The 114458-nt window shown below is 71.9% G+C and carries 105 protein-coding genes, 3 tRNA genes, 1 other RNA gene and 1 pseudogene (2 of these 110 running past the window's edge); 50 read left to right on the forward strand and 60 right to left on the reverse strand.

Going from position 1 to position 114458, the window contains the following annotated elements:
* From ACTEI_RS35175 to sp36, 4 genes are all read right to left on the reverse strand, one after another.
* Window positions 1-584 carry the 5' end (the start) of an adenylate/guanylate cyclase domain-containing protein gene (locus tag ACTEI_RS35175; protein WP_122981577.1) on the reverse strand. It extends 3046 nt beyond the left edge of the window, so 584 of the gene's 3630 nt are visible here — the first part of the coding sequence; it begins with the start codon at window positions 582-584; its stop codon lies beyond the left edge, outside the window.
* On the reverse strand, window positions 581-1399 hold the full coding sequence (locus tag ACTEI_RS35180) for an MBL fold metallo-hydrolase (RefSeq protein ID WP_122981578.1): 819 nt from the start codon (window positions 1397-1399) through the stop codon (window positions 581-583). Before ACTEI_RS35180 ends, ACTEI_RS35175 begins: the two co-directional genes overlap by 4 nt.
* A 95-nt stretch (window positions 1400-1494) precedes the next feature.
* Window positions 1495-1980 (reverse strand): RidA family protein, encoded by a 486-nt coding sequence (locus ACTEI_RS35185; RefSeq protein WP_187645868.1) that lies wholly within the window; start codon window positions 1978-1980, stop codon window positions 1495-1497.
* On the reverse strand, window positions 1977-2132 hold the full coding sequence (sp36, locus tag ACTEI_RS37600) for a Sp36 family protein (RefSeq protein WP_164466236.1): 156 nt from the start codon (window positions 2130-2132) through the stop codon (window positions 1977-1979). The genes ACTEI_RS35185 and sp36 overlap by 4 nt, the downstream gene beginning before the upstream one ends.
* 116 nt (window positions 2133-2248) lie before the next feature.
* Here sp36 and ACTEI_RS37605 point away from each other — a divergent pair, with 116 nt between their 5' ends.
* From ACTEI_RS37605 to bagB, 3 genes are all read left to right on the forward strand, one after another.
* Window positions 2249-3358, forward strand: a complete 1110-nt coding sequence (locus tag ACTEI_RS37605) for an Rv0361 family membrane protein (protein WP_145830769.1) — start codon at window positions 2249-2251, stop codon at window positions 3356-3358.
* A 23-nt stretch (window positions 3359-3381) separates the two neighbouring features.
* On the forward strand, window positions 3382-4335 hold the full coding sequence (gene bagA / locus ACTEI_RS35200; RefSeq protein WP_122981581.1) for an ATPase BagA: 954 nt from the start codon (window positions 3382-3384) through the stop codon (window positions 4333-4335).
* A 77-nt stretch (window positions 4336-4412) separates the two neighbouring features.
* Window positions 4413-5552: an ArsA family ATPase gene (gene bagB / locus ACTEI_RS35205; protein ID WP_372443207.1), complete on the forward strand. Its 1140-nt coding sequence runs from the start codon at window positions 4413-4415 to the stop codon at window positions 5550-5552.
* Here the strand turns inward: bagB and ACTEI_RS35210 are convergent, their stop codons facing one another.
* Window positions 5553-5855 (reverse strand): WhiB family transcriptional regulator, encoded by a 303-nt coding sequence (locus ACTEI_RS35210; RefSeq protein WP_014695048.1) that lies wholly within the window; start codon window positions 5853-5855, stop codon window positions 5553-5555.
* Window positions 5856-6189: 334 nt separating this feature from the next.
* Between ACTEI_RS35210 and ACTEI_RS35215 the strand changes: the two genes are divergently transcribed.
* Window positions 6190-8595, forward strand: coding sequence for a transglycosylase domain-containing protein (locus ACTEI_RS35215; RefSeq protein WP_122982616.1), 2406 nt, complete (start codon window positions 6190-6192; stop codon window positions 8593-8595).
* Window positions 8596-8663: 68 nt separating this feature from the next.
* On the opposite strand, the gene ACTEI_RS35220 is transcribed toward ACTEI_RS35215, so the two are convergent.
* The gene (locus ACTEI_RS35220; protein ID WP_122981583.1) at window positions 8664-9116 is read right to left on the reverse strand and encodes a GatB/YqeY domain-containing protein; all 453 of its coding nucleotides are present in this window, start codon (window positions 9114-9116) and stop codon (window positions 8664-8666) included.
* Between the two features lie 25 nt (window positions 9117-9141).
* Here ACTEI_RS35220 and ACTEI_RS35225 point away from each other — a divergent pair, with 25 nt between their 5' ends.
* Both ACTEI_RS35225 and ACTEI_RS35230 read left to right on the forward strand, forming a co-directional pair.
* The gene (locus ACTEI_RS35225) at window positions 9142-10035 is read left to right on the forward strand and encodes a metallophosphoesterase (protein WP_122981584.1); all 894 of its coding nucleotides are present in this window, start codon (window positions 9142-9144) and stop codon (window positions 10033-10035) included.
* Window positions 10036-10120: 85 nt separating this feature from the next.
* Window positions 10121-10197, forward strand: a tRNA-Pro gene (locus tag ACTEI_RS35230).
* Window positions 10198-11170: 973 nt separating this feature from the next.
* Here the strand turns inward: ACTEI_RS35230 and ACTEI_RS35235 are convergent.
* From ACTEI_RS35235 to ACTEI_RS35245, 3 genes are all read right to left on the reverse strand, one after another.
* Entirely contained in the window at window positions 11171-12151 is a 981-nt protein-coding gene (locus tag ACTEI_RS35235; protein WP_122981585.1) for a hypothetical protein, read from the reverse strand.
* A gap of 75 nt (window positions 12152-12226) precedes the next feature.
* Window positions 12227-12646 carry a hypothetical protein gene (locus ACTEI_RS35240; protein WP_145830770.1) on the reverse strand — a complete coding sequence of 140 codons (420 nt, stop codon included), beginning with the start codon at window positions 12644-12646 and terminating at the stop codon, window positions 12227-12229.
* 795 nt (window positions 12647-13441) lie between these two features.
* The gene (locus ACTEI_RS35245) at window positions 13442-13735 is read right to left on the reverse strand and encodes a hypothetical protein (protein WP_122981587.1); all 294 of its coding nucleotides are present in this window, start codon (window positions 13733-13735) and stop codon (window positions 13442-13444) included.
* A gap of 151 nt (window positions 13736-13886) precedes the next feature.
* On the opposite strand from ACTEI_RS35245, the gene pyrE reads away from it, so the two are divergent.
* Window positions 13887-14417, forward strand: coding sequence for an orotate phosphoribosyltransferase (pyrE, locus tag ACTEI_RS35250; RefSeq protein ID WP_122981588.1), 531 nt, complete (start codon window positions 13887-13889; stop codon window positions 14415-14417).
* 139 nt (window positions 14418-14556) lie between these two features.
* Here the strand turns inward: pyrE and ACTEI_RS35255 are convergent, their stop codons facing one another.
* Genes ACTEI_RS35255 through ACTEI_RS35265 form a run of 3 tightly spaced genes read right to left on the reverse strand, consistent with a single transcriptional unit; the run spans window position 14557 to window position 17437 of the window.
* A complete protein-coding gene (locus ACTEI_RS35255; RefSeq protein WP_122981589.1) occupies window positions 14557-15111 on the reverse strand; it encodes a hypothetical protein in 555 nt (184 codons plus the stop codon).
* The gene (locus tag ACTEI_RS35260; protein WP_122981590.1) at window positions 15108-16163 is read right to left on the reverse strand and encodes an aspartate-semialdehyde dehydrogenase; all 1056 of its coding nucleotides are present in this window, start codon (window positions 16161-16163) and stop codon (window positions 15108-15110) included. The genes ACTEI_RS35255 and ACTEI_RS35260 overlap by 4 nt, the downstream gene beginning before the upstream one ends.
* Window positions 16164-16171: 8 nt before the next feature.
* Window positions 16172-17437 carry an aspartate kinase gene (locus tag ACTEI_RS35265; protein ID WP_122981591.1) on the reverse strand — a complete coding sequence of 422 codons (1266 nt, stop codon included), beginning with the start codon at window positions 17435-17437 and terminating at the stop codon, window positions 16172-16174.
* Window positions 17438-17620: 183 nt separating this feature from the next.
* Between ACTEI_RS35265 and ACTEI_RS35270 the strand changes: the two genes are divergently transcribed.
* From ACTEI_RS35270 to ACTEI_RS35300, 7 genes and pseudogenes are all read left to right on the forward strand, one after another.
* Window positions 17621-18406, forward strand: coding sequence for a hypothetical protein (locus ACTEI_RS35270; protein WP_122982617.1), 786 nt, complete (start codon window positions 17621-17623; stop codon window positions 18404-18406).
* A gap of 185 nt (window positions 18407-18591) precedes the next feature.
* Entirely contained in the window at window positions 18592-20322 is a 1731-nt protein-coding gene (gene leuA / locus ACTEI_RS35275; protein ID WP_122981592.1) for a 2-isopropylmalate synthase, read from the forward strand.
* 60 nt (window positions 20323-20382) lie between these two features.
* Window positions 20383-21024, forward strand: a complete 642-nt coding sequence (locus tag ACTEI_RS35280) for an HNH endonuclease family protein (RefSeq protein ID WP_122981593.1) — start codon at window positions 20383-20385, stop codon at window positions 21022-21024.
* 8 nt (window positions 21025-21032) lie between these two features.
* Window positions 21033-21275: pseudogene (locus tag ACTEI_RS35285) on the forward strand (hypothetical protein); the annotation flags it as partial.
* 95 nt (window positions 21276-21370) lie between these two features.
* Window positions 21371-22465: a calcium-binding protein gene (locus tag ACTEI_RS35290; RefSeq protein ID WP_122981595.1), complete on the forward strand. Its 1095-nt coding sequence runs from the start codon at window positions 21371-21373 to the stop codon at window positions 22463-22465.
* Window positions 22466-22644: 179 nt separating this feature from the next.
* Window positions 22645-23709, forward strand: a complete 1065-nt coding sequence (locus ACTEI_RS35295) for a calcium-binding protein (RefSeq protein WP_122981596.1) — start codon at window positions 22645-22647, stop codon at window positions 23707-23709.
* 23 nt (window positions 23710-23732) lie between these two features.
* A complete protein-coding gene (locus tag ACTEI_RS35300; protein ID WP_164466238.1) occupies window positions 23733-25304 on the forward strand; it encodes a beta-N-acetylhexosaminidase in 1572 nt (523 codons plus the stop codon).
* Between the two features lie 172 nt (window positions 25305-25476).
* Here ACTEI_RS35300 and ACTEI_RS35305 read toward each other — a convergent pair whose 3' ends face one another.
* The 9 genes from ACTEI_RS35305 to ffs form a co-directional block, all read right to left on the reverse strand.
* Window positions 25477-26514 (reverse strand): ABC transporter ATP-binding protein, encoded by a 1038-nt coding sequence (locus tag ACTEI_RS35305; protein WP_122981597.1) that lies wholly within the window; start codon window positions 26512-26514, stop codon window positions 25477-25479.
* Between the two features lie 19 nt (window positions 26515-26533).
* Complete coding sequence (locus tag ACTEI_RS35310) at window positions 26534-27568, reverse strand: ABC transporter ATP-binding protein (RefSeq protein WP_122981598.1); 1035 nt, start codon at window positions 27566-27568, stop codon at window positions 26534-26536.
* Window positions 27569-27578: 10 nt separating this feature from the next.
* The gene (locus ACTEI_RS35315) at window positions 27579-28580 is read right to left on the reverse strand and encodes an ABC transporter permease (protein ID WP_122981599.1); all 1002 of its coding nucleotides are present in this window, start codon (window positions 28578-28580) and stop codon (window positions 27579-27581) included.
* A gap of 115 nt (window positions 28581-28695) precedes the next feature.
* Window positions 28696-30480 carry an ABC transporter substrate-binding protein gene (locus ACTEI_RS35320; RefSeq protein ID WP_122981600.1) on the reverse strand — a complete coding sequence of 595 codons (1785 nt, stop codon included), beginning with the start codon at window positions 30478-30480 and terminating at the stop codon, window positions 28696-28698.
* Window positions 30481-30551: 71 nt separating this feature from the next.
* Entirely contained in the window at window positions 30552-31559 is a 1008-nt protein-coding gene (locus ACTEI_RS35325; RefSeq protein ID WP_122981601.1) for an ABC transporter permease, read from the reverse strand.
* Between the two features lie 408 nt (window positions 31560-31967).
* A complete protein-coding gene (gene recR, locus ACTEI_RS35330; protein ID WP_122981602.1) occupies window positions 31968-32561 on the reverse strand; it encodes a recombination mediator RecR in 594 nt (197 codons plus the stop codon).
* 3 nt (window positions 32562-32564) lie between these two features.
* Complete coding sequence (locus tag ACTEI_RS35335) at window positions 32565-32864, reverse strand: YbaB/EbfC family nucleoid-associated protein (RefSeq protein WP_222942269.1); 300 nt, start codon at window positions 32862-32864, stop codon at window positions 32565-32567.
* Between the two features lie 456 nt (window positions 32865-33320).
* Window positions 33321-37064, reverse strand: a complete 3744-nt coding sequence (locus tag ACTEI_RS39535) for a DNA polymerase III subunit gamma and tau (protein WP_122981604.1) — start codon at window positions 37062-37064, stop codon at window positions 33321-33323.
* 90 nt (window positions 37065-37154) lie between these two features.
* Window positions 37155-37250, reverse strand: an RNA gene (gene ffs, locus ACTEI_RS35345) — signal recognition particle sRNA small type.
* Between the two features lie 83 nt (window positions 37251-37333).
* Here ffs and ACTEI_RS35350 point away from each other — a divergent pair.
* Window positions 37334-37421, forward strand: a tRNA-Ser gene (locus tag ACTEI_RS35350).
* Window positions 37422-37678: 257 nt separating this feature from the next.
* On the opposite strand, the gene ACTEI_RS35355 is transcribed toward ACTEI_RS35350, so the two are convergent.
* The 4 genes from ACTEI_RS35355 to ACTEI_RS35370 form a co-directional block, all read right to left on the reverse strand.
* Window positions 37679-41650 carry a hypothetical protein gene (locus ACTEI_RS35355; protein ID WP_145830771.1) on the reverse strand — a complete coding sequence of 1324 codons (3972 nt, stop codon included), beginning with the start codon at window positions 41648-41650 and terminating at the stop codon, window positions 37679-37681.
* 165 nt (window positions 41651-41815) lie between these two features.
* Window positions 41816-42157, reverse strand: coding sequence for an STAS domain-containing protein (locus ACTEI_RS35360; RefSeq protein WP_122981606.1), 342 nt, complete (start codon window positions 42155-42157; stop codon window positions 41816-41818).
* 206 nt (window positions 42158-42363) lie between these two features.
* Window positions 42364-42573, reverse strand: a complete 210-nt coding sequence (locus tag ACTEI_RS35365; RefSeq protein WP_122981607.1) for a hypothetical protein — start codon at window positions 42571-42573, stop codon at window positions 42364-42366.
* A 341-nt stretch (window positions 42574-42914) separates the two neighbouring features.
* Window positions 42915-43004: transfer RNA gene (locus ACTEI_RS35370), tRNA-Ser, on the reverse strand.
* A 115-nt stretch (window positions 43005-43119) separates the two neighbouring features.
* On the opposite strand from ACTEI_RS35370, the gene deoD reads away from it, so the two are divergent.
* Window positions 43120-43833: a purine-nucleoside phosphorylase gene (gene deoD / locus ACTEI_RS35375; RefSeq protein WP_122981608.1), complete on the forward strand. Its 714-nt coding sequence runs from the start codon at window positions 43120-43122 to the stop codon at window positions 43831-43833.
* Between the two features lie 63 nt (window positions 43834-43896).
* Here the strand turns inward: deoD and ACTEI_RS35380 are convergent, their stop codons facing one another.
* From ACTEI_RS35380 to ACTEI_RS35390, 3 genes are all read right to left on the reverse strand, one after another.
* Complete coding sequence (locus ACTEI_RS35380) at window positions 43897-44325, reverse strand: nucleoside deaminase (protein ID WP_239082192.1); 429 nt, start codon at window positions 44323-44325, stop codon at window positions 43897-43899.
* A 26-nt stretch (window positions 44326-44351) separates the two neighbouring features.
* Entirely contained in the window at window positions 44352-44867 is a 516-nt protein-coding gene (locus ACTEI_RS35385) for a tRNA adenosine deaminase-associated protein (protein WP_122981610.1), read from the reverse strand.
* A 382-nt stretch (window positions 44868-45249) separates the two neighbouring features.
* Window positions 45250-45627 carry a hypothetical protein gene (locus ACTEI_RS35390; protein WP_239082187.1) on the reverse strand — a complete coding sequence of 126 codons (378 nt, stop codon included), beginning with the start codon at window positions 45625-45627 and terminating at the stop codon, window positions 45250-45252.
* A gap of 139 nt (window positions 45628-45766) precedes the next feature.
* Here ACTEI_RS35390 and ACTEI_RS35395 point away from each other — a divergent pair, with 139 nt between their 5' ends.
* Genes ACTEI_RS35395 through ACTEI_RS35405 form a run of 3 tightly spaced genes read left to right on the forward strand, consistent with a single transcriptional unit; the run spans window position 45767 to window position 48064 of the window.
* Window positions 45767-46420: a M23 family metallopeptidase gene (locus ACTEI_RS35395; RefSeq protein WP_239082188.1), complete on the forward strand. Its 654-nt coding sequence runs from the start codon at window positions 45767-45769 to the stop codon at window positions 46418-46420.
* A gap of 42 nt (window positions 46421-46462) precedes the next feature.
* Window positions 46463-47449 carry a prephenate dehydrogenase gene (locus tag ACTEI_RS35400; RefSeq protein WP_122981612.1) on the forward strand — a complete coding sequence of 329 codons (987 nt, stop codon included), beginning with the start codon at window positions 46463-46465 and terminating at the stop codon, window positions 47447-47449.
* A gap of 42 nt (window positions 47450-47491) precedes the next feature.
* Window positions 47492-48064, forward strand: a complete 573-nt coding sequence (locus ACTEI_RS35405) for a DinB family protein (RefSeq protein ID WP_122981613.1) — start codon at window positions 47492-47494, stop codon at window positions 48062-48064.
* Here ACTEI_RS35405 and mtnA read toward each other — a convergent pair.
* Together mtnA and ACTEI_RS35415 are read right to left on the reverse strand one after the other, a co-directional pair.
* A complete protein-coding gene (mtnA, locus tag ACTEI_RS35410) occupies window positions 48039-49037 on the reverse strand; it encodes an S-methyl-5-thioribose-1-phosphate isomerase (protein WP_122981614.1) in 999 nt (332 codons plus the stop codon). The two genes, ACTEI_RS35405 and mtnA, sit on opposite strands and share 26 nt — an antisense overlap.
* A 10-nt stretch (window positions 49038-49047) precedes the next feature.
* Window positions 49048-50901, reverse strand: a complete 1854-nt coding sequence (locus tag ACTEI_RS35415; RefSeq protein ID WP_122981615.1) for a M48 family metallopeptidase — start codon at window positions 50899-50901, stop codon at window positions 49048-49050.
* A gap of 320 nt (window positions 50902-51221) precedes the next feature.
* On the opposite strand from ACTEI_RS35415, the gene ACTEI_RS35420 reads away from it, so the two are divergent.
* The 12 genes from ACTEI_RS35420 (at window position 51222) to ACTEI_RS35470 (ending at window position 63709) form a co-directional block, all read left to right on the forward strand.
* Window positions 51222-52280: a PHP domain-containing protein gene (locus ACTEI_RS35420; RefSeq protein ID WP_122981616.1), complete on the forward strand. Its 1059-nt coding sequence runs from the start codon at window positions 51222-51224 to the stop codon at window positions 52278-52280.
* Window positions 52281-52323: 43 nt separating this feature from the next.
* Window positions 52324-53994: a DUF885 domain-containing protein gene (locus tag ACTEI_RS35425; protein WP_122981617.1), complete on the forward strand. Its 1671-nt coding sequence runs from the start codon at window positions 52324-52326 to the stop codon at window positions 53992-53994.
* 489 nt (window positions 53995-54483) lie between these two features.
* On the forward strand, window positions 54484-55599 hold the full coding sequence (locus tag ACTEI_RS35430) for a hypothetical protein (RefSeq protein WP_239082189.1): 1116 nt from the start codon (window positions 54484-54486) through the stop codon (window positions 55597-55599).
* A complete protein-coding gene (locus tag ACTEI_RS35435) occupies window positions 55586-58846 on the forward strand; it encodes an ATP-binding protein (protein WP_122981619.1) in 3261 nt (1086 codons plus the stop codon). The genes ACTEI_RS35430 and ACTEI_RS35435 overlap by 14 nt, the downstream gene beginning before the upstream one ends.
* Complete coding sequence (locus ACTEI_RS35440; RefSeq protein WP_122981620.1) at window positions 58843-59289, forward strand: roadblock/LC7 domain-containing protein; 447 nt, start codon at window positions 58843-58845, stop codon at window positions 59287-59289. Before ACTEI_RS35435 ends, ACTEI_RS35440 begins: the two co-directional genes overlap by 4 nt.
* The gene (locus ACTEI_RS35445; RefSeq protein ID WP_122981621.1) at window positions 59286-59750 is read left to right on the forward strand and encodes a DUF742 domain-containing protein; all 465 of its coding nucleotides are present in this window, start codon (window positions 59286-59288) and stop codon (window positions 59748-59750) included. Before ACTEI_RS35440 ends, ACTEI_RS35445 begins: the two co-directional genes overlap by 4 nt.
* Window positions 59728-60351 carry a GTP-binding protein gene (locus tag ACTEI_RS35450; protein WP_122981622.1) on the forward strand — a complete coding sequence of 208 codons (624 nt, stop codon included), beginning with the start codon at window positions 59728-59730 and terminating at the stop codon, window positions 60349-60351. Before ACTEI_RS35445 ends, ACTEI_RS35450 begins: the two co-directional genes overlap by 23 nt.
* Before the next feature lie 99 nt (window positions 60352-60450).
* Window positions 60451-61122: a hypothetical protein gene (locus ACTEI_RS35455; protein ID WP_122981623.1), complete on the forward strand. Its 672-nt coding sequence runs from the start codon at window positions 60451-60453 to the stop codon at window positions 61120-61122.
* Window positions 61123-61497: 375 nt separating this feature from the next.
* Entirely contained in the window at window positions 61498-61917 is a 420-nt protein-coding gene (locus tag ACTEI_RS35460; protein ID WP_122981624.1) for a hypothetical protein, read from the forward strand.
* Window positions 61918-61956: 39 nt separating this feature from the next.
* The gene (gene wecB / locus ACTEI_RS35465) at window positions 61957-63138 is read left to right on the forward strand and encodes a non-hydrolyzing UDP-N-acetylglucosamine 2-epimerase (RefSeq protein WP_122981625.1); all 1182 of its coding nucleotides are present in this window, start codon (window positions 61957-61959) and stop codon (window positions 63136-63138) included.
* Window positions 63138-63290 carry a hypothetical protein gene (locus ACTEI_RS37610; protein WP_164466240.1) on the forward strand — a complete coding sequence of 51 codons (153 nt, stop codon included), beginning with the start codon at window positions 63138-63140 and terminating at the stop codon, window positions 63288-63290. The genes wecB and ACTEI_RS37610 overlap by 1 nt, the downstream gene beginning before the upstream one ends.
* Before the next feature lie 68 nt (window positions 63291-63358).
* Window positions 63359-63709 carry a hypothetical protein gene (locus ACTEI_RS35470; RefSeq protein ID WP_122981626.1) on the forward strand — a complete coding sequence of 117 codons (351 nt, stop codon included), beginning with the start codon at window positions 63359-63361 and terminating at the stop codon, window positions 63707-63709.
* Here the strand turns inward: ACTEI_RS35470 and ACTEI_RS35475 are convergent.
* Window positions 63697-64458, reverse strand: coding sequence for a dienelactone hydrolase family protein (locus ACTEI_RS35475; RefSeq protein WP_122981627.1), 762 nt, complete (start codon window positions 64456-64458; stop codon window positions 63697-63699). The two genes, ACTEI_RS35470 and ACTEI_RS35475, sit on opposite strands and share 13 nt — an antisense overlap.
* An 89-nt stretch (window positions 64459-64547) precedes the next feature.
* Between ACTEI_RS35475 and ACTEI_RS35480 the strand changes: the two genes are divergently transcribed.
* Together ACTEI_RS35480 and ACTEI_RS35485 are read left to right on the forward strand one after the other, a co-directional pair.
* A complete protein-coding gene (locus tag ACTEI_RS35480) occupies window positions 64548-65105 on the forward strand; it encodes a TetR/AcrR family transcriptional regulator (protein ID WP_122981628.1) in 558 nt (185 codons plus the stop codon).
* A gap of 230 nt (window positions 65106-65335) precedes the next feature.
* A complete protein-coding gene (locus ACTEI_RS35485; RefSeq protein WP_122981629.1) occupies window positions 65336-66760 on the forward strand; it encodes a cellulose binding domain-containing protein in 1425 nt (474 codons plus the stop codon).
* A 101-nt stretch (window positions 66761-66861) separates the two neighbouring features.
* On the opposite strand, the gene ACTEI_RS35490 is transcribed toward ACTEI_RS35485, so the two are convergent.
* A complete protein-coding gene (locus ACTEI_RS35490; RefSeq protein ID WP_122981630.1) occupies window positions 66862-67470 on the reverse strand; it encodes a TetR/AcrR family transcriptional regulator in 609 nt (202 codons plus the stop codon).
* Between the two features lie 106 nt (window positions 67471-67576).
* On the opposite strand from ACTEI_RS35490, the gene ACTEI_RS35495 reads away from it, so the two are divergent.
* The 4 genes from ACTEI_RS35495 to ACTEI_RS35510 all read left to right on the forward strand — a co-directional run bounded on the left by ACTEI_RS35495 (window position 67577) and on the right by ACTEI_RS35510 (window position 72386).
* Window positions 67577-68059: a MarR family winged helix-turn-helix transcriptional regulator gene (locus ACTEI_RS35495; protein WP_239082190.1), complete on the forward strand. Its 483-nt coding sequence runs from the start codon at window positions 67577-67579 to the stop codon at window positions 68057-68059.
* Window positions 68056-69624, forward strand: coding sequence for an MDR family MFS transporter (locus ACTEI_RS35500; protein ID WP_122981631.1), 1569 nt, complete (start codon window positions 68056-68058; stop codon window positions 69622-69624). Before ACTEI_RS35495 ends, ACTEI_RS35500 begins: the two co-directional genes overlap by 4 nt.
* Before the next feature lie 227 nt (window positions 69625-69851).
* Window positions 69852-71441, forward strand: a complete 1590-nt coding sequence (locus ACTEI_RS35505) for a GGDEF domain-containing protein (RefSeq protein ID WP_122981632.1) — start codon at window positions 69852-69854, stop codon at window positions 71439-71441.
* 81 nt (window positions 71442-71522) lie between these two features.
* Window positions 71523-72386: an SAM-dependent methyltransferase gene (locus ACTEI_RS35510; RefSeq protein WP_122981633.1), complete on the forward strand. Its 864-nt coding sequence runs from the start codon at window positions 71523-71525 to the stop codon at window positions 72384-72386.
* Between the two features lie 457 nt (window positions 72387-72843).
* Here the strand turns inward: ACTEI_RS35510 and ACTEI_RS35515 are convergent, their stop codons facing one another.
* Together ACTEI_RS35515 and ACTEI_RS35520 are read right to left on the reverse strand one after the other, a co-directional pair.
* On the reverse strand, window positions 72844-73152 hold the full coding sequence (locus ACTEI_RS35515) for a hypothetical protein (protein WP_122981634.1): 309 nt from the start codon (window positions 73150-73152) through the stop codon (window positions 72844-72846).
* A gap of 58 nt (window positions 73153-73210) precedes the next feature.
* Window positions 73211-73462, reverse strand: coding sequence for a hypothetical protein (locus tag ACTEI_RS35520; protein ID WP_122981635.1), 252 nt, complete (start codon window positions 73460-73462; stop codon window positions 73211-73213).
* Between the two features lie 256 nt (window positions 73463-73718).
* Here ACTEI_RS35520 and ACTEI_RS35525 point away from each other — a divergent pair, with 256 nt between their 5' ends.
* Complete coding sequence (locus tag ACTEI_RS35525) at window positions 73719-73955, forward strand: DUF397 domain-containing protein (RefSeq protein ID WP_122981636.1); 237 nt, start codon at window positions 73719-73721, stop codon at window positions 73953-73955.
* A 174-nt stretch (window positions 73956-74129) separates the two neighbouring features.
* Here the strand turns inward: ACTEI_RS35525 and ACTEI_RS35530 are convergent, their stop codons facing one another.
* A complete protein-coding gene (locus ACTEI_RS35530) occupies window positions 74130-75020 on the reverse strand; it encodes a helix-turn-helix domain-containing protein (RefSeq protein WP_122981637.1) in 891 nt (296 codons plus the stop codon).
* Window positions 75021-75425: 405 nt separating this feature from the next.
* Here ACTEI_RS35530 and ACTEI_RS35535 point away from each other — a divergent pair, with 405 nt between their 5' ends.
* From ACTEI_RS35535 to ACTEI_RS35555, 5 genes are all read left to right on the forward strand, one after another.
* Window positions 75426-75716, forward strand: a complete 291-nt coding sequence (locus ACTEI_RS35535) for a hypothetical protein (protein WP_239082191.1) — start codon at window positions 75426-75428, stop codon at window positions 75714-75716.
* Window positions 75713-75895, forward strand: coding sequence for a hypothetical protein (locus tag ACTEI_RS35540; RefSeq protein ID WP_122981639.1), 183 nt, complete (start codon window positions 75713-75715; stop codon window positions 75893-75895). Before ACTEI_RS35535 ends, ACTEI_RS35540 begins: the two co-directional genes overlap by 4 nt.
* A gap of 476 nt (window positions 75896-76371) precedes the next feature.
* Window positions 76372-76734: a winged helix-turn-helix transcriptional regulator gene (locus ACTEI_RS35545; RefSeq protein WP_122981640.1), complete on the forward strand. Its 363-nt coding sequence runs from the start codon at window positions 76372-76374 to the stop codon at window positions 76732-76734.
* Between the two features lie 73 nt (window positions 76735-76807).
* Window positions 76808-77422, forward strand: coding sequence for a malonic semialdehyde reductase (locus tag ACTEI_RS35550; protein ID WP_122981641.1), 615 nt, complete (start codon window positions 76808-76810; stop codon window positions 77420-77422).
* A 190-nt stretch (window positions 77423-77612) separates the two neighbouring features.
* Window positions 77613-77915: a DUF3040 domain-containing protein gene (locus ACTEI_RS35555; RefSeq protein ID WP_145830772.1), complete on the forward strand. Its 303-nt coding sequence runs from the start codon at window positions 77613-77615 to the stop codon at window positions 77913-77915.
* A 4-nt stretch (window positions 77916-77919) separates the two neighbouring features.
* On the opposite strand, the gene ACTEI_RS35560 is transcribed toward ACTEI_RS35555, so the two are convergent.
* Window positions 77920-78756, reverse strand: coding sequence for a phosphoribosylaminoimidazolesuccinocarboxamide synthase (locus ACTEI_RS35560; protein WP_122981643.1), 837 nt, complete (start codon window positions 78754-78756; stop codon window positions 77920-77922).
* 118 nt (window positions 78757-78874) lie between these two features.
* Here ACTEI_RS35560 and ACTEI_RS35565 point away from each other — a divergent pair, with 118 nt between their 5' ends.
* A complete protein-coding gene (locus ACTEI_RS35565) occupies window positions 78875-81967 on the forward strand; it encodes a DUF3427 domain-containing protein (RefSeq protein WP_203723555.1) in 3093 nt (1030 codons plus the stop codon).
* Here the strand turns inward: ACTEI_RS35565 and ACTEI_RS35570 are convergent.
* The 5 genes from ACTEI_RS35570 to ACTEI_RS35590 form a co-directional block, all read right to left on the reverse strand.
* Window positions 81935-83104: an outer membrane protein assembly factor BamB family protein gene (locus ACTEI_RS35570; RefSeq protein ID WP_164466243.1), complete on the reverse strand. Its 1170-nt coding sequence runs from the start codon at window positions 83102-83104 to the stop codon at window positions 81935-81937. The two genes, ACTEI_RS35565 and ACTEI_RS35570, sit on opposite strands and share 33 nt — an antisense overlap.
* A 92-nt stretch (window positions 83105-83196) precedes the next feature.
* Window positions 83197-83802, reverse strand: coding sequence for a DUF305 domain-containing protein (locus ACTEI_RS35575; RefSeq protein ID WP_122981646.1), 606 nt, complete (start codon window positions 83800-83802; stop codon window positions 83197-83199).
* Entirely contained in the window at window positions 83799-84632 is an 834-nt protein-coding gene (locus ACTEI_RS35580) for a lytic polysaccharide monooxygenase (protein WP_122981647.1), read from the reverse strand. The genes ACTEI_RS35575 and ACTEI_RS35580 overlap by 4 nt, the downstream gene beginning before the upstream one ends.
* Window positions 84633-84747: 115 nt before the next feature.
* The gene (locus ACTEI_RS35585; RefSeq protein WP_122981648.1) at window positions 84748-86067 is read right to left on the reverse strand and encodes a HAMP domain-containing protein; all 1320 of its coding nucleotides are present in this window, start codon (window positions 86065-86067) and stop codon (window positions 84748-84750) included.
* Window positions 86064-86750 (reverse strand): response regulator transcription factor, encoded by a 687-nt coding sequence (locus ACTEI_RS35590; protein WP_122982621.1) that lies wholly within the window; start codon window positions 86748-86750, stop codon window positions 86064-86066. Before ACTEI_RS35590 ends, ACTEI_RS35585 begins: the two co-directional genes overlap by 4 nt.
* A 28-nt stretch (window positions 86751-86778) precedes the next feature.
* Here ACTEI_RS35590 and ACTEI_RS35595 point away from each other — a divergent pair, with 28 nt between their 5' ends.
* Both ACTEI_RS35595 and ACTEI_RS35600 read left to right on the forward strand, forming a co-directional pair.
* Window positions 86779-87417: a DNA mismatch repair protein MutL gene (locus ACTEI_RS35595; RefSeq protein WP_122981649.1), complete on the forward strand. Its 639-nt coding sequence runs from the start codon at window positions 86779-86781 to the stop codon at window positions 87415-87417.
* A gap of 166 nt (window positions 87418-87583) precedes the next feature.
* Window positions 87584-89527: a M4 family metallopeptidase gene (locus ACTEI_RS35600; RefSeq protein WP_122981650.1), complete on the forward strand. Its 1944-nt coding sequence runs from the start codon at window positions 87584-87586 to the stop codon at window positions 89525-89527.
* Window positions 89528-89587: 60 nt separating this feature from the next.
* Here ACTEI_RS35600 and ACTEI_RS35605 read toward each other — a convergent pair whose 3' ends face one another.
* Entirely contained in the window at window positions 89588-89920 is a 333-nt protein-coding gene (locus ACTEI_RS35605; RefSeq protein WP_122981651.1) for an ArsR/SmtB family transcription factor, read from the reverse strand.
* Window positions 89921-90190: 270 nt separating this feature from the next.
* On the opposite strand from ACTEI_RS35605, the gene ACTEI_RS35610 reads away from it, so the two are divergent.
* Window positions 90191-90562 (forward strand): hypothetical protein, encoded by a 372-nt coding sequence (locus ACTEI_RS35610; RefSeq protein ID WP_122982622.1) that lies wholly within the window; start codon window positions 90191-90193, stop codon window positions 90560-90562.
* Here the strand turns inward: ACTEI_RS35610 and ACTEI_RS35615 are convergent.
* The 15 genes from ACTEI_RS35615 to ACTEI_RS35685 form a co-directional block, all read right to left on the reverse strand.
* Window positions 90531-91124, reverse strand: a complete 594-nt coding sequence (locus ACTEI_RS35615) for a GNAT family N-acetyltransferase (protein ID WP_122981652.1) — start codon at window positions 91122-91124, stop codon at window positions 90531-90533. The genes ACTEI_RS35610 and ACTEI_RS35615 overlap by 32 nt on opposite strands.
* Window positions 91125-91208: 84 nt before the next feature.
* The gene (locus tag ACTEI_RS35620; RefSeq protein WP_122981653.1) at window positions 91209-92312 is read right to left on the reverse strand and encodes a baeRF2 domain-containing protein; all 1104 of its coding nucleotides are present in this window, start codon (window positions 92310-92312) and stop codon (window positions 91209-91211) included.
* Between the two features lie 63 nt (window positions 92313-92375).
* A complete protein-coding gene (locus ACTEI_RS35625) occupies window positions 92376-92978 on the reverse strand; it encodes a biotin transporter BioY (RefSeq protein ID WP_122981654.1) in 603 nt (200 codons plus the stop codon).
* A gap of 122 nt (window positions 92979-93100) precedes the next feature.
* Complete coding sequence (locus ACTEI_RS35630; RefSeq protein ID WP_122981655.1) at window positions 93101-93979, reverse strand: NAD(P)-dependent oxidoreductase; 879 nt, start codon at window positions 93977-93979, stop codon at window positions 93101-93103.
* 198 nt (window positions 93980-94177) lie between these two features.
* Window positions 94178-95167, reverse strand: coding sequence for an L-glyceraldehyde 3-phosphate reductase (gene mgrA / locus ACTEI_RS35635; protein WP_239082193.1), 990 nt, complete (start codon window positions 95165-95167; stop codon window positions 94178-94180).
* 68 nt (window positions 95168-95235) lie between these two features.
* On the reverse strand, window positions 95236-95838 hold the full coding sequence (locus ACTEI_RS35640; RefSeq protein ID WP_122982623.1) for a hypothetical protein: 603 nt from the start codon (window positions 95836-95838) through the stop codon (window positions 95236-95238).
* Window positions 95835-97142: a hypothetical protein gene (locus ACTEI_RS35645; RefSeq protein WP_122981657.1), complete on the reverse strand. Its 1308-nt coding sequence runs from the start codon at window positions 97140-97142 to the stop codon at window positions 95835-95837. The genes ACTEI_RS35640 and ACTEI_RS35645 overlap by 4 nt, the downstream gene beginning before the upstream one ends.
* Window positions 97139-97939 (reverse strand): ABC transporter ATP-binding protein, encoded by an 801-nt coding sequence (locus tag ACTEI_RS35650; RefSeq protein ID WP_122981658.1) that lies wholly within the window; start codon window positions 97937-97939, stop codon window positions 97139-97141. The genes ACTEI_RS35645 and ACTEI_RS35650 overlap by 4 nt, the downstream gene beginning before the upstream one ends.
* 76 nt (window positions 97940-98015) lie before the next feature.
* Entirely contained in the window at window positions 98016-98819 is an 804-nt protein-coding gene (locus ACTEI_RS35655; RefSeq protein WP_122981659.1) for a cupin domain-containing protein, read from the reverse strand.
* A complete protein-coding gene (locus ACTEI_RS35660) occupies window positions 98816-99364 on the reverse strand; it encodes an RNA polymerase sigma factor (protein ID WP_122981660.1) in 549 nt (182 codons plus the stop codon). Before ACTEI_RS35660 ends, ACTEI_RS35655 begins: the two co-directional genes overlap by 4 nt.
* 110 nt (window positions 99365-99474) lie before the next feature.
* Window positions 99475-100269 (reverse strand): sugar phosphate isomerase/epimerase family protein, encoded by a 795-nt coding sequence (locus ACTEI_RS35665; RefSeq protein ID WP_122981661.1) that lies wholly within the window; start codon window positions 100267-100269, stop codon window positions 99475-99477.
* Complete coding sequence (locus ACTEI_RS35670) at window positions 100266-101405, reverse strand: dihydrodipicolinate synthase family protein (RefSeq protein WP_122981662.1); 1140 nt, start codon at window positions 101403-101405, stop codon at window positions 100266-100268. Before ACTEI_RS35670 ends, ACTEI_RS35665 begins: the two co-directional genes overlap by 4 nt.
* A 1-nt stretch (window position 101406) precedes the next feature.
* On the reverse strand, window positions 101407-102558 hold the full coding sequence (locus ACTEI_RS35675; RefSeq protein WP_122981663.1) for a Gfo/Idh/MocA family protein: 1152 nt from the start codon (window positions 102556-102558) through the stop codon (window positions 101407-101409).
* Between the two features lie 236 nt (window positions 102559-102794).
* A complete protein-coding gene (locus ACTEI_RS35680) occupies window positions 102795-106754 on the reverse strand; it encodes a bifunctional nitrate reductase/sulfite reductase flavoprotein subunit alpha (protein WP_122981664.1) in 3960 nt (1319 codons plus the stop codon).
* Between the two features lie 102 nt (window positions 106755-106856).
* Window positions 106857-107087: a hypothetical protein gene (locus tag ACTEI_RS35685; RefSeq protein WP_122981665.1), complete on the reverse strand. Its 231-nt coding sequence runs from the start codon at window positions 107085-107087 to the stop codon at window positions 106857-106859.
* 525 nt (window positions 107088-107612) lie between these two features.
* On the opposite strand from ACTEI_RS35685, the gene ACTEI_RS35690 reads away from it, so the two are divergent.
* Window positions 107613-108695 (forward strand): serine hydrolase domain-containing protein, encoded by a 1083-nt coding sequence (locus ACTEI_RS35690; protein ID WP_122981666.1) that lies wholly within the window; start codon window positions 107613-107615, stop codon window positions 108693-108695.
* Window positions 108696-108738: 43 nt separating this feature from the next.
* Here the strand turns inward: ACTEI_RS35690 and ACTEI_RS35695 are convergent, their stop codons facing one another.
* Window positions 108739-110004, reverse strand: coding sequence for a calcium-binding protein (locus tag ACTEI_RS35695; protein ID WP_145830773.1), 1266 nt, complete (start codon window positions 110002-110004; stop codon window positions 108739-108741).
* A 184-nt stretch (window positions 110005-110188) separates the two neighbouring features.
* Between ACTEI_RS35695 and ACTEI_RS35700 the strand changes: the two genes are divergently transcribed.
* Entirely contained in the window at window positions 110189-110740 is a 552-nt protein-coding gene (locus tag ACTEI_RS35700) for a thymidine kinase (RefSeq protein WP_122981668.1), read from the forward strand.
* A 66-nt stretch (window positions 110741-110806) separates the two neighbouring features.
* Here the strand turns inward: ACTEI_RS35700 and ACTEI_RS35705 are convergent, their stop codons facing one another.
* Window positions 110807-112255, reverse strand: a complete 1449-nt coding sequence (locus ACTEI_RS35705) for a glycosyl hydrolase family 18 protein (protein ID WP_122981669.1) — start codon at window positions 112253-112255, stop codon at window positions 110807-110809.
* Between the two features lie 309 nt (window positions 112256-112564).
* Here ACTEI_RS35705 and ACTEI_RS35710 point away from each other — a divergent pair, with 309 nt between their 5' ends.
* A complete protein-coding gene (locus ACTEI_RS35710; protein ID WP_122981670.1) occupies window positions 112565-113740 on the forward strand; it encodes a UDP-N-acetylglucosamine--N-acetylmuramyl-(pentapeptide) pyrophosphoryl-undecaprenol N-acetylglucosamine transferase in 1176 nt (391 codons plus the stop codon).
* 3 nt (window positions 113741-113743) lie between these two features.
* Here the strand turns inward: ACTEI_RS35710 and ACTEI_RS35715 are convergent, their stop codons facing one another.
* Window positions 113744-114458, reverse strand: partial view of a hypothetical protein gene (locus ACTEI_RS35715; RefSeq protein WP_145830774.1) — the 3' portion only. It continues 2 nt past the right edge of the window; 715 of the gene's 717 nt are visible here — the last part of the coding sequence; only part of the start codon is in view: it crosses the right edge, with 1 base visible at window position 114458; its stop codon occupies window positions 113744-113746.

Genomic DNA, 114458 nt, shown 5'->3' on the forward strand with positions numbered 1-114458 from the left:
CGCAGCTGCCGCCACGAGGCGACGTGCCGGGTGCCGCCGCTGGTGCGCTCACCGGCGTAGACCGCGCCGACCGCGGCGGCGTCGGCCAGCCGGGCCGCGGTGTTCACCGTGTCGCCGATGACCGTGTACTCGATGCCGGCCTGCATCCCGGCGACCACCTCGCCGGTGTTCAGCCCGACGCGCAGGCCGAGCGGGGCGCCGCCGCCGCGCTCGTCGTCCAGCACCCGGCGGACCGCGCGCTGCATGCTCAGCGCGGCCCGGACCGCCCGTTCGGCGTCGTCCTCGTGCGCCACCGGGGCGCCGAAGACCGCCATGATCCCGTCGCCGGTGAGCTTGTCCACGTGCCCGCCGAACGTCTTCACCGCGCCGGCCAGCGCGGCCAGCACCCGGTCGGTGACCGCGCCGACCCGCTCCGGGTCGAGATCCTCCGACCAGGAGGTGAAGTCGGAGAGGTCGCCGAAGAGCACGGTGACGATCCGGCGCTCGGCGGCCGGAAGCGCGGCGGCGGCGGGCAGCGCGGACCCGCAGTGGTGGCAGAAGCGGGCACCGGGAACGGCGACGGTGCCGCACACGGGGCAGGTCACAGCCGGTCCAAACCGTCGGCCCTCGACGCTGATTCCCGCCGCAGGTGAACAATCTGCGCCGCGGCCGACCACTCGGCCGCGAACCGTACCCGTGGGTCGATGTCCGGGTACACGATGTCGACCACCGCCTGCGGCGTCTCGGCTCCGGCCGCCATCGCGGCCGCCACCTGCGCCAGGCGTTCCCTGCGGTGGTCGAGATACTGCGCGGCCAGGGCCGCGGTGTCGGCCCGGGCCGGTCCGTGACCGGGCAGCATCAGGACCTTCTCGTACGCCGTGAGCAGCTCCAGACTCGCCAGATAGGCGGTCAGGTCGCCGTCGGGGTGGGCCACCACCGTGGTCCCGCGCCCCAGCATCGTGTCGCCGGTGAACATCACCCGCTCGTTCCCGCACTCGACGAGGAAGCACACCGAATCACCGGTGTGCCCTGGAGTGTCCAGGACCTGTATTTCCAGTCCGTTCCGGCCGAGATGCTCCCGTGGGTCCAACGGCTCACCACGCACGCAGTGCGCCGGGTCGGCGGCCAGCACCGCGGTGCCGCCGAGCAGCTCGGAGAGCCGCTCGGCGCCCTCGACGTGGTCGTGATGACCGTGTGTGACCAGAATGAACTGGAACGGCCCGAGCTGCGCGATCCGGCGCAGGTGCGCCTCGTCCAGCGGGCCGGGATCGATCACCGTGGCGCATTCTGCCCCGGGCGCCCGCAGCACCCAGGTGTTCGTGCCGTCCAGAGTCATCGGACCCGGATTGGGGGCGCGTAGCAGCGACACCCAACCCGGCAGCCGGTCGACCTCGGCCGACGCGGGCTCAGCACCCCCCATGCCGAGAATCGTACGTCGCGGGTCCATGGTGAGCCGAGACACGATGTCCGTCCCGGTCACCTTGGGTCATCAAACCCGGCCGAACCCGCCCAAGATCACGCCACTTCCGCGATGACCTCGACCTCCACCGGCGCGTCCAGCGGCAGCTCGCTCACCCCGACCGCGCTGCGGGCGTGCCGGCCCTGCTCCCCGAGCACCTCGCCGAACAGGTTGGAGGCGCCGTTGACCACGGCCGGTTGCCCGGTGAAGCCCGGGGCGGACGCCACGAAGCCGGTCACCTTGACGATCTTCACGACCCGGCCCAGGCCGACCAGCGAGTCGATCGCGGCCAGCGCGTTGAGGGCGCAGATCCGGGCCATGTCGGTGGCGTCCTCGGCGGTCACCTCGGCGCCCACCTTGCCGGTCCGCGCCAGCTTGCCCTCGACCATCGGGAGCTGGCCGGAGACGTAGACGTAGTTGCCGGACTGCACGGCCGGCACGTAGGACGCCAGCGGCGGGACCACGGACGGCAGGGTCAGGCCCAGCTCGGCCAGCTTCGCGTAGGCGTCGACGCCGCCCACGCCGGCGATCGGGGTGGTCACGACTTCGCCCGCTTCATGTAGGCGATCAACTGCTCCGGGTTCGGCCCCGGCACCACCTGGACCAGCTCCCAGCCGTCGTCGCCCCAGTTGTCGAGGATCTGCTTGGTCGCGTGTACCAGCAGGGGCACGGTCACGTACTCCCACTTCTGCATGGCTCGAACACTCCTTAGTCGGGTACCGGCACAGCTTAGGACCCGGCGTTCCAGCCGGTTGGCTAGGCTGAGCGACAATCCGTACGGAAAGCGCGCGAACCATCACGGAGGGTGACGTGACGCAGCTACCGCGGGACGGGCAGCCCGGCCATCCGGATCCGCCGCCGTCGCCCGATCCCGAACCACCGGCCCCACTCCCGCCCGGCGACCCGATCCCGGTCCCCGAGCCACCGCACGCCGTGCCGCCCGCCCCTCGCGGGCGGCACGCCCTTCCGGACCAGCCCACCCTCGCCGACCGGCCCGCGTTCCGGGACCACGCCGTCCCGACCGGCACGCCCGCGCTCCCGGACCGACCCGCCCTCACCGGCCGGCCCGCGTTCCCGGACCACGGCGCCCCCGCCGGCCGGCCCGCGCTCCCGGACCACGCCACCCTCGCCGACCGGCCCGCGCTCCCGGCCGAGCCGGCTCGCACCGATCCGTTCGCGCTGGCGGCGACCGCGGAACATCCGGTGATCGCCGACGAGCCGGCCGGGGAGCGTGCCGCGGCGCGCGAGCCCGGCCCGGCCGCGCCGGAGCCGCACGGCGGCTGGCACCAGCCGCCCCCGAACGGCCCCTGGCACGCCCGGCACGAGAAGCCCGGCGAGTGGCGGTACCCGCCACCCGAGCATCTGGCCTGGGAGCACTCCCCGCCCGCCGAGGTGCAGTCACCGGAGCCGGAACCGATCTGGGTGAGCCGGCCGGGCGGCGGCCCGGAACCGGCCATGCCGTCCCGCCGCCGGCACGGCCCCCGGCGCTCGTCGGTCTTCCTCTCCCTGGCCCTGGCCGCCACCCTGGCGCTGTGCGGCGGCGGGGCGGTCTCGGCCTACCTGCTGTTCCGCGACGCGGGCAACCCCGGCTCGCCGGACCCGACCACCGCGGTGAACCGTTTCCTCACCGCCGTCTACACCCAGAAGGACGCCCGCGCCGCCGAGGACCTGGTCTGCCGCAAGTCCCGCGACGAGAGCAAGCTGGCCCGGCGGGTGCAGCAGATCCGCAGCTACGCCGACGGGTACGAGGGTGCGGTGTTCCGCTGGGACGAGCCCGCGGTGACCCGCAACGCCGACGGCGAGGCCCAGGTCGGCGTACGCGTGGTGATGTCCACCGAGGACGAGAAGACCGCCGCGCAGGACCTGGAGTTCACCGTGGTGCGCAAGAGCGGCTGGCTGGTCTGCGAGGTCGCCGGCTGACCGCGCGCCGTAACGTGGAGGACATGGGCGAGCACCGCGGCAACTGGCCGGAGCGACTGCACATCGTCACCGGCAAGGGTGGCACCGGCAAGACCAGCGTGGCCGCCGCGCTGGCGCTCGGCCTGGCCACCGGCGGACGCCGCACGCTGCTGGTCGAGGTGGAGGGCCGGCAGGGTATCGCGCAGCTGTTCGGGCTGGAGCCGCTGCCGTACACGGAGCGCCGGATCGCCACGACCGCCGGGGGCGGCGAGGTCCGCGCCCTGCCGGTCGATCCGGAGGAGGCGCTCCTGGAGTACCTCGACATGTTCTACAAGCTCGGCGCCGCCGGCCGGGCACTGCGCAAGGTCGGCGCCATCGACTTCGCCACCACGATCGCCCCGGGGCTGCGCGACGTGCTGCTGACCGGCAAGGTCAAGGAGGCCACCACCCGCGCCGCGGACGGCCGCCGGGTCTACGACGCGGTGGTGCTGGACGCCCCGCCGACCGGCCGGATCGGCCGCTTCCTGAACGTCACCGCGGAGACCGCGCGGCTGGCCAAGATGGGCCCGATCAAGACCCAGAGCGACGGGGTGTCCTCGCTGCTGCGCTCGCCGATGACCGCCGTGCACGTGGTCACGCTGCTGGAGGAGATGCCGGTGCAGGAGACCCTGGACGCGGTCGAGGAGCTCACCGGCCTGGGCATCCCGGTCGGACGGCTGATCGTGAACGGCGCCCGGCCACCGCTGCTGACCGCCGGCAAGGTGACCAAGGCGGAGATCAAGCGGGGCCTGGTGGCGGCCGGACTGCCGGCCGCCCCGGCGATGGTCAGCCAGCTGGCCGCCCAGGCGCAGGCGCACCTGACCCGGCGGGAGCTGGAGGAGTCGCTCCGGCACGATCTGGCCGAACGGCATCGGCCGATGATCGAGCTGCCGCTGCTGCCGGACGGCGTCGACCGCGCCGCGCTGGACGTCCTCGCCGCCCGCTTGATGGCGGTCTGACCTGGTTTTCCGGCCGACCGGCCGGCACTGAGTGTTTGCTCACCTCGCGTCCGATCAAGACGCATTACCCTGGAGAAGTGGTTGATGTGACCGCTCCCCGGCTCGACGTCGACGCTCTGCTCGCCGACCCGGCCATCCGGATCGTGGTGTGTTGCGGCTCCGGCGGGGTCGGCAAGACCACCACCGCCGCGGCCCTCGGCCTGCGGGCCGCCGAGGTGCACGGCCGGCGCACGGTGGTGCTGACCATCGACCCGGCGCGCCGGCTGGCCCAGTCGATGGGCCTGACCGAGCTGGACAACACGCCCCGCCAGGTCAAGGGCATCGACGTCGCGAGATCCGGCGGCGAGCTGCACGCCATGATGCTCGACATGAAGCGCACCTTCGACGAGGTGGTCGAGCAGCACACCACGCCCAAGCGTGCCGCGGAGATCTTCGCGAACCCGTTCTACCAGGCCATGAGCTCCACCTTCGCCGGCACGCAGGAGTACATGGCGATGGAGAAGCTGGCCCAGTTGCGGGCCGGCGGGGAGTGGGACCTGATCGTGGTCGACACCCCGCCGTCCCGCTCCGCGCTGGATTTCCTGGACGCCCCGGCCCGGCTCTCCCGGTTCCTCGACGGCCGTATGCTGCGGCTGCTGCTGGCGCCCGCCCGCAGTGGCGGGCGGAGCATGTTCAGCCTGGTCACCGCGTCGTTCGGGCTGTTCTCCCGGACGGTGCAGAAGATTCTGGGCGCGCAGCTGCTGACCGACCTGTCGGGCTTCGTCGCGGCGCTGGACTCGATGTTCGGCGGCTTCCGGCAGCGCGCCGACCAGACGTACCGGATCCTGCAGGACCCGCAGACGGCGTTCCTGCTGGTCGCCGCGCCGGAGCGGGACGCGATCCGGGAGGCGGCCTACTTCGCCGAGCGGCTGGTCGCCGAGCGGATGCCGCTGGGCGGCCTGGTCCTCAACCGGATGCACCGGACGGAGCCGGGCGGGCTGCCGGCGGCGGCGGCCGAGGAGGCCGCGGACCGGCTGGCCGCCGCCGGCGAACTGCCCGGCGCGGCGGACGTGCTGCGCATCCACGCCGGTCTGCTGCGGCAGAGCGCGCGGGAACTGGAGGTCGCGGCCGGGTTCACCGAGGCGTTTCCGGGGGTGCCGACGACCGCGGTCGCGGCGCAGCCCGCCGACGTGCACGACGTCGACGGGCTGCGGACGATCGGCGCTCTACTCGCCTGATCAGCGGGTGGAGACCAGCACCTTGTCGGCGCCTTTCTCCTTCAGTGCGGCCTCGAACATCTTCCGCCAGCTCGCCACATGTGGGTGGCGGCGCAGCAGGGCACGTCGCTCCCGTTCCGTCATGCCTCCCCAGACGCCGAACTCGATCCGGTTGTCCAGGGCGTCGGCGAGGCATTCGTAGCGCACCGGGCAGCTGCGGCAGATCCTTTTCGCCACGTTCTGCTCGGCGCCCTGCACGAACAGCGCGTCAGGGTCGCCACTCTGACACGCCGCCATGCTGGGCCAGTCGCTGATCATCCCCATTGGTAAACGTCCCCCCTTGCTTTCACCCCCGTACGTCCAGCGCGGCGGCCCATGTCCCCCATTGCCGCGCAGACGTCGTGCGAGATGTCTCGCCGGACCATCATGCTCTGTAGTTGGGTGATTACGCAACGTTGTCCCTCAAATACGTATAGCCCGGTAGTTCCGGGCAAAGCGGCCCGCGTAGCGATGGCCGGATGGGGGTACGTTCGGTGCAGAAGGGAGAAATCGGCCCGCCGGGTCGGGTGACAGGTCACACTCGGAAACGGTGCGGCCCGCCTTCTCGACGGGCGGTCGCGTGCGCCGTTCGCGTATCCTGCGTCGGGTGACCTCCTGGATGCGCAGACGCGATCACAACATCTTCACGAACGCGACATCACTGCTTGTCTGTGGCCTGCTGGCCGGTGTGGTGGTGGCCGCGGCGGCGTTCCCCGCCGCCGCGATGTCCGGCCTCGCCGCCAAGGCCGGCGGTGAGGGTTTCGCCAATCTGCCCAGTGAGCTCAAGGACTTCAGCTCCCCGCAGATCACCCGGATCTACGCCGCGGACGGGCGGACCCAGATCTCGCAGTTCTACGACGAGTTCCGCAGCGACGTCCCGCTGAAGGACATCGCCAAGAGCATGCAGGACGCGATCATCGCCGCCGAGGACCGCAAGTTCTTCGACCACAACGGTGTCGACCTCAAGGGTGTCGCCCGGGCCTTCGTCGGCAACAGCCAGGGCGGCGCGCAACAGGGCGCCTCCACGCTGACCATGCAGTACGTGCGGATGTCGCTGGCCTACTCGGCGACCAACCCGCAGGAGGTGGTCGACGCGACGAAGGACACCCCGAAGCGCAAGATCACCGAGATGAAGTACGCGCTGCAGGTGGAGAAGCAGCTCAGCAAGGAGCAGATCCTCGAGCGCTACCTGAACATCGCGCCCTTCGGCAACCAGGCCTACGGCGTCTACGCCGCCAGCCAGGTCTACTTCAACAAGAAGCCGAAGGATCTGAGCATCGCCGAGGCGGCCATGCTCGCCGGCATGGTGAAGGCCCCGACCAGCTTCAACCCGACCAACAAGTCGGGCCACGAGCAGATCCTGGCCCGGCGCAACAACTACATCATCCCGGGCATGGTCACCATGGGCGCGATCACCCAGGCCGACGCCGACAAGGCGGTCAAGGTCCCGATCCCGACCAAGGTCAAGCCGATCGGCAACGGCTGCGTCTCGGTGGCCAAGAACAACTGGGGCTTCTTCTGCGACTACTTCTACCGCTGGTGGATGAGCCAGGAGGCGTTCGGCGCGACGACGTACGACCGTGAGCGGCGGCTCAAGAGCGGCGGCTACAAGGTGATCACCTCGCTGGACCTCAAGGGTCAGGCCGCGGCCCGCTCCCGGATCCTCGACCAGATCAAGGACGACAACCGCAACGCCCTGCTGCTGGCCGGCGTCGAGCCGGGCACCGGCAAGGTGCGGGTGCTCGCCGCCAACCGCAAGTACGCGCTGGACGACCCGGACCACCCCACCAACAAGATCTCCTCGGACCCGAAGAAGGCGAAGAAGAAGATCCGCGGGTCGTACCCGAAGACCACCAACCCGCTGCTGACCGGCGGTGGTGACATCAAGGGCTACCAGGCCGGCTCGGTGTTCAAGATGTTCACCATGGTCGCCGCGCTGGAGAAGGGCATCCCGCTCAGCTTCCCGATCAACATCAAGCCGACGTACCACTCGAAGTACAAGGCCGGCTACGGCACCCCGTCGTCCTGCCCCGGCTCGGACGACTGGTGCCCGAGCAACTCCAGCAAGAAGGAGGCCGGCGTCTTCAACATGTGGACCGGCTTCGGGGCCTCGGTGAACACCTACTTCGTGCCGCTGGAGGAGCGGGTCGGCGCGGAGAACGTGGTCGCCGTCGCCAAGCGGTTCGGCGTCCAGTTCCGCGAGAAGGAAGAGAACGACTGGGCCAACGACGAGAAGCGCGCGGCCGGCTGGGGCGCCTTCACCCTCGGTGTGACCGCCTCCACGCCGCTGGACATGGCCAACGCCTACGCGACGCTGGCCGGTGACGGCAAGTACTGCGAGCCGACCCCGGTCGAGCAGATCACCACCAAGGACGGCGAGAAGATCGACGTCGGCAAGCCGCACTGCATCCAGGCGACCACCAAGGACGTGGCGCGCGCGGCGCTGGACGCGACCCGCTGCCCGGTCGGTGACTCGGCCCAGCTCGGCAGCTGCGGCGGCCGCGCCACCGCCCGGCCCACCCGGGGCATCGTCGACCACCCGGTGTTCGGCAAGTCCGGCACCACCGACTCCAGCAAGACCGCGTCGCTGATCGCCGGCACCACGAAGCTGGTGATCGCCGGTTACCTGGTCAACCCGGACTGGCAGGACCACAACGACCAGATGCAGCACCCCCCGGTCAACGCGGCGGTCCAGTACACCCTCAAGGACTACATGAAGGGCAAGCCGAAGGTTCAGTTCAAGACCCCGTCGAACGACAAGATCTCGGTGGGCGACCTGCGCAGCGTCCCGGACGTGACCTGTGACTCGCTGCAGGCCGCCAAGGACCGGATCTCCGGCGCCGGGTTCGAACCGGAGATCGGCGGCACCGTCGAGTCGGACTGCCCGGCCGGCACCGCCGCCGGCACCGCGGAGGAGCGCACCATCAAGGGCGGCGCGGTGACGATCGAGGTCAGCGGCGGCCGCAAGGAGAAGGACCCGGCCGACCCGCAACCGGGCACCAGCTCGCCGGGCCGGCGACGGTAACCCAGGCACACACGAACGGGCGGGAGACGCGATCTCCCGCCCGTTTTCCGTACCCCGGCAATCGGGCCTCAGCCCAGCTGGCGCCGCACCTCGGCAGCCACCCGGCCGCCCTCCGCGCGTCCCGCGACCGCGGCCTGTGCCGCCTTCATCGCCGGGCCCATCTGCGCCTTGCCGGCGAATCCGCCGGCCGTGAGCGCCTGCCCGACGATCTCCGCGATCTCCGCGTCGGTCAGCTGCTTCGGCAGGTAGCGGTCGAGAACCTCGCCCTCGGCCGTCTCCTTCGCCGCCTGATCGGCGCGGCCCGCCCCGGCGAACGCGGTCGCCGCCTCCCGGCGCTTCTTCGCCTCCTTGGTCAGCACCGCCAGCACCTCGTCGTCGGAGAGCTCGCGGGCCTCGTCGCCGGCGACCTCGGCGGTCCGCACCGCGGCCAGGGCCATCCGCAGCGTCGAGGTGGTCAACTCGTCCCGGGACTTCATCGCGGCATGCAGGTCATCGTTCAGGCGGTCTTTCAGCGTTCCCATGGACGGAGAAACTACCCTTGCCGTCATGCGTAAGCGCTCCCTTATTTCCGCCGCCGCGGCACTGACCGCCGTCGGCGGCGCGACGTTCGCCTATGCCTCCCTCGTCGAGCGGAACATGTTCACGCTCCGGCGCTTCGACGTCCCGGTGCTGGAACCGGACGCGGAGCCGCTGCGCATCCTGCACCTGTCCGATCTGCACATGATGCCGGACCAGCGGCGCAAGCAGGAGTGGGTGGCCGCGCTGATCGGCACCGACCCGGACCTGGTCGTGGTCACCGGCGACAACATGGCCTCGCCGTACGCGATCCCCGGTGTGCTGCGCGCCCTCGATCCGCTGCTGGAGGTGCCCGGCGCGTTCGTCTTCGGCTCCAACGACTACCGCGGGCCGGTCTGGAAGAACCCCGCGCAGTACCTGCTGCCCGACCGGGAGTACGTGCAGGGCGTCGACCTGCCCACCGACGATCTGCGTGCCGCGCTGACCGAGGCGGGCTGGGCCGACCTGAACAACGCCCGCACCGTGATCAAGGCCGGCGGCCGCTCGATCGAGCTGGCCGGCGTGGACGACCCGCACGTCGAGCGGGACGACTACGCCGCGGTGGCCGGTCCGATCAGCGCCGGCGCCGACCTGCATCTCGGCGTGACGCACACGCCGGCCTCCCGGGTGCTGGACGCGATGGCCGCCGACGGCTTCCAGCTGCTGCTCGCCGGGCACACCCACGGCGGCCAGGTGTGCGTGCCCTTCTACGGCGCCCTGACCACCAACTGCGACCTGCCCACCCGGATGGCCAAGGGCCTGCACCGGTGGCCCGGCTCGGACTCGTTCCTGCACGTCTCGGCCGGATTGGGCACCCATCCGACCGCGCCCATCCGATTCGCCTGCCGCCCGGAAGCCTCGGTACTCACCCTGATCCCCCGCTGACCCGCCTCCGACCTGCGAAAACGCTGCGAGGGGGTCCCGGATTTCCGGGGTACGGCGGAGTCCGCTAGTATTCTTCTCGCAGCAACGGGGTGTGGCGCAGCTTGGTAGCGCGCTTCGTTCGGGACGAAGAGGCCGTGGGTTCAAATCCCGCCACCCCGACCACGTGGTTGCAGGTTAGGCCCGGTTTACCCGCTCAGGGAAGCCGGGCCTTTCGCTTTTCTCGGAATGTCTCGGGAGGGATCCCGCGGCGGTTGTAACGTTCCTCACGTTCCTGTGGCAAGCGGTCCAGGTCGGCGAGCCCGCGGCAGCGGTGCCGGAGACCACGTCGCCGATGCCGGGGCCGCAGCCGTTCCGGCGGGCACTGCTGCCGGGGACGCGGGTTGTGGGGCCCAAGGACGCCGGCACAACGACGACGGGCATCACGACGGCGCAGCGCCGGCACGCGCCGGCGTCAGGGCCGGCAGCGAGGCCCGGCAACCCCGGGGTGGGGGAAGCGCACCGCAGGCCACACAGAGCCGGCATCCCGCGGGCGGTGGACCCCACAGGCCCCGCCCCGGACGTGCGGGCTCTCCGGCCGCTTCACACTCGCGGCCGGACGCTCCCGGGTGGAGCCGCGCCAGCCGGACGTGCGCCGGCGCCGCGCGGGCCGAGGGCGCCCCTCACCGCGACGGAGGCCAGAGAAATCGCGACTCCCCGGTTGTCACCCCGACTCATCCCGATGGCCCCGCCACGCCGGGGGCGAGGCGGCGGCGCATGGTGGGTGGCATCGAGGCGCTCCGGGATTCGATCGGACCCGCGCCGCGGACCACCCGAGAAACACCCTGTGACAAAGGCTCCGCTGACATGGGACTCCACCGCGCGAGATCGGCGATCGGCATTTCGCTTCGATTGGTGGATCCGGCGGACTGCCGCGTTGCCGGAATCCGGCCGACGACCCCAGCGGGTTCGCAGACCGGCACGCCGGGCGAGCCGACGCGCCGCCTCCCGCCGCCGGGGGACGGGCTGGGAGTGCGGCGCGACCTCCACAGCCCACCCGGGCAGGGACACGCGGCTGGGCGCGAGCGCGCACTCCATGCACCGGCCGAGGGCCGCAACGGTTCAGCCGGCGGGCCCGTGACGGACACCGCCGGCATGCCTACCGGGTCGAGGCCGCGGCGGCGAGTTCCAGCTTGGCGCCGTCGGCGAGCTCCGATGAGTACTTCTTCAGCCACAGGTCCTGACGGATCTGCCACGCCTTGTGGATCGTCGCGTCCAGGCCTTCCGCGTCGCTGCAGTCCAGCGCCACCTTCGCGACCGCACGCTCGAAGGAAGTCGCCTCGGCCAGCGATTTCGCGTCGTACTTCGGCACCGTGACGGTTTGCGGTTTCTCATTCTCGAACGCCTGGATGCGGACCGTCCGAGTGCCGCTCTCGGTCACCTTCTTGCGAGACTCCAGCCAGGGCGCCATGGAGTCGTACGTCGCGTCGCCGACGTCGTACCCGTTGCTCGCCATGCATTTGCGCCACGTGCCGACCGCGGCGACGACTTTCGGGTCGCTCACGATCTGCTGATTCATGGCCCGGTACGACTGCTGCGCCTTGGGCGGCAGCTCGTTCATGGCGTACATGATCGGGTTGGATGCTTGGAGCGCCTTACCGGCGCAGCCACCAAGAGCATTCTTCGGTACGACGCCGCCCTCGGGATCCTTGCGCCACGAACCGAACATGGCGGTGTAGTAGGCGTCGCTTTCAGTGGTGCTGACCGCGGTCGGGTCGGCCACCGAGAACTCTTCGTCCTCGATTTCCTTGTCGGTGAAGACCGCGAATCCCCACTGCTGCGCGAAAGCGCGGTCGGGAAGCCCCTGCCGATCGTCATAACGCGGGAGCCGGGAAACCACGGGGTGCCGGACCGGAACGGTGAAGCCGGCCTCCGCCATGCATTGTGCACGTGCGTCCTGATACCGGGCCAGACGGCTCGCGTTCTCGGCCGGATCCTTGATGGTGAACAGGTTTTCCCTGATCACAGCCGCCTCGGCGGCGGTCAGGCCGGAATCCCGGTCGGCCAGACGATAGGCGATCACCGACACGACGGCCACCACGAGCAGACCTGCGGCGATGCTGACTACGGCACGTTTCATGGGAATGCGGTCCTGCGCTCCGTTCGAAAAAACCGCGGTGAGGGCGCGGACGCCCTCACCGCGGTCCGGCAATTCTCAGTTCTCGAAGTGCCACTTACCCCAGGTCGGGGTGGAGGAGTAACGCCACTGCAGCTTGTAGCTGGCGCCGTTGGCGGTCTGCGTCGTGAACTTGTGACGACCGTAGGTCTCGCCGGCGTAGGTGTACGCGCTGGTGGCGCTACCGTTCACGACGACGCGCGCCGTGATGTCGGACGGCTGGTAGAACTCACCGAACGAGCAACCGCCCGGGATCTGACCGTCGTAGGCCCAGAAGATGTCCTCAGCCTGCTTGGTGGTGCGGGTGGTGCCATTGAACCAGGTGCTACCCGCGTTGGTGGCGGTCGTGCTGCAGAAGTCCGCCTCACCGGCGAAGGCCGCCGTCGGCGCAACAGCACTGACAAGGGCACCGCTCACCACGAGCGAAGCCAGAGAAATCGCCATTCCCCGTTTGTTCATTGCATTTCCCTTCTGGCGCGGCTGGGGTTATCCCGGCAGCGCCCCATACTTGTCCGCCGGTTTCGACGGCGTCAATACGATAAAAATGTGACGCATCGCACACAGTGGATCGCTCGTCGCCCTGCGTAAGGCCATCGAGGCCGCGGCGGACCGGATGATTGCCTGGCCACACGGCGGAAGCCCGCAGTGTCCACATGAGCCCATCGAGCCGGCATGGTCACGCACCGTCCGTCCGAAGTTCACGGACGGGGCAGCGGCGGTGGCGCGGCGCTTGTAGCCTCGCCTCGTGGCTGAAACCGATCTCCTTGGGCGGAGGGCCTGGGCATCCCGTCGGCGGGAGCGACGCGTTGCCGGGGGACCGGTTGCGGCCGTGCCGGCTCGCCGCCACACGCGCTGGGCGCCGGGTGACCACTGCTGAGGGAAATGGGCCGCCGCAGACGACCGGGCGGCGGTGGAGAAGCGGCCCGGAAATCATGCCGGCGCGGCGGATGAGAATGACACGACGACGCGGACCGCGGTAGCTGCACGACGACGCAGAGCGCGGCGGCGACACAACAATGCGGGGCACCGTCACCCGACACCACAGAGCGGGCATCGCCGGATACAACAAAGCGGGCGCAGCCGCCCTACAACAAAGCGGAAAACGAGACCGACAAAACAAGGCGCGGAAATCGCAGACCGGCCGTGCGGTCACCCCGGCCCGCCGGTGCACGACACCGGCCCGGGCGGTGGCGGAGAGGGATGCGGCGCCGGACGCGGGGCGAGGGGCGCCGGTCGGCTCCGGAAGATTCGCGGTCAGACGGCGAACTGCGGGCGTACCGGGACGCCGGCCACCGGCGGTCCGACCGGGCGGGGCATCTGCTGCGGCACGCAGTACGGCCCGAGCATGGTCTCCACCACCGGCGCGATCGCCTGCCGCTCGCCCAGCTGCATGAGCCTCGTGGCCCGGGCCAGGGAGCCGGTCTCGCCGTCGCGGAAGCCCTCACGATATCCGCGCTCGTATCGCTCCCCGCGGCCGAAGGCCCGGCCGAGTGCGAAGCACGTCGATCCGGCCAGGGCGAGCAGAAACAGCATGGCGAAGGGTGTCACAGCGAGGTTCCTTCCGGGCACAGGCCGCTAATTAGGCGAAAACTACCCCAAACACGCATAGAATGTCGTATTGCAGAGATCAAGTACGCCAACGGGTGACGACCGGGGTGGTCGCACGCCGCCGAACCCGCGCCTGACAAGCTGGGACCTTGTGACTGACTCCATCGACCTGGCCCGCCAGGTGCGCTCCGTTAGCCGCCTGACCGGCGAATTCACGCTGCGTTCCGGCCGTATCGCCAACGAATACTTCGACAAGTACCAGTTCGAGGCCGACCCGGTGCTGCTCGACCAGCTGGCCGAGCGCCTCGCCGTACTGGTGCCGGAGGGCACCGAGGTGCTCGCCGGCCTGGAGATGGGTGGCATCGCCGTGGTCACCGCGCTGGCCCGGCACGCCAAGCTCCCCACCGCCTTCGTCCGCAAGGAGGCGAAGAAGTACGGCACCGCCCGGCTCGCCGAGGGCGCCGAGGTGGCCGGCCGCCGGGTGCTGGTCGTCGAGGACGTGGTGACCTCCGGCGGCCAGGTGGTGATCTCCACCGGCGAGCTGCGCAAGCTCGGCGCCCACGTGGACCACGCGCTCTGCGTCATCGACCGCCAGGAGGGCGGTGCCCAGGCGCTCGCCGCCGAGGGCATCACCCTGCGCGCCCTGCTGACCCGGGCCGATCTGGACGCCGCCGCGTCCTGACCCGCCGATCCGGGCGTGGCCCGCGGCTTCCGGTCGCGGGCCACGCCGGGTCACCGCCGGACCCCGCACCGTCCATCGCTCCTCGCGGACACCGAAGCCGGGCCGCGAATCCGGCCAGCGGGGGCCTCCGGCAGCGCGCTCAGGCCAGCGCGGCGCGCAGCACGTGGACCGCCCGCCCCAGCGTCTGCCGCAGCACCGCGATCTCCCCGGCCGACCAGACCGGCCGGTACTCGTCCAGGCCGAACAGGTACGGCGACCGGTGGGCCATCAGCTTGTCGTAGCACCGGTCGTGGCGGCGGGCCCGCTGGGCGAAACTCTGCCCGGTGGAGTACGCCGCGTCGATCCCCCAGTTCCACAGGTCCAGAGCGCTCGACAGGGGGACGGACAGGCGCTGCCCGCGTACCCACTCCTGGGCCGGACCCAGATCGGCCGCAACCGGGTCGGGCTCCTCGCCGGAGACGGCCGGATCGCCGGAGGCGATCGTCAGGACCGGGAACGCCGCCCGGCACTCGGCGGCCGAGCCGAAGGTGACCAGGCGGCCGCCGCGGGTCGCCACCACGTCCTCGCCGTTCTCGTCCTGACCCCACCACACCCACCGCTCGGCGCCGTCGAAGCGGAAGCCGCCCGGCGTGCCGAAGACCGGGCCGGTGTCCGGGCGCGGCCCGGCCGGACCGCGCGGGAGCGGGGTGGTCACCTGCCGAACTCGGCGGCGAGCAGCTCGGCGGTCTGCACGGTGTTCAGCGCGGCGCCCTTGCGCATGTTGTCGCCGGTGACGAAGAAGTCGAGGGCGCGCGGGTCGTCCATCGCCCGGCGGATGCGGCCGACCCAGGACGGATCGGTGCCCACCGCGTCGATCGGCATCGGGAACTCACCGGCCTCGGCGTCGTCGACCAGGATCACCCCGGGCGCGTTGCGCAGCACCTCGCGGGCGCCGTCCGCGGCCACCTCGGTGGCGAAGACCGCGTGCACCGCGACCGAGTGCCCGGTCACCACCGGCACCCGTACGCACGTGGCGGAGACCTTGAGGGCCGGCAGGCCCAGGATCTTGCGGCTCTCGTTGCGGAGTTTCAGTTCGTCGGCGGACCAGCCGAGCGGGCCCGGCTCACCGACCCAGGGCACCACGTTGAGCGCCAGCGGGGCCGGGAACGGGCCGAGGTCGTCGCCGACCGCCTGCCGCACGTTGCCCGGACGGGAGCCGAGCAGCCGGTCGCCGGCCACCTTGGTGAGCTGGTCGTAGAGCGTGTCCACGCCGGCCTGGCCGGCGCCGGAGGCGGCCTGGTAGGACGCCAGCACGAGCTCGCGCAGGCCGTACTCGTAGTGCAGCGGGGCGACCGCCATGATCATCGCGGCGACCGTGCAGTTGGCGCTGGCGACGATCCCGCGCGGGCGGTGCGCGATCACCTCGGGGTTGACCTCGGCGACCACCAGCGGGACGTCCGGCTCCATGCGGAACGCGGCGGAGTTGTCCACCACGACGACGCCCCGGGACGCCGCGATCGGGGCCCAGCGCGCCGCGACGTCGTCGGGCACGTCGAACATCGCGACGTCCACGCCGTCGAACGCCTCGGCGGTCAGCGGGAGCACCCGCAGCGTCACCCCGCGGCAGGTGAGCGACTTGCCCGCGGACCGGGCCGAGGCGATCAGCCGGATCTCGCCCCAGACGTCACGCCGGGACGAGAGCAGGTCGAGCATGACGGCCCCGACGGAACCGGTGGCTCCGACGACGGCGAGCGTGGGCCGCGCCATCGCCGGGCTTACCGGCCGGTACCGCCGTAGACGACGGCTTCCTCGTTGCCGCCGAGCTCGAACTGGTCGTGCACGGCGCGGACCGCGGTGTCGAGGTCGGTGTCACGGCAGACGACCGAGACCCGGATCTCCGACGTGGAGATCATCTCGATGTTCACGCCGGCCTCACCGATGCACGCGAAGAACGACGCGGCGACACCCGGGTGCGAACGCATACCGGCGCCGATCAGCGAGACCTTGCCGACGTGGTCGTCGAAGAGCAGGCTCTTGAACTTGATCTGCTCCTTGATCTTGTCGAGCGCCGCCATCGCGCTCGGCCCGTCCGACTTCGGCAGGGTGAAGGAGATGTCGGTGCGGCCGGTGCCCTCGGTCGACACGTTCTGCACGATCATGTCGATGTTGATCTCGGCCTGCGCGACGGTCTCGAAGATCCGGCCGGCCGCGCCCGGCTCGTCCGGCACGCCGACGATCGTGATCTTGGCCTCGCTGCGGTCGTGCGCGACCCCGGTGATCAGTGCTTGCTCCACGTCAGGGTCCTCCATCGATCCGGTGACGAGCGTGCCTTCTTTGTTCGAGTACGAAGAGCGTACGTGGATCGGCACCTTGAAGCGGCGCGCGTACTCCACGCATCGCAACATCAGCACCTTCGCCCCGCCGGCGGCCAGCTCGAGCATCTCCTCGTAGGTGATCTTCTTGATGTGCTGCGCGTCCGGGACGATCCGCGGGTCGGCGGTGAACACGCCGTCCACGTCGGTGTAGATCTCGCAGACGTCGGCGTGCAGGGCCGCGGCGAGCGCCACCGCGGTGGTGTCCGAGCCGCCGCGGCCGAGCGTGGTGATGTCCTTGGTGTCCTGCGACACGCCCTGGAAGCCGGCGACGATGGCGATGGCGCCCTCGTCCAGCGCGGTCCGCAGGCGGCCGGGGGTGACGTCGATGATCCGGGCCTTGCCGTGCACCGAGGTGGTCAGCACGCCGGCCTGCGAGCCGGTGTACGACCGGGCCTCGTAACCCAGGTTGTGGATCGCCATGGCGAGCAACGCCATCGAGATCCGCTCCCCGGCGGTCAGCAGCATGTCCAGCTCGCGGCCGGGCGGCAGCGGGCTGACCTGGTTGGCCAGGTCGAGCAGCTCATCCGTGGTGTCCCCCATCGCGGAGACGACCACGACGACGTCGTCGCCGGCCTTGCGGGCGGCCACGATGCGCTCGGCCACACGCTTGATGCGCTCGGCGTTCGCTACCGACGAACCACCGTACTTCTGCACCACAAGAGCCACGGCGAACCATTCCTTCGGTCACACGGAACAACGACGCCGGTCAGGGCGGTCGCCACCACCCTAGCCGCGCCGATGCGCGGGCTCGACAGGCGATCCCAGAATCCGGCCGCCACGGCGCGACACGCCGGGCGGCCCGGACCGGCGTGTCGCGCGGATCGGGTGGGATGGGGCGAGAATGTCGCGGTGCGCCTTCCTTCCGGATCCGGACGCGGCCCGGCCGCGCTGACCGCCACCGTGCTGGCCCTCGGCCTGGCCGGGTGCGGCGGCGACGGCACGCCGCCGCGGGCCCCGGGCACCTCGGCGCCGGCGACCGCCGCCGGCAGCCCGGACGCCCGCGACGAGCTGGCCGGGATGGCCGCGCTCGCCCTGGACCGGCGCTACGCCGCGCTGTACTCCTTCACCGGCGCTGACGGGGTCGCGCGCAACGTGGTCGCCACCGTGGCCAACGACGGCAGCTGGCGCGTGGACATCGCCGGCGGCGCGCTCGGCGGCACGGCGGACGTCTCGATCGTGCGCAACATGAACGGTGTCTACCAGTGTTCGCTGTCGATGACCGGCGCCCCGGTGACGACCGGGTGCGTGCACGTGGCGACCAAGGGTGAAAAGGTGCCGCGCCGCTACGACCCGCAGGTGCAGCGGCTGTTCCGGCAGTGGCTACCGGTCTTCACCGATCGCGACGCCGCGCTGTCGGTCGCCGCGGTGCAGCCGCTGGACGGCGCGCAGGGCGGCTCGTGCTACTCGGTCGACTCGATCATGGCTTCGATGGACGCGCCGGTCGACGTCGGCGTCTACTGCTACTCCGCGGACGGCCTGCTGACCGCCGCCCGGGTCGGCTTCGGCGTGCTCAAGCTGGTCCGGCAGGTCGCCGCGCCGGCCACCGTGCAGTTCCCCGGGCCGGAGGTCGGCGGCGAGGCGATGGGCATGAGCGCGGCCGCACCGTCGACCGCCGCGTCGGCCGCGGCCGGATAACCGGCGTTCCCACGATCCGGTCGTTCGGATGGCCGCCCGCGAATGGATCACGTAACGTGGTGCGGGACATGTGGCAGGTGAACCTCCTCCTTCGTTGCCGCGACGAGGCCCCATCCCAGGCCGGCACCTCGTCGCGGAGGTGACGCGCGCCGCCTGCTCGTCTTCTTCCTGACCGGAGCAGTCACATGTCCATCGACAATCCCTTCGCGGCTCAGCGTCCCAGCCCGATGCCGTTCCAGCGCTACGAGCCGTATCAGAACCAGTTCTCCGTCGCGCTGCCCGACCGGCAGTGGCCCGGCCGCATCGTCGAGGCCGCCCCGCGCTGGTGCGCGGTCGACCTGCGCGACGGCAACCAGGCCCTGATCGACCCGATGTCCCCGGAGCGCAAACGGCGGATGTTCCTGCTGCTGGTCAGCATGGGGTACAAGGAGATCGAGGTCGGCTTCCCGGCGGCCAGCCAGACCGACTACGACTTCGTACGCCAGCTGATCGAGCAGGACCTGATCCCGGACGGCGTCACCATCCAGGTGCTGGTGCAGTGCCGCGAGCACCTGATCGACCGGACGTTCGAGTCCATCCGCGGCGCCAAGCGCGCCATCGTGCACTTCTACAACTCGACCTCGACGCTGCAGCGGCGGGTGGTCTTCGGCCTGGACCGGGACGGGATCACCGACATCGCCACCACCGGCGCCCGGCTCTGCCAGAAGTACGCGGAGATCCACACCCCGGACACCGAGATCTTCTACGAGTACTCGCCCGAGTCGTACACCGGCACCGAGCTGGACTACGCGCTGGAGATCTGCTCCGCCGTGATCGACGTGATCGACCCGACCCCGGATCGGCCGCTGATCATCAACCTGCCGGCCACCGTCGAGATGGCCACCCCGAACGTGTACGCCGACTCGATCGAGTGGATGCACCGCAACCTGCCCCGCCGCGACAGCGTGATCCTGAGCCTGCACCCGCACAACGACCGGGGCACCGCGGTGGCCGCCGCCGAGCTGGGCCTGCTGGCCGGCGCCGACCGGATCGAGGGCTGCCTGTTCGGCAACGGCGAGCGCACCGGCAACGTCGACCTGGTCACCCTCGGCCTGAACCTGTTCTCGCAGGGCATCGACCCGCAGGTGGACTTCTCCCGGATCGACGAAATCAAGCGTACCGTCGAGTACTGCAACCAGCTGCCGGTGCACGAGCGGCACCCGTACGCCGGTGACCTGGTCTACACCGCTTTCTCCGGCTCGCACCAGGACGCGATCAAGAAGGGCTTCGCCGCGCTGCAGGCCGACGCGGACGCCGCGGGCACCCCGATCGACGACTTCACCTGGGGTGTGCCGTACCTGCCGATCGACCCGAAGGACGTGGGCCGCACCTACGAGGCGGTCATCCGGGTCAACTCGCAGTCCGGCAAGGGCGGCGTGGCGTACGTGATGAAGGAGGAGCACAACCTCGACCTGCCGCGACGGCTGCAGATCGAGTTCTCCGGCGTGGTGCAGCAGCGCACCGACGCGGACGGCGGCGAGGTCTCCCCGCAGGCGATGTGGGACATCTTCGCCGGCGAGTACCTGGTCGAGCACCAGGTCGCGACCGCCTTCAAGGTGGAGGGTTACAGCACCGCCACGGTGGACGGCAAGGTCGAGATCGACGTCGAGGTGTTCCACCGCGGCGTGCGCCGGCCGCTGACCGGCGTCGGCAACGGCCCGATCGACGCGTTCACCCAGGCCGTCGAGCCGCTCGGGATCAAGGCGCGGGTGCTGGACTACCAGGAGCACGCGCTGACCTCGGGTGGGGACGCGCAGGCCGCGGCGTATGTCGAGGTCGAGGTCGGCGACCGCGCCTTCTGGGGCGTGGGCATCGACGCCAACATCGTCAGCGCCTCGATCAAGGCCGTCACCAGCGCCATCAACCGGGCTCGCTGATTCACCCCCGCGTGTCGCTCCACCGGGCGGCACGCGGGGTCCGCGCTTACCCTGAAGCACGTGCCCCGTGATACCCCACGCTGGATCCCGCTCCTGCTCACCGCCGCGCTGATCGCCGGATGCGAGGTCGTCGACGCCGGCGACCCGGGCTCCCCCGGCGCCTCCACGCCCCGCGCCGGCGACGCCCGGGCGCTGCTCGGCAAGCTCTCCGTCGCCCCGGCCGGCAGGATGACCGGGTACACCCGGGAGAAGTTCCCGCACTGGAAGAGCACCGGCGACAACTGCGACGTCCGCGACTCGGTCCTGGAACGCGACGGCACCAGGGTCAAGACGTCCGGCTGCAACGTCGTGGCCGGCACCTGGACGAGCTTCTACGACGGCAAGGTGCTGGACGCGCCGACCAAGGTGGACATCGACCACACCGTCCCGCTGGCCAACGCCTGGCGCTCCGGCGCGAACCGGTGGACCACCGACCAGCGCGAGGCCTTCGCGAACGACCTGGACCGCCCGCAGCTGCTCGCGGTCTCGGCCACCTCGAACCGGTCCAAGGGCGACCAGGACCCGTCGACGTGGAAGCCGCCGGCACGGGACGCGTGGTGCGAGTACGCCGCGGACTGGATCACCGTGAAGTCGTACTACCGGCTGACCGTGACCGAGAATGAGAAGGACGCCCTCACCGACATGCTGGAGACATGCGGATGACCGAGCAGAGCAGGACCACCGACATCGTGCCCGGGCCGGGCGGTGTGATGACCGACGAGGTCGGCGTGGTGACCGGCGAACTGACCCTGCGCAGCGAGCTGGCCGGCAACGAGGTGACCCTGCGGGTGCAGTACCGCGACGCCGCGGAGTGGTACGTCGTGACCGGCGGCAAGGTGCCGGTGGCCGATCCCGCCGATCTGGAGGCGGTGCACACCGTCGCCGTGAGCCTGCTGCATCGTCCCGAGGGCTGACCGCACTCTCCTCGGCCGGGCCGGCCACGGGTCGGCGCCGGGTGGACGAGCCCGCTTAAGCTTCGGGGACCGCTTCGCAAGGGGAGGTCCCGCGCATGTCCACATCGGCTTGGCTGTCCCGGGTCGGGGCCATCGTGCTCGCGACGGCGGGGGCCGGCGTCGTGTCCGCGCCGGCCTACGCCGCGAGCACCGGCGTCGCCTCGGTCAAGGAGACGTCCCGCTCCGCATCGGTACGTTTCCAGGCCGGCTCCGGCAGGGCGAACCGGGTGGTGATCACCCGCTCGGGCCGGACCGTCACCATCGACGACAGGTACCCGATCAGGGCCGGGACGGGTTGCCGGGCGGTCAAGCGCGACAAGACCAAGGTTCGCTGCACCACCGCGAAGGCGCCCACGTTCCTGTCGGTCGGCCTGGGCGGCCGGAGCGACAGCCTCGTGAACCGGACCGCCATCGCGTCCGGGGTGTCCGGCGGCACCGGAAATGACGTGATCACCGGCGGGTCCGGCGCCGACGAGCTCTACGGCGACAGCGGCAGCGACCGGCTCCACGGCGGCTCCGGCCGGGACCGGATCGACGGCGGCACCGGCCACGACCGGATCCACGGCGGCACGTACGGCGACCACCTGCAGGGCGGTCTCGGCAACGACCTGATCGACGGCGGCTCGGGCAACGACCACCTCGCCGGTGACGCCGAGGACCGTGGCGTCGGCCTCAGCGGCCCGCACGGCGCGGACATCCTGCGCGGGGGCGCCGGGCGGGACACGGTCACCTACGCCACCCACGACAAGCCGGTCACGGTGGACCTGGACGGCGCCGCCCGCGACGACGGCCAGGCCGGCGAGCACGACACCGTGGGCGCCGACGTCGAGGACATCGACGGTTCGCCGCAGGACGACACGCTGACCGGCAACGCCGCGGCCAACCGGATCGCCGGCAACGAGGGCGCCGACACGATCCGGGGTGGCCGCGGCAACGACCGGCTGGACGGCGATCACGGCGCGGACCGGCTGGACGGCGAAGCCGGCGACGACACGCTGATCGGCAACGAGCCGTCCACCGCGACGCTCGACCAGCGCGCCGACCAGGTCGTCGGCGGGGCGAACGACACCGGCGCCGGGGACCTCTGCCGGGTCACCGTCATCGACGTGCTGACCGCCTGCGAGCGCGTGCAGACGGTCCCGACCATCTGAACCGCATCCACGTCGCCGCGTCCGGGCGTATCCGCGCACGCGTCGACGTCGTGATCGCGTGTGAACGGGTGGAGAGCCGCTGACGCGGCCGCACCCCACCGTGGAGGCCGGGTGACGCCGGCGTGTGCACCCGGTGTATATCCTCCGAGCTCAATCGACCTTCGGGGGAAGGACCCACCTTGGCACGTTCACCCTGGCTGTCTCGCGCCGGCGGCACGCTGTCCGCGACGCTCCTCGCCGGCGTCGCGGTCCTGGCGGGCGGCTCGCCCGCCCAGGCCGCCGGCGCCGGCAAGGCGTCGGTCGACCGCTCGCTCGTCTCCTTCGTCGCCGGTTCCGGCAAGGCGAACCGTGTCGTGATCACCCGGTCCGGCCGCACCGTCACCATCGACGACAAGTACCCGATCAAGGCCGGCAAGGGCTGCAAGGCGGTCAAGCACGATCGGACCAAGGTTCGCTGCACCTCGCGGTACGACCCGTTCCTCTCGGTCAAGCTGGGCAGCAAGGACGACAGGCTGGTCAACAAGACGTCCCTGCAGCTGTTCGCCTACGGCAGCAGCGGCAACGACGTGATCGACAGCGGCAGCGGGCCGGACGTCATCAAGGGCGGCACCGGCACCGACCGCATCTACGGCGGTGGCGGCAACGACCACCTGGACGGCGAGCAGGGCGACGACAGGGTCTACGGTGAGGCCGGTCTCGACCTGGTGCAGGGTGGCCTCGGCAACGACGTGGTCGACGGAGGCACGGGCAACGACGTGCTGTACGGCGAGATCGAGCGCCTGGACATCCCGCCGGCCCGTTGGGGCGCGGACATCCTGCGCGGCGGCGCCGGCCGGGACTCGGTCTCCTACACCACGCACACCCGGGGCGTGACGGTCGACCTCGACGGCGGCCGGGGCGACGACGGGATGCCGGGCGAGCACGACAGCGTCGGCGCGGACGTCGAGATCGTCACGGGCTCGCCCGGCGACGACACGCTGATCGGCAACACCGCCGCCAATACGCTGGACGGCTCCGACGGCGACGACACCGTCCGCGGCGGCGGCGGCAACGACACGCTCAGCGGCGGCGCGGGCACCGACGCGATTGCCGGTGAGGCCGGGGACGACGCCATCGACGGTGTCGACCCGAGCATGGAGGCCGACCAGCGCGCCGACCGGATCGACGGGGGCGGCGACGCCACCGGCCTCGGTGACCTGTGCCGGGTGACTCCCATCGACCTGGTGACCAACTGCGAGCGGTAGATCCGCTCGGCTACGGTCGGGCGGTGCGCCGCCCGTTCACCCTCCTGATCGCCGGGGTCCTGCTCCTGCCGCTCGCCGTGACCACCGGGTCCGCGGCGAGCGGCCCGGCGCCCGGACCGATCACGGTGGACAGCGTCGTTCCGGCGCCGGCCGAGGTCGTACCGTCGCGGGCCGCGCCGTTCCGGATCACCGCCACCACGGTGATCACCGCGACCGGCGCGGCCGTGCCGGTCGCCGAACAGCTCGCCGCGGCGCTGCGCCCGGCCACCGGCCATCCGCTGCCGGTCCGGGCCGCCGGAGGCCCCGCCATCGAGCTGCGGCTCAACGCCGCCGCCGACCCCTGGCTGGGCGACGAGGGCTACCGGCTGGAGATCGGCGCGGGCGGCGTGGCGCTGCGCGCGAACCGCCCGGCCGGGCTCTTCGCCGGGACGCAGACGGTGCGGCAGCTGCTTCCCCCGCAGATCGAGGCGACGTCGGTACGCCGTGCCGACTGGACCGTCCCGGCCGGCGTCATCCGCGACCGGCCCCGGTTCCCCTACCGCGGCGCGATGCTCGACCTGGCCCGGCACTTCCACCCGCCGGCCGACGTGAAGCGCTACATCGACGAGATCAGCCGGTTCAAGATCAACTATCTGCACCTGCATCTCACCGACGACCAGGGCTGGCGGATCGAGATCGACGGCTGGCCCCGGCTGACCACGGTGGGCGGCGGGCCGGGCACCGGCGTGCGCGGCCTCGGCGGCGGCCACCTGACCCAGGACGACTACCGCGACCTGGTGCGGTACGCCGCCGAGCGGTACGTGACGATCGTCCCGGAGGTAGACATGCCCGGGCACGTGAACGCCGCGCAGGTCGCCTACCCCGAGCTCACCTGCGACGGGGTGGCGCCGCGACCGCGGACCGACATCCGGGTCGGCTACAGCTCGCTGTGCACCGGCAAGGAGGTGACGTACCGGTTCGCCGAGGACGTGATCCGGCAGCTGGCCGCCCTGACCCCCGGGCCCTACCTGCACCTGGGCGGTGACGAGGCGCACTCCACCGGGCACGCCGACTACCTGGCGTTCGAGCAGCGGGTGCTGCCGCTGGTGGCCAGGTACGGCAAGATCGCGTACGGCTGGCAGGAGATCGCCGAGGCGCCGGCCGCAACCGGCGCGGTCATCCAGTACTGGGCGGCCACCCGGGACAGCCCGCCGGTCGCGGCGGCCGCCGCGGCCGGGGCGAAGGTGGTTCTCTCCCCCGCCGACCGCACCTATCTGGACATGCAGTACGACCTGCTCACCCCGGGCGGACTGCACTGGGCCGGGACGATCGAGGTGGATGCCGCCTACGGCTGGGACCCGGCCACCTGGGCGCGCGGCGTGCCGGCCGAGGCGGTGCTGGGTGTGGAGGCGCCGCTCTGGTCGGAGACGCTGCGCGATTACGGCAGGATCGAGTTCCAGGCGTTCCCGCGGCTGCCGGCGATCGCCGAGCTGGGCTGGTCACCGCGGGCCGCGCACGACTGGACGTCGTTCCGGGAGCGGCTCGGCGCCTACGGCCGGCGGTGGACCCGCCGCGGCGTCCACTTCTACCGGTCCCCGCGGATCCGCTGGTCCTGACCCGGGGCCGGAGCGACCCGAATACCAGCGGGAGCTCGTGGACTCCTTCTTCTACTACGGCTACTGAGGTTCCCCCGCGCCGGCTTCCGAGACTCTTCTTCTACGGCCGCTGAGACGGAACGAAACAGCCCTGACCACCGGCTGGTGGTCAGGGCTGTTTCGGCGGAAGGAATCAGGCGGTCGTCTCGGCCGGCTTGCGCCCGGCCACCGTCTCGCCCTCGACCACCGGGAAGTGGCACGCGGTCAGGTGCCCGTCCGGGTCGTCCAAGCGCCGCACCAGCGGGGGCTCCTCGGTCGCGCAGATGTCCTGCGCCTTCCAGCAGCGGGTGCGGAACCGGCAGCCGGACGGCGGGTTGATCGGGCTCGGCACGTCGCCGGTGAGCAGCACGCGGTTGCGCTGCGCGCGGTCGCGCCGGACCGGGTCCGGCACCGGCACCGCCGACATCAGGGCGACCGTGTACGGGTGGCGCGGGTTCTTGTAGAGATCGTCGCGGGGCGCGATCTCCATGACCTTGCCGAGGTACATCACCGCGACCCGGTCGGAGATGTGGCGGACCACCGACAGGTCGTGCGCGATGAAGACGTACGTCAGGTCGAACTCGCTCTGCAGGTCCTCCAGCAGGTTGACCACCTGCGCCTGGATCGACACGTCGAGCGCGGAGACCGGCTCGTCGGCGATGATCAGCTTGGGTCGCAGCGCGAGCGCCCGGGCGATGCCGATGCGCTGCCGCTGGCCGCCGGAGAACTCGTGCGGGTACCGGTTGTAGTGCTCCGGGCTGAGACCGACCAGTTCCAGCAGCTCCTGCACGGCCTTCTTGAGGCCCTGCGGGGTCGGGATGTTCTGGATCTGCAGCGGCGCCGCGATGATCGAGCCGACCGTGTGCCGCGGGTTCAGCGACGAGTACGGGTCCTGGAAGATCATCTGGACGTCACGGCGCAGCGGCCGCATCTGGGTCACCGACTTGTGGCTGATGTCCTCGCCCTCGAAGACGATCTTGCCACCGGTCGGCTCCAGGATCCGGGTGAAGAGCCGCCCGGCCGTCGACTTGCCGCAGCCGGACTCGCCGACCAGGCCGAGCGTCTCGCCGGCCTGCACGTTCAGATCGATGCCGTCCACCGCGCGGACCGCGCCGACCTGGCGCTTGAACAGCCCCTTGGTGATCGGGAAGTGCTTCTGCAGCCCGGTCACCTCGAGCAGGTTCTCGCTCATCGTTGTCTCACTTCCCCGCTCAGAGGTGCGGTGCCACGTCTTCCTGGAAGAGCTTCGTGCGTTCCTCGGCCGGCAGGTGGCAGGCGACCGCGTGCGCTCCCCCGGTGAGCACCGGCGTCTCGGTGAACGACCGGTCGCCGTTGCGGCCCGCGTACGGACAGCGCGGGTGGAAGGCACACCCGGAAGGCAGGTTGATCAGGCTGGGCGGCGAGCCCTTGACCGGAGTGAGCCGCTCCCGGACCGCACGGTCCAGGCGGGGCATCGACCCGAGCAGACCCCAGGTGTACGGGTGCTGCGGGCGCTGGAACAGGTCGATCGCCGGGCCCCGCTCAATGATCTTCCCGCCGTACATGACCAGCACGTCGTCGGCGAGCTCGGCGACCACGCCGAGGTCATGGGTGATCATGATGACCGCGGAGCCGAACTCCTCCTGCAGGTCCCGGATCAGGTCCAGGATCTGCGCCTGCACGGTCACGTCCAGGGCCGTGGTCGGCTCGTCGGCGATCAGCAGCTTCGGGTCGTTGACCAGCGCCATCGCGATCATCGCGCGCTGGCGCATACCCCCGGAGAACTGGTGCGCGTAGTCGTTGAACCGGCGCGCCGGCTGCGGGATGCCGACCCGGGCCAGCATGTCGATGGCCCGCTCCCGGGCCACCTTCTTGTTCACGCCCGGGTGGTGCACCCGGTACGCCTCGACGATCTGCGCCCCGACGGTGAAGTACGGGTGCATCGCGCTCAGCGGGTCCTGGAAGATCATCGCCATCTTGCCGCCGCGCAGCGAGCGCACCTCCTCGTCGGTGGCGGTGACCAGCTCCTGGTCGTCCAGCCAGATCTGGCCGCTGACCTTGGCGTTGCTGCGGGTGCGGTGCAGGCCGAGGACGGCCAGCGAGGTGACGCTCTTGCCGGAGCCGGACTCGCCGACGATGCCGAGCGTCTTGCCCGCCTCCAGCGTGAAGCTGGAGTCGGTGACGGCCTGAACGATGCCGTCGTCCGTCTCGAACCGGACGGTGAGGTCCTTGACCTCGAGGAACGGACGCGGGGTGACCGAAGACATGCCCTCTCCCTCAGCCGAGCCGCACGCGCGGGTCGATGACGCCGTACACCAGGTCGACGATCAGGTTGGCGATGACGATGAAGAACGCGGCGATCAGCGTGACGCCCAGGATCACCGGCAGGTCGTTGCCGCGGATCGCCTGGAGCGCCTGGTAGCCCAGGCCGCGCAGGTTGAACACCGTCTCGGTGAGCACCGCGCCGCCCAGCAGGGCGCCCAGGTCCAGACCGAAGATCGTGACGATCGGGGTCAGGCCGGAACGCAGGCCGTGCTTGCCGATGACGGTCCGCTCCGGCAGGCCCTTGGCCCGCGCGGTCCGGATGTAGTCCTCGCCGAGGGTCTCCAGCATGTTCGCCCGGGTGAGCCGGGCATAGGTGGCCGCGAAGAGGAACGCCAGGGTGATCCAGGGCAGCAGCATCTGCACGAACCATTCCCCGGGGTTCTCGGTGAACGGCACGTACTGGCCCTGGGGCAGCCAGCCCAGCCAGTAGACGAAGATCGCCGAGGAGAGCAGGCCGGTGAAATAGACCGGGAGTGACACGCCGGCCAGGGCCACGGTCATCGCCGACCGGTCGATCAGGCTGCCTCTTCGCAGCGCCGAGATGACGCCGGTGGAGATGCCGCCGATGAGCCAGAGGACCGCGGCGCCGAGCGCCAGCGACAGGGTCACCGGCAGGTCGCTCAGCAGCAGCGGAGTCACCTCCTGCTCGGTCTTGAACGAGTAACCGAGGCACGGGGCCGGGCAGTGCGTGACGTCCGGCCCGTTGGCGTAGTCGCGTCCGACGACCAGGCCCTTGAGGAACTTGCCGTACTGCACCAGCACCGGGTCGTCGAGGCCCATCTTGGTACGGATGCCCTCGATCGACGCGGCGTCCGCGGTCTTGCCGATGTAGAGCAGCGCGGGATCGCTGCCGGTGAGCTTCGGCACCATGAAGAAGATGCCGAAGGTCACGAGCGTGACCACGAGGAGCGTGATGACGGCATTGATCAGCCGCCGGATGAGGTATGCCAGCACGACGTTCGGCCAAAGGACGGGCGGGCACCGGTCGCGAGAACCGATGCCCGCCCGCCGCGGGCGGCCTTCACCAACCCTTCGAATTACCCGTTCCGGTTACGGAACGACGACCTTGTTACTTGCCGTCACTGACGCCGAGGGCCTGGAAGTCGATCATGCCGAAGGCCTCGTGCACGTAGGCGTTCGTCAGCCGCGGGTTGCGGTAGTTGAGCGCCTTGTCGACCACGAACGGCAGGTAGTACGCGCCCTCCATGACCTTGTGGTTGATCTGGCTGTAGAGCTCGGCGGCCTTGGCCGGGTCGGTCTCCAGCTGCGCCTGGTCGAAGAGGGCGTCGATCGACGGGTCCTTGATCTCCGACAGGTTGTAGTTGCCGTTCTTCGGGATGAAGCGGCTGTCCGCCAGCGGCTGCATGTAGCCGGCGCCGGTCGGGTAGTCCGCGCCCCAACCGCCGATGATGATGCCGTAGCCCTTGGCCTTCACGTTGTCCGGCGCACCGGTGATGGAGGCCTGCTGGGCGCCGTCGTACTGCTCGATCTTGGCGTTGATGTTCGCGCCCTTGAGCGCGGCCTGCAGCGCCTCGGCGCTCTTCACCTCGGCCGGCTTGTTGTTACGCACGGCGATGGTGACGTCGAAGCCGTTCGGCTTGCCACACGCGGCGAGGGCCTTCTTGGCCTCCTCCACCTGCGGCTTGCCCTGGAGCCGGTTGAACGGGTCGTACTTGGCGTCCGAGCCGGCGATGTTCGGCGGCAGCATGCTGGTGCCGATGTCGCCACCGGCGATCGGGCCGCCCCGGGCGGTCTGCAGCGAGGTCGGGTCGGCCGCGTAGATCACGGCCTTGCGGCACTCGATGTTGTCCAGCGGGGCCACCGAGGTGGCCAGACCCGCGTACCGGAGGAAGCCGGTGGTCGGGGTGTCCGCGTTCGCCTTCAGGGTCGGGTCCTGGAGGATCTTGGTACGCGCGGTGGCCTGCACACCGGTCTGGCCGGCGTCGATGTCCACGGTGCCGGCGATGAGCCGGCTGTCCATGTCCTCGGCGTTCGTGGTGACCGTGAAGTTGATCTGGTCCGGCAGAGCCTTGCGGATCGTGTCGGTCGACGGGTCCCAGTTCGGGTTGCGCACGAAGGTCGCGCCCTTACCCGGCTGGATGCTGCCTTCCTTGAACATGTACGGACCGGAGGAGGCCGGCGCCGTGGTGTACTGCGCGCCCTTGTCCCGCTTCTGCGGCACCGGACCGGAGCCCGGCATGGCCAGCAGGTAGAGGAAGTCGGACGACGGCTTCTTCAGCTTGAAGGTGATCGTCGAGTCGTCCGGCGTCTGCACCGACTTCAGGCCCAGCTTGTTGGGGTCGGTGTCCTTGTACGGACCGGGGTAGTTCTGCCCCTGGTCGAGCAGGCCGGGCAGGTAGACCGGGCCGCCGGAGATGACGTCCGAGGCCCAGACCCGCTCGATGCCGTACTTGATGTCCTTCGACGTGATCGGGGTGCCGTCGTCGAACTTGATGCCGCTGCGCAGCTTGAAGGTGTAGGTCAGCTTGTCGGCGCTGATCTCCGGCATCGCCTGCGCGAGGTCGGGCTGCAGTTCGAGGCCGGCCTTGCCCGGGGAGGAGGCGTAGTCGACCAGCTTGCGGGTGTAGAGCCGGTTCAGGTTCCACACGAACGCGTAGTAGGCGCGGGCCGGGTCCCAGAAGTCGGCATCCTGCGCGCTCCACAGGTTCAGCGTGCCGCCCTTGGTGGTGGACGGGTTCACCACATCGGTGATCGCGGCGTTGTAGGCGGACTTGCCACCGTTGGAGCCGCCACCGCTCTTGTCGTCGCTCTTGGAACCGCCGCACGCGGCGGTTGTCAGGCCGAGCGCGAGCGCGACGCCGGCCGCCGCGATCGCCCTAGTCTTCCTGGACACCTGTACTCCTACCTCCTCGAAGAGCGGAACCGAGTGGTCCGCGAAACATGCGATGTTCAGCTACCGCCGAGTCAGCGGGCCTTCGGGTCGAGCGCGTCACGCAGGCCGTCGCCGAAGAGGTTGAAGGCCAGCACCGTGATGAAGATCGTCGCGCCCGGAATGATCATGTACATCGGATCGATGGAGTAGACGCTCACGGCGTCCGACAACATGCCGCCCCAGGACGGGTTGGGCGGTGGGATGCCCACGCCGAGGAAGCTGAGCGCGGCCTCGGTGAGGATGTTCGTCGGGATGATCAGGGTGGTGTAGACCAGGATCGGCGCGGCCAGGTTCGGCAGCAGCTCGCGGAACAGGATCCGCTGGGACCGGGCGCCCAGGCTGCGCGCCGCCTCGACGAACTCCCGCTCGCGCAGCGACAGCGTCTGCCCCCGGACGATCCGGCCGATGTACGGCCAGCCGAAGAAGCCGATGATGCCGACCAGCATGAAGATCCGCGACCAGCGGCTGTCCATCCCGAACATCGAGTCCGGCAGCACCGAGACCAGGGCGATCGAGAAGAGCAGCTGCGGGAAGGCGAGCAGGAAGTCCATCACCCGGCTGATCACCGAGTCGACCCAGCCACCGAAGAAGCCGGCCGCGGTGCCGAAGAGCACGCCGAGGAAGGTGGAGAAGACCGCCGAGAGGAACGCGACCGTCAGCGAGGTCTGCGCGCCGTACACGATCCGGCTGAACACGTCGCGGCCGCTGGTCGGCTCGACGCCGAAGATGAACTCGGAGCTGATCCCGCCCCAGGGTCCCTTCGGGGTGCCGAAGGTGGCGTCGATCTGATCCTGGTGGAACTCACCGATCGGATGGCCGAACAGCTTGGTCAGCACCGGCGCCAGGATCGCCACGGCGATCAGGAAAAGAACGACGAACCCACCGCCCATCGCGACCTTGTCGCGCTTGAGGCGGCGCCACGCGATCTGCTTCAGCGACCGGCCCGCGATCGCCTTCTCGGCGGGGCCTCGCACCTCAGCCGCGTCGGCTGTCGGCTCCGACGTCTCGTCGGAGATCGACGCTTCTGGGCCAAGCGACATATGTTCGCCGGTCCTCTCCCGGCCACCGGTCGGCGCAGGAGCCCACGGCCACCGGCGTGTGATGAAACGGAAGCTCCCACGACCGGAGACGATGGCCCCCGGTGCCGGCGGTTAACCGATCGGTTATCGCATGCCTCGAGTGCCGGCCCCCGTCGCGCCGGCCGGGATCCGGCCGGGGCCACGAGAGCACCCGACGGCGGGTGTGGCCGCCGTCGAGAGGAACATTCACCTAGTGCGGTGCTCGGGTCAAGCTCACCGACCGCACGCGGATGCTTCCGTGTCTCCCTCGTGATGTCACCGTGACCTAGACGCCGAACAAACGGAAGGTACCGCGTAAGGGGCTCGCAAGTAGCCAATCCGGGCCAAACAACTTGCACGACGTTACGCCCGAGTTACCGCTTGTAAATTTCAGATGGCTCGCCGGCCCTCGAACGCTCTACCCAGCGTGATCTCGTCCGCATACTCCAGGTCACCGCCGACCGGCAGGCCGCTCGCCAACCGGGTCACCGCGATCCCCATCGGCTTCACCAGCAACGCCAGATAGGTGGCGGTCGCCTCGCCCTCGGTGTTCGGATCGGTCGCCAGGATCAGCTCCCGCACCTCACCGGTGCCCAGCCGCAGCAACAGCTCCCGGATCTTCAGGTTGTCCGGCCCGACCCCCTCCAGCGGATTGATCGCCCCACCCAGCACGTGGTACCGACCCCGGAACTCCCCGGTCCGCTCGATCGCGACGACGTCCTTGGGTTCCTCGACCACGCACAGGACCTCGTTGGTACGGCGCGGGTCGCGGCAGACGCGGCACTGATCGGACTCGGCCACGTTGAAACAGGTGGTGCAGAAGCGGACCAGTTCCTTCACCTTACGCAGCGCGGTGGCCAGCCGGTTGACATCGGCCGGGTCGGCGGAAAGCACGTGGAACGCGATGCGCTGAGCCGACTTCGGGCCCACGCCCGGCAGCCGGCCCAGCTCATCGATCAGGTCCTGGATGGCACCTTCGTACACGGATCAGAACCCCGGCAGGGACAGGCCGCCGGTCGCCGGTCCCATCTTCTCCTCGGCCAGCTCACGCTGCGCCTCGGCGGCATTGTGGATCGCCGCGAGCACCAGGTCCTCGAGCGTCTCGACGTCGTCGGCGTCCACCGCCTTCGGGTCGATCTTCACGGCCTTGAACTCGCCCAGCCCGGTCACCGTCACGGTCACCAGGCCGCCGCCGGCGGTGCCGGTCAGCTCGGCCTCAGCCAGCTCGGCCTGCGCCTTGGCGACCTGCTGCTGCATCTTCTGCGCCTGCTTCATGATCTGCTGCATGTTCGGCTGTGCACCGGGGCGCATGGCACCGCTCCTCAACTAGTCACGTTCGTCCGCGCGATCCGCGGACAACCGCCGTCAATGACCTGACAGCGTCCGAAACAACCGCCGTCAGCGTAGCCGCCGGGCCGCCCGGAGCCGGGCAGCCCACCACCACGCCGCGCCTCACCTTCCCCGGCGCGCCGATCCGCACACCTGGGGCCGGGCCGCCACCGGGCCGCACGGCTTCCTCCCGCACCGGACGGGCGCGGTGTTCTCCCACCGGGATCCGTGACGGCCCACGGCCCGCCGTATCCCGTAACGCCCCGGACCCGGCGCACGGCGGCGCCGCCCCGGGACGTCCCGGCGCATGGCCGCGGCGCCCTGGGACGTCCCGGCGCATGGCCGCGGCGCCCTGGGACGTCCCGGCGCATGGCCGCGGCGCCCCGGAACGTCCCGGCGCATGGCGGCGCCGTTCTAGAGCTCGCCGATCTTCTCCGCGCCGAACGCGTCCCGGAGAAGCTGCAGGGCCTGCTCCTCACTGCTCTGGCGGGCCGTCTTCTCGTCGATCACCTCGTCCAGCGGCTCGTCGCCCGGGTCGAAACCCTCGTAGCCGGCTCCGCTGGGCGGGGGGCCGTCGTACTCCGGGTCGTACGGCGCCTCGCCGATCGGGGTGCCGTCGGACCAGGCGGCGCCGCCGGCGGCCGGGGTGGCCGTCGCACGGTTCGCGGCCGCGTTGCGGGCATTGGCGGCCGCGGCCCGGGCGGCGGCCAGACCGCTGCCAGGCGCGGCGTTGCCGCCGCGCGCGGCAGCTGCCCGGGCCGCCTCCAGCGCGGCCGAGCGGGCCGGAACGGCCGGCGTCGCCTGGGCGGAACCCACGGCCCCGGTACGGCCGGGAGCCGCCGGGGACGAGGCGGCCACCGCCGCCGCCGCCGGGGACGAGGCGGCCACCGCCGCCGCCGACCGGGCGGCCGCGATCGGTGAGACAGCCGCGCCCGCCGCACCGGAGCCTCCGGACGGGGAGCCGTCCACGGGGGCCGGGGCGGCACCGAATCCGGGGCTCGCCGCGGCGGCGGAGGTGACCGGCGCGGCGGTGTCAGTCGCGGGCCGGACCTCCGGGTCCCCGGGGCCGGACGACGGCTTTCCCGCCGCGCCGGAGACCGGTCGAGCCGCCGCACCACCGCTACCAACGGCCTGCTGACCGACGGGCACACCGTGACCGGGGGCTCGGTGACCGGCCGCACCGCCGTCACCAGCGGCTTGCTGACCGGTGGGCACACCGCCATCGGCGGCGTGCCCGGCGCCGGGCGGGTACGCCGCCGAGCCGGACGCCGGGTTCGCGGTGGCGGGAACCGGGGGCGACGACGGCGCACCGGCGGATGTGGCCGCCGGCCGTTCCGGCACCGGGCCGGGGGCACGGCTGCCCGGCTTGACCGGCTCGGGCCAGCCGTCGTCGTCGGTCACCGAGGCCGCCGGCTTCCGGCCGGCCGTGCCCGGACGCACCGGCTCCGGCCAGTCGGTGTCATCACCACCGGCACTCACCGGCCGGGCGGGCGCACCCGAGCCGGTCCGCTCCGTCCGGTCGGTGTCACCACCACCGGCACTCACCGGCCGGGCGGGCGCACCCGAGCCGGTCCGCTCCGTCCGGTCGGTGTCACCACCACCGGCACTCACCGGCCGGGCGGGCGCACCCGAGCCGGTCCGTTCCGGTCGGCCGGCGATGTCGCCGTACCCCGATCGGGCGGCGGCGCCGAAGCCGTCGGGCGCCGGACCGTCGTGGGCGGCGCCCACCGGCTCGGCGATGCCGGGACGGCCCGCGGCGGCGCGGTCGTCGGCGACGGCCGGGATGCCGTGGTCCGGGCGGGCCGCGGCGGCCTCACGAACGGATGGGGTCGTCGCGGCGGATCGGGGCGGTCCCGGCCAGTCGTCGTCGGCGTCGGCGGCCGGGGCCCGCTGCGGGCGGGACGGCCGGGACTCGGTCCGGCCGGTGTTCCGCTCCGGGGCGGCCGGTGGGATCGCGGTGGAGACCGGCGGGGCGCTCACACCGGGGGCACCGGCGGCAGCGCGCCGGCCGGCGGAACGGTCGCGGCCGGACCCGTTGTTACGGCCGGCCGGCTGGCCCGGTTCGCGGGTGGCGGCGCCGGTCGGCGGGGTGACCTCGCCGACCTCGCAGCGGATCTGCCAGCGCCCACCGAGGACGCGGCCGAACTCGGTGGCGATGGCGTTGGTCCAACGCAGGAAGCGATCGGCGATGGGCGGGGTGGGCGCGGCGAAGACCACGGTGTCGCCGTCGACCTCGCGGACGCCGATTCCCGCGTCCTGCATCGCCCGGACGCGCTGCTGCTGACGGCCGAGGGCCTGCCAGGCGCCGCGGACCTTCTCCAGCCGCTCGTTCACCTGCGCGCGAGGCGAGGCGGGCGGCTCCAGGTCCTCCGGCGGCTCCTCGTCCCAGGGCGGCTCGTCGTCGTAGTACTCCGGCTCCGGCGCGGTCGCGTGGTGAGCGCCGTCAGCGACCCGGTTCCCGTCCTCCTCCCGGCCCTGCGCGGGCGCGGGAGCCGCCACGGAAACCCCGCCCGGCGGGACCGGGGCGGGCGCGGACACGTCGGCCGGTCCGGCCGGATGCGCCGTCACCGGGAAAGCGGCCGGCGAACCGGCGGGCGCGGCCACCGAACCCGGCGCAGCAGCCGAACCCGACACGGTCACCGAACCCGGCGCGGCAGCCGAACCCGACGCGGCAGCCGAACCCGGCGCGGCAGCCGAACCCGGAGTCGTAGCTGGGCCGGACCCGGCCGGCGCGGTAGCTGGTTCGGCCGATGGAGCCTGCGCGACCGGAACCGCACCGGAGTCGGACCCGGCCGGCACGCCGGCTGCGGCGTCGGCCGGCGAGGGCTCGGCGGGCGTTCCGGGAGCCGGGGAGACCGGCCGGACCGGCGCCCCGGCCGCCCGGCGACCGGCCGCCGCAGCGGCCGCGCGGGCGGCGGCGAGACCACCGGACCCGGCGGGGGCGGCCGGCACCGGCGCGGCCGGGGCGGCCGGCGATTCCGGTACGTCAGCAGCCCCCAGCGGACCGCGCTTCTCCAACCGCTCCAGCCGCTGCAGCAGCGCGCCGGTCGAGTCGTCCGCGCCGGGCAGCAGCATCCGAGCCGTGATCAGCTCGAGGAGCAGACGCGGCGCCGTGGTGCCGCGCATCTCGACGAGCCCGTTGTGCACGATGTCGGCGCTGCGCGAGAGGGTGGCCGGGCCGAGCCGCGCCGCCTGCGCGTGCATCGCTTCGAGCTGATCGGCCGGGCCGTCGATCAGGCCCTTGGCGACCGCGTCCGGCACCTGCTGGAGCACGATCAGGTCGCGGAGGCGTTCCAGCAGGTCGGACGCGAAGCGGCGGGGGTCGTGGCCGGCCTCGGCGACCCGGTCGATGGTCGTGTAGGCGGCGGCGCCGTCACCGGCGGCCAGGGCGTCGCACATCTCGTCGATCAGGGTGACGTCGGTGACGCCGAGGAGGGCGACCGCGCGGGCGTAGCTGACGCCCTCCGGTCCGGCCCCGGCGATCAGCTGGTCGAGCACCGACAGGGTGTCCCGGGCGCTGCCGCCGCCGGCCCGCACCACCAGCGGGAACACCGCCGGGTCGACGTGGATGCCCTCGGCCTCGGTGAGCTGCTGAAGGTACGGCCGGAGGACGGCGGGCGGAATCAGCCGGAACGGGTAGTGGTGGGTCCGCGAGCGGATGGTGCCCAGCACCTTGTCCGGCTCGGTGGTGGCGAAGATGAACTTCACGTACTCCGGCGGCTCCTCGACGAGCTTGAGCAGCGCGTTGAAGCCGGCCGACGAGACCATGTGCGCCTCGTCGATCACGTAGATCTTGTAGCGGCTGTTGGCGGGCGCGAAGAACGCCTTCTCCCGCAGCTCCCGGGCATCGTCCACGCCACCGTGGCTGGCCGCGTCGATCTCGATCACGTCGATCGACCCGGCGCCGTCGTTGGCCAGCGACCTGCAGGAGCCGCAGACCCCGCACGGCTCCGGGGTGGGGCCCTGCTCACAGTTGAGCGAGCGGGCCAGGATGCGGGCGCTGGACGTCTTGCCGCAGCCACGTGGCCCGGAGAAGAGATAGGCGTGGTTGAGCCGGCCGCTGCGCAGCGCCTGCGACAGCGGCTCGGTCACGTGTTCCTGACCGATGACCTCCGCGAACGTGCGCGGCCGGTACTTGCGGTAGAGGGCGAGAGCCACTCCTGCCACCTCCTGACGACCGCGCCATTCTCCGTCGAGGGTGTGACAAGAACAAACGACATGCCCCGACCGTGCGAGCCCGGGGGGAAAACGAAGGACCCCTCGTGCACCCGCCAGAGCCCGCTTATCCTTGCTGCCTTCCGGCCCTGGGGAGGTTCACAGGATGACGCCGCACGAGGGGCTGCCCACAGCGTACCCGGCGACCGCGCGGGCGTGCAGGACCCCTCCCCGCGCGGTAGCCGGACACGGCGCTATGTATTCTGGCGCACGGAGGATTCGCCTAGAGGCCTAGGGCGCACGCTTGGAAAGCGTGTTGGGTTAACACCCTCACGAGTTCGAATCTCGTATCCTCCGCCAGCCCTACCAGGGCAGACGCGAGCAGGCCGGACCCGAGGGTCCGGCCTTTCGTGCATCTCCGCCCCAGTACGACCATCTGCTCATGCCCCCTGGCGACGGATGCGCCACAGCAGGTTCCCGCTGCCCCGCAGGCAGCGCGCCGGCCGGTCCCGCACCGGGGATGCCGCTGCGTGAGGCGCCCGTCGCGTCTCGTATGCTCCGGCACGAAAACAGTGCAGGCGAGGGCCGGCCCCGATCGGGCCGGCCCTCGCCGTCTCTCACCGCTTGATCCTGCTGCTCGCGCTGGTCTTCCGGCCGTCGTGGTAGCCGGCCTTCCTCGCGACCACGGTGACGGTCAGTTTCTTGCCGCTCCACGCCTTCTTGATCGTCAGTGCGGAGCCGGTGCCGACGAGCTTGCCGTCCACCCGCCACTCGTACCGGTAGGTGTCGGGCCTCGGCGTCCAGGTGCCCACCGCGACCTTGACCTTGCGGCCGGCCCGCACGGTGCCGCTGATCGTCGGCGACTTCGTCGCCTTCGGCGCCGGGCCGTAGCCGGCCGTGCCGGCGGCGGAGGACGCCGGGGAGTTCAGCCGGTTGGCACGCTTGGCGGTGACGGTCACGGCGATCCGCTTGCCGCGGAGCGAGGCGGGGATGACGTACGCCGCGCCGGTCGCCCCCTTGATCGCCGCCCCGTTCGCCGTCCACTGGTACGTGTACCCGCTCGCCGCCGGGCTCCACGTCCCCACCACCGCCCGGACCGTCGACCCGACCCGGATCGTCCCGCTGACGCCCGGCGCCCTGGTCAGTTTCAGCGCGGCCGCCGTGACGGTCAGCCCGCCGGCCAGCGCCGCCGTCCGGGTACCCGAGGTGACCGTGATGTCCCAGGCGCCCGGCGCCGCCCCGGTGATGTCCGCGGTGGCGGTCAGGACGTCACCGGACACGCCCCGCACCGTCGCGGTGATCGCCGCCGAGCCGGTCCGGCTGAGCCGCACCGTGTCCCCGGCGGTGACACCCGCACCGCGCAGCGTCAGGTTCACCGGGCCGCTGTTCGGCGCGCCGGCCGGCCCATCCGAGGTCACCGCGAACGGCGGCTCGGCGCACGGGTCGGAGTCGCAGATCGCCTCCATCCGGTACGGGTACGTCCCGCTCGCCTCCTGCGGCGCGAGCACGAACAGCGCGGTCGAGGTCTTCGGCGCCGGGTACGCCATCGAGACGGTGCACCCGCGCCCGCCGCTGGCCCACGAGCAGCGGGTGATGCCGGTCCCGGTGCCGAGGGTGGCGAAGTAGTACGGCTCGGGCAGCGCCTCCCCGCCGGCGGTGTTGTCGATCACCGCGCGGAACGAGCTGCGGCTGCCGGTGACCGGGACGGCGACGCAGACCGCGGTGTGCGTGTCGTCCAGGGTGCCGCTCAGCCGGAATCCGGGCACCCCGGAGACCGCCGGGCACTGCGCGGCCGGCCGGTCGGCGGTGCCGAGGTTCCAGGTGTCCACCGAGTACGGCACCGCGCCGCTCACCACCGACCGGACGAACACCAGGTACGACGTCGATCCGCTGACCCGGCACGGGACGACGTACGAGGAGCACCGGTCGGTCCCCTCCGCGTCGGTGATCCAGTACCGCGCCGGGAAGGCGTCGGTGCTGCGCACCCCGATCCAGTGGTTCTCGGCCGCCGAGGCGGTCACCCGGTAGCACCGGATGTCGTCCGGCCCGGTGAGCGTGCCGGTCGAGGCCGCCCCACCGAGCACCGTGTTCACCGGCGCCTGGCAGTTCGTGCCGGTGGCGTCGCGCCGGGCCAGCCGGTACCGGGCGTCCGCCGGCGCGGCGGTCATCACGACCGTGTACGCCTCACCCGCCTCGAACCCGCAGCGGATGACCGTCGCCGAGGTGTACAGCGTCGGCCCGCACACGTCGGCGCCGGTGCTGTCCTTGACGCTCACCGACGCGTACCCGGTCCCGGTGACCGGCGCGAACGACACCACCTCGGTGGCGGTGTGCTCGTCGGCCGGGATCGTCCAGCAGGCGGCGAACCTGTCGGCGGAGAACGCCGCGGTCACCCCGGCCGGGCTGCCGATCCGGCCGGCCGGCAGCGTGGCGCAGCCGGTGACCTGGTCGAGGCGTTGCACGACGAGCGCGTAGGCGCCCGCCGCCGAGTCCTCTGGGGCGGTGAGCAGGATCCGGTACGGCGCCGCTCCGGTCAGCACGCAGCGGCTGGTCTGGCACAGGTCCTCGCCGGCCGCGTCGATCAGCGTCCAGTCCGGCCGGGCGGCGCCGCTCGCGCGGGGCGGCAGGAGCACGCCGATCTTGGCGCCGGCCGTGCCGTCGAGCTGCAGGCAGTCGGTCTCGCCGGGGGTGGCGAACGAGCCGCGGACCGCACCCGTGGCCAGCCCCTGGACGGTCACCGGCAGGCAGCCGGAACCGGACGGGGTGGTGAACACGGTGGCGTACGACCCCTCGCGGACCGAGCCGGTCCCGCCGCCCACGATCAGCGTGTACGTGCCCGCGGCTGGGAAGTCGCAGAGCGCCCCGGACTGGCACACCTTCCGGCCCTCGGCGTCGTAGACCTGCGAGAACTCGTCGTAGTTCGCGTCGTCCACCACGCGCACCAGGTGCCGTCCGGCGGCCGGGACCACCAGCGAGCGGCAGCGGTTGGCGCTCTCCGGGCCGGCCGGGGCCGATCCGTACGACCCGGGCGTGACCGTGGCGCAGCCGGCCGGCGCGGAGAGCGAGCCGATCTGCACCCGCACCTCGTCCCACTCACCGGCCTCGGTGATCACCCGGTACGGCCCGGAGCCGGGCAGCGCACAGCCGTCCTGGCCGTCGTCGGAGTCGGCACAGATCATCGTGCCGGTGCCGTCGGAGATCCAGCTCGCGCCGCTCGACGCGCTGTACCCGACGACCCGCTCGCCGGGCTCGGCCCGGAACGGCCGGCAGTACACCTCCAGCGGGCTGGCCGGCCGGTACGTGTGGACCGGCTGGTCCCACGCGGTGCCGGTGACCGGGTCGCAGCCGGCGGTCCCGGCCACGTCGATCACCACGGCCTGGAACACCACCGGCTCCACGACCCACTCCCGGTTGCGCAGCCAGAGCGTGTAGTCCCCGGCGGCCGGCAGCTCGCAGACCAGGCGGGCGACGCCCCACTCCTCGCAGACCGTGCCCTGGGCGTTGTCCAGCTCCCAGTAGATCTGGCCGCCGTCGCCGGTGCGCACCAGCTTCCCGCCCGCCGACGCGTGCACCGTGAAGCAGGTGTACTCGTACGAGCCGAGCGTGGCCCGGGCGATCTGGCCGGCGTCGAGCGGGCCGAACCCGCCCGGGGTGAGCGTGCCGCAGCCGATCGGACGGTCGGTCCGGACCAGCCGCACGGTGTAGTCGGAGGCGGTGCCGTACATGTCGGTGAGGAAGAACGTGTGGGTGCCGTCCTCGGTCAGCGTGCACTCGCCGCCGCCGAACTGGATCGCGCAGACCGACTCGCCGGCCGGGCTCCACAGCGTCCCGCGCAGGTCGACCGCCTCGCCCTCGGCCGTGGCGGCGGTCGTGGTCTCCACCTTCACCCGCATGCCGGCCGTGCCCGGGAAGCGGTAGCAGTCGCCGCCGGCCCCGGCCGGCAGCGAGCCGGGCCGCCGGGCGCCGTTCACCGTGAAGGTCGCCGGGTCGAGGGTGGTGCAGGAGGACGGCGCGTCGCGCGATTCGATCCCGATCGAGTACGCCGCGGTGCCTTCGCCGTAGGTCAGCGACACGTCGATCCGGTACGTGCCGGGCACCGGAACCGTGCAGGGGCCGATCCAGGAGTTGAACGAGCAGTTCACCCCGAGCAGGCGCGCGTCGGCGCGGGACTCGGTCGAGGTGAACGTGGTGAACAGCCGTTCGTCCGGGACCGTCGTGGTGATCGTGTAGACGTGGTGCGCGCTGCCGCTGATCTCCGGGCAGGTGACCGGCGTGCCCTTGAGCAGCGCCCCGCCGCAGCCGGCGGTGGCCTGCGGCGTGGCGGTGGCCTGGCTCGACGCCGTGCCGGACGATCGCGCCGGCGAGGCCTGGGGTGCCGCCGTGCCGGACGGCGCGGCCGAGGACGCCGGCGAGGCCGGGGGCGACGCCGCGGCGGTGGTGGACGGCGCGGGCGACGTCGCCGACCGCGCCGGGGTGGAGCCGGCCGGCGGCGCGGTGGACGGGACGGGTGCGGGCTCCGACCGGGTGGTCGCCGACGGCAGCGGGGAGGGGGTCTCCGCGTACGCCGCGGCCGGCAACCCGACTGCCATGATCAGACCGCTGAGCACAGCGGCGCTCCAACGTCTCACGAAGGTCCCCCGGAATCGCGTCGACGAATCATCGACGCGATCTTGCCAGGGTCGATATCCACCTCGGTAACTATTCCACTATTCGGGAATCCGCAGTTCGGAGGCGACTACGAACCCGTTCCGTCGCTACAGCTGACCGGCCGCTATCGCGTCGTCGACCTCCGGGAAGATCGCGAAATATCGGCTCAACCCGATCGTCTCCAGCAGCTGGGCCATGAACGGCCTCGGCCCGGCGAAGCTGAGCCAGCCGCCCCGGCTCACGATCACCTCCTTGCTGGTGATGAACGCGCTCAACCCGATCGAGTCGCAGAACTTGAGGTCGGTCAGGTCCACCACGATCCGGGGCACCGGTCGTTTCAGCAGATCGGAGAGCACGGTGTGCAGCGCGCCGGCGGAGTCGGCGTCGAGCTCACCCCGGAGATGGAGCACGGCGACGTCGGGTCGGTGCTCGGTGATGATGGCCCGCATGGCGATCGCTTCCTACCCGGTGAATGTAATTTGAGGGTAGATTGCGGCGAATCGCGCACATCGGACTGAACGTGCGTTGCGTATCGGCTTGACACCGTGGCCGGCCGGACACGGAAACGGGCCGGATCCGTGGGGATCCGGCCCGTTTCCGAAGGCTGGCCGAGACTGTCAAGCACCGACGGCGCAGCCCGGGCTCCTGGCGCGCTCTACAGCTCGCGCCACCGCCAGCGTGGACCGCGCCACGCGTCGGCCAGGATCATCGCGGATGCCCGGCCGGGACACTGCTGCACCTTCGACTTCCCCTCGGGGCCGCCCAGCTGGGCCTCGACCTCCCAGAGGACACCGTCGGTGCGGACGTAGACATCACGGCGCTGGAGCCGGACGTCGCCATTCCACCAGTGATGCTCAACTCTCACGTGTCAAATCTAGGACATGCATCGACGCATCTGCCTGGGCGATTCTGCGAAAGTTTCTCGCCGCCCGGTCGGAACCACATTGTCTGATCCGGTGTATTTGGGTTGCGCGGCTTGCGCTACGCACCATGTCGCTGGGCCGTCCGCGCGACGTCACACAGCGTAGTTCACCGCCGTGACGTGCGACGACATCCGCCTGTTACCGAATCCCCGCTGATCATGGGGAACGACCGAACGGACTAGGCATCGCCGGTACGCCCGGGCGACCCGGCGGCAGGGCACACAGAGTGACGGATCCGGCGGCACAAAACAAGAGAGCCCGATCCGTCAGGATCGGGCTCTACTGGCGGTGGCGGCGGGATTTGAACCCGCGGAGGGCGTAAACCCTCACACGCTTTCGAGGCGTGCTCCTTAGGCCACTCGGACACACCACCGGGAAGTACGTTACCGGACGCCTGAGACGCGCCGTCAGCGGGTGCCCCATAACCGTCCGCCACGCGGCTGACCTGGCAAGATCGGGGGCAAGATCGAATGAGACGGAGAAACCGTATGAGCGTGCACATCGGCGCCAAGCCCGGAGAGATCGCGGAGCGGGTGCTGCTGCCCGGCGACCCGATGCGGGCGAAGTGGATCGCCGAGACGTTCCTGGAGGACGCGGTCTGCTACACCCAGGTCCGCGGGATGCTCGGCTTCACCGGCACCTGGCAGGGGCATCGGGTCTCGGTGCAGGGCTCCGGCATGGGCATGCCGTCGGCCTCCATCTACACCCACGAGCTGATCAACGAGTACGGCGTGAAGTCGGTCATCCGGATCGGCTCCTGCGGCGCCCTGGCGATGGACCTGAACCTGGGTGACGTCGTGGCCGCGATCGGCTCGGCGACCGACTCCAACATGAACCGGTCCCGGTTCGACGGCCTGATCGACTACGCGCCGGTGGCCGACTTCGGTCTGCTGCGCACCGCGGTGGACGTCGCCGAGGCGCAGGGCGTCCCGATGCGGGTCGGGCCGATCCTGGCGGCCGACGCGTTCTACACCGACCGCCCGGACCTCTACGACGCGCTCGCGCTCTACGGCGTGCTGGCGGTCGAGATGGAGTCCGCCGCCATCTACACGATCGCGGCCCGCTACGGCGCCAAGGCGCTGACCATCCTGACCGTGAGCGATCACATCAAGCGCGGCGAGGCGATGGAGGCCGCTCAGCGCGAGCAGGGCTTCAGCAACATGGTCCGGATCGGCCTGAACACCATCACCGCCGGCGCCTGACGCGCCGCACCGGAAGCGCCGCGGAGCGCCGGCCCGGCGGGCCGGCGCCTCGCGGAGCGGGCGTCAAGCGTCCCGGTCCCGGAAGAACCCGCGCATCAGGTCGCCGCACTCGTCGTCCAGCACGCCCCCGTAGACCTCGGGGCGGTGGTTGAGCCGGGGGTCGCGGACCACGTCCCACAGCGAGCCGACCGCGCCGGTCTTCGGCTCCCACGCGCCGAACACCACGGTGGCGATCCGAGCCAGCACCAGCGCGCCCGCGCACATCGTGCACGGCTCCAGGGTGACCACCAGGGTGCACCCGTCGAGCCGCCACTCGCCCACCGCCGCCGCGGCCCGGCGCAGCGCCAGCACCTCGGCGTGCGCGGTCGGATCGCCGGTCAGCTCGCGCTCGTTGCCGGCCGCCGCGAGCTCGGCGCCGTCCGGGCCGAGGACGACCGCGCCGACCGGCACGTCCCGCGGCGACGTGGAGGCGACCGACAGCGCCCGCCGCATCCACCGCTCGTGCCGCTCGCGCCGGATCACGCCTCGCGCAGCTCCTCCATCTCGTCGCCGCACCCGATCTTCTGGCAGATCTCGGCGGTGATGTCGGAGGGCAGCATGCCCTCCATGCCGCACAGGGCGAGCAGCCGCTGCGCGTTCACGCCCAGGTCGTTGAGCAGCTCCGCGTCGCCGACCGGATCGGCGTCCGGGTCGACGGCGGGCCGGTCCTCCTCGTCCTCGCCGTCACGAGCGGCCAGGTCGTCGACCCCCAGAGCGGGCGTCTCCACCTCGCCGAGCAGCACCGATCCGATCCGGGACTCCTCGGCGAAGGCCGAGTCCGACCCGAAGACCCGCAGGTCCTCACCCTCGTCCAGGCGCAGGATGGCGAGGTACTCGTCGTCGCTCTCGACGAACAGCAGCGCCAGTCCGGCGTCCGGCTCGACATCCCGGAGCGCATCCACCACCTCGTCGATGTCGGCCAGCCCAGAGAGGTCCAGCTCCGACGCAGTCCACCCGTGCTTGCCCCGGGCGACAGCGGCAGCGAAAATCGACACGATTCCCCCAACGCGGTTCTTATCCTCAGCGCCTGACGGTAGCGGGTGGGGCGGCGGGTGCGACGCGCCACGCCCTTTGTCCGAACGAGATCAGTTCACCGCGCGGCGACGGGTGGCAATCAGCTCGCGAAGACGCATACCGCGTACCCGTTGCGGGGGCGCCGACTCACGCACCGATTTCGCGTGGGCCAGAGCCGCCAGAAGTTCCAGACGGCGACGGCAGCGATCCGCGTCGAGCCGCTGCGGTGAGGGGGCCATGGTGCCGAGAGTGCCGACCCGTCCGGCGTTCGTCAAGGGCCCATTCGCAGTTCGGCCGACCCGGTGCGCAGGGCGACCGGCACCGTTCGGAGCGTGGCGTCGGCCACAGGGCAGAAGCGGACAATCACCACAACGGGAAGTCGAACGTGCCGACCCACCGGGCGGTCACGAAGCCCAGCGCGATGGACAGGCCGAGCCCGCTCACACAGGCCACCCCGAGCGCCACGCCACGGTCCCCCACCAGGGTGAGGACCAGGGCGGCCAGCCAGGCGACGGCCGCGGCGAGGATCGTCCACCAGGCGTACGACGCGAGGTCGTGGCCGAGGCTGCCGAACAGGACCAGCCACAGCGTGCCCGCCGCGAGGCCGCTGAGCACCGGACCGACACCGATCGGGTGCGACTCCCGGTAGACCGGCCGGGGCGGCAGACCCGGCGGCAGGGCCGGTGGCGGGGGCGGCCCCGGCTGCGCGGGGGCGGGCCAGGTGATCTGCCGGTCGGCCATCTCGGTCCTCTCCGTCCGCGACTTCGGCGACACGCGCGCCTTCATGCAGCGTATCCGGCGGGACATCGGTACGGCTGCGCACCGAGCGGGGCGGGTCTGCCAGGATGGCGCGGTGCGTTTGCTCCGTACCCTCTCGGGTTTGACCGTCGCCGGCGTGCTGCTGTCCGGCTGCGCCGCCACCGGCGGGCCGGGCTCGACCGCCGGTCCCGGCGCCGCGGCGCCGGCCGTGGCCACCACGCCGGTCGCCGCCGTCACGACGCTCGACACGGCCGCCACGGCGGCGAGCGCCAGGAGATACGCCTTCCCGGTCGCCGCCAAGAACGTCTCCTGGCACGAGACCCACTCCGGTTACCGGGCCACCGACATCTTCGCGGCCTGCGGCTCCAAGGTCGTGGCGACCACCACCGGGGTGGTCCTGGAGATCAGCCGCACCGACCGGTACCGCAAAGGCAAGGACGGGCCGTACAACGGCGGCCTGTTCGTGTCGATCCTCGGCGACGACGGCGTCCGGTACTACGGCTCGCACCTGAAGTCGGTCACCAAGGGCATCAAGAAGGGTGTCCGGGTCAAGGTCGGTCAGCAGATCGGCAAGGTCGGCAGGACCGGCAACGCGAGCGGCGTCTGTCACCTGCACTACGGCATCTCCCCGGCGTGCGCCAGGGTCGGTGACTGGACGGTGCGGCGCGGCGTGGTCTGGCCGTACCCGTACCTCAAGTCGTGGCGCAAGGGCGGGCAGAAGAGCCCGGTCGCGGCCGTCAAGGCGTGGCGGAAGAAGCACGGCTGCAAGGCCTGACCCGCGCTGACCGCTCCCGGCCGTGGCGTCTATAACCAGGGGGTGCGGATCGCGGTCATCGGCCTGGGACTCATCGGCGGCTCGCTGCTGCGCGCGCTCGCGGCGGCCGGCCACGAGGTGACCGGTCACGACGCCGAGCCGGCCACCCGGGAGATGGCCCGGGCGGCGGGCTTCCGGGTGCTCGACACCGCCGCGGGCGCGGTGGCCGGCACCGAGGTCGCGGTCACCGCCGTACCGTTGCCGGTCCTGCCGCGGGTCCTCGCCGACCTCGCCGGTTACGACGGCCTGGTCACCGACGTGACGTCGGTGAAGGGCCCGGTCCGGGCCCTGGCCGGCGAGCACCGCGTGCGCCGCTTCGTCGGTGGCCATCCGATGGCCGGCACCGAGGCGTCCGGGTTCGCCGCGGCCGACCCGGAGCTGTTCGCCGGCTGCGTCTGGGTGCTCTGCGTGGAACCGCACGACACCGACCTGGACGACTGGCTGACCCTGGCCCGGCTCTACACCGAGCTGGGAGCGCGGGTGCTGCCGATCACCGCGGCCGAGCACGACAACGCGGTCGCGGCGATCAGCCACGTGCCGCACCTGCTGGCCGCCGCCCTGGCATGGCGGCTGGCCGGAAGCCCGCTCAACCGGGCGCTGGCCGCCGGGTCGTTCCGGGACGGCTCGCGCGTCGCGGCCACCCGGCCCGAGCTGACCGCGGCCATGTGCGGCGGCAACGCCGGCGAGGTCGGCCGCGAGCTCGGTCACGTGCTGCACGATCTGGAACAGTTGCGGGTCGTCCTGGACGCCCGCGATCCGGTGGCCGCGCTGCTCGATTACCTCCGCCCGGCCGCCGGGCTCCGGCGGGCCTGGCCGCCGGGCCCGGGCCTGCCGGAGCGGCTGCCCTGGCCGCCGGCCCCCGCGCCGGACCGGGCGGCCGGGGCCGCGCACACGCTGCTGGCGCTGGGCCGGGCCGGCGGCTGGGTGACCGCGGTCGGCGCGGGCGAGATCCGCATCATGCGGCCGGAAACTGACCGCTATCCCGCCTAGCGTGGTTGCCGACGGAGAAACCACGACACCGCAGGAGTCGGCATGCCCGGTCAGGTCGGAGCCATCCCCGACGAGCAGCAGGGGCTGCTCGACTACCTCGCCCAGATGCGTTACGTGCTCAAGCTCACCGCCTACGGCCTCACCCCCCAGCAGCTGCGGGCCACCCCGGCCGCCGGAGCGCTCAGCGTCGGTGGGCTGATCAAGCACTGCGCGTCCACCGAGGAGAACTGGCTGGCCACGATGCGCGGCGGCAGCCAGGCGCCGGACTTCGCGGCGTACCAGGAGGCCTTCCGGCTCGCCGACGGCGAGACCGTCGAGGAGCTTTTCGCCCGCTACGACCGGGTCGCCGCGGAGACCGCGAAGACGGTCGCCGGCATCGGCGACCTCGACTTCGGGGTCCCGGTCGACCATTCGGTGCCGTGGAACCGCCCCGACCTGGAGCGCTTCACCCTGCGCTGGGTCCTGCTGCACCTGATCCAGGAGACCGCCCGGCACACCGGGCACGCCGACATCATCCGCGAGGGCATCGACGGGGCGACCGCGTTCCCGCTGATGGCCGCCGCGGAGGGCTGGCCCGCGACGCCGTGGCTCAAGCCCTGGTCGAAGGAGGGCTGAAGCTCGGTGCGGCGGGGGTCTCGCCCCGGTCGACCCGGATCACGCGGCGGTCCGTGACGATCGCGGTGACCAGGTCGGACGGGGTGATGTCGAAGGCCGGGTTGACCGCGTCGCTCCACGCGGTCACCTCGGCCGCGCCGCGGTCCTCGATCTCGACGTGCGCGCCGGTCGGGGTGTCCGGGTCGACCGTCGACTCGGGAGCCACCACCAGGAACGGGATCCCGGCCCGCCGCGCGCCGAGCGCGTGCGAGTAACTCCCGATCTTGTTGATCACGTCGCCGTTGGCGCAGATCCGGTCGGCGCCCAGGATCACCGCGTCCACCTCGCCACGAGCCATCAGGAACGGGCCGGCCGAGTCGACGGCGACCCGGTGCCGCACACCCCATCGGCTCAGCTCCCACGAGGTCAGCCGGGCACCCTGCAGCAGCGGCCGGGTCTCGCTGGCGATCACCGCGCCCAGCGCGTCCCGGCGGTGCAGCTCGCCGATCACGCCGAGCGCGGTGCCGGTGGCCACCGTGGCCAGGCCGCCGGTGTTGCAGTGGGTCAGCAGCCGCGGCCGGGCGCCGCACAGCTCGGCGACCAGGTCCGCGCCGAGAGCGGCCATCGCCTCGGACGCCGCGACCTCCTCGTCCCGGATCGCGCAGGCCTCGGCCAGCACGGCCGCCGGCCCGGCGGGCAGCAGGCGGGCGGCGCGGCGGGCGCCGCGGGCCAGGTTCACCGCCGTCGGGCGGGCGGTCTCGATCCGATGTACGGCCTGGGCCAGCGCCGCCGGATCGTCCGCGTGCACCCGGGCGGCGAGAGCCACGCCGAACGCCCCGGCCACCCCCAGGGCCGGCGCGCCGCGCACCGCCAGTGCCTGGATCGCCGCGATCAGCTCGCCGACCGTGTGCAGGCGCAGCACTCGAAGGTCCTCGGGCAGCGCGGTCTGATCGATGATCTCGACGGCGCCGTCCACCCAGTCAATGGTTCGCATGGATCGAAGACTACCGATCGCCCCGGACGCGCAGCCCGGTCAGGATCTCGCGCAGCACGTCGTCGCTCTTGCCGACCTTGTCGGCGGTCCAGCGCTCCTGGACGCCGACCGTGCGGCCGTCGTGCAGCAGCAGGGCCGCGTTGACCGGCACCTCCCGGTCGATCCGCACGGTGGCGATCTCCTCGAAGGCGACGTAGCGGTACCGGGCCGCCAGCTCGGCCGGCGCGGTGGCGCTCAGCAGTGCCGCCACCCGCTTCTCGCCGCCGTCGGTCGACTTGGGTGCCGGCACGAAGACGAACCCCTTGCTGAGCAGGATCAGGTCGGCGTGCGCGGCACCGTCCACCTTGACGTTCGGCAGCGCGCCGAGCACGGCGGCGCCCTGACCGGTCGCCCGGGTCTGCACCACCGTGGCGTTCTCCACCCGTACGCCCCGCTCGGCCAGGCGGGCCCGGGCCTCGTCCAGGGTCTCCGGCGCGACGGCGAGCTTGGCGATCTCGGTGAGGTCGACGCCCTCGCCGTCGCGGTCGACCAGTCGGGCCGGCCGCGACCACGAGTGCTGCCAGCGGGCCGTGCCGGAGCGCACCGCGGCCAGCCCGAGCAGGTCGTCCATCACGCCGGCGAACCCGGCGGCCGCCTCGTGGCGGGGCGACCCGGGCAGGAACTCGGCCGCCAGCTCACCCAGCCGACCCGCCTCGACCAGGGCGAACACCTCGGCCAGCCCGGCCTGCGGAACACCGGCGAGGCGGGCCGCGCTGCGGAACACCCGGTCGGCGCGGTGCTGCATCATCATGGTCATCGACGCGGCGGTGAAGTCGGCCCAGGGCAGCACGGTACGCGTACCGAAATCGACGACCTCGTGTTGCAGCGCCATCCCGGCCGCCTCGACGGCGGGCAGCAGCACGGTGGCCGGCCGGGCGTCCACCGCGTGCGGGGTCCGGGGCGCGCCCCGCATCGCGGCGATCCGCTCGCCGATCGCCGGGTGGCTGTCCCAGCGTGACGTCTCGTCGGACGGCTCGCGGTCGCGCATCCGGGCCAGCTCGTCGGTCCGGGCCCGGTACAGCTGCGCGAAGCCGCCGAACACGTCGTCCGGCGCGTACCCGAGCTCCCAGCCGTAGGCGATGTACCGTCCGAAGTAGAGGTCCCAGGCCGCGTCCACCACCGGCAGCTCCCGCATCGCGGAGACCGCCGCGTCCACCCCGGCCAGCCGCACCGAGGCCAGGTCGGCCTCCAGCTCCTGGCGACGCGCGACCGCGTTGCTGACCAGCTGGTACAACCAGCCGTAGGCCTTGAAGACCCAGCCGAACACGTTCCACCTGCCGACCCGGTCGAGGGTCTCGTGCATGGCCAGGCGGCCGCGGTAGGTGACCGCGGACAGCCGGGTGTGCGCGCCGGAGTAGTGCCCCAGCTCGTGGGCGAGCACCGCGCGGAGCTGGTCCACGTCGAACGTCTGCAGCAGCGGCATGCCGATGTAGAGCCGGCGTGTCCCGCCGATCAGGCCGAGCAGCCTGGTGTCCTCGCTGACCGCGGCGTTCACCTCGGGGACCAGCCGGATCTCGTCGGGCGCCCGGGTGCCCACCTCGGCGGCCAGGCCGCGGACCTGCTGCCACAGCTCGGGCGCCTGCTCCGGCGTGACGATCAGGCCGTGCGGGTGCCCGGGCCTGGCCCGGACCGCCCGCCACAGGCCGGCCAGCACCGCGGCGACCGCGGCGATCAGCAGATAGCTCAGCTTGGCCGCGCCGACGCCGTGCGCGTGCTGCCAGATCTCGAAGATCAACCAGCCCACCAGCGCCAGCTGGAGCAGTCCGAGCAGATAGAAACCGGCCAGCATGACGACCGAGACAACCGCGCGCAGCGCAGTGGGCATCGCGTTCTTCTCCCCCTGGATGCCCCCGGGCCCACCGGCGGCGCAGGGACGATACCGATGTGAATCTTTATTGAGCAAGCCCGCTGTGACACGCGCCCGGACCTCCGGGAAGGCCGATCCCGGCGTGGCCGTTCCGCCGCCTGCCCGGGATCGATCCGGCGCCGGGCGACCAGGCGCGGGACGACCCGGTGTCCGCGGCGCGGCGGTCGGTGCCGCACCCGGCCTTCGCGCCGGGGCTGGGGTGGGCGGGCGCGCGAGTTCGCGCGGGCGCGTCGCGCGGTACGGGCCTCTCCCGGCTGATCCGGCCTAGTCTGGGCGGCATGGCATCCCGTGACCCGGTCGCCGACCTGCGGCGCATCGCGTTCCTGCTGGAGCGGGCGAACGAGGCGACCTACCGGGTGCGGGCGTTCCGGTCGGCGGCCGCGACGGTGGCCGGGACGCCGCACGAGGAGCTGGTCGAGCGGGCCCAAGCCGGCACCCTGGCGAAACTGGCGGGGGTCGGCGAGGTGACCGCCCGCTGCGTGAGCGAGTCGCTGGCCGGGCAGGAGCCGGTCTACCTGCGCCGGCTGCTCAGCACCGAGGGCGCCGACCTGCCGGCCGCCGCGGCGGCGCTGCGGGAGGCGCTGCGCGGCGACTGCCACGTGCACTCGGACTGGTCGGACGGGGGCTCGCCGATCGAGGAGATGGCGCTGGCCGCGGCGCAGCTGGGTCACGAGTACTTCGTGCTCACCGACCACTCGCCGCGGCTCACCGTGGCCCGGGGCCTGACCGCCGACCGGCTGCGCCGCCAGCTCGACCACGTGGCACGGCTGAACGAGCAGCTGCCCGCCGGCTTCCGGATCCTCACCGGCATCGAGGTGGACATCCTGGAGGACGGCTCGCTGGACCAGTCCGACGAGCTGCTCGCCCGGCTGGACGTGGTGGTCGGCTCGGTGCACAGCAGGTTGCGCGACGACTCGGCCCGGATGACCCGGCGGATGCTGGCCGCGATCGCCAACCCGCACCTGGACATCCTGGGGCACATGACCGGGCGCAAGGTGGCCGCGGCCGGGGCCGGCGACGCCGCGCACCGGTCCGTGCGGACCCGCCCGCCGAGCACCTTCGACCTGGACGAGGTGCTGGCCGCGTGCGTCGAGCACGACAAGGCCGTGGAGATCAATTCCCGGCCGGACCGGCTGGACCCGCCGAAGCGGATGCTGACCGTCGCGGTCGAGGCCGGCTGCCGGTTCAGCATCGACACCGACGCGCACGCCCCGGGCCAGCTGGACTGGCTGGGCCACGGCTGCGAGCGGGCGGCGCTGTGCGGGGTCGGCCCCGATCGGGTGGTGAACACCTGGCCGGCCGACCGCCTGCTGGACTGGACCGGCGCACACGGTTGAATTCGGCCGCCCCAAGGGCCGGAACATCTCATAGGGTCGGGCGGTGGGACAGATTGACGAACTCGCCAACCGATACGTCGACGAATGGGCCGAGCTGAATCCGACCGGCGCCACCGCGGCCGGCATCTCGGGCTACGACGACAAGACCGACGACCTCTCGCCGGAGGGCTTCGCGGCCCGGGCGCAGCTGGTCCGCCGTACCGTCAACGACCTCGATCTGCTGGAGCCGGAGCACGAGTCCGAGCAGGTCGCCAAGGACGCGATGATGGAGCGGCTCGGCCTGGAGCTGGCTCGCCACGACGCCGGCTACACCGCCACCGACGTCAGCGTGATTTCCAGCGGCCTGCACGAGATCCGGATGGCGTTCGACGTGATGCCGACCGAGGGCGAGCAGGCGGTGGCCAACATCGCCGCCCGGCTCAACGCCCTCCCGGGCGCGCTCGAGGGCTACCGCCGCACCCTGCTGGACGGCGCCGACCGGGGCCTGATCAGTGCCCGGGCGCAGCTGGTGGCGGTCGCCGAGCAGTGCGACGCGTGGACCGACCCGGGTCGGGACAACTTCTTCCAGGGCCTGGCCGACCGGCTGGACGCGACCGGCGCCCTCGCCGCCGAACTGCGCCGGGGAGCCGCCGCGGCCACCACGGCCACCGCGGACTTCGGCCGCTTCCTGCGCGACGAGCTGGCCCCGCGCGGCCGCGACAAACAGGCCGCCGGTCCGGAGCGGTACGCCCTGGCCTCGCAGTACTTCCTCGGCGCGAAGGTCGACCAGCAGGAGACCTACCTGTGGGGCTTCGAGGAGCTGCACCGCCTGGAGCGGGAGATGACGGCGGTGTCCGGGGCCATCGCCGGCCCGGGGGCCACCCTCGGCGAGGCGGTCGCCGCGCTGGACGCCGACCCGGCCCGCAACATCGCGGGCAAGGAGCGCTTCCGCGACTGGATGCAGGGGCTCTCCGACCGGGCGATCAGCGAGCTGAACGGCGTGCACTTCGACATCGAGCCGCCGGCCCTGAAGCTGGAGTGCTGCCTCACCCCGACCAGCGACGGCGGCATCTACTACACCGGTCCGAGCGAGGACTTCTCCCGTCCGGGGCGGATGTGGTGGGCGGTGCCGGAGGGCCAGGAGACGTTTTCCACGTGGCGGGAGGTGACCACCGTGTACCACGAGGGGGTGCCCGGCCATCACCTGCAGGTCAGCCAGAGCCTGCTCCGGGCCGGCACGCTCAACCGCTGGCAGCGGCTGCTGTCCTGGTGCTCCGGGCACGGCGAGGGCTGGGCGCTGTACGCCGAGCGCCTGATGGACGACCTGGGCTACCTCACCGATCCGGGCGACAGGCTCGGCATGTTGGACGCCCAGGCACTCCGTGCGGCGCGGGTCATCGTCGACATCGGCATGCACCTGGAGCTGGAGATCCCCCGGGACAACCCGTTCGGCTTCCACCCGGGCGAGCGGTGGACACCGGAGCTGGGCTGGGAGTTCCTGCGCGGGCACACCCGGGTGCCCGAGGAGGTGCTGCGCTTCGAGTGGAAGCGGTACCTGGGGTGGCCGGGGCAGGCGCCGTCGTACAAGGTCGGTGAACGGATCTGGCTGCAGGCGCGGGACGAGGCGAAGCAGCGCAAGGGCAGTGACTTCGACCTCAAGACGTTCCACCGGGACGCGCTGAACCTCGGCTCGCTCGGTCTGGACCCGCTGCGGAAGGCCCTCGCCAGAATTTGAGTCATTCGGGCCTCTCCGTGCCGAAAACGGGACGGAGAGGTCCAAGATCTCGTGTTGCTGCCGCTACCCAAAGTATTTCCGTGCCTTTCCGTAATTGTTGAGGCACTTTGCGTGGGCGGCACTGCGCCCAAGACGTAACGAATCCGAAGTAGAACTCATATTCACGTCTCGTCCGCGCTACCGATACCATCTGCCCGGCACTTGTCACGACGCTGAGGAAACCTGCGCGGACCGGGCTCCCCCATCGCCCTCCCGCTGCGGGTACAGCGCGGTCGGCGGTGCTGCGTATCCCCCGATCAGCCGAGCGAACTCTGACCCTTGGAAAGGGGTTTCTTGAGGATTTCTCGGATAGATTGACCCAGATCGGTGCGCCCGCATGGCTACGTTCAGTAGCCCCCAATGGCCCATCGCGTGTGTGCATGGCGGAGGACGAAAGCAATGTCAGTCTCGGTGAACAGCCGGCGAACCCGTTTACGCTCCGCCCTCGCGGTGGTGCTGACGGTTCTGGTCCTGCTGCCGGCCGCGGGCCTGTTCCTGCGGGTCCTGCAAGAGAACTCGAAGCAGCGCGACAACACCCAGCTGGAACTGCACGGCATCGAGTACCTCTCCGCGATGTCGGCGCTGGTGACCTCGCTCGCCGAGTCGCAGTCCTCGGCCCTGCAGGGCGTCTTCGCGGAGCCGGCCTCGGTGACCGCGGCGGTGGCCCGGGTGCAGGGCGCCGACCAGCGCTACGGTGACGAGCTGGGCACCACCAGCCGCTGGACCGACCTGAAGGACAAGATCGCCAAGCTGCCCAAGGTCACCGGCTCGGCCGAGACCATCCTGCAGGCCCACATCGAGGCCGCGGACCTGACCCTGGAGCTGTACGACACCATCCGGGAGAACTCGGCGCTCGCCCGCGACCCGGAGAGCGACATCTCGTTCCTGCAGCAGACCGTGGCGGTTGACATGCCGGAGGCGGTCACCGCCGTCAGCCGGATGGGTGACCTGGCCAACATGACCGCGGCGGCCCGGGGCCGCGCGCAGACCCAGAGCCTGACCGTCCGGTTCGGCTACCAGGCGTTGCAGGTCCAGGAGAGCACCGCCGAGCTCACCGACAACCTCCAGGAGGCGGTCGAGGACACCGACAGCGGCACGCTCAGCGGCAACCTGGTGAGCAACCTCGACTCGTTCCGCCGCGGCGTCGAGGCCGCCAACCGTGGCGCCAACCTCGGTGGCAAGCCCAACGTGTCCACCCTGGTGACCGCGCAGTCGAGCCTGCAGACGGCGCTCAGCGCGCTCTCGACGGTGGTGCTCAAGGAGATGTCCACCCTGCTCGAGGACCGGATGGACCGCCTGAACTACCAGCGCTTCGAGGCGTTCGGCCTGCTGGCCGTCGCGCTCGTGCTGATCGCGCTGGCCGCCTTCTGGACCCGGGGCCGGGCCCGGCAGGCGCACGCCACGCCGGCCGAGCAGCCGGCCGAGAGCCGCAGCCGGGACGTCTCGGTCCAGGCCGCCGGCGCCAACGGCAACCCGTACGGCGGCGGCTCGTACGACTCGGCCCCCCACTACGGCGAGGTCCCCAACTACGGCGGCGGGCGGGAGCGTTCCGGTGCTCTTCGGTAAGTTCCGCATCCTGGGCAAACTGGCCCTGTTGGTGCTCGTGCCGCTGGTGGGTGTGCTCGCCCTGACGGTGCCGATCATCTACAACCGTGCCGACGCGGCCAGCACCGCCCAGAAGACCTCCGACAGCGTCCAGCTGGCCAGCCGGGTCAGCACCGCCATCCTGGAGCTCCAGGAGGAGCGCCTGCTCTCGGTGGGTTACCGGCTGGGCCTGGTGGACCAGCCCACCCTGGTGGTGCAGGCCGCGGAGAGCAGCGAGAAGGTCGCCGAGCTGCTCGACACCGAGGAGGGCGGCGACCTGCCGCCGGGGCTGCGCCGCGCGGTCATCCTGGCCACCAAGCTGAACAGCACCCGGCAGAACGTGCTCAACAAGCTGATCCAGCCGCAGGACATCGTCACCGACTACACCAACGTGATCACGCCGATCGTGGACGGGCTGAGCCTGGCCAGCCACGCCGACCTGACCACCGCGGTCGGCCAGCAGGTCTTCGCCCTCGAACGGTCGATGCTCTCCGACGACCTGATCAGCCAGGCCTCGTGCTACCTGGTTACCGCCGCGGTGCTGAGCCGGTCGAAGGACGCGCCGACCCGCCGGGGCGCCACTCAGCTGCTGACGCTGTTCAGCCAGTCGTTCAGCCAGATCCAGTCGATCATCACGTCGTCGAAGCCGTACTTCACCGAGTCGCAGTACAAGCTCTACCTGAGCACCCAGGACGCGTTCCAGTCCCGGGTGGGCTCGGAGTTCACCGCCCTGCTGGCGCAGGACCCGACCAAGGCCCTGCGGAGCCTGAACATCCGGACGCTGTTCCCGTCGCTGGAATCGGTCATGGTTCTCGGTGGTTTCGTCGAGAAGCGCGTGGCCAAGGACGTGGACGTCGCGGTGAACGAGAACCGGGACAGCGCCATCCAGCAGGCGACCATCGTCGGTGGCGGCGCGCTGCTGCTGCTGATCCTGGTGGTCACCCTCTCGATCTTCATGGCCCGCGCGGTCGCCCGCCCGCTGCGGCGTCTGACCCTCTCCGCCGACCGCATCGCCCGCGCCGCCGAGGCGGAGCTGGAGCGGGTGGCCGACGACGAGTCCGAGGCCCAGGTACGCCCGATCCGGCTCGACCCGGTCGACGTCGAGGCCCAGGACGAGATCGGCGACCTGGCCCGCGCGTTCGACCGGGTGCAGACCACCGCCGCCCGGCTGGTGGAGCGCCAGGTGCTCGGCCGCCGTAACGTCGCCCAGATGTTCGGCCACGTCGGCCGGCGTACCCAGAACCTGGTCGGCCGCCAGCTGTCGCTGATCGACTCGCTGGAGCGCCGGGAGACCGACAGCGACCGCCTGCGCGAGCTGTACCGCCTGGACCACATGTCCAGCCGTCTGCGCCGGAACGCGTCCGCGCTGGTCGTGCTCTCCGGTGGGGCCGGCGCGAACGAGCACATGGCGCCGCTGCCGCTGTCCGACGTGGTACGTCTGGCGCTCGGTGAGATCGAGGACTACACCCGTGTCGAGGTGGAGGTCCCCGAGGAGATCGTCGTGGTGCCGGCCATCCTGGCCGACCTCACGCTGCTGCTCGCCGAGCTGCTGGAGAACGCCACCACGTTCTCCCCGCCGCACACCACCGTCACGGTCAGCGCGGAGGAGCTGCGCGGCGGTGCCCGTCTCGCGATCATCGACCACGGCCTGGGTCTCGCCCCGGAGCGGCTGGCCGAGGAGAACGCGCGACTGACCCGCCGTGAGCGGCTCGACCTGGCCCCCACCGAGGTGCTCGGTCTGTTCGTGGTCGGCCGCCTGGCCCGCCGGCACGGCATCGAGATCACCCTCACCGACACCCCGGACGGCGGTCTCACCGCCTGGGTCGACCTGAGCCCGCAGCACCTGATCGGCCGGGTGGAGAGCCTGGTCGCCGCGGGCGCCCCGGCCCCGCCGGCGGTGCCGTCGTCCCCGGTGGCGCCGCAGATCCCGGCGATGCCCGACGTGATGAGCGGCGCGCTGCGCGGCAACACCGCCGAGGTGGCCATCGCCAGCACCGCGATCCGCACGGTGCCGGGCAGCCAGCAGCCGTTCGACCCGAACGTGCTGAACCGGGCCACGCAGACGCTGGAGTCGGTCCCGTCGTGGAACGCGTTCGCGCCGGCGGCGACCCCGCCGGCCGGTGACGACCCGTACGCCGGCCAGCCGGTCTACGACGCCGAGCCGGTGTACTCGCCGGGCGTGGCGTACCAGGAGCCGGCCGCGCCGTACCGCCAGCCGGACCCGGCACTTGCCTACAACAGCGGCATCCCGGTCGCCGGCCGGGTCCCGGCCGCGCTGCCCGAGCTGCCCGCCGCCGGACCGGCCGCCTGGGGCAACGAGCCGGCGCTGCCGGCCGCCCCGGCCTGGAACACCCCGGCGGCGGCGGACACCAACTGGAACACCCCGGCAGCGGCGGACACCAACTGGAACACCCCGGCGGCGGCCGAGGGCGGCTGGAACACCCCGGCGGCGGCCGAGCCGTGGGGCAGCCCGGCCGTGGACACGCCGGCCGCCTCGGCCGGCGTCCCGGACCGGAGCACCCCGCCTCCCGGGCCGGTCGCCGAGGCCCCGGTGATCGCGCCGAGCAGCGGCAACAAGCCGCTGCGGCGCCGGGTGCCGGGCAGCCAGCTGCCGGTGGACCCCGGTCCCAAGCAGCACGCCGCGGCCCCGTCCCAGGACGACGCGCTGGCCGCCCGCGCCGCCTTCGACGCGTTCGAGGCCGGTGTCACCCGGGCGCACGAGACCAGCACGTCGCTGCCGGCGCCGGACTTCTCCGGCGGCCAGTGGAACGTGCCGGCCGCCGAGCCGGCGCAGGCCGCCACCCCGGCCGCCGAGCCGGCGCAGTGGAACACCCCGGCCCCGGAGCCGGCCGCCGAGCCCGTCGGGTGGAACGTGCCGGCGCCGCGTACCGCTCCGGAGGCCGCCCCGCAGTGGAACGTGCCGGCGCCCGAGACGACCACGCCCCAGTGGAACGTCCCGGCGCCCGAGCCGGCCCGGTCGTCGGAGTGGGACGCCCCCGCTCCGGCCGCCGTGCCGGCCCCGCCCCCGCCGTCCGGTGGTGGCGCTCCGTTGACTCGTCGCGTGCCGGGTGCCACCCTGCCGCGGGACGAGCCGAACCGTCCGATCGCCCCGCCGGCTCCGGCCCAGCTGGACCCGGAGGCGGCCCGAGCTCTGATGGATCAGTTCGAGTACGGCGTCGCACTCGCCCTGAATGAAACTCAGCCACAACCCGAGGGACAACCGCGATGACTTCCCCCTACCCCACCGCGCAAGGTCAGCTCAGCGCCGAAGCCAAAACCTTCAACTGGCTGCTGGACTCCTTCACGTCCGGAACCGCGGGCGTGATCGAAGCCATCGCGGTCTCCTCGGACGGTCTGCTGATGGCCATGTCCGCGATCAAGGACCGGCCGAACGCCGAACGCCTGGCGGCCGTCGTGTCCGGCCTCACCAGCCTGGCCGGCGGCGCCGCGAGCTGGTACCGCCTGGGCGCCCTGAACCGGGTCATCATCGACATGGCCGACGGCTACCTGCTGGTCACCGCGATCAGCGCCGGCTCGGTGCTCGGCGTGATCGCCGACCGCAGCGCGAACCTGGGCACCCTGGCGTACGAGATGACGCTCTTCGCCACCCGGGCCGGCGGCGCCCTGAGCCCGCGCCTGATCGCCGAGCTGAAGAACGCCGTCCAGCAATGACGTACCCGGACCCCGCCGACGAACCGGTACCTCCGGCGCGCCCCGGAGTCCGGCCCTTCCTGCAATCCGGTCCGAAGCACTCGGCCGGCGGCTACACCCCTACCGGGGAGAACCCGCCGGTCGAGGCACAGACCAACACTCTGCGCCCGTTCGTCATCACGGCCGGGCGGACCGATGGAGGCGACCCCGACATCGGTATGGAGACTCAGGTGACGGTGGTGCCCGGCGCGCCGCCGTCCCGGCTTTCACCGGAAACCAGGGCGATCGTGTCTCTCCTGGAGGAGAGTCCGATTTCGGTAGCCGAGATCTCCGCACGCCTGCGCCTGCACCTGGGCGTCACCCAGATCCTCGTCGGCGACCTGCGCGCCGCCGGCCAGGTGGACGTTCACGTGCTGGCCAACGACACCCCTGACCCCGAGACCATCATGCGAGTGATCCGTGGACTTCGATCCATCAGCTAACCGCGTCGTCGGTACCGCGCGCATACCGGGCGCCGCGCCCAAGAAAGCGCCGGTACCGGTAAAGATCATCGTGGCCGGCGGCTTCGGGGTGGGCAAGACGACGACCGTCGGCGCCATCTCGGAGATCTCGCCGCTGACCACCGAGGCCGAGATGACCTCCGAGTCGGTCGGCATCGACAATCCCGGTCAGGCCACCCTGAAGACCACCACGACCATCGCGATGGACTTCGGCGTGCTCACCATCGACCAGACGCTGAAGCTCTACATCTTCGGCACGCCGGGGCAGACCCGGTTCGCCTTCATGTGGGACGACCTGGTGAAGGGCGCTCTCGGCGCGCTGGTCGTGGTGGACACCAACCGCATCGACGACTGCTACCCGGCGGTCGACTACTTCGAGCGGGCCGGCCTGCCGTTCGTGGTCGGCGTGAACACGTTCAACGGGCAGATGGGCTACAGCCTGGACGAGGTGCGCTGGGCGCTCGCGGTCCGCGACGACGTGCCGGTCATCTCGTACGACGCCCGGTTCCGCGCCTCCGTCCGGGATGCCCTGCTCGTCGTGCTCGACCAGGCTCTCGACAAGGCCATCCGGATGAAGTCGTAGGGTGTCCGGCGAGTCGTCCGGTTCACAGCATTCCCAAACGGGCCCGTGGGAGGGCACAGTGGGGTACCGGTCGACCGTGCGAGGAATGAGGACGGTGACGTGCGAGGCGGACTGGACGACGCGCTCGACAAGCTTGCCCGTCGCGACGAGCTCCGGCGGCGGGCCGCGGCCGGAGAGAGTCCGGGCACCCCACCCGCGGTGACCGAGCTGGTCGAGGCCATCGCCGGGGTGGTGGCCCGGCACCCGAACCTTGGCGTCACCGTCGGGGTCGAGGGGGCCGGCGATCCGGTGCTGCTGCACTTCGCGTTCGCCGACGGCACCGTCCAGGTGCGGGCCGACCGCCCGGTGGCCGACCGCCCGGCCGCCGAGGGGCACAAGCACGCCGACTTCGAGATCAATCTGGACGATCCGGAGCCGCCGCCGCGGGGCAGCCACGACGACCAGGACCGGTTCGGCCCGACGGACTACGACTACGCCGCCGAGCCGCCCACCGCGGAGCGGCCGTTCGTGAGTCCGCAGCCGCCGGCGCCACCCGCGGCGGCGTACTCCCCGCCCCCGGCGCCACCCCCGGCGGCGTACTCCCCGCCCCCGGTGCCGCCGCACCGGCCCGGATATCCCGCGCCGCACGCCGAGCCGACCGGGTTCCGCGAGCCGATGCCGAAGCCGGTCCCGTTCCAGGCCGGGCCTCCGGAGGAGACCGAGCTGGCGGCCCGCCGGCTGGCGGCGATGCTGCGCGACAATCCCAGCCTGCTGGACGACGCCGGGGCGTGACCCGGCCAACGAGAACGGCGGTCGCTTCGGCGGCCGCCTTTTTCGTACGCCCGGTGCGCGCCGCGCCGGGACCCGGGCACCCGGATCACCAGTCTCCGTAGTCGCATCATTCCCTCTCGTATAACTACTCTCCGCGACGTGACAGCCACCCTGGGGAGGCATCCGCTCGCACCGCAAAAGGCGAAGTCATGCCCGGTTTCGGCCTGGAGGCACCGTGTGAGATGTCTGGCATAGGCCATTCGGGCGGTCTGCGACTCCGTTGGAACCATCGATCTTGAGTGACGCTCAGTAGCTCCGTAATGTCCTATTACGTCCGCGACCGCGGCCCATCGTGCTCCCGGACTTCTACGAACAGTGACATGGACGGGGGCTGCGATGTCGGCATCGGACGGTTGGCTGATCCCGGTCGCGGGCTACGCGGTCCTGCTCGCCCGGCCCCTCTCCACCGTCGTCCCGGTCCGGTTCGCCGTCCGCTACGTCGGCGCCCACCGCGCCACGGTCGTGAACCGGGCCCTGGCCGGCGGGGACGGCAGAGCGGAGCGCTTCCGGATCATCATGCCGGCGCTGAGCGAGGAGGCGGTGGCCGTCAACACGGTGCTGACGATCCTGCTCTCGCTGACCGGCACCCTCGGCCTGGTGTCCGGCCATCCGCTGCCGGTCCTGCGCACCTGGTCGGCGCTGCGCGCGAGCCTCGGCATCCGGCTGATCGTCACCACGTTCCCCGGCCGGGTGTGGGTGCTGGCGCACCGGGCCGGGCGCCTCGCCGAGGAGCCGCTCCTGCTGCGGACCGCCTGACCCCACCTCCCACCCCGAAGCAGCGCAGGAAGGCTCCCCTTGTCCCTTCGCGAAGTCCACCTGATCGGCGGCACCCGCCCGGAGGCCGTGAAGCTCGCCCCGGTCGTCCTCGCCTTCCGCGAAGCCGGCCTGCTCGCGCCGGTCATGCTGGCCGGCGGTCAGCACCCGGCGATGGTCACCCAGGCGCTGGCCGCGTTCGGCCTGGCGCCGGACATCACCCTCACCGTCGAGCGCGCCACCGGCACCCGTGCCGAGCCGCTCACCGCGATGATCCAGCAGCTCGACGAGCTCTGGTCGGTACGCACCCCGGCCGCCGTGATCGTCCAGGGCGACACCACCACCAGCCTGGCCGGCGCGCTGGCCGCGTTCTGGCGCCGGATCCCGGTGGTGCACCTGGAGGCCGGCCTGCGCTCCGGCGACCTGGCCTCGCCGTTCCCGGAGGAGGACAACCGCCGCCTGGTCGCGCAGGTCACCGCCCTGCACCTGGCGCCCACCCCGCTGGCCGCGATGAACCTGCTCGACGAGCGGATCCCGGCGAGCGACGTGCTGGTCACCGGCAACACCGTGGTGGACGCGGCGCTCGCGGTCGCCGCCCGCAAGCTGCCGTACCAGAACCCGGTCGTCGCCGCCGCGCGCGCCGCCGGCGCCAACCGCCTGCTCCTGCTCACCGCACACCGCCGGGAGTCCTGGGGCGAGCCGCTGGACCGGATCCTCGGCGCGGTCCGCGAGCTGATCGCCCGGTACCCGGACATCGACGTGGTGCTGCCCAGCCATCCCCACCCGGCGGTCCGGGCGCGGGTGGACGCCGTGCTGGCCGGGGTGGAACGGGTCACGGTCACCGACCCGCTGCCGTACCCGGACCTGACCCGGCTGCTCTCCGAGGCCTACCTGGTGCTGACCGACTCGGGCGGCATCCAGCAGGCGGCGCCCTCGTTCGGTGTCCCGGCCCTGGTGCTGCGGGACGTCACCGAGCGGGCCGAGTCGCTGCACGCCGGCCGCGCCACGCTGGTCGGCTCCGACCCCGCGGCGCTTCTCGCCGAGGCGTCCGCGCTGCTGGACAGCCCGGCCCGGCGGGACGCGATGACGGCCGGCGGCAACCCGTACGGCGACGGCCGGGCCGCCGCGCGCACCGCCCAGGCCACCGCGGCCCTGCTCGGCCTCGCACCATCCCCGGAAGCCATGCCCGTCCCCTCCGCCGCCCGGATCGGAACCCAGGCCTGATGCGCACCTCGAAGCTCACCCGGCGTGCCCCGCTCGCCGGTGGCGGCGCGGCCGCCGCCGGCCTCGGCACCGTGCAGGCCGACGCCACCACCACGACCGCGGTCCGGACCGGCAGGGGCGGTCCCGGCGCCGGCTCGGCGCTGAACGGCTGACCCGCTCGCACACCGGTCGCCGCCCGGCTCGGGCGGCGGCCGCCGTCATGGCACTACGGAGGAGACAAGTGGACGTGGTGGACTTCTGGGTCCGGTCCTGGACCTCGGACGACCCGGCCGCCGCCAGGCGGCTGCTCACCCCGGACGTGGAGACCGAGTGGAACCTGGACGCCCCGGTCGACGACGAGGAGCTGCTGCAGGTGCTGCACCGGATCGCCGCGTTCGCCGACGGCGTCCGGGTGGCGGCCCGTACCGACGCGGTGGACGGCGCCGCGCTGGTCTACGACCTGGCGGCGCCGTTCGGCCCGGCCCGGCTGGTCGAGTTCCTGGCGATCCAGGACAACCTGATCACCGAGGTACGCCACGTCTACGACGTGACCGCGATCGACCGCTTCTTCCCGGGGCTCTACGCCGGCTGAGCCGGCAGCGCCCGGTCCAGCAGCGCGAACAGCGCCGCCCAGTGCCGGCGCTCGCCCTCCGGGTGGTACATCGCCGTGTCCGACATGGTGAAGCCGTGCGGTGCGCCCTCGTACAGCTCCGACGTGTACCTCACCCCGGCCTCCGCCAGCGCCGTCTCCAGCGCCTTGACGTGCTCCGGCGTCATCGAGCCGTCGTTGTCCGCGTGTCCGAAATAGACCTCACCGGTGATCGAGCCGACCGCGCGGTGCGGGCTGTCCGGTTCCTCGGTGACCACCCGGCCGGCGTGGAAGCTGCCCAGCGCCGCGATCCGGTCCGGCAGCGCGGACATCGCGATCAGCGCGTTCCGGCCGCCCATGCAGTACCCGACGATCCCGGCCGGCCCGGCCGCGACACCGTCCTGCGCGGCGAGGAAGTCCAGGTAGGCGGTGGTGTCCGCGACCAGCCGCGCGGACGTGAGCGTCTGCATCATCGGCACCAGCCGCCCGAACACCGCACCCCGCCTGTCCGCGTCGGTCAGCTCGGCGGGCTCGACCAGCGGGCTGCGCTGATCGCGGTAGAACAGATTGGGCAGCAGGACCGCGTACCCGCGCTCGGCGATCCGGTCGGCCATCTCACGCAGCCGCGGGCGGACGCCGAAGGCGTCCATGAACAGCAAAACTCCCGGGTACGGCCCGGGGCCGTCCGGTGTGACGAAGTACGCGTCGGCCGGGCCGTCCGCGGCCGGGACATCGATCGACGTCCGCTGCATCAGCGCATCCCCTCAACGATCGGTCATGATCGGGGCGACCGTAGCATCGCGCGGCGGCATTCCCACCGGAACGTCGTATTCTGTGGCGCATGGCCACCCGGCTGCGTGCGGATGCCCGCCGAAACCGAGCGGCCCTGCTCTCCGCCGCTCGCGAGGTCTTCGCGGAGCAGGGCCTGGACGCCTCGCTGGACGAGATCGCCCGGCGGGCCGGGGTCGGCAACGCCACGCTGTACCGCCGCTTCCCCAGCCGCCGGCACCTGATCGCCGAGGTCTTCGCCGGCCACATGACCGTCGCGATCCGCCTTGCCGACCAGGCGTGCGAGCACCCCGACCCGTGGGCCGGATTCCTCGGCTACCTGAGCCGGGTGTGCGAGCTGCAGGCCACCGACCGGGGCCTGGCCGAGCTGCTGGTCACCACGGCGTTCGACGACGACGAGCGGCTGGCCGCGCTGCGCGCCGCCGCCCAGCAACGCGCGGTGGACGTGCTGACCCGGGCGCAGCGGGCCGGCCGGCTGCGCCCCGACTTCACCCGCAACGACCTGTGGCTGGTGATGATGGCGAACGCCGGGGTCAACCGGCACGCCACCGAGCCGCACGCCTGGCGCCGGCAGCTGGCCCTGCTCATCGGTGGCCTGGCGACCCGGTGACCGGCCCGCAGCGGCCGGCCCGGCCCGTCGGGTGAAACCGCAGGCGTGAATCTTGAGGCTGGCCTCGGCGCGGTGCCCGGGGGAGCCGGACCGTGCGTCGATTCCAGGCCCCGTGACCGACCCGGCACGGAGCGGCTTTTAAGGATGTTTAAGGCTGGCCCCGGAGATCGTTAAGGCGGTCCCGCACCACAATCGGCTCCGTCGCAATCCCCCGTGATCGGAGTCCTCCCATGCAACGCAGCCGTCTGCGGCTCGCCATCTACTCCTCGGCCGCGGTGCTCGCGGTCGGCGGCGGGATCGGCGCGGCGGTCGCTGCCACCACCGGCAGCACGGGCAGCCTGACCGCCAGCTTCACCAAGGACAGCGACTGGGGCAGCGGCTACCAGGCGCACTACACGATCAAAAACGGCACCGGCGCCGCGGTCCAGGGCTGGCAGCTGGTCTTCGACCTGCCGCCGACCGCCAAGCTGGGCACCGCATGGGACGCCACGGTGACCACCAGCGGCTCCACGGGGACGGCGCGGAACGCGGCCTGGAACGGCACCATCGCGGCCGGCGGCACCGTCGACTTCGGCTTCGTGGTCAACGGCAAGGGCGACCCGACGAGCTGCACGATCAACGGCGCGTCCTGCACCGCCGGCGGCGCCGCGACCACGGCGCCGACGGCCACCCGGACCGCGACCACGGCGCCCACCGCCACCCGGACCGCGACCGCGCCGACCGCCACCGCGACCGCGGCGCCCACCGCGACCAGCGCGCCCGGCGCCGGCTCGGGCAGCGGAGTGCTGGTCGCCCCGTACGTCGACATGGGCATGCTGTCCAATGGCGGCACGCTGTCCGCGCTGGCCGCCGGCGGCGACGTCAAGTCGTTCAGCCTGGCCTTCGTCACCGGCGCGGGTTGCAAGGCCAGCTGGTTCGGCGCCTTCGACCCGCGGCAGAAGCAGTTCGCCGACCAGATCAACGCGGTCCGCGCGGCCGGCGGCGACGTCAAGGTCTCCTTCGGCGGCGCGACCGGCGTCGAGCTGGCCCAGGCGTGCACCTCGACCGCCGCGCTGCAGGCCGAGTACCAGGCCGTGATCGACGCGTACCAGCTCAAGTACATCGACCTGGACATCGAGGGCGCGGCCGCGGCGGACACCGCCTCGATCAACCGCCGCTCGACCGCGCTCGCCGCGCTGCAGAAGGCGAACCCGGGCCTGAAGATCTCGCTGACCCTGCCGGTGCTGCCGGAGGGCCTGACCGCGGAGGGCCTGAACGTGGTCAAGTCCGCCCGGAACGCCGGCGTCGACCTGGACCTGGTCAACATCATGGCGATGGACTACGGCCGCGCCGGGCAGGACTACGGCGATCTGGCGATCCAGGCGGTCACGTCCACCAAGGACCAGATCCGGTCGCTCTACGGCAACAGCGACGCGGCGGCGTTCCGGATGGTCGGCGTCACCCCGATGATCGGCAAGAACGACGACAACGGCACCTTCACCCAGAGCGACGCCAAGGACCTGGTCGCGTTCGCCACCGCCAACCACGTCGGCTTCGTCTCCTTCTGGGAGATGCAGCGGGACAAGAACGCCTGCAACGGCGCCCTGTTCCAGTGCACCAACGTCAGCCAGACCGCCTTCGAGTTCTCCAAGATCTTCGCGGGCTTCAAGGGGTAGCCGAGTACCGCACGACAGGCGTGATCCCCGGGCCGCCGCCCGGGGATCACGCCTTTTCGGTACGCGTTCGCGCCCGGCTGCCGGCTGGCGCGCCGGGTGGATCAGGCGAAGCCGCGGCCGGCCTCGGCGAGGGAGTCGCGGGCCAGGTCCCAGAAGCTGATCTCGGGTCGGCGCTCCAACCAGACGTTCAGCGAGACGCGCAGCACGGCCAGGAACGTCGCGGCGATCAGCTGTCCGCGTACGCCGAAGGGGTCGCCCGGACCCACCCGGGCCGCGACCGCCGCGGAGATCTCGCGCTCCAGCGCGGCGAAGGTCTGCACCTGCGCGGCGGCCAGGGACGGGTGCCGGCGCACCATCCGGCTGCGCGCGATCCACTCCGGGTCGAGGTCGCCGAGCCGGCGGTAGAAGCTCTCGGCGGCCCCGCTCAGCGCGGCCCACGGCGGCTCGCTCGCCGGCCGTTCCCTGACCATCCCGGCCAGCAGCCGCATCCGCTGCAGGTCACCGTAGAAGAGCGCCTCCTCCTTGTTGGCGAAGTAGTTCGAGAACGTACGCCGGGAGACGCCCGCCTCGTCCGCGATCGCCTCGACCGTGATCCGGTCCGGCCCGTGCTCGAACGCCAGGCGGAGCGACGCCTCGTGCAGGGCCTGCCGCGTGGCCGCCTTCTTCCGCTCACGCAGGCCGGGCTCGGGCTCGGAGGTGGTCGCGCTCATGCGCCGAGCGTACCGGCGACGTACATCACTTCCCAACGAGAAAGTTTGCACACTGGGAAAGCGCTGTCGATAGTTGTGTGCAGCAAGCACTACCGAAGGAGCCGCCATGACCCCCTCCGGTGGCACCGACCGGCACCGGCTACTCGCGACCATGCACGAGGTCATCAAAGCGGTCCGCCTGCTCAAGCAGGACCGGCCGCCGACCTGCACGGGCGTCCCGGTGGGCACCGTCGGCGTCCTCTCCGAGATCCGCGCCCGGGAAACCACCGGGTGCCACGCCAAGGAGCTGGCCGCCGGCAACGCGCTCGATCCCTCCACGATAAGCCGGGCCGTCGCCGCCCTGGTCCGCGCCGGACTGGTGGTCCGCAGCGCCGACCCCGCCGACGGCCGCGCCAGCACGCTGCACCTGACCGACCAGGGCCGCAACGTCCTCGACGCCGCGCAGGCGCACTACCAGGCCCGGTTCGCCGCCGCGCTGCACGACTGGAGCCCGGAGGAGATCAACGCTTTCACCGCCTCGCTGCAGCGCTTCGCCCGAGACCTCATCGACCAGCACACCCACGCACCCGAACTGGAGGCAGCGCGATGAGCGCCCCAGAACCCGAGACGATGACCCACCGCGAGATCCTGGAGGCCCTCTCCGGCCTGCTGCTCGTGCTCTTCGTCGCGCTGTCCAGCTCCACCATCGTCTCCACCGCCCTCCCGACGATCATCGGTGATCTGAACGGCTCGCAGACCCAGTACACCTGGGTGGTCACCGCGACCCTGCTGACCGCCACCGCCTCCACCCCGATCTGGGGCAAGCTCGCCGACCTGTACAGCAAGAAGCTGCTGGTACAGGTCTCGATCGTGGTCTTCGTGCTGGGCTCGATCCTGGCCGGCGTCACGCAGAACACCGAGCAGCTGATCGCCGCCCGGGCCTTCCAGGGCCTCGGCATGGGTGGCGTGCAGGCGCTGGTGCAGGTGGCCATCGCGGCGATGATCCCGCCCCGGGAGCGCGGCCGGTACAACGGCTACCTCGGTGGCGTGATGGGCCTGGCCACCGTCGCCGGCCCGCTGCTCGGCGGCCTGATCGTGGACACCGACTGGCTCGGCTGGCGCTGGTGCTTCTTCATCGGCGCCCCGATCGCGGTCGTCGCGCTGATCGTGCTGCAGAAGACCCTGCACCTGCCGGTGGCACGCCGGGACAACGTGAAGATCGACTACCTGGGTGCCACCCTGATCGCGGCGGGCGTCAGCGTCATCCTGGTCTGGGTCTCCTTCGTGGACGACTCGTTCGCCTGGCTCTCCTGGCAGACCCTCGTCATGGTCGGCGGCGGCGTGGTCCTGCTCGCGCTGGCCGTCTGGGTCGAGGCCCGGGTCGCCGAGCCGGTGGTCCCGCTGCCGATCCTGCGCCAGCGCACCACCGCCCTGTCGATCCTGGGCAGCCTCGCGGTCGGCATGGCGATGTTCGGCGGCTCGGTCTTCCTCGGCCAGTACTTCCAGATCGGCCGGGGCTACAGCCCGACCGAGGCCGGTCTGCTCACCATCCCGATGATGTTCGGCCTGATGCTCTCCTCCACCATCGCCGGCCGGTTGATCACCAAGAGCGGCAACATCAAGCCGTACGTGGTGGCCGGCACGATCATCCTGGTCGCCGGGTTCGGCGGGCTCTCGGTCCTCGACCACGACACCCCGTTGTGGTACGTCGGCGCCGCGATGTTCCTGGTCGGCGTCGGGGTCGGCATGTCGATGCAGAACCTGGTGCTGGCCGTGCAGAACACCGTCGCGCTCAAGGACATCGGCGCGGCCAGCTCGACCATCGCGTTCTTCCGCTCGCTCGGCGGCACGATCGGCGTCTCGGTGCTCGGCGCGGTCCTGGCCCGCCGGGTGGCCGACTCGATGACCGACCAGCTCGCCGCGATCGGCGTGCACTCGTCCGGCACCGGCTCCGGGGCCAGCGCGCTCAACCTGGGCAGCCTGCCGCCGGCGATCCAGCACATCGTGCGGGTGGCCTACGGCGACGCGACCGGGCACATCTTCCTGATCTCGATGGCCATCGCGGTGGTCGGCGTGATCGCCGCGGTGGCGATGAAGCCGGCGAAGCTGCGCAGCACGGTCGACCTCGGCGCCGCCCAGCCGGAGAAGCCGGAGCTGGCGGGCGCCGCCAAGTAACCCCGCCGACCCCTACGGCGCCCGGGCTCGTCGAGCCCGGGCGCCGTCTCGTTCGCCACCGCATCGGCCGCGACGCGACGCGACCGAGATCACGCGGCCGAACCGGAAACGGACAGTTGACGCAGAGCTAACCTCGACTGACGGAGTGCTGATCAACGGCCCGGGTTTTCCTCAGCCGACGCGCCCCGCGACCGATCTGTGCGCCGACCACGGAGAGGAGCACCGGGTTGAACGAGCGTGTGCCGGACGCCGAGACGCTGTCCGCCGCCCTTCTCGCCATCGAGGACCGGCGGTCCTGGGATGCCCGCGCCGAGCTGGCCCGGGCGATCGAGCTGGAGCGCGCCGCCCACGCCCTCGGTGACGACCTGCTCGCGGCCCGGGCCCGCCTCTGCCAGATCAACATGCGGATGCGATGCGGCGACGTGGCGCAGGCCGCGGAGGAGATCTGGCACGTGCACCAGTGGGCGGTCGAGCACGACGCCCGCCCGCTGCTGGCCCGTACCCACCTGGTCTGGTCCGCGATCCACCTGCACCTCGGCGACGCCGAGCAGGGCCTGGAGCACGCGGTCCTCGCGGTCGAGCTGCTCGACGACGACGCCACCGAGCACATGCACGTCTGGCACCGCACCAAGCTGGCCGACGCGCTCTACTTCGCCGACGACATGGACGCCGCCCGGGTGCGCTACGCCCAGGCCGAGGAGCTGGCCCTGCGCCTGGGCTCGCCGGCGCTGCTCTGCCTGCTGAACAACTACGCGTACGTCGAGTCCTGCAGCGGCGACCTGGAGCGCGCCCAGGAGGTGGCCGACCGCCTGCAGCGGCTCGCCGCCGAGTGGGACATCCCGATCGAGCCGGCGTTCCTCGACACCATCGGGTCGATCCAGGTGGCCAACGGCAACCACCTGGCCGCCGAGCGGACCATGCGGCTGTGCCTGGAGCGGCACGCCGAGGGCCGGTGGGACGACGCCAACGACATGGCGCAGTACCTGGTCACCCTGGCCCAGGCGCAGCGCGGCCTGGGCGAGTACGACCTGGCCCAGGCGAGCCTGGACGAGGCCCGGCAGCAGTGCGTCTCACGCGATCTCGGCGAGGCGCTGGTCCGGATGCACCAGGAGCAGGCCGAGCTGCACGCCGCCCGGGGTGACTTCGCCGCCGCGTTCGCCGCGCACAAGACCTTCTTCGAGGCCTACCACCAGCAGCAGTCGCTGGGGCGGGAGGCGCGCGCCCGCACCCGGCAGGCGATGTTCGAGACCGCCGAGGCCCGGCAGGACGCCGAGCGTTTCCGCGAGCAGGCCCGCCGCGACCCGCTCACCGGCCTGCACAACCGCAGGTACGTCGACGAGCGCCTGCCCGACCTGATCCGGACCGACCCGTCGCTGACCGTGGCCCTGGTCGATCTGGACCACTTCAAGCAGATCAACGATCAGCTGTCGCACGACGTCGGCGACAAGGTCCTGGTCCGGGTGGCCCAGGTGCTGGCCCGGGAGGTGGCCGAGGCCTGCCCGGACGGTTTCGTGGCCCGGATGGGCGGCGAGGAGTTCCTGGTGGTGCTGCCGGGCACCGTCGTGCCGCGGGCGACCGCCCAGCTCGACGGCATCCGGCGGGCCGTCCGCAACCAGCACTGGGCGCCGGTGACCCGGAACCTCCCGGTGACGGTCAGCATCGGCGTCGCCGGCCTGGCCGACGCGCCGGGCGCCGCCCAGGCCCCCCTACTGTCCACAGCGGACGGTCATCTGTACGCTGCCAAGCGCGGCGGACGCGACCGCGTGGTGTCCGCCGCCGATCTCCGGGGGTACGCCGGTCACGCCCCGGCCGCCTGACGCCGCCGTCTTCCGGCGCGTTCCCGCGGATCGCGGGGCTGAACTCGGCGGATCGATGGCGCTAGGCTGGACGGACTGTCGATGATCGACAGTGGGGTCCGGCACAAGGAGGCGGTCGTGCAACAGGGCAGTGGCAACTCCGCGGCCAACGAGGTCGCACCGCCCGGGGTCAACATCAACGTCCCGCACTCCGCCCGCATCTACGACTACTGGCTCGGCGGCAAGGACAACTTCGCCGTCGACCGCGCGGTCGGCGACGCGATGATGCAGGCCATCCCCGGCATGCGGTACATGGCCGGCGAGAACCGCAAGTTCGTCCACCGCGCCGCCCGCGACCTGGTGGTGGAAGAGGGCATCCGCCAGTTCCTGGACATCGGGACCGGCATCCCGACCCGGCCCAACCTGCACGAGATCGCCCAGGGGATCGCGCCGGAGACCCGGGTGGTCTACGTCGACAACGACCCGATCGTGCTGGTCCACGCCCGCGCCCTGATGCTCAGCTCCCCGCAGGGCCGCAGCGAGTACATCAGCGCCGATCTGCGCGACCCCCGCTCGATCCTCGAGGACCCGGCCCTGCGTGACACCCTCGACCTGACCGAGCCGGTCGGCCTCACCCTGATCGCCATCCTGATGCTGCTCGCCGACGAGGACGACCCGTGGGGCAAGGTGGAGGCGCTGCGGGACGCGATGCCGTCCGGCAGCTGCCTCGCCATCACGCACCCGACCGCCGACTTCAACCCGGACGAGGTGAACACCGCGGTCGCCGCGGCCACCGGCGCGGGGATGACCCTGGTGGCGCGGTCCCGGGAGGCGGTCGCCCGGTTCTTCGGCGACTGGGAGCTGCTGGAGCCCGGTCTGGTCCCGGTCTCGGCCTGGCGGCCGGACTCGCATGTGGAGAACCAGCAGGCCGCCTACTACTGGTCCGGAGTCGCCCGGAAGCCCTGACCCGGCTCCCCGGCGCGCCACACGCGGCCGCTGATCTGACGCCCGCGGCCGGCCCGAGTCGTGCACTCAGGCCTCTTCCACGCACAGCGCCTGAGGTGCACCCCGATCGGCCCCGTCCACTGCCCGGACGGGGCCGGTTGTGTCCACACCACCGCCGGACCGCATCCCGGGCGCTGTCGTGACAGCGGCGTTCGTGGTGCTTTGCCGGCCCCGCCTCCCGCCCCGGCGGGGCCGGCAAGTCTCACCCCTCTCGCGGCCTCGCGCACAACCCCTCGTGAGCACCCGCCGCGATGACCGCGCCGCCGGCCGGCATCGACCGGCGGCGCGACTCACCACTCACCCACAACCGCTCGGAGCAACCCCACTCCGACCGTCGAACACAGCCGATCACCCCACCAGCACCGGGGTGGGACCGGGCGGGTGGCCCAGCACGGGGAACCGGGCCACCCACCCGGCGTCAGACGGGTGTGTCTCGCAACACCCGAAGCCTCGGCCGTTTGCAGGCGGGCGGCACCGGCACCCGCCCCGCACGGATCAGGACCTCACGGACCACGCCCTCACGGCCGTCCGGGTCGACCACGATGCCGCGCACACCCAGCCACGTCTCGCCCTCGTGCGGGATCGGCTTGTCCCAGTCGACCCGGACCACGCGCAGCCGGATCGTCCCGATCCCATAGCAGTAGTCGGACTCGGCGAACTCGTGCACCGGCCAGCGCGGCCGGCTCGGCCGCAGCCGGTCGTCGCGGACCCGCGGCGCCGAGGCCATCCACCGCGACCGGGCGTGCGACTGCCCCACGGACCGGTGCCCGTGACAGCGGACGAGCTCACTCGCGCGCGTCGGACTCACCCTCCTCGGTCGGCGGCTCGGCGGTGTTCGCCCCGCTGGGCCGACTCAGTGCGTAACGAACGCTGCCGAACCGGTGACTGACCGCGCTGGCCCGGGTGGACGCGGCGACCACGTCGTCGGTGATCGGCAGGTCCCGGTAGACCGGCGGCGGATTGCCCCGGCGCGGATCCTCGGCCGCGCCGGGGTCGCCCGGATCGGGATGTTCCGGGCCGATGTTGGGTATCGACATACTCGTCACCTCTCGCTCGGACGCCCCCGCCAGGGAGCCTCGCGTCGAGGCCGCAGACGTCGCTCCGCGACCGGCCCGTCACCTAAAGATGTCACCCTGAGTGACCCTCTTTGGGTGTCTCACGTGCGTTATCATGCTCAGAATCCCGTGACTACGCAAGGCCGGATGCACGTGCATTTGCATCACCGCGCGATTCAGGCACGCGGATGACACCCCCGGATCGAACCGCGATCCGGGCAAACCAAGGGAGCTTGGAATGACCTACGTGGTCAACGGCATGCCGGCCGGTCAGCTGCAGGGCGTGACGTGGCAGAAGAGCCGTCGCAGCAACCCGAGCGGCAACTGTGTGGAGTGCGCCGTCCTGCCCGGCGGCGACGTCGCCGTGCGCAACTCCCGCGACCCGGAAGGCGCCGCGCTGATCTACACCCGGGCGGAGATCGAGGCGTTCCTGCTCGGGGTCCGGGACGGAGACTTCGACAACCTGGTCGCCTGAACCGTCGGGCGCTCCGCGGAGGCGTACAGAAAAACGGTCCGGCCGGATCGCCACGACCGGCCGGGCCAGGACTCGGCGCGCCCACGGCGGGCTCCGCAGCGCCCGCTGCCGAGCGTCCCGGCCTCGAGGTTCAAGCAGCCGGACCTGGAGGCCGCGAGGCGGGGCACCCCGCCCTCAGAGCGGGCGGCCGACCTCGTTGAGGAGCTTGCCGAGGATCTCCGGCGTGTGGTTCGGCGGCTCCGCGTCGATGCAGACCCGCTCCATCGCCATCGCGTACTGATCCACGTCCTCGCGCTTGTCGAGGTAGATCGCGCTGGTCAGCTGCTCGACGTAGACCACGTCGGGAAGCTCCGGCTCGGGGAAGCGCAGGATCGCGAACGGGCCGCCGGCCGCCGCGTGCCCGCCCGCGGTGAACGGAATGATCTGCAGCCGCACGCTCGGCAGTTTCGACACCTCGATGAGCGCCTCGATCTGTGCGCGCATCACCTCGACGCCACCGATCGGCCGGCGCAGCACCGCCTCGTCGATGACCGCCCACAGCTGCGGGCCACCCGGACGGGTGAGAATCTGCTGCCGCTGGCGGCGCACCTCGACGCGACGGTTGATCTCCTCGGCGGAGGCGCCGGCGTGTCCGAGCATGATCACGGCACGCGCGTACTCCGGGGTCTGGAGCAGGCCGGGAACGAACTGGATCTCATACGTCCGGATGAGGCTGGCGGCCGCCTCGAGCCCGAGATAGGCCTGGAACCAGGACGGCAGGACGTCGTTGAGCTGCTGCCACCAGCCGGGGCTGTTGGCCTGCCGGGCGAGCCCGATCAGCGCCTCGCGCTCCTCGGGGTCGACCACGCCGTACAGGGTCAACAGGTCCGCGACATCGCGTTCCTTGAAGCTGACCCGGCCCAGCTCCATCCGGCTGATCTTGGAGCCCGAGGCGCGGATCTCGTAACCGGCCGCCTCCCGGGTGATGCCCCTGGACTCCCGCAGCTTCCGGAGCTGGGAGCCGAGCAGAATGCGCAGCACGGTCGGGCCGCCGCCCGGTGCCTCCTCCTGCGAACCCGCGCTCACCTGACTCCTTGTCGCCGCATCGTGACTACCGGAAGGCAGTCGCATGCATCCTAAAGCGGAGATCGTCTACCGCGAAACCACGTCGAGCGTAGCCCCGAGGTCCGGATGCTCGCCCAGATGCACGTGCAGACGGCCTTGCGAACGCACTTGATGACGAGCATGATAGCTGACAGACACGTACCGACTGCTGACGCAGCGTTGATCTGACCAGCACTGCTGATCCAGTCAGCACTGCTGATCTAGCCAGCACTGCTGATCCAGTCAGCACCGCCGACCTGGCCAGCACTGCTGATCTAGCCGGCAGTCCGGAAACTCGGGCTGCTCGGCGGATGTAGCCGGTCGGCGCTGCCTGTTGGTCCCCTGACGCCGCCTCGAGAGCTTGGAGGCACCGCGATGCCGAGTTGGATGACATCCACACCGACAGTCACCCCGCCACAGCGCGACCCGGCGGATGTGGCACCGGCCGAGAGCTACCGCCCGGCCGACCCGGTGTGGGTCTATCGGGACGGCTGGCGGGCCGGCGTGATCGAGGCCGCCTCGCCCCGCGCGGTCACGGTGACCTACCGCCCGGGCAGTCATCACCGCGGCACCGGCGTCGACACCTTCACCGCGCCCTACGTGACGTCCCGCGACGCCGACGACCCCACGCTCGACAACCGCGGGCTCCGTCTCGTCCGGCGACGGCCAGCCGCATGACCGGCGCCGTCACCGTCTCCGCGATCGTGGGCCTGCTGAGCCTCTTCTCCGGCGTCGCCCTGGGGTGGTACCTACGACGCACCAACGACTGGTGTCCCACCTGCGGCGAGCAGCTCACCTGCGGCGACTGCAAGATGAGCGTGCACTGGCCCGAGCAGGCCGCCGCCGGTCACCACTGACGTCAAACCCTTCCCTGGTACGACCCGGCCCGCCCCGTCCGCAGGCTCCCGCCACGCCCCGTGGCAGTCCCGCGCGACGTCGCCACCACCGCGGGCCGCGACGCGCGCCCCGACCCGACCGGCGCCTGTACCGATACCCGAGGCTGCGCCTCTTGCTCCGGCCCCGACCGGTACCCGAGGACGCGCCTTCTGCCCCGGCCCCGACCTGTGCCCGAGACCGCGCCCCGCCCCGGCCCGGCCCGTGATCGAACCGGCACCCGAGGACGCGCCTTCTGCCCCGGGCCCTGACCGGTGCCCGAAACCGATCCCGGCGGGCGGGCGCCCGGCGCGGCGGCCGGACCGCCGAGCCGCCCGAGGTGCCGGTGTCGGGAACGGCCGGAACCGCAGCAGCAGGCGCCCGCGGCAGACCGAAGATCACCTGGCGGGTGGCCCTCGGCACAGGTGTTGCCATGGCCGTGACGTGTAGCTTTGCATTCATGACCGTGGTGGAGGAGGGCTCGTCGGCGGATGCCGCCGCGCGTCACCTCTCGTGCCGGCGCAAGGATGCCGCGCTCGCCCGGGCCTTCGAGTTCCTCGGCCGCCGCTGGAACGCGGCGGTGCTCGGCTCGTTGGAGAAGGGCCCGAGCGGCTTCCGCGAGCTGTCCCGCGTGATCGACGGGATCAGCGACTCGGTGCTGTCCAACCGCCTGTCCTGCCTGGTCGGCGCCGGGCTGATCGCCCGCGACGTGGATGCCGGGCCGCCGGTTTCGGTGTCGTATTCGTTGACCGCCGCCGGCCGCGCGTTGATGCCGGCTCTGGGGCAGATCGCCCAGTGGGCCGAGGAGCACCTCCCGCGGTAACCGGCCTGGCGCGTGACGCTCTTCACCCGTCGCGGAGGTGGCTTTCTGATCGGCAGCAACTAGCTTTTTAGAAGTGGATACTCTTTCTGAGGCCGGCCTGACGGGCCTCTCCGAAACCGGCCGCAGCCTTCTCTTCACCGAGGCGCGCACGGCGTCCTTCTTCGCGCCGACCCCGGTCACCGACGAGGAGCTCAGCGAAATCTGGGAGCTGGCCAAGTGGCCGCCGACCCAGGCGAACACGCAGCCGCTGCGAGTGCTCTTCGTGCGTACCGCCGAGGGCAAGGAACGCCTGATCAAGCATCTCGCCGAGGGCAACCGGGCCAAGTCGCAGAGCGCGCCGGTCGTCGCGGTCCTCGCCCTGGACACCCGCTTCCACGAGCACGTCCCGCAGGTCTTCCCGCACAACCCGGGGCTCCAGGACCACTTCGAGGGCAACCCGCAGAAGCGCATCCAGGACGGCACGTTCAGCGCCGCGCTGCAGGCCGGTTACTTCATCATCGCGGCCCGCGCGGTCGGCCTCTACGCCGGGCCGATGACCGGATTCGACAAGGCCGGTGTGGACGCCGAGTTCTTCCCGGACGGCCGCTTCACGTCGCTCGCGGTGGTCAACCTGGGTCATCCGGCCGAGAACGCGTACCGGGACCGGCTGCCGCGCCTCGACCCGGCCACCACGGTGCAGTGGGCCTGAGCTCACGACGTACCCGAATCGGGTGGTGACACGGACGGCCCGGCGGCGAACCGCCGGGCCGTCCGCACACCGTGCCGCCTTCGGCGGTACCACGGGCGGCCCGCGTGGCGGGGTGCCGACAATCGCGGTCGGCGGGACCCGCGAGAGGGTAGTTTCGAGCCGTCCACCCCTCGTGACGGAGGTGACCGGCGTGCTCGAGCCGCGGGAAGAGCGGGAATTCGACGGCATGGTGGCCCGGCTGCGGGACACCGACCCACGCTTCGCGCGCCGGCTCGACCGGATGCGGTCGCGCCAACGCCGCCGGTGGGCGGCGTCGGCGGCTCTGCTGTGGACGGTAGCGCTGATCTGCCTGATCTACGGCGGCTGGACCGGCGCCCTGGAGGCCGCTCTCGCCGTCGCCTACGCGTCGTGGCTGATGCACAAGCGCAAGCGGGCGGCCGACCAGCCCGCGTGGCCGTCGCCCACCGACCGCCGTCCCACCGCCGAAGCCTGAGCGATCAGCTCCAGCGGTCACCGGTGAGACGTTCGTAGACCTCGACGTACCGGTTCCGGGTGGCCTCGACCACGCGCTCCGGCAGTTCCGGCCCGGGCTCGGTCCGGTCCCAGTCGGTCTCCCGGGTCGCCCAGTCCCGCAGCACCTGCTTGTCGAGGTACCGCTGCACGTCGCCGGGCCGCCACTCCTCGGCCGCCCAGAACCGTGACGAGTCCGGGGTGAGCAGCTCGTCGCCGAGCTTCAGCTCACCGCCGGCCTTACCCAGCTCGATCTTGGTGTCCGCGATCAGGATGCCCTTGGTCGCGGCGATCTCCGACCCGCGCCGGTAGATCTCCAGCGTGATCCGCTTCAGCTCCTCGGCCTCGTCCCGGCCCTGCTGCGCCACCACCTCGTCGAAGGTCATCGGCGCGTCGTGGCCCGCGCCGACGGCCTCCTTGGTGCTCGGCGTGAAGATCGGCTCCGGCAGCCGGGAACCCTCCACCAGCCCGGGCGGCAGCGGCACCCCGCAGATCGCCCCGTCCCGCTGATAGTCCTTGAGCCCGGACCCGGCGAGATAACCGCGCGCGATGCACTCCACCATCACCATCTCCAGGCGCTCACACCGGATCGCCCGCCCCTGCCACTCCTGCGGCACGTCCGTGGAGGAGATGACATGGTTCGGCACGACGTCGCTGAGCTGGTCGAACCACCAGAGCGAGAGCTGGGTCAGAATCTTGCCCTTGTCCGGGATCGGCGTCGGCAGGATGACGTCGTAGATCGAGATCCGGTCCGAGGCGACCAGGATCAGATCCTTGCCGTCCGCATAGACGTCCCGAACCTTGCCGGAGTGCAGCAGCTCCACGTGTTCCCCTCAGGTGTGGCGGGTTGGCGTGCGGTTTCACGCTATCTAACCGTTCGGTGACCGTCGGACCGCGCCCGGAATTCCGCCAGGCTTCCCTGGATCCGGCAAACTGACCGCTGTGCCTGATGAGCCGACCGCGGGACTGTATGAGGACGTCGTCACAGAATCCCTCCTCGCCAGACTTGCTGACGTCGACGAGAGGCTGATCGAGAAGCACGGGATGCGCTCGGCGGAGGCCTCGGACCGGTTCGCCCGGCTGCTCGCTCGACAGGTCGAACGGGCTCTGGACACGGTTCCGGAGGCCGATCGCGTCCGGGTCGGTGTTGAGGTGGCTCGGTCACTCCTGGAGGTCTTGCACGAACGCCTTCCCCGGGCCGACTCGACCACGGAGCGACCCACCGCACCGGGTGAAGCCCTCACCGCGATCGGAACCTTTGATCTAGCCGGTGTCGCACAATTCCCAAGACGACCCTTGATACCGCTAGTCGACACCACGCTGTTGACCAACGCACCGGGCGAGCCACGAGTCGGTAATCAGGTGTTGGCAGAGATCGAGTCGGCCGACGCCATCGACCTGGTCATGGCTTTCATTCGACGCAGCGGCTTACGACCACTGCTGGGGGCCCTGAAGAAGCATTGCGACCAGGGCAAGCCACTTCGCGTACTGACCACGACATATACCGGCTCAACCGAGCCTGAGGCATTGGCTCTGCTGACCGAACTGGGTGCTGAGGTACGGGTTTCATACGATCTGACGACCGCGCGGCTGCATGCCAAGGCCTGGCTCTTTCACCGGCACTCCGCGTTGAGCACGGCGTACGTGGGCTCGTCCAATTTGACGCATTCCGCGCAGATAGCCGGCATGGAGTGGAACGTACGGGTATCCGCGGCCCGCAATCCTGATGTGGTCAGCAAGATCGGTGCGGTCTTCCAGAACTACTGGCTCAGCGGTGACTTTGTGCCGTACGTCGAGGAGCAATTCCGTGCCGCCCTCGATCTGGGACGGCAGCGTGGCGACCGGCATCAGACCACGCTGAGCCCGATTGAGATCCGGCTCGAACCGTTCCAGGAACGGCTGCTGGAACGGATCGAGGTGGCCCGGCAGAACGGCTGGCATCACAATTTGCTCGTCTCGGCGACCGGCACCGGGAAGACTGTCATGGCCGCTGTGGACTACGCGCGTCTGCGCAAGCGGCTCGGCCGGGCTCGGCTGCTCTTCATTGCGCATCGCCGGGAGATCCTGCAGCAGAGCCTGAGCACTTTCCGGCACGCCATTCGCGACTACACGTTCGGCGATCTCTGGCTGGGCGGGCACCGCCCGGAAGCATACGATCATCTCTTCGCCTCGGTACAGACCCTCGCTAGTCACGGCCCGGAGAGGCTGGCCGCGGACCATTTTGATGTCGTCATCATCGACGAGTTTCACCACGCTGCCGCGGAATCCTATGAGAAGGTCTTGAAGCACCTCAGACCGAAAGAGCTTCTCGGGTTGACCGCGACGCCGGAACGAGCCGACGGCCTTCCGATCTTGCACTGGTTCGGGGACCGGATCGCCGCCGAGTTGCGGCTGTGGGATGCTATCGAACAGCATCGCCTGTCGCCGTTCGTCTACTACGGGATCCACGACGGCATCGACCTAACCGATATCCCGTGGCGGCGTGGGCAGGGTTATGACCTGAACGCCCTGACTGAGGCTTACGTAGGCAACGAAAGCTGGATCCGCTTCGTATACGACCAGCTGCACAAACATGTCGACAACGTGCACTTCATTCGGTGTCTCGGGTTCTGCGCGAGCGTCGACCATGCCCGTTACATGGCCGCCGAGTTCCACAAGCTGGGCATCACCGCGGTGGCGGTATCCGGCACCAGCTCTGATGAGGAGCGGCGTGCCGCTCTTCGTGGGTTGGAAGACGGCACGATCCAGGTGGTCTTCTCCGTCGACCTCTTCAACGAGGGTGTCGATGTGCCGGCAGTGGACACCCTGCTCTTCCTACGACCGACCGATAGCGCCACCCTGTTTCTCCAGCAGTTGGGTCGAGGCCTACGCCTCATGGAGGGCAAGACGGTCTGCACCGTCCTGGACTTCGTCGGCCTGCACCGTCGTGAGTTCCGTTTCGATCGTCGGTATCGCGCCCTGATCGGCGGCAGTCGACGGGATTTAGAGAAGGCTGTCGAAGACGGCTTTCCGTTCCTGCCGGCAGGTTGTCACATGGAACTGGACAGGGTGGCTCAAGGGGTTGTACTCCGCAGCATCCGGGAGGCAGTTCCGGCGCACTGGAAGTCCCGCCTACGGGAGCTCAAAGCCCTTGCCCAGGCCCGGAAGAGCATCACGCTGACTGACTATCTCACCGAAACCGGACTTGAACTCTCCGACATCTATGCCAACAACAGCAGTTGGTCGGATCTACGCGAGGCTGCCGGTCTGCCGGTGGCCGAGCCCGGTCCCAGTGAAGCACTCCTGCGCCGGGCGTTGGGTCGGCTGCAGCATATCGATGATCGACAGCGCCTCACCGCGTATCGGCAACTAGCCGGTGAAACTCGGCCGGAAGTTGGGTCGGGGGACGGCACACGTCGACGCCTGCTCCGCATGCTGGTGGCCGCCATCGGCGATCAAGTGCTAGGCAAGGACAATTCGCTGGCCGAGGCCGTCCAGCTGATCTGGTCCCACCCTCAGGTTATGGCCGAACTCGGTGAGCTGATGCATGCTCTCCGCAACGCGCCGGATCACGTACAGCAGGAGGCGCTTCCCGGCGTACCGCTGCAGATTCACGGCCGGTACACCCGGATTGAGATCCTGGCAGCCGTCGGTGAGGGCAAGTGGGCGAAAACCCCGCCGTGGCGCGAAGGCGTTTATGACGCCAAAGGCATCGGCGCTGATCTGCTCGCCTTCACCCTGGACAAGACCAGCGGCGACTTTTCGCCAACCACGCGGTACCAGGACTACGCGATCAGCCGGGAACTGATCCATTGGGAGAGCCAGTCAACGACCGCCGCCAACAGCCCGACCGGGCAGCGATATCAGAATCACGTGGCGATGGGTCGATCAATACTTCTGTTCGCCCGACCACGAGTCACCGACCGTTCCTTCTGGTTCCTCGGGCCAGCCGAGTACGTCAGCCACGAGGGCGAACGGCCGATGGCCGTGACCTGGCGACTCAAGACGCCGCTCTCCGGTGATCTATACGCCCAGTTCGCTGCGGCGATCGCGTAGCTCCGGGAGATAGGTGGTCAGGCGGGGGCCGTTGACCTGGTACAGCCGGCCGCCCGTGACGATCACCCCGCCCGGCACGGTGGGGCCGGCCGGCGCTCCGGTGCTGGCGTTCAGGACCCGGCTCCCGGTGTAGACCAGGCCACCGGCCAGCACCGGCTGGGTGATCGGGCCGGGGAAGGTGTACGACCAGAGGGCGCGGCCGGTGCCGGCGGCCAGGGCGGTGAGCCTCACGCCGTCGGCCACGTAGAGGCGGGGACCGTCGGTGGCGAGCAGCGGGGTGCCCCGGCCGGGGAGGGCCAGCAGGACCGCGCCGGTCCTGGCGTCGACGGACAGCAGCACGCCGGAGCGGTCGGTGACGTAGAACCGATCCGCCGCCGGGCTCGCGGCCTGCACCTGCCACGTCGCGCGGCGCGACCAGCGCGGGGCGCCGGTGGCGATGTCGACGGCGACCGTTGTGCCGGTCGGGACACCGGAGCCGTCGGTGGTCGCCAGCGGGACGAGGCCGTCGGCGGAGACGCCGCTGGACGCGTGCCGGGGCCGGCTCCACAGCAGCCGGCCGTCGCGTACCCGGTAGGCGGCCACCCGGTCCTCGTCGGACGGTGACGTGCCGGAGACCAGGACCACGTTCTTGTCCACCACGACCGAGTCGATGGGATTGTCCGGTTCCAGCCGCCAGCGGACCCGGCCGGTGGCGGTGTCCAGCGCGGTGAGGCGGCCGTCCGGGTCACTCATCGAGTTGCAGTCGCCGTTGGCGAGGATCAGCAGGTCGCCGGCGACAGCCAGCCGCGCGGTGCTGTTGTCGTCGGCGTGCTCCCAGGTGAAGCGCCAGGACAGGGCGCCGGAGGACGGGCGGTAGGCGGAAACGCCCGCGCGGTCGGTGGCGAACACCCGGCCGGCGCCGAGGACCGGCGCCGAGAACCCGGAGCAGCTCTCGTCGAGGTGGCGCAGGTGGACCGACCAGCTCCTGGTCAGCCGGCCGACGGTGGCCGGGGTGAGCGCCGCCTCGTGCGGGTTGAACCAGCTGTCTTCGGCGTCGTAGCCGGGATGGTCCCAGCGGGGCGTGGCCGCCTGCGCCGGGCCGGGAAGGGCGAGGCCGACGAACACCAGGGCGGTGACGGTACGACGGAGAGCCTGCACACCCGGAAAATAGCGTACGGATCGGGCGTACGACGGGGAAAGCGGATGGCCCGCCCACCGGGGGCGGACCATCCGCGGTGACCCACGGCGGATCAGCTGTTGATCAGCTTGAGCATCTGCTGGACCTGGTCGCCGCGGGACTGCCTGACCCGCTCGGCGAACTGCTTGGCCTGCGCGTTCGCGCCCTTGTCCAGTTCGATCCGGGCCATCTCGACGGCGTTGTGCTGGTGTGCCAGGAACAGGTTGAGGAAGGCGGTCTCGAAGTCGGCCGTGCGCACCGTCCGCAACGCCTTGATCTCGCTCTCGGTGGTGCTCGGCAGGCCGCCGTGGTCGGCGTGGACGCTGACCCGCTTGTCGACCGTGGTGGGCTTGCCCCACTCGGTCAGCCAGTTCCTCATCATGGTCAGCTCGTCGGCCTGGGTCAGCTCGACCGCCTTGGCCAGGTCGACCACGTCGGCACGCTGTGCCCGGGCGGCGCCGATCTTCGCCATCTCCAGGCCCTGCTGCTGGTGGTCGACCAGCATCTGCAGGAACATCACGTCGTTGGCGTTGAAGGTCGAGCCGGCGGTGATCTCGGCGACGTTCTGCACGGCCGGCGCGGCGGCGCCGCCCTCGGGCGCGGACGAGGTCTTGTCGGTCCCGCACGCCCCGAGCAGGAACGGCAGGGCGAGCGCGGCGGCTACCAGGCGGCGCTTCACAGCGGCAGCCAGAGGGCGAGGGTGAACACCGACGGCTCCCAGCTGCGGATCGAGGTGTGCGGCTGCCGGCACCTGTAGGACGCCCCGTTGTAGGTCACCACGTCGCCGGCGCGGTAGCCGACGCCGGCCGCCCAGGCGCTGCCGTTCTGCGCGGGCGCGGAGGTGGCGGAGCTGGTCGCGGTCGCGGTGGCGGTCGGCGCCGCGGTGGCGGTCGCGGTGGGAGCCGTGGTGGTCGCGGTGGCGGTCGGGGCCGGCGCCGCGGTGGTCGGGGCGGTGGTCGGGGCCGCGGTGGGCGCCTTCGTCGGGGTCGCCGCCGCGCCGCCACCGATGTTCAGGTCGATGCAGCTGTAGAAGGAGTTCACGGTGTCCGCGATGTTCCAGACGGCGAGGACGGTGTGCCGGCCCGGGTACCTGCTCAGGTCCACGGTGTGGCTGACGGTCGCCTCCGGGATGGCGTTGTTGTCGTCGAACGTGGCGACCTGGGCCCCGTCCACGTAGTACACCCAGCTGGCGGTGCGGTGCCGCGCGGTCAGCACCCAGTTGAACTTCGCCGAGGTGCCGACGCTGGTGGCCGGCCAGTTGCGGGAGTTGTCGTTGAGCACCCCGAAGGCGGCGTTCCCGCCGTTGCACTGCTTGGAGCCCTTCGGCGCCTCGACGCTCTGCGGCTCGAACTGGATCGCGCCGCAGTCGGTGACCGTGCCGGCGGCGCAGAGCGCCTGCCGGCTCGGCGGCGACGAGACGTATCCGTGGGCCAGGGCCGGTGAGGCGATCACCAGAGTCGACGCGACCATCCCCAGGGTGGCCAGCGGGTAGGCGATCTTCCTGCGCATGTCACTTCTCCAGACATCTCGTCCTGGCTGCTTACCGGCCGGAACGTTAGGCGCGGCTGCCATAACGGAGCCTTAAGGAGACCGAAAACCCGCCTGAAAACGGTGATCCACCGGATCAGGGCACCGTCCGCCGGCGCCGGCGCGGCGCCGGCTCCTGCGGTGTCTCGTCGGCGGAGGTCAGCAGGAAGCCGACCCGGGCGCCGCCCAGCGGGCTGCGCCCGACGACCAACTGCCCGCGTACGGTGTCCGCCGCCCGGCGCACGATGTCCAGCCCCAGCCCGGTGGAGCCGGCCCCGCTGTACCCGCGCTGCACGGCGGCCGCGGGGTCCGGGATGCCCGGGCCGGCGTCGTCCACCAGCAGGCCGGTCGTGGAGACGCTGACCCGGAACGCCACCCCCTCCGGCGTGTGCGAGAAGACGTTGCCGAGCATCGCGTCGACCACCAGGATCACGTCGCTGCGCGACATCGGCACCGGCACCGGCTCGTGCCCGCCGACCACCTCCCACGGCCGCTCCTGGTCCTCGGCCAGCACCGACCAGAACGCCAGCCGGTCGGCCAGCACCTCGACCAGGTCGCACCGCTGGTTGCCGCGGTCCTCCACGCCGAGCCGGGCGCCGTTGATGATCGCGTCGAGCTCCTCGTCGAGCAGGTCGCACGCCTCCCGCATCCGGTCCGCGATCGGGCCGGGCGGGATGGTCTCGGCGTCCAGGCGCAGCGCGGTCAACGGCGTACGCAGGCGGTGTGACAGATCGGCCGCCAGTTCCCGTTCCCGGTCCAGCAACCGTCGCAGGTCGCCGGCCATGGTGTTGAACGCCTGCGCGGCGTCGCGCAGCTCGCGCGGGCCGGTGGGTTCGAGCCGCTCGTTGAGCTCACCGGCGCCGAGGCGGCGGGTCGACTCGGCGAGCCGGCGGGTGGACCGGACCAGCTGCGCGCCGAGCCGGTCGGCCAGCAGCGTCGAGCCGCCGACCAGCACCACGGCCAGCCCGAACAGCGCCAGCCAGGCCGACATGACGCCGCGGCGCATCTCGTCGTCGGTGACGAACACCTCGACGACCACGGTGCGCCCGTCGGTGAGCACGGTCGGCTGCAGGTAGGCGAGGCCGCCCTGGGCGGTCGCGGTCGCCGAGCGGCGCTGCCGCGCGGCGCGCTCGACGGTCGCGTCGCTCAGGTGCGAGGTCCCGATCGGGTCGAGCCCGGGCAGGTGTACGGCGAGCAGCCCGGCGCTGCCCGCCGAGGTGCTCGCCACCGCGTTGGTCAGCGCGGTCGGGTCGGCGTTCACCCCGAGCACGGTGACGATCGAGGTGGCCTGCTGACGGGCCTCGGAGACGGCCCGGTCATGGGCGATCTGCCAGATCGCGACGGCCAGCGGGACCAGGAACGCCAGCGCCACCATCGAGGTGATGGCCAGGGCCAGCCGGTTCAGCGCCCATCTCATTGCGGGTCGACCATCATCACGCCGACACCGCGCACGGTGTGCAGGAAGCGCGGCTTGGCGGCGGTCTCCCCGAGCTTGCGGCGCAGCCAGGAGATGTGCACGTCGATGGTCTGCTCCTCACCGATGCGGGCCTGGTTCCACACCTGGTTCATCAGTTCCCGCCGGCTGATCACCTGGCCGACGCGTTCGGCCAGGTAGGTCAGCACGTCGAACTCGCGGCGGGTCAGCTGCAACGGTTCGCCGCGCAGCTCGGCGCGGCGCTGTCTCGGTTTGATCACCAGCTCACCGACGGTGATCGCGTTCGGCGCCTGCTCGGTGGTGGTGCGCGCGCGGCGCAGCACCGCGGAGATCCGGGCCAGGATGTGGCCGCCGGAGAACGGCTTGGTCACGTAGTCGTCGGCGCCGGCGCTCAGCAGTGCGATGATGTCCGCCTCCGAGCGCCGGGCGGTCGCCACGATCACCGGCACGTCGGAGACCGTACGCATCATCCGCAGCGCGTCGGTGCCGTCGATGTCGGGCAGCCCGAGGTCCAGGATGACCAGGTCGGGCCGCTCCTGAGTGACGATCTTCAGCGCCTGGGCGGCCTGGCCGACCGGGCGCACCACATGACCGGCATCGGACAGCGCACGGGTCAGTGCGGCCGCGATGTTGCGGTCGTCCTCGACCAACAGGATCAACGCCATGGCGTACACCATAGGACCAGGTGAGAGGATGAGCTCCGTGCGATCTTCCCGGTGGCTGCCGATGGCCGGCTGGTTCCTGGCGACCGCGACCAGCATCGTGCTCTCCTGGGTCGCGCTGCTCCCGGTGCTCAACGCCGCCCGCCCGGACGTCGGGGCGCTGCCCGACATCGATCAGGTGCCGGCCGCCGACGTGATGCCGCCGGCCTCGGACCCGCCGGTCTCCGACCCACCGACCGCGGCCCGCACCGAGCCGAGCCGCTCGGCGCAGCCGACCCGCGGCTCGGCGCCGTCCTCACCGGCGGGCACCAGCCGACCGCCCACCACCCGGCCCACCACCGGCGAGCCGGCGACGTCCGCCCCGGCCGCGACGACGAAGCCGGCCACCACGACGCAGAACGGCTGGACCGTCACGACCGGGGCGGACGGGGTGCGGACGTACGTACGCTCGGTCGCGGTCGAGGGTGGCCAGGCGGTCGTCAAGATGACCAGCGACGGCGTGGTCTCCCTGGTCACCGCCACCCCCGCGGACGGTTACGCGGTGCAGAAGACGCAGAGCTCACCGTCCGACATGGCGGTCTACTTCAACGAGACCAACCACAGCTTCATCATCCGTGCCATCTGGTGGAACAACGCCCCGTTCACGGAGATCAACGAGATCGGCTCCTGACGCCATTTGCAGGGATAACGCTCCCTCGACACCGCGCAAGGGTTTTCCCTGATTCGGTGACGTTCGTCGATGCTTAACGTCTCACCACAAGTCATCCAGGTGTGACCCATCGTCCACGGACGGTCGAAACCCGCCCGCCACCCCCCGGGCGGGAAAGGAGCCAGGCGTGAAATCCCGTACCCCTGTCGTCGTCGCTGTGGCCGCCGCAACCGCGGCCGCCTCGGCGGCCGTGGCGCTCGCCGGACCGGCGACCGCCCAGCCGAGCGAACCCGTGCCGCCCGCCGCGGCCGCCGCCCAGGCCGCCTCGGCGCTGATCGCCGCCCGTCCGGCGGCGCTGCACGCGGCGGCGGACGAAGCCTTCGTCCAGCACGAGGTGATCTCCACCGACACCCTGCAGTACGTGCCGTTCGACCGCACCTACAAGGGACTGCCGGTGATCGGCGGTGACGGTGTCGTGGTCACCGACGCGCTCGGTCAGGTCAAGTACACCTCCGTGGCGCAGGACGCGCCGCTGCCCGCGATCGGCACCACCCCCGCGCTCAGCGCCGCCGACTCGCTGAAGATCGCCAAGGGCGAGATGAAGACGGTCAGCGCCGTCGAGGGCACCCGGCTGGTCGTGCTGGCCACCACCGGCTCCCCGGCACTGGCCTGGGAGTCGACCATCCGGGGCACCGGCGCCGAGGGCCCCAGCCGGCTGACCGTCGACGTGGACGCCGCCTCCGGCCGGGTGCTGCGCACCTACGAGCACGTGACCGACGTGGCCGGCACCGGCACCGGCTGGATCAACGGATCGGTCAGCATCGACACCACGCTGTCCGGCAGCACCTACACCCTGCGCGACCCGTCGATGACCAGCCTGCAGTGCCAGGACTCGTCGACCAACACGACGTTCAGCGGCGCCGACAACGTCTGGGGCAACGGGACCGGCACCAACAAGGAGACCGGCTGCGTCGACGCCTTCTACAGCGCGCAGAAGGAGAAGGCGATGCTGTCGAGCTGGCTGGGCCGGACCGGCTTCAGCAGCAGCGGCGGCGCCTGGCCGATCCGGGTCGGGCTGAACCAGCAGAACGCGTACTACGACGGCACCCAGATCCAGATCGGCAAGAACACCGCCGGTCAGTGGATCAGCTCCGCCGACGTGGTGGGCCACGAGCTCGGCCACGGCATCGACGACAACACCCCGGGCGGCATCTCGAACGGCAACACTCAGGAGTTCGTCGCCGACACGTTCGGCGCGGCCACCGAGTGGTTCGCCAACAACCCCAACGACGCCCCCGACTACCAGGTCGGCGAGGAGGTCAACCTGGTCGGCAGCGGCCCGATCCGGTACATGTACAACCCGTCGCTGGCCGGTGACGACAACTGCTACTCCAGCAGCACCCCGAACGACGAGGTGCACGCCGCGGCCGGGCCCGGCAACCACTGGTTCTACCTGCTCGCCGAGGGCACCAACCCGACCAACGGGCAGCCGGCCAGCACCCGGTGCAGCGGCTCCGGCGCGATCACCGGCGTCGGCATCCAGACCGCGATGAAGGTCATGTACAACGCGATGCTGATGAAGACCTCCAGCTCGTCGTACCTGAAGTACCGGACCTGGACGCTGACCGCCGCCAAGAACCTGACCCCGAACGACTGCGCGCTGTTCAACACGGTCAAGTCCGCCTGGGACGCGGTCAACGTGCCGGCCCAGACCGCCGACCCGACCTGCAGCGGCGGCAGCACCAGCTCGCCGACCGCGACGCCGACCACCCCGGCGCCGGGCGGGTGCAGCGGTACCAACGCCACCGACGTCGCGATCCCGGACGCCGGCTCGGCGGTGAGCAGCACCATCACGATCAGCGACTGCGCCCGCACCGCCTCGGCCACCTCGACGGTCGCGGTGAACATCGTCCACACCTACCGGGGTGACCTGAAGGTCGACCTGGTGGCGCCGGACGGCACGGTCTACGCCCTGAAGGCCACGTCCACCTCGGACAGCGCCGACAACGTGGCCACCACCTACACCAAGAACCTGTCCAGCGAGGCGGCGAACGGCGCCTGGCAGCTGCGGGTCCAGGACGTCTACTCCGCGGACACCGGCTACATCAACAGCTGGACGCTCACCCTCTGACCGGGTCGGGGACGGGGCGCTGCCGCTCGGCAGCGCCCCGTCCGCGTCCGCCGACGCCGGTCACCGCTTCTGGGCGCGCAGCTGGACGAGCAGGCCGTCGCGGTCGGTGAGCACGGCACCCAGGATCCGGCGGCCGGCGGCCAGCAGGTCGGCGACGTCGGTGGTGCTCAACGCGTACATCACCAGGGCGCCGTCGCGGAACGAGGTCACGATGCCGGCCCGGCGCAGCACCGCCAGCTGCTGCGACAGGTTCGAGGCCTCCACGTCGATCTCGGCGAGCAGATCGCGAACCGGTTTCGGGCCATCCTGCAACAGTTCCAGAACCCGGATCCGGACCGGGTGGCCGAGGGTCCGGAACATCTCGGCCTTCGCCTGATACAGCGGCACGGACACGGCGGGCCCCCTCCACTCGTTCACACCGGCCAACGCGCCCGGTCACGCCTCTCCTGAGGCCTTGTGCATTTTCGGAGTTGCAGAAAACCTCAACTCACTCGTCCGCAGTCTCATCCTCACCGGGCCGGGTCCGTCCGGGCCGGACACTCTGTGCGACAGGGGTCGGCCGGGGTCGGTGACTCTCGATGGGACCCGAGCGTGATGCCGGCCGCGGCGTGCAAGCCGCCGGAACGCGATGTCCGCCGGAGCGAGGACACGGAAGGACCCGAGATGCCGGACATGGACGTAGCCCTGAAGGACGCGATGCAGATCGACGGCGCGATCGGCGCCGCGCTCGTCGATCGCAGCAGTGGAATGGCCCTCGGCGTCGCCGGGGGCGACCGCAACTTCGACCTGAGCGTCGCGGCGGCCGCCAACACCGAGGTGATCCGCGCGAAGCTGCGCACCATGGAGATGCTCGGCCTGCGCGAGAACATCGAGGACGTACTGATCACGTTGGACTCGCAGTACCACCTGATCCGGCCGCTGACCGGGCGCTCCGGGCAGGGGCTGTTCCTCTACCTGGCGCTGAACAAGGACCGGGCCAACCTGGCGCTGGCCCGGCACCAGCTCAAGCGGATCGAGACGACTCTCGATATCTGAAGTTCCACTCGTCGGCGAGCATGGCGAAGTCGACCTCGGTGGACCACTCGCCCTTGAACAGCTCGTTGTGCACGAGCCGGGCCTCCTGCCGCATACCCAGCCGGCGCAGCACCCGGGCGGACGACTCGTTGCGCTCGTCGATCCGCCCGATGATGCGGTGCAGGCCGAGATCCTCGAAGCCGAGCCGGAGCATGGCCCGGGCCGCCTCGGTCGCGTACCCGTGGCCGGAGAACTCGGGGTTCACCACGTAGCCGATCTCGCCGCCGCGGTGTTTGCGGCTGTGCCAGAACAGGATGACATCGCCGACCAGCCGACCGGTTTCGGCCACCTCGATGCCCAGCGTCAGTGACTGGCCCTCGTCGGTGAGGACGGTCGCGGCCCAGTACGTCGCCAGCCGATCGGCGATCACCTCGGGGGTCATCGGCTCGAACGGGACGTACCGGCAGACGTCCGGGCGGCTGCGGTAGGCCAGCAGCGCCTCGGTATCGGCCTCGGTCAGCGGGCGCAGCAGCAGGCGTTCGGTCCGGATCGGGTACGCGGGGCGCAGCTCGGTAGGCGACACGCGATCATCCTGCCATCGCGTGTCGCCTTTCGCACACCCGTTCGACTTATCCACAGGCTGTGCGCACAGCCTGTGGGTGACGCGTCAGCGGCGCGCGTCCGCGTACCGCAGCAGCGCCGCCACGCCGCCCTGCAGGTCGTGCTCGTCCGGGTCGCACAGCACGATGGACGCGTCCGTCCCGACCAGCGCCCGCAGCATCGCGGCGTCCGCCCGGACCAGCGGCGGGTGGTTGATCCCGGACTCGCGCAGCAGCTCCGGGTCGTCGCTCAGCTCGTGCGGCTCCGGCCCGATCCACAGCCGCTCGGTGGAGGACGGGTCGTCGATCATCAGCAGCGTGTCCACCTGCCCCCGCGACAGGTAGGTGACCACTTCGGACAGGCCGTTGCCGGCCGCGCCGCCGTGCGCCAGCTGCGACCGGAACCGGTCGAGCACCTCCCGCCGGTGCGCCTCGGCGCGTTCCGCGACGGCCTGGATGGTGACGTCGTCCAGGGCCTCGTGCGCCCGGGCGCCGACGTCGGTCTCCACCACCCGGTCCCGCCACCGGTCCGGCAGCTGGGCGAGCAGCATCGGCCGCGATTTCGGATCGCCGGCCACCACGATGGTCTCCGGGCCGGTCCGGTCGGCCAGCTCGGTGACCGCGTCCGCCACGTCGCCGGCGTTGCGCCGCCAGGTCAGCTCGCTGTTGTGCTGGAACCTCAGCTGCGACCAGCCGCCGCCCTGGTAGCGGTGGATCGCGAAATCCTCGCCGCCCTGGATGTCGCGGTGCCGGACCAGCTGCCCGGTGGCCGCCGAGTCGATGGCGCCGCCCGCGTGGTCGACCACCACGCGCAGGTAGCGGATCACCTCGCCGAGCTGCCCGACCATCGGCATCACGTGCGGCAGGGGCTCGAACACGGCGATGTCGGTCCGCGGGGGCGCGTTCAGCGGCTGCCGCATGAGCAGCTCGCCCGCGGTGGCGAACAGCGCGACCCCGTGCCGGCCCGGTCGCGCCGGGTGGTCCAGGATCGCGTCCTGCAACGCGCGCACCGTCAGCGGGTCGCAACCGGCCTCGGCCAGCGTCTCCCGCGCCTTACGCCAGCGGAGCTCGACCGCCTTGGCGGCGTCCTCGGTATGCCGTGATGTGTCGATGTACACCGAAGCCCACGGCCCGGGGCGTTCGTACAGCGGGCGCAGCATAGTGAGTCGCATGTCCCTTCCCTCCCTGCGGAAAGCGAGTTTTCGCAGGTGAGCGGGTACCCGCTGGGGAGCTGATCAACCAGCGCGGCGGCGGTTCAGCAGCATCCACGCGCCCGGCAGCAGGGCCGTCGCCAGCACGACCTTCAGCAGGTCGCCGGCCAGATAGGGAACCAGGCCCTTGAGCGCCGCCGTGGGCAGGTCCATGGTCGTCGCCAGCGCCAGCCACGGCACGCCGACCAGGTAGATCAGCAGGTTGCCGATCACCATGAGACCGGCCGTGTAGGCGGGGCGGCGGTCCGCGCCGAGCGCGGCGAGCTGGCCGACCAGCGCCGCGGCGACGACGAAGCCGACCAGGTAACCGCCGGTGGCGGCGGGCCAGCCGGCCGTGCCGCCGGCGAACCACGGGACGCCCAGGACGCCGGCCAGCGCGTACAGCAGCATTCCGGCCGCGCCGCGGCCCGGGCCGAGCACCGCCCCGGCCAGCAGCACCGCGAAGGTCTGCCCGGTGATCGGCACCGGCGAGCCGGGGACCGGGATGACGATCTGCGCGGCCACCCCGACGGCGCCCGCGGCGCCGACGGTCAGCAGCACGTCGCGTACGGCCGAACGGCCCCACACGTCCGCGAGCACGCCGGTCCGGCGGCCCGGCACCCCCGCTCCGAACACCTCAGTCACCATGTGCGGCCTCCCGTCCAGCGTTGCCGGGAACCGTAGGCCCCGAAGATCACGGTCCGGCGTCGCTGTGGCCGGGATCGCACCACCGGGCACGCCGGGATCCGGCCGCGGCGGCTGCGTGCCGGCTACTCCTCGAAGCTGGCGTAGTACGACGCGGCCATGTCCTCGTCGCCGTGGCCCCGCTCGGCGGCGCGGCGGAAGCGTTCCGCGCCGGCGGCCGCGACGTCCAGGCGTACCCCGTGGGCCGCGCCGGCCGCGACGATCAACCGCGCGTCCTTCTCCGCGGTGACCACCGCGAAGCTCGCCGGCGTGAGCCGGTCCTCCAGGATCGCGGAACCTTTGGCGTGCAGGTAGCCCATGTCGAGCGGGCCGCCCCGGACCAGGTCGAAGAACCCGGCCGGGTCCACGCCCAGGCCCTTGGCCAGCGCGAGCGCCTCCGCGGCGCCGTGCGTGGCGGCCAGGACCCAGCTGTTGGCGACCAGCTTGAGCCGGGTGGAGGCACCGGTCGCAGCGTCCTCGCCGGTCCACACGGTGCGTGCGCCGACCGCGTCCAGCACCGGCGCGACCGCGTCCCGGTGCCCGGCCGGGCCGGCGGCCAGCACGGTCAGCTGACCGGCCTCGGCCGGCTGCCGGGTGCCCAGCACCGGCGCGTCGAACAGGATCAGGCCGTGCTCGGCGGCGAAACCGGCCAGCTCGCTGATCGCCTCCAGGCTGACCGTCGTGGACTGCACCCACATGGCGCCCGGGCGCAGCGCCGGCGCGGCCTCGGCGATCACCGACTTCACCGTGTCGCCGTCGTAGAGCATGGTCAGGATCACGTCGGCGCCGGTCACCGCCTCGGCCGGGGTGCCGGTGACCTGGGCGCCGTCCGCGGCCAGCGGCTCGGCCTTGTCGCGGCTGCGGTTCCAGACCCGCACGGTGTGGCCGGCCCGGGCCAGGTTGCGGGCCATCGCGGCACCCATGATCCCGGTGCCGAGGACGCTGACGGTGAGTTTCTCGGTCATGGTCGAACCGTACGGACCGTCGCGGCACCGCGCGCGGGCGGGCGGGAGACCCGGCCCAGCGCCGGGCGGGAACCCCGGCACGGCACCGCGGGATGGAACCCGGCACGGCGCCGGCGGGCGGCCGGGAGCTGGCGCAGCGGCCCCCGGCGCGCGAGGACCGCGCTCGCCCGGCCCTCGGCCGCCCCGCGCACGGCCGGCTCAGTACGCGCTCGACCCGGCCCAGAGGTTGATCCCGGACTCGGTCGCGTACCTGTCGATCTCGGCCAGCTCCTCGGCGGTGAACGCGGTGTTCTCCAGCGCCGCCAGATTGTTCTCCAGCTGCGCCACGCTGCTCGCGCCGAGCACCACCGAGGTCATCCGCGGATCCCGCACCGCCCAGGCGATCGCCATCTGGGCCAGGCTCTGCCCGCGCCGCTCGGCGATCGCGTTCAGCGCCCGCACCTTGCCGAGGTTCTCCTGCGTCAGCCAGTCCGGGGTGAGCGACTTCTGCTCGCCGGCCCGCGAGCCGCGCGGGATGCCCTGCAGGTACCGGTCGGTGAGCATGCCCTGGGCCAGCGGGGAGAACCCGATGCAGCCGGCGCCCTCCCGCTCCAGCACGCCGAGCAGCTCGTCCTCGATCCAGCGGTTGAGCATCGAGTAGGACGGCTGGTGGATCAGCAGCGGGGTGCCCAGGTCGCGCAGGATCGCGGCGGCCTCGGCGGTCTTCGCCGGCGAGTACGACGAGATGCCGGCGTACAGCGCCTTGCCCGCCCGCACAGCGGCGTCCAACGCGCCCATGGTCTCCTCGAGCGGCGTCTCGGGGTCGAACCGGTGTGAGTAGAAGATGTCCACGTAGTCCAGGCCCATCCGGCGCAGCGACTGGTCCAGGGACGCGGTCAGGTACTTGCGGGAGCCGTGGTCGCCGTACGGGCCGGGCCACATGTCGTAGCCGGCCTTGGTGGAGATGACCAGCTCGTCCCGGTACGAGGCGAAGTCCTCGGCCAGCAGGCGGCCGAAGTTGCGCTCGGCCGAGCCGTACGGCGGGCCGTAGTTGTTGGCCAGGTCGAAGTGGGTGACACCGAGGTCGAACGCGCGGCGCAACACGGCACGCTGGGTCTCGATCGGCTTGTCGTCGCCGAAGTTGTGCCACAACCCCAGCGAGATCACGGGCAGTTTCAGGCCACTACGCCCACAGCGGCGGTACTCCATGGCGTCGTATCGGGCCGGGGCGGCTGCATAGGAGGTCACCCCTGATTCCTATCGCACGGCCGGCCGGTCTAGGCGCCGGGCTCGACGGCCGCCTTCCGCGGCGGTCCGGCCAGGATGTGGACGGCGAACCCGCCGAAGGCCAGCACCAGGGCCGTGACCAGGGCCGCGGTGTCCCCCGGCGCCTGCGACTGCCAGGTCAGGGTGCGCCCGAGGACGGTCTCCGGGCTGGAGAACAGGACGGCGGCCAGCGTCCAGCCGAGCGGCAGGAACCAGGACCGGGACGGGGTGGTCAGGCTGGCGCCCAGCGCGGTCAGCCCGAGCAGCCCGACCGCGTCCCGCGCGACCAGCGACACGGGACCGAAACGGGCCGGGGTGGCCAGCGTGACCGCGAGCACGCCGACCACGATCAGCAGGACGGCCACCAGGTGCGCGGCCCGCCGGGGCGGCCACCTCAGGGCGGCCGTCCGGTCCAGCGCGTAGTCCGGGCTGACCAGCGTGGTGGTCAGCGCGGCGACCATCAGCAGGACGCTGAGCACGACCATCTCCGGGGCGACGTCGCGCTGCCGGGTGTTCGCCGCCGCCAGCAACCACATCAGCACCGCGATGCCGGCCGTCACGCCGAGCGCCAGCGGGGCCCGCCGCGAGCGCAGGTACAGCGTCAGCCCCCTCACGGCGCACACTCCAGCGCGGCCTTGCGGACGGCGGCCACCTGCGCCGCCGCGCGGTCGGCGGGCAGGGCACGCAGCCGCGCCCAGAGCGCCTTGGCCGCGTCGACGGCCTCCGGGTCCTCGTACCGCGAGCCCCGCGCCGGCTCCCGGCCGAGCAGCCAGTACGCGGCCGCGCGCGCCTGCGCCCGGTCGGGTCCGCCGTCGCAGCCGGGCGCGCCGACGAACGCCGCGGTCACCGTCTCCGGCAGCACCGCCGACCGCTCGGCCAGGTGCCCGCCGGCGCCCACCTCGACCGGCAGCAGCACGGTGTCGGCGGGACGGGGCGCCGGCGCGAACGGCAGGTACGTGGTGTTGTCCTCGTGCACCCGGCTCGGCGCGCCGGGCAGCCTCGCCAGCACGGTCAGCGCCTCCCGGGCCGGCCCGACCAGCTCGGGCAGCAGGCCGGCGTGCACCCGGCTGACGCAGATCCGCGGCTCGTCGTCGGCGCAGACCAGCGCCTTCGCGACCGGGTCCACCGAGTCGATGACGAGCCGGTTCTGGTGCGGCATGACCGCGATCGACAGCGCGGCGCCCAGTCCGACCGGCAGCAGCGCCGCCACCCGGCTCCGCCAGCCACCGGAGGCGAACAGCAGCACCGCGGCCACCGCGAGCCCGGCCAGCCAGATCGCCTGGGAGCCGCTGACCCGCCACGGCACGGTGGCGTAGTCGTGCGGCATGTTCATCTCGTAGATCGGCGAGAAGACCAGCGCCAGCCACCCCCGGGGGCGGGTGGCCCACGGGATGCCCAGCAGCAGACCGAGACCCGCCACGGCCAGGGCCGGCGCGGTCATCAGGTGCGGCACCAGCCGACCGGCCGCCAGGCCGAGCCAGACCGCGGCGAGCAGCGCCAGCGCGCCGACCGCGACGACGGCCAGGATCCGCGCCGGCAGGTAGCCGGCGGTGCCGATGATCGCCACCCCGCCCGCCACGCTCATCAGCAGGTACCCGGCGATCACGGCGAGCGCCATCGCGCCGAGGGTCGGCACGATCCGCCGGGCGCGGGGCCGGGGCGTGCTGGCGAACAGCTCGCCCACGTTGGACTGCGCCTCCCGGCGGCCCTGCCAGGCGCCGGCGGCCAGGGCCAGCGGCCACAGCAGCACCAGATACAGCCGCTGGGTCATGGCCAGCTGCATCCAGCCGGCCGCCCACTCGGACCCGCTCGCCGACCCGCTCGCGAAGTACAGCAACGCGGCCCCGGTCACCAGCACGATCAGGGCCGTCCCGGGGGCCGCCGACCGGCGCAGCTCGATACGCAGAACGTGGCTCATCGGGCCGCCCCCGTCCGGTGCCGGCGCAGCAGGGCCGAGTAGCCGCGCTCGGCCGGGCTGTCCCCGGCGTCGCCGTCGCCGCCCTGCGCGATCAGGTCGTCCGGGGTGCCCTGGAACACGAGTGTGCCCTCGTTGATCAGCACCACGTCGGTGCAGGCGGCCACCACGTCCTCGACCAGGTGCGTGGAGACCAGGACACAGCTGTCCACGCCCAGGTCGCGCAGCAGCTCGCGGAAATCGAGCCGCTGCTCCGGGTCGAGGCCGACGGTCGGCTCGTCGAGCAGCAGCACCGCGGGGTCGTTGACGATCGCCTGCGCGATGCCGGCCCGGCGCAGCATGCCGCCGGACAGCGTCTTCATCCGCGCGTCGGCCTTGGCGGCGAGGCCGACCCGCTCGATCGCCCGCTGCACCGCGCCGGGGACCGCCGGCTTCGGCATCTCCTTGAGCCACGCCATGTACTCGACGAACTCGCGCACCGTGAAGCGTGGGTAGAACCCGAACTGCTGCGGCAGGTAGCCGAGCGCGCGGCGGACCGGCCTGAGGTCGGCACGGCCGTCCACCGGCTCGCCGAGCAGGGCGAGCCGGCCGCCGGCCGGCTGCAGGACGGTCGCCAGCGCGCGCATCAGCGTGGTCTTGCCGGCGCCGTTCGGGCCGAGCAGGCCGTGGACACCGGTGCCCAGCCTCAGGTCGAGGCCGTCGACGGCCAGGTGGCGGCCGGCGCGGACGCGCAGCCCGTCGGCGTGGACCACCCAGGGATGGGTGGTGGGTGCGGTCTCGGCCGCGCTCACCAGGCGCATGATCGATCTCCTCTGCACGGGAAGTCTCGGGCACGGCTCAGCGGCGCGCGGGCGCGCCGGAACCGGGACGGGCGGGTCAGTTGTGGCTGGACAGCCGGCGCAGGCCGGCGGACCGGGCGAGGGCGAAAGCGGCGGACACGACGGTGACCAGGGCCCAGAAGGCGATGCCGGCCGGCTCCAGCACCACCGGGAGACGGGTGGTGAGCAGCGCCGGGAGCGCCACCACCAGGCCCCATCCGGCGGCCAGCCCGACCGCGGCGCGGCGCACGCCGACGACCGCGCCGAGCGCGATCGCCGCGGTGGTGAACGCCAGGCACGGCAGCAGGGCCAGGGCCAGCGAGACCCCGGTACGGGTGCTGGCCAGCCCGAGCGCCGGCACGATCACGGCCAGCACGGTGGCGGTCCGGCGCAGCAACAGCGGGAGGCCGGCCGCCGGGGTGCCGGCGATCAGCTCCCAGGCCGGATCGCTGCCCCGGCTCCACGCGACCGCCACCCCGGGCAGCGGCGCCACCGGGGCCAGCAGCAGCACCAGCGACGGCAGGCTCGGCTGGACCGCCTGCAGCAGCACCGCGCAGCCCAGCACGGCCGCCGTCATGCACAGCCACGGCACCAGCTGCCAGACCAGCCAGCGGTGCCGGGCCGCCGACCACCGCCGGCGGCGGGGCATCGGAGCCGGTCCGGCCGCGATCTGCTGGTCCACGCCGGCGGTCACGCGGTCGAGCAGGCTCAGCACGTCGACCGGCGCGCTGCCGGTGAGCCGGGCCCGGCAGTCGGGGCACTCCTCGAGATGCACCTCGACGGACCACACCGTGGCCTCGTCCAGGTCCGGGTCGCCACCGGCGTACCGGGAGATCACCGCGGGGTTCGGGTGTCCGGTCATGACAGCGCCTCCCGAAGAGCGATCCGGGCCCGCCGCGCGCGGGTCTTCACCGTGCCCTCGGGCACGCCGAGCAGCAGCGACGTCTCCCGGACCGAGAGCCCGTCGAGGACCATGGCGCGCAGCACCTGGCGGACGTCGGCGGGCAGCGCGAGCAGCGCCTGCTCCAGGTCCTGACCGACCCGGCCGGCCATCACCTCGTCCTCGGCCGCCGGGGTGGTGGTCTCGGCGCGCACGGCCGGCAGCTCCTGCTGCCGGGCCCGCCGGCGGAACGCGTCGACCAGCCGGTTCGCGGCGATCGTCCACAGCCAGCCGACCGCGCTGCCGGAGGCGGCCGACCCGGCGAAACCGCCCGCCGCCCGCCAGACGGCGAGATAGGTCTCCTGCATCACGTCGGCGACCACGTCCTCGTCGGCGCACCGGCGGCGCAGCCGGACCGCGAGCCAGGGCGCCGTCCGCCGGTACAGCTCGTCGAACGCGTGGCGGTCGCCGGTGGCCGTGCGGCGCACCAGCTCCGCCTCGTCGGCCGAGTCCAGGCTTCGTCTCACAACCAGCAAGACGACGGCACGGCGCCGACGGTTCTCCACCTGGAGTGACCCACGTCACCTACGGCCGGGGCCGGACCGGGACGCCGTTGACCGCGGCCGGCCCCGGGGTCTCAGACGACGCCGCGGTACGCGGCGAGCGTGGCGGCCAGCACGTCGCGGCCGGGGCGCTGCCAGAGCTCCTCGTTCATCACCTCGACCTCGATCGGGCCGGTGTAGCCCGCCTTGTCCACCGCCCGATGGAAGGCGGACATGTCGACGCAGCCGTCGCCGGGCAGGCCGCGGCCGGTGAGCACGCCGGCCGGCAGCGGGGTGATCCAGTCGGCCAGCTGGTAGATCGCGATCCGCTCGCCGGCCCGCGCGATCTTGTCCAGCACGGTGTCGTCCCACCACAGGTGGTACGTGTCGACGGTGACCCCGACCCGGCCCACCGGATGCTGCTCGGCGATCGTCATGGCCTGGTCCCAGGTGCTGATCACGCAGCGGTCGGCGGCGTACATCGGGTGCAGCGGCTCGATCGCCAGGGTCACCCCGGCGGCGGCCGCGTGCGGCACCAGCGCGGCGACCGCGTCGGCGACGTGCCGGCGCGCGCCGGCCAGATCCTTCGACCCCGCCGGGAGGCCACCGGAGACCAGGACCAGCACGGACGTGCCGAGCGTGGCCGCCTCGTCGATGGCCCGGCGGTTGTCGTCGAACCAGTCCGGGGCCTGGAAGAACCCGCTGCGGCAGAGCGTGGTCACCGACAGGCCGGCGTCGCGGACCAGGGCGGCGGAGCGGTCCAGGCCGTACTCGGCGACCGGCTCGCGCCACAGCGCGACCTGGTCGACCCCGGCCTCGACACAGCCGGCGACCAGGTCCGGCAGGCCCCACGGCTTCGCCGTGACCTGGTTGAAGGAGAAGCGGCTCATCCCACGGTCACCTCGAAGAATCGGTTGGCCCGGTGCGCCGCCAGGTCGGGGTCGGGCAGCAGGCCGGCGGCGTCGGCGAGCTCGATCAGCCGGGCCAGGTGCGGCACCGAGCGGCCCGACTGCAGGCCGCCGACCATGGTGAAGTGCCGCTGGTGACCGGCCAGCCAGGCGAGGAAGACGATGCCGGTCTTGTAGTAGAACGTCGGCCTGCCGAAGATGTGCCGGGAGAGCGGAACGGTGGGCGCGAAGATCCGGTCGTACTCGTCGAGGTCGCCGCGGTCCAGGGCGGCGAAGGCGGCCGCGGCGGCCGGGGCGATCGCCGCGAAGATGCCGAGCAGCGCGTCCGAGTGGCCCTGCTCGTCGCCGCGGATCAGCCGCGGGTAGTTGAAGTCGTCGCCGGTGTAGAGGCGCACCCCGGCGGGCAGACGGCGGCGTAGCCGGATCTCGTGGTCCGCGTCGAGCAGCGAGATCTTGATGCCGTCGACCTTGGCCGGATCGGTGTCGATCAGCTCCAGCACGGTCTCGGTGGCCTTGTCCACGTCGGGCGAGCCCCAGTAGCCCTCCAGCGCCGGGTCGAACGCGGTGCCCAGCCAGTGCAGGACGACCGGCCGGCTGGACGCCTGCAGCAGGCCGCGATAGAGGTGCAGGTAGTCGTCGGCGTCCCGGGCGGTGGCGGCCAGATGGCGGCTGCACATCAGGACCGGCACGGCGCCGGCGTCGAGCACGTCGGCGAGCTGTTCCTCGTACGCCGCACGCAGTTGGCCGAGGGTGGCCGGGCCCGGCGGCAACTGGTCGGTCGCGACCCCCGCCACGATCCGCCCGCCGCAGGCGGCGGCCTCGGCCGCGCTGCGCCGCACGAGCTCCCGGGTCGCCGCGTAGTCCAGGCCCATCCCGCGCTGCGCGGTGTCCATCGCCTCGGCGACACCCAGGCCGTGCGACCACAGGTGGCGGCGGAAGGCCAGGGTGGCCTCCCAGTCCAGGGCGGCCGGCGCGCCGGGCGCGTTCTCGGCGTGCGGGTCCGCGACGACATGGGCCGCGGCGTACGCGATCCGGGTGGCCGGCGGACCGGTGGGCCGGTTCCAGGCGGTACCTCCGGACAGGGTCAGCGGCCCGGTCGGCAGGTTCACCACGGCCATCTCAGGCGCCCCCCAGCTCGATGCGGCGTCCCTCGCGGGCGGACCGCAGACCGGCCTCGGCCAGCCGCACCCCGCGCGCGCCGGAGGCGAAGTCCCAGTGGAACGCCTCCCCGCCCACTACGTGCCGCAGGAACGCCTCCCACTGCGCCTTGAAGCCGTTGTCGAACTCGTCGTTGTCCGGGACCTCGCACCACTGGTCGCGGAACGAGGCGCCGGTGAGCGGCAGGTCCGGGTTCCACACCGGCTTGGGGGTGGTGGCCCGGTGCTGGATCCGGCAGCCGCGCAGCCCGGCCACGGCGCTGCCGTGCGTGCCGTCGACCTGGAACTCGACCAGCTCGTCGCGGTTGACCCGGACCGCCCAGGAGGAGTTGATCTGGGCGATCACGCCGCCGTCCAGCTCGAAGATCGCGTACGCCGCGTCGTCGGCGTCCGCGGCGTACTGCTCGCCGCGCTCGTCCACCCGGCGCGGGATGTGCGTGGCGGTGGTGGCCTGCACGCTGCGGACCGCGCCGAACAGCTCCTCCAGCACGTAGTTCCAGTGCGGGAACATGTCCATCACGATGCCGCCGCCGTCGGCCAGCCGGTAGTTCCAGCTCGGACGCTGTGCGGGCTGCCAGTCGCCCTCGAAGACCCAGTAACCGAACTCGCCGCGCACCGACAGGATGCGGCCGAAGAAGCCGCCGTCGATCAACCGCTTCAGTTTCCGCAGCCCGGGCAGGAACAGCTTGTCCTGCACCACGCCGTTGCGGATGCCGGCCAGCCGCGCCAGCTCGGCCAGCTCCTCGGCCGCCGCGGAGCTCTCGGCGAGCGGCTTCTCGGTGTAGACGTGCTTGCCGGCCGCGATGGCCTGGCGAATCGCCTTCTCCCGCTGCTGGGTGACCTGCGCGTCGAAGTAGATCTCCACATCCGGCCGGGCCAGCGCGGCGTCCAGGTCGGTGGTCCACTCGCTCAGGCCGTGCCGCGCGGCGATCCCGGCGAGCTTGTCCGGGTCGCGGCCGAGCAGGATCGGCTCCGGCCAGATGTGCTCGCCGCCGGGCAGGGCGACGCCACCCTGTTCCCGGATGGCCAGCAGGGAGCGGACCAGGTGCTGCCGGTACCCCATCCGGCCGGTCACGCCGTTGAGCACGATGCCGATCGATCTGCGCGCTGCCATGTGCGGTTACCTCCGGTGCTTAAGGAAAGCGCTTTCCTGCTGCTGGCAGCGTAGGACTTAAGCCATCTCGGAGACAAGGGTCAATTCGTGCCGTAACCGGGAGCGACGCCCGGAGCCGAGGCGCCGCACGCCGGCCACGCCGTGCCGGCGGTGCCCGGCCGGGCGTGACCCGGGGCAGCGCCCGTCGCGGACGCACCTCGGCCGGGCGCCTGCCCACGGCGCGGACCGCGGCCGGGTCAGTACACGTCGCGGACGTAGCGCTTGTCGGCGGCCAGCTGCTTGAGGTACGCGGTCGCGGCCTCCGGGGCGAGCCGCCCGTGGTTGACCGCGATCTCGTGCAGCGCCCGGTCCACGTCCTTGGCCATCCGGCTGGCGTCGCCGCACACGTAGAGGTGTGCGCCGTCCTGCAGCCACGCCCACACCTGCGCGCCCTGCTCGCGCATCCGGTCCTGCACGTACACCTTGGTCCGCTGGTCCCGGGAGAAGGCCAGGTCCAGCCGGTTGAGCGTGCCGGCCGCGGAGAGCGCCGCCAACTCCTCGCGGTAGTAGAAGTCGGTGGCCCGGCGCTGCTCGCCGAAGAACAGCCAGTTCGCCCCGCTCGCCCCGGTGGCCTGCCGCTCCTGCAGGAAGCCGAGGAACGGCGCCACCCCGGTGCCCGGCCCCACCATGATCATCGGGGTGGCGGGGTCGGCCGGCGGGCGGAAGTGCGGGGTCTTCTGCACGAACAGCGGCACCTGAAGGTCCGGGCCGGCGTCGGCCAGGTGCGTGGAGCAGACGCCCCGGCGTGGCCGGCCGCGCAGGCTGTCGAAGCGGACCACCGACACGGTCAGGCTGACCCGGTCCGGATCGACCAGCGGCGTCGAGCTGATCGAGTAGAGCCGGGGCTGCAACCGCTTCAGCACCCCGGCCCACTCCTGCGCGGAGGCGCGTACGCCGTGCTCGGCGATCAGGTCGACGGCCTGCCGCCCCCAGGTCCACTTGGCCAGCTCGCCCTTGTTGTCCGGGCGCAACAGGGTCTTGAGCTGGCCGTCCCCGCCGCGCTCGGCGGCGAACCGGAGCAGGTCGGTGGTGATCTTCGTGATGTCCAGGTGCCGGGACAGCGCCTCGGCCAGCCCGATCATGCCGACCCGATCCAGCTCCACCGCGGTGTCCGGGGCGAGGCCGGTGACGCTCAGCCACTCCTCGACCAGCTCCGGGCTGTTGACCGGCCAGACGCCGAGCGCGTCCCCGGCCTGGTACTCCAGCCGGCCGCCGGTGTCGAAGGTGAACCGGCGCACCTCCTTGGCCGAGCCGGGCAGGCTGAGCAGGCGGTTGCCGACCAGGGTGGCGGTCATCGGGTCGGCCCGGGTGGGGGTCGGGACGGGTTTCGCGGTCAGCGCCGAGACCACCGCCTCCAGCCAGCGCGCGGCGGTGTCCTCGTAGTCCGGCTCGCAGTCGGCGCGCGGCGCGAGCCGGATCCCGCCCAGTTCGGCGAGGCGCTCGTCGAGGCGCCGGCCGTGTCCGCAGAAGTCGTCGTAGCGGGAATCGCCGAAGGCCAGCACCGCGAACCGCCGGCCGTCCAACCGGGGCGCGCCGTCGCCGGCCAGCGACTGCCAGAACGCGCTCCCGTTGTCGGGCGCGTCGCCGTCACCGAACGTGCTGGTCACGATCAGCAGGTCGGCGCCCGGGTCGAGCAGGTCCGCGGCGGCGCCGTCCATCGCGCGTACCGAGATCTGCCGCCCGGTGGCCGCCAGCCGCTCGCCGAGGCCGCGCGCGAACTCCTCGGCGGTGCCGGTCTGCGAGGCCCAGAGGATCTGCAGGGGCGGCCCCGACGCGGTGGCCTTCTCCAGCCCGGCGACCGGCTCCGGGCCGGTGGCGAAGATTCCAGCGAGCAGTCCGTTCACCCACATGGCGGTGTCCGGGTCGAACGGCGCGCCGGCCGGCAGGGTGGGTGCGCCCGTCCGGGCCGGGGGCAGCCCCGCCAGGAACCCGGCCAGGTAGCGCCGCTGCCCACCGGTCAGCGCGGGCGGTTGCGGGTCCAGGCCGAGCAACTGGTGGACGGTCCCGTCCGGGGACAGGGGCGGGGCGGGCGCCGGCGCGGCCACTCTGGACAGCGCCACCGCGCACACCTTCAGCTCCGGCTGGAAGCTGAGCGGGTCCACCGCGTCGCTGGTCACGGCGTTGACGCTGACGTACTCGCCGAAGAGGTCGTTCCAGTGGAACGGGGCGAAACACGCGCCCGGCCGCACCCGGTCGGTGAGCACCGCGGGCAGCACCGCCCGCCCGCGCCGCGACGCGATCTCCACCTGGTCGCCCCCGGCGATCCCGAGAGCGGCCGCGTCCGCCGGGTGGATCTCCACGAACGGGCCCGGGTCGAGCTTGTTGAGCTTGGCCACCTTGCCGGTCTTGGTCAGCGTGTGCCACTGGTGCTGCACCCGGCCGGTGTTCAGCACGTACGGGTAGTCGTCGTCGGGCAGCTCGGCGGGGTCCAGGTGCGGGCGGGGGTGGAAGACCGCCTTCCCGCTCGCGGTGGCGAACCGCAGGCCGCCGTCCGCGGTGCGGTAGCGGATCGGGTTGCGGTCCGGCCCGTCCGGCGCGGCGGGCCACTGCACCGGGCCGGCGGCCAGCCTCGGGTACGACACTCCGCGCAGGTCGTAGCCGGTCTGCGGGTTCGCGAACAGCTTGATCTCGTCGAGGATCTCGGCCGCGCTGGCGTACGAGAAGGCGTCCCCGTAGCCCATCGCGGCGGCGATCCGGGCGATCAGCAGCCAGTCCGGCAGCGCGTCGCCGGGCGCGTCCACCACCGGGTGCACCAGGGTCAGGTTCCGCTCCGAGTTGATCATGATGCCGTCGGTCTCCGACCACATGGCGGCCGGGAGCGCGATGTCGGCGTACGCGTTGGTCTCGGTCTCGGCGAACGCGTCCTGGGTGATCACCAGCTCGGCGGCCTCCAGGCCCGCGATCACCGTCTTCCGGTTGCCCACCGAGGCGACCGGGTTCGTGCAGACGATCCAGCACGCCTTGATCCGGCCCGCCGCCATCTGCTCGAACATCTCGACGGTGCCCTTGCCGACCTCGGCGCGCAGGGTGCCGCCGGGCAGATCCCAGATCCGCTCGGTGAACTCCCGGTCGGCCGGGACCAGCACCGAGCGCTGGCCGGGCAGTCCCGGGCCCATGTAGCCCATCTCCCGGCCGCCCATCGCGTTCGGCTGCCCGGTCAGCGAGAACGGGCCGCTCCCGGTACGGCAGATCGCGCCGGTCGCCAGATGCAGATTGCAGATCGCGTTGGTGTTCCAGGTGCCGTGGGTGCTCTGGTTCAGCCCCATCGTCCACAGGGTCACCCAGTTGTCCGCGCCGCTGATCCACTCCGCGGCGGTACGGATGTCCCCGGCCGCCAGCCCGGTCAGCTCGGCGACCCGCTCCGGCGGGTAGTCGGCGAGCAGCGGCGGCATCGACTCCCAGCCCTCGGTGTACGCCGCGATGAACCGCTCGTCCTTCTCCACCAGGTGCAGCAGCCCGTTGAGCAGCGCCAGGTCGGTGCCGGGACGGATCTGCAGGAACAGGTCGGCCTTCCCCGCGGTGGTGTTGCGCCGCGGGTCCACCACGATCAGCTTCGCGCCCGCCTTGACCCGCTCCATCATCCGCAGGAACAGGATCGGGTGGCAGTCGGCCATGTTCGCGCCGATCACCAGGAAGACGTCGGCGTGGTCCAGGTCGTCGTACGAGCCGGGCGGGCCGTCGGCGCCCAGCGACAGCTTGTAGCCGGTACCGGCGCTGGCCATGCACAGCCGCGAGTTCGACTCGATGTTGTTGGTGCCGATGTAGCCCTTGACCAGCTTGTTCGCCAGGTACTGGGCCTCCAGGGTGAGCTGGCCGGAAACGTACATGGCGAACGCGTCCGGCCCGTGCTCGTCGACGATCGCGCGCAGCCGGCGGGCGGTCTCCGCGATGGCCTCGTCCAGGTTCTGTTTCTGCGGCTCGGCGCCGCGCTCGGCGCGGATCATGGCGTGCGTCGACCGGCCACCGGCGCCCAGCAGGTCGGCACTGGTCGCGCCCTTGGTGCAGAGGCGGCCGCGGTTGGCCGGATGGTCGCGGTCACCGGTGGCCTTGAGCACCCGCCGGCGCCCGTCGGGCTCCCGGGCGACATCGAGCACCATGCCGCAGCCGACCCCGCAATAGCCGCATACGGTGCGCACCTGGGTGACATCGGCGGCCACAGGCAGATCCCTTCCGTCCGACGCGTCGTCCTCGATCGGTCACGCTAAGAAGCCGCCATTACCGCGCTGTCACCCGCACATGCTTCGAGAGTTACCCGATCCTCACGGCGCCCGCCCGCCGCTTGTGAGCCGGGCCGTGGCCGCCGGCGGGTCGGCGCGGCGCAGCGCCAGGCCGGCCAGGGCGCAGCAGGCGGTCAGCCAGGTGGCCGGCAGCAGCAGGTACACCGTGTCGCTGACGGCGACGGGGAGCAGACCACTCAGGACCAGCAGGGCGGCGCCGATGAAGACGAACGCGGCGACCGCGGCCGTACGGCGGAGGATGCGGGCGGGCATGACGCCTCCTGGGCTCGACGACAGCACCAGCCGGAAGCCTTCCGTGGCCGGCGGATCGGGGCAACAGCCGTCCGGGCCGAGTGACCGGCCGATCCGCTGTGCTGTGCATCACATTCAGCGCGGTCAACGGATCGCGGCGGCCGGGACCGCACCGGTACGTACCCAGCAATCCGGCCGCGGAGCGGAAGGGAAATGCGGCCCGGCCCGTAACCGGGTTTCCGGCGCGGCGCGGTGATCTCCGGCAACGACTTCGGCGGCGAGCAGCCGGTGATCACCCGGACCGGCACCTGCACCAGGGCGCCCCACGCGGTCACCTGGGCCGGCCTCCGCGGTCTCCGCGCTGGTCACAGCCGGCGCCGGCGCCGGCCGGATCTGATCACGCCGCGTCCCGGGGGCGCCCGGAACGCGCCCGCGACCCGTCCGGCGGTACAGCTAGCCCTACCCGAATCGGGCAGCTGTCCGGATGGGATCGCCGCCGCGCATCGCGAAGGCTCAGGGGGTCAGTTCCGTTGAAAGGAGCCCTCGATGCTGAAGTTCGTCGCGGCCGCCCTCGCCGCCACCGTCCTCGCCGCTCAGCCCGCCGCCGCGGCATCCGCCCCGGACCCGGTCCGGCGGGATCTGGCGCGGCTGGTCGCCGACGGGTTCCCCGGCGCGCTGGCCGTGGTGCGCGACGAGCGGGGTCATGTCCGCAAGCCGACCGCCGGCGTCGCGAGGATCGGCACCGGACGGCCGGTGCCCGCCGACGGCCAGGTCCGGATCGGCAGCAACACCAAGACCTTCGTCGCGGTGGTCGTCCTGCAGCTCGTCGCGGAGCACCGGGTGCGGCTGGACGACCCGGTGGAGAGGTACCTGCCGGGCCTGCTGCACGGCCGGAAGGTCACCGTGCGGCAGATTCTGCAGCACACCAGCGGGCTGGCCAACTACACCGAGCACATGCCGCTGAACGACCTCGCCATCCGCTACCGGCACTTCCAGCCACGGGAGCTGCTGGAGATCGGGCTGGCCCAGCCCGACACCTTCGCGCCCGGCACGTCGTGGGCGTACAGCAACACCAACTACATCGTCGCCGGGCTGCTGGTCGAGAAGGTCACCGGCCGGCCGCTGGCCGGGGAGATCACCCGACGGGTGATCCGGAAGGCCGGGTTGCGGCACACGTACTTCCCGGCCGACGGGGAGACCTGGATCCGTGGCCGGCACCCGCAGGGCTATCTGCGGCAGGAGGACGGTGAGCTGGTGGACATCACCGATCTCGACCCGTCCTGGGGCTGGGCGGCCGGTCAGATGATCGGCACCCCGTCCGACCTGAACGCCTTCTTCAGCGCGCTGCTCGACGGGAAGCTGCTGCCGGCGGCGCAGCTCGCCGAGATGCGGCGGACCGTCGCCACCGACATGTGGCCGGGCGCGCGGTACGGCCTCGGCCTGATCAGCTCCCCGCTCAGCTGCGGTGGCGTGGCGTGGGGGCACGGCGGGGACATCCCCGGCTACGAGACCCGCACCGGAGTGACCGGCGACGGCCGGGCGGCGACCGTCGCGGTGACCATGATGCCGGAGACCGAGCAGGCGGCGGACGCCGTGCTGGACACGGTCGACGACGCGCTCTGCTCCTGACCGATGGGTGGGCCGTCCCCGGGCGGGGCGGCCCACCCGCGGGTCACGAGTAGGCCTGCCGGATCTCGCACTCGACCAGGGTGTCGCCCTGGGTGTAGAGGCAGGAGTCGCCCGCCGTGCCGTGCACGCCGCCGTCGATCCGGTCGGCGGCGATCGGGCCGGACAACTCGTAGCCGATCAGGAGGTCGTCGCCGGCGTCGCCGTGGAGCGAGTCACGGCCGTCCGAGCCGTCGATCTCGTCGTTGCCGGCGCCGCCGCGGATGATGTCGTCGCCCGCCATGCCGTTCAGGAAGTTGTGCACGCCGCTGCCGGTGAGCCGGTCACCGGCGACCCCGCCGTAGACGCCCTCGACGTCGGCGCCGACCGTGTCCCGCTCGCCGGCCTGACCGTCGTCACCGGTGGCGCCGTCCAGGTCGACGGTGACCGGCTTGCGGTAGGTGTCGTAGGCGACCTTGTCGAAACCCGCGCCGCCGAGCAGCACGTCGGCCGCGACCGCGCCCAGCCGGGCGTCGTCGCCGCTGAGGTCGTCGTTGCCGGCGCCGCCGGAGAGCCGGTCGGCGCCCTGCTGCCCGTCGAGCCAGTCGTTGCCGGCGTCGCCGGACAGCACGTCGTTGCCGGTCCCGCCCAGCACGCCGTCGTCGCCGTTGCCACCGGAGTAGACGTCGTTGCCGGACGCGCCGTCGGCCCAGTCGGCCCCGTCCTCGCCGGAGATCCGGTCGTTGCCCCGGTCGGCGTGGAACCGGTCGTTGCCCGCGCCGCCGTAGAGGGTGTCGTCGCCCCAGTCACCGAAGATCGTGTCGTGGCCGACGCCGCCGTGGATCAGGTCGTTCTCGAACGAGCCGTCGATCCGGTCGTTGCCGGCGCGGCCGTACAACCTGTCCGCGCCGTGGCCGCCGTCGATCGAGTCACCGCGGGAGCCGCCGTAGATCCGGTCGTTGCCGTCCTCGCCGTAGGCGGTCATCGGCACGTCGGTGCGGTTGTCCAGCACGTCGTTGCCGTCGTACAGGGTGACGGTCACCCGGGTCGGGGTCTTCGCGGTCGTACACCGGACCTTGGTCTTGTCGCCCTTGACCGCCTTGCAACCCTTGCCGGTCTTGATCACCTTCTTGTCGTCGATCGTCAGCGTGCGGCCGCTGCGGGTGATCACCACCCGGTTCGCGCCCGTGTAGGCGGCCTTGTACCGCACCTTGGTGCCGCTGACCGTGGCGACCCCGACGGTCCCCTCGGCGGCTCGCGCCGGTGCGCCGAAGGCCACGGTGGACGCGGCGATGCTCAGTACGGTTCCCAGAACCCATGGGAGACGTCCCACGTATCCCTCCCCAGTCGATCTCAAGATCGTAAATGGCCGGACCGGCGACGGTCATCGCCGGGCGAGATTCCGGGGGCGCGGCGCCCATCGGCGGCACCGGGCAGCCGCCACCCGCGCGTATCGGACATCAGGCCGTAATCCCGCCCAACGCGCCGGCCGGAACGGCAGTGGCACGCTCTGCGGTATGGACCTGACCGTGATCCTCGGCCCGATGAAGGGCGGCAAGTCGCTAGAGATGATCAGCCTGCTGTCGCCCCTGCAGCACACCGGCATCCCGCACCGCATCTACCAGTCCGCCCGGCACGGCCGGGACACCGCGGTGATGTCACGGTCCGGCGGCAGCCTGGAGACGGTCAAGGTGCACTCGCTGGCCGGCGCCGCGGACGGCGACGTCGAGGTGATCGGGGTGGACGAGATCCACATGTTCACCGTGGACGACATCGCCGAGCTCGGGATCGCGGTCCGGCGCGGGATCAAGGTGGTCGTCGCCGGGATCGACCTGGACCACCGGGGGCAGCTGTTCGCCCCGGTACGGGCGCTGTTCGAGCTCGCGCCGGAGAAGGTGATCTACCGGCGGGCGGTGTGCGACGTCTGCCGCTCGCTGGACGCCACACACACCCAGGTCCTGGAGCACGGCAAGCCGTTCATCCGGGAGCTCGCGCCGTCGACCGCGCTGCCGGACGACGGCACCTACACCTACGAGGCCCGCTGCCGCCGCTGCGTCGTGCTGCCCTGACCCCGGCGGGCGGCCGCCCGTAACGGTTCGGGCGGGGCGGCCGCCGCGGCCGGGGCGCCGCCGCGCTCAGTTCAGGGCGTTGAGGAACGGCTCGTGGCTGTTGCGGAACTCCCAGCCGTAGAACCGGTCCCAGTTGATCGACCAGGTCATCAGGCCGCGGAAGTCCGGGTTGGCCCCGCTGCGCGGGGTGTAGCCGCCGCAGCCGGTGCCCTTCACCAGGCAGGTGACCGCCTGCTGCACCCCGGTGGGCGCGACGTACCCGTTGCCCGCGCTGACCGAGCTCGGGGCGCCGAACGCCACCTGGTCCTCGCGCAGCGCCGGGAACACGTTCGCGGTGTTGCCGGCCACCGGGAAACCGGCCAGCAGCATGTCGGTCATCGCGACGTGGAAGTCGGCGCCGCCCATCGAGTGGTACTGGTTGTCCAGGCCCATGATCGAGCCGGAGTTGTAGTCCTGGACGTGCAGCACGGTCAGGTCGTTGCGCAGCGCGTGGATCACCGGCAGGTACGCCCCGGCACGCGGGTCCTGGCCACCCCACGGGCCGGAGCCGTAGTACTGGTAGCCGAGCTGGACGAAGAACGTCTCCGGGGCCATGGTCAGCACGAAACCGGCGCCGTAGCGGGCCTTGAGCGACCGGATCGCGCTGATCAGGTTGACGATCACCGGCGTGGTCGGGTTCTTGAAGTCGGTGTCCCCGGTGTTCAGCGACAGCGAGTGACCCTCGAAGTCGATGTCGACGCCGTCCAGGCCGTACCGGTCGATGATCGCGCTGACCGAGCTGACGAACCGGTCCCGCGCCGCGGTGGTGGTCAGCTGCACCTGGCCGTTGGCGCCGCCGATGGAGAGCAGCACCTTCCTGCCGGCCGCCCGCTTGGCCCGGATGGCCGCGATGAACTCGGCCTCGGTCTCCACCCCGGGGCACTCGGTGGCCGGGCAGAGGGTGAACCGGATGTCACCGGAGGTGGCGCTGGTCGGCTCGCCGAAGGCCAGGTTGATGATGTCCCACTCGGCGGGCACGTCGGCCATCCGCAGGTAGCCGGAGCCGTTGGCGAAGCTGGCGTGCAGGTAGCCGATGAGCGCGTGCCGGGGCAGGCCGCCGACCGGGAGCGGGGTGGTCGGCCCGGTGCTCGGGGTGGTCGGCCCGGTGCTCGGGGTGGTCGGCCCGGTGCTCGGGGTGGTCGGCCCGGTGCTCGGGGTGGTCGGCCCGGTGCTCGGGGTGGTCGGGCTCTGGCTCTGGGTCGTGGTCGGCGACGGGGTGCCGGCGCCGCCACAGGCCCCGTTGTTGATCCAGACGTCCCACTGCCCGCTCTTGGCGACCGGGTCCTCGCCCTGGGTCCACCACTTCGCGGTGTAGTTGTTGCCGCCCCTGGAGACGACGTTGTCCTTGACGTAGGCGACGGAGGCGCTCCAGGCGGGAGCGCAGGCCACGGCCGCGCTCGCGGTGGAGGCCACATAGACGCTGGAGCATGCGGCGGCCAGGGCGGCCGCCACGGCGAGGGTGACGGATCGACGCATGGACAATTATTAGGACTGTTAACTGAAGATGTAAAGACGCCCCGACCGGCGTACGTCGCGTGCGGCCCGGCCCACGGCCGCAAGCCCGCACCCACGATGCGGGCTTCCGGCCTTTTCCGGTGTGCGTGAGCGTCGGGGCCGCGTCGTGACGGTTCGGCTCGCGCATCTCCCGGTGTCGTGTCATGCGTCGATGGACGTTCCGGCCGTCGGCCCCGGCCACACGGCCGCCTTATCCGGCAAAAGCGGCACGGGCCAGCGGCTAGACTTCCTCGACCCACCCGGTACCGCAACCAATCGGAATGGCTCGGCATGTCCCTCTACAGCACCCGGCGCCTGCACGCGCTCCGCATGATCGTCACCGGCGGCGGCACGGGTGGGCACACCTATCCGGCACTGACCACGGTCAACGCCCTGCAGGCCCGCCTCGCCGAAACCGGCACCGCCCCCGAGCTGCTCTGGGTCGGCGTCGCCAACGGCCTGGAAGCCACGATCGCCGCCCGCAACGACATCCCGTTCCGGGCGGTCACCACGGGCAAGCTGCGCCGCTCGCTCAGCCCCCGGGACGTGGCCCGCAACCTCGCCGACGCCTTCCGCATCCCGCTGGGCATCGTGCAGGCCGCTCTCACCGTGGCCCGGGTCCGGCCGGCGGTGGTGCTCAGCACGGGCGGATTCGTCTCCGTTCCGATCGGCCTCGCCGCGGCCCTGTTCCGCGTGCCGTACCTGATGCACGAGCAGACACTGAGCCTCGGCCTGGCCAACCGCATCCTCGCCCGGGTCGCCACCCGTGTCCTGCTCAGCCACGAGGCATCCCTCGAACACCTGCCGCCCCGGGCGCGCAGCCGCGCGGTCGTCACCGGCAACCCGGTCCGGCCGGCCATCCTGCAGGGCAACCCGGAGCGGGGTCTGGCCGCGTACGGCCTCGACCCCGCCGTCCCGCTCGTGCTCGTCACCGGCGGCGCCCTGGGGGCCCAGCAGATCAACCGGATGCTCGCCGAAGCCCTGCCCGCGCTGCTGCCGTACTGCCAGATCGTCCACCAGTGCGGGAAGCTCGGTCACGACGAGATGCGCGAGGTCGCCGGACGGCTGCCCGCGCATCTCGCGCACCGCTACCGGGTGGCCGACTTCATCCACGACGAACTGCCCGACCTGCTCGCCGCGGCCGCCATCGTCGTGGCCCGCAGCGGCGCCGGGACGGTCGCCGAGCTGACCGCCCTCGGCAAGGCCTGCGTCCTGATCCCCTATCCGCACGCCGCCGCCGACGAGCAGCGCGTCACCGCCCGGCACCTCGCCCAGCGCGGCGCGGCCATCACGCTCGACGGGCCCGAGGCCACCCCGGAGCACCTGCGCGACACCATCACCGGCCTGCTCGCCGACCCGGCACGCCGCGCCGAGCTGGGCCGGTCCGCCGCCACGCACGGCCGGCCCGCCGCCGCCGACCATGTCGTTACGGAGATTCTGACGGCCGCGGCGGGCGGCGCGGGGTAGCGCTCAGGAGCCCAGGGTCTTCCGGAGCTTGCGCACGGCCGCCGCCGTGATCGTCTCCACCTCGTGCTGGCCCGCCCGCATCGGACCCCAGAACTCCATCCTGAGAGCCACGTCGCCGACCGCGACCACGACGGTCGCGCCGCGGGCGAACATCCCGGTGCTGCCGTAGTTGATGACCGTCCGGTAACCGCCCGCGGCCCCGGCGAACGCGGGCACCCGCATCGGTTGCACCAGCATCTCGTACGTGTCGTCCGCCCGGTCCGTCTGATAGGAGTGGGCCGGGCAGCGCCCCGGCGCCTGAACGGCGTCGACGACGACGGCGGCGGCCGCGTCGGCGCCGATGTCCAGAAGCTCCTCGGAGACGTCCAGATCGTCGAGCACCTTGCTGAACGTCACCGACCCGGCCTTCACCGCGACCGCCTCGCCCTTCGGCTCGGTGCCGAACTCGCACACCCCCATCTCGGCGCGGAACTGCTGGTCCATGACGTCCGGGCCGTACTTGAGCTCGTACCCCTCGGGCATGTCCGCCTGCGCCAGCAGCGCGGCCTTCAGCAGTTTCGGGTCGGTGTGCCGCTCGGCGCCGGCCGGCGCCGTGGTGGCCGGCGCCGGCGCGGCCACCGCGGCGGGCGGGGACAGCGCCGGACCGGTCGCGGTGACCGACAACGCCATCACGGCGCCGGCGATCACCGACGGGATCCCTGTCGTGGACTTGTTCCTC

This window comes from Actinoplanes teichomyceticus ATCC 31121 (genome assembly GCF_003711105.1).
Lineage (GTDB): Bacteria > Actinomycetota > Actinomycetes > Mycobacteriales > Micromonosporaceae > Actinoplanes > Actinoplanes teichomyceticus.

Coding starts and splice junctions, on each gene's coding strand:
- ACTEI_RS35520 (WP_122981635.1), bottom strand. CDS start 73,462: ATGTCGATACCCAACATCGGCCCGGAACATCCCGATCCGGGCGACCCC.
- ACTEI_RS35480 (WP_122981628.1), top strand. CDS start 64,548: ATGGCCACCCGGCTGCGTGCGGATGCCCGCCGAAACCGAGCGGCCCTG.
- ACTEI_RS35460 (WP_122981624.1), top strand. CDS start 61,498: ATGTCGGCATCGGACGGTTGGCTGATCCCGGTCGCGGGCTACGCGGTC.
- ACTEI_RS35690 (WP_122981666.1), top strand. CDS start 107,613: ATGCTGAAGTTCGTCGCGGCCGCCCTCGCCGCCACCGTCCTCGCCGCT.
- ACTEI_RS35290 (WP_122981595.1), top strand. CDS start 21,371: ATGTCCACATCGGCTTGGCTGTCCCGGGTCGGGGCCATCGTGCTCGCG.
- ACTEI_RS35630 (WP_122981655.1), bottom strand. CDS start 93,979: ATGACCGAGAAACTCACCGTCAGCGTCCTCGGCACCGGGATCATGGGT.
- ACTEI_RS35355 (WP_145830771.1), bottom strand. CDS start 41,650: ATGGCAGTCGGGTTGCCGGCCGCGGCGTACGCGGAGACCCCCTCCCCG.
- ACTEI_RS35545 (WP_122981640.1), top strand. CDS start 76,372: ATGACCGTGGTGGAGGAGGGCTCGTCGGCGGATGCCGCCGCGCGTCAC.
- ACTEI_RS35445 (WP_122981621.1), top strand. CDS start 59,286: ATGACGTACCCGGACCCCGCCGACGAACCGGTACCTCCGGCGCGCCCC.
- ACTEI_RS35415 (WP_122981615.1), bottom strand. CDS start 50,901: ATGCCCACTGCGCTGCGCGCGGTTGTCTCGGTCGTCATGCTGGCCGGT.
- ACTEI_RS35590 (WP_122982621.1), bottom strand. CDS start 86,750: ATGGCGTTGATCCTGTTGGTCGAGGACGACCGCAACATCGCGGCCGCA.
- ACTEI_RS35405 (WP_122981613.1), top strand. CDS start 47,492: ATGCCCGGTCAGGTCGGAGCCATCCCCGACGAGCAGCAGGGGCTGCTC.
- ACTEI_RS35700 (WP_122981668.1), top strand. CDS start 110,189: ATGGACCTGACCGTGATCCTCGGCCCGATGAAGGGCGGCAAGTCGCTA.
- ACTEI_RS35490 (WP_122981630.1), bottom strand. CDS start 67,470: ATGAGCGCGACCACCTCCGAGCCCGAGCCCGGCCTGCGTGAGCGGAAG.
- ACTEI_RS35650 (WP_122981658.1), bottom strand. CDS start 97,939: ATGCGCCTGGTGAGCGCGGCCGAGACCGCACCCACCACCCATCCCTGG.
- ACTEI_RS35485 (WP_122981629.1), top strand. CDS start 65,336: ATGCAACGCAGCCGTCTGCGGCTCGCCATCTACTCCTCGGCCGCGGTG.
- ACTEI_RS35655 (WP_122981659.1), bottom strand. CDS start 98,819: ATGACCGGACACCCGAACCCCGCGGTGATCTCCCGGTACGCCGGTGGC.
- ACTEI_RS35220 (WP_122981583.1), bottom strand. CDS start 9,116: ATGGGAACGCTGAAAGACCGCCTGAACGATGACCTGCATGCCGCGATG.
- ACTEI_RS35595 (WP_122981649.1), top strand. CDS start 86,779: ATGAGCTCCGTGCGATCTTCCCGGTGGCTGCCGATGGCCGGCTGGTTC.
- ACTEI_RS35710 (WP_122981670.1), top strand. CDS start 112,565: ATGTCCCTCTACAGCACCCGGCGCCTGCACGCGCTCCGCATGATCGTC.
- ACTEI_RS35705 (WP_122981669.1), bottom strand. CDS start 112,255: ATGCGTCGATCCGTCACCCTCGCCGTGGCGGCCGCCCTGGCCGCCGCA.
- ACTEI_RS35610 (WP_122982622.1), top strand. CDS start 90,191: ATGCCGGACATGGACGTAGCCCTGAAGGACGCGATGCAGATCGACGGC.
- ACTEI_RS35210 (WP_014695048.1), bottom strand. CDS start 5,855: ATGGGGATGATCAGCGACTGGCCCAGCATGGCGGCGTGTCAGAGTGGC.
- ACTEI_RS35380 (WP_239082192.1), bottom strand. CDS start 44,325: ATGCGGCGGGCGCTGTCGGTCGCCTCCACGTCGCCGCGGGACGTGCCG.
- ACTEI_RS35305 (WP_122981597.1), bottom strand. CDS start 26,514: ATGAGCGAGAACCTGCTCGAGGTGACCGGGCTGCAGAAGCACTTCCCG.
- ACTEI_RS35240 (WP_145830770.1), bottom strand. CDS start 12,646: ATGAACAAACGGGGAATGGCGATTTCTCTGGCTTCGCTCGTGGTGAGC.
- ACTEI_RS35515 (WP_122981634.1), bottom strand. CDS start 73,152: ATGGCCTCGGCGCCGCGGGTCCGCGACGACCGGCTGCGGCCGAGCCGG.
- ACTEI_RS35215 (WP_122982616.1), top strand. CDS start 6,190: ATGCGCAGACGCGATCACAACATCTTCACGAACGCGACATCACTGCTT.
- ACTEI_RS35645 (WP_122981657.1), bottom strand. CDS start 97,142: ATGAGCCACGTTCTGCGTATCGAGCTGCGCCGGTCGGCGGCCCCCGGG.
- leuA (WP_122981592.1), top strand. CDS start 18,592: ATGTCCATCGACAATCCCTTCGCGGCTCAGCGTCCCAGCCCGATGCCG.
- ACTEI_RS35260 (WP_122981590.1), bottom strand. CDS start 16,163: ATGGCGCGGCCCACGCTCGCCGTCGTCGGAGCCACCGGTTCCGTCGGG.
- ACTEI_RS35475 (WP_122981627.1), bottom strand. CDS start 64,458: ATGCAGCGGACGTCGATCGATGTCCCGGCCGCGGACGGCCCGGCCGAC.
- ACTEI_RS35540 (WP_122981639.1), top strand. CDS start 75,713: ATGACCGGCGCCGTCACCGTCTCCGCGATCGTGGGCCTGCTGAGCCTC.
- sp36 (WP_164466236.1), bottom strand. CDS start 2,132: ATGCAGAAGTGGGAGTACGTGACCGTGCCCCTGCTGGTACACGCGACC.
- ACTEI_RS35225 (WP_122981584.1), top strand. CDS start 9,142: ATGCGTAAGCGCTCCCTTATTTCCGCCGCCGCGGCACTGACCGCCGTC.
- ACTEI_RS35235 (WP_122981585.1), bottom strand. CDS start 12,151: ATGAAACGTGCCGTAGTCAGCATCGCCGCAGGTCTGCTCGTGGTGGCC.
- ACTEI_RS35360 (WP_122981606.1), bottom strand. CDS start 42,157: ATGCGGGCCATCATCACCGAGCACCGACCCGACGTCGCCGTGCTCCAT.
- ACTEI_RS35335 (WP_222942269.1), bottom strand. CDS start 32,864: ATGCAGCAGATCATGAAGCAGGCGCAGAAGATGCAGCAGCAGGTCGCC.
- ACTEI_RS37610 (WP_164466240.1), top strand. CDS start 63,138: ATGCGCACCTCGAAGCTCACCCGGCGTGCCCCGCTCGCCGGTGGCGGC.
- ACTEI_RS35510 (WP_122981633.1), top strand. CDS start 71,523: ATGATCGACAGTGGGGTCCGGCACAAGGAGGCGGTCGTGCAACAGGGC.
- ACTEI_RS35180 (WP_122981578.1), bottom strand. CDS start 1,399: ATGGGGGGTGCTGAGCCCGCGTCGGCCGAGGTCGACCGGCTGCCGGGT.
- ACTEI_RS35390 (WP_239082187.1), bottom strand. CDS start 45,627: ATGGCCGACCGGCAGATCACCTGGCCCGCCCCCGCGCAGCCGGGGCCG.
- ACTEI_RS35325 (WP_122981601.1), bottom strand. CDS start 31,559: ATGTCGCTTGGCCCAGAAGCGTCGATCTCCGACGAGACGTCGGAGCCG.
- ACTEI_RS35495 (WP_239082190.1), top strand. CDS start 67,577: ATGACCCCCTCCGGTGGCACCGACCGGCACCGGCTACTCGCGACCATG.
- ACTEI_RS35670 (WP_122981662.1), bottom strand. CDS start 101,405: ATGGCCGTGGTGAACCTGCCGACCGGGCCGCTGACCCTGTCCGGAGGT.
- ACTEI_RS35585 (WP_122981648.1), bottom strand. CDS start 86,067: ATGAGATGGGCGCTGAACCGGCTGGCCCTGGCCATCACCTCGATGGTG.
- deoD (WP_122981608.1), top strand. CDS start 43,120: ATGAGCGTGCACATCGGCGCCAAGCCCGGAGAGATCGCGGAGCGGGTG.
- ACTEI_RS35535 (WP_239082191.1), top strand. CDS start 75,426: ATGACATCCACACCGACAGTCACCCCGCCACAGCGCGACCCGGCGGAT.
- mtnA (WP_122981614.1), bottom strand. CDS start 49,037: ATGCGAACCATTGACTGGGTGGACGGCGCCGTCGAGATCATCGATCAG.
- ACTEI_RS35685 (WP_122981665.1), bottom strand. CDS start 107,087: ATGCCCGCCCGCATCCTCCGCCGTACGGCCGCGGTCGCCGCGTTCGTC.
- ACTEI_RS35665 (WP_122981661.1), bottom strand. CDS start 100,269: ATGAGCCGCTTCTCCTTCAACCAGGTCACGGCGAAGCCGTGGGGCCTG.
- ACTEI_RS35525 (WP_122981636.1), top strand. CDS start 73,719: ATGACCTACGTGGTCAACGGCATGCCGGCCGGTCAGCTGCAGGGCGTG.
- ACTEI_RS35620 (WP_122981653.1), bottom strand. CDS start 92,312: ATGCGACTCACTATGCTGCGCCCGCTGTACGAACGCCCCGGGCCGTGG.
- ACTEI_RS35440 (WP_122981620.1), top strand. CDS start 58,843: ATGACTTCCCCCTACCCCACCGCGCAAGGTCAGCTCAGCGCCGAAGCC.
- bagA (WP_122981581.1), top strand. CDS start 3,382: ATGGGCGAGCACCGCGGCAACTGGCCGGAGCGACTGCACATCGTCACC.
- ACTEI_RS35500 (WP_122981631.1), top strand. CDS start 68,056: ATGAGCGCCCCAGAACCCGAGACGATGACCCACCGCGAGATCCTGGAG.
- ACTEI_RS35580 (WP_122981647.1), bottom strand. CDS start 84,632: ATGCGCAGGAAGATCGCCTACCCGCTGGCCACCCTGGGGATGGTCGCG.
- ACTEI_RS35675 (WP_122981663.1), bottom strand. CDS start 102,558: ATGGCAGCGCGCAGATCGATCGGCATCGTGCTCAACGGCGTGACCGGC.
- mgrA (WP_239082193.1), bottom strand. CDS start 95,167: ATGGAGTACCGCCGCTGTGGGCGTAGTGGCCTGAAACTGCCCGTGATC.
- ACTEI_RS35625 (WP_122981654.1), bottom strand. CDS start 92,978: ATGGTGACTGAGGTGTTCGGAGCGGGGGTGCCGGGCCGCCGGACCGGC.
- ACTEI_RS35420 (WP_122981616.1), top strand. CDS start 51,222: ATGGCATCCCGTGACCCGGTCGCCGACCTGCGGCGCATCGCGTTCCTG.
- ACTEI_RS35310 (WP_122981598.1), bottom strand. CDS start 27,568: ATGTCTTCGGTCACCCCGCGTCCGTTCCTCGAGGTCAAGGACCTCACC.